Raw genomic sequence first — 115,343 nt, 5'->3', positions numbered from 1 at the left:
ACGTGTTCGGCGACCGCAACCTGGTCTGCGCCTGCCCGTCGATCGAAAGCTACGCTTAAACGGATGCGGGGCAGGTTTACCTGCCCCGATTTCAGCAAAACCATAGATCCCAATGTGGGAGCGGGCTTGCTCGCGAATGCGGTGTATCAATCGCCATCAATGTTGCCTGACACACCGCATTCGCGAGCAAGCCCGCTCCCACAGGGGATTTGTGTCCAGCCTCGAGCTTGCGCCAATTCCTATAACAAGAAACCGGAGAACCACTCATGTCGTTAAGCGTGTTCGACCTGTTCAAGATTGGCATCGGCCCTTCCAGCTCCCACACCGTCGGCCCGATGCGAGCCGCTGCGCGCTTCGCCGAAGGCCTGCGCCGCGACGACCTGCTGTCTGCAACGACCTCCGTCAAAGTCGAGCTGTACGGCTCGCTTGGCGCCACCGGCAAGGGTCACGGCAGCGACAAAGCCGTGCTGCTTGGCCTTGAGGGCGAACACCCGGACACCGTCGATACCGAAACCGTCGCCGCGCGCCTGCAGGAAATTCGCGGCAATGGCCGGCTGAATCTGCTCGGCGAACACAGCATCACGTTCAACGAGAAAGAACACCTGGCGATGATTCGCAAGCCGCTGGCCTATCACCCCAACGGCATGATCTTTCGTGCCTTCGATGCGGCAGGTATTCAGATCCGCAGCCGCGAGTACTACTCGGTGGGCGGTGGTTTTGTGGTCGATGAAGACGCGGCCGGGGCCGACCGCATCGTTGAAGACGCCACCCCGCTGACCTTCCCGTTCAAAAGTGCCAAGGATTTACTCGGTCACTGCGCCACCTACGGGCTGTCGATCAGCCAGGTGATGCTGACCAACGAAAGCGCCTGGCGCCCGGAGGCGGAGACACGCGCCGGTCTGCTGAAAATCTGGCAAGTGATGCAGGACTGCGTCGCCGCTGGCTGTCGCAACGAAGGCATTCTGCCGGGCGGGCTGAAGGTCAAACGCCGGGCGGCGGCATTGCACCGGCAACTGTGCAAGAACCCGGAATCGGCGCTGCGCGATCCGCTGTCCGTGCTCGACTGGGTCAACCTCTACGCCCTCGCCGTCAACGAAGAAAACGCCAACGGTGGCCGCGTAGTCACCGCACCCACCAACGGTGCGGCGGGGATTATTCCGGCGGTGCTGCATTACTACATGCGGTTTATCCCGGGGGCGAACGATGACGGCGTGGTGCGCTTTCTTCTGACCGCCGCCGCCATCGGCATTCTGTACAAGGAAAACGCCTCGATCTCCGGCGCCGAAGTCGGCTGTCAGGGCGAAGTCGGCGTGGCCTGCTCGATGGCGGCCGGCGCGTTGTGCGAAGTGCTCGGCGGCAGCGTGCAGCAAGTCGAAAACGCCGCGGAAATCGGCATGGAACACAACCTCGGCCTGACCTGCGACCCGATTGGCGGGCTGGTGCAGGTGCCGTGCATCGAGCGCAACGCCATGGGCTCGGTGAAAGCGATCAACGCGGTGCGCATGGCCATGCGCGGCGACGGACAACACTTCGTCTCGCTCGACAAAGTCATCCGCACCATGCGCCAGACCGGCGCCGACATGAAAAGCAAATACAAAGAGACCGCCCGCGGCGGTCTGGCGGTCAACATCATCGAATGCTAATTAGCCCCCTCTCCCCCTGGGAGAGGGTTGGCGTGAATCAAGGAGTTGCGCATGTCCACCGAACAACTGTCGAAAACCCCGCTGCACGCTCTGCACCTCGAACTCGGCGCCCGCATGGTGCCGTTCGCCGGCTACGACATGCCGGTGCAATACCCGCTGGGCGTGATGAAAGAACACCAGCACACCCGCGAGCAGGCCGGGCTGTTCGATGTCTCGCACATGGGCCAGATCCGCCTGACCGGCGCCAATGCCGCCAAGGCCCTGGAAACCCTGGTACCGGTGGACATCATCGACCTGCCAGTGGGCATGCAGCGCTATGCGATGTTCACCAACGAGAGCGGCGGCATTCTCGATGATCTGATGGTCGCCAATCTGGGCAACGACGAGCTATTCCTGGTGGTCAACGCCGCGTGCAAGGATCAGGATCTGGCGCATTTGCAACAACACATCGGCGACCAGTGCACCATTACGGAGCTGTTCGAAGCGCGCGCGCTGCTGGCGTTGCAAGGCCCGGCTGCGGTCACTGTGCTGGCGCGTCTTGCGCCAGAGGTGGCGAAGATGACCTTCATGCAATTCAACCGCGTGCAACTGCTGGGCGTGGATTGCTTCGTCAGCCGCTCGGGTTACACCGGTGAAGACGGTTTCGAAATCTCGGTGCCCGCCGCCGATGCGGAAAAACTCGCCCGCGCTTTGCTCGCTGAACCGGAAGTCCAGGCCATCGGCCTCGGCGCCCGCGACTCGCTGCGCCTGGAAGCCGGCCTGTGCCTGTACGGCCACGACATGAATACCGACACCACCCCGATCGAAGCCAGCCTGTTGTGGGCGATCTCCAAGCCACGCCGTGCCGATGGCGCGCGCGCCGGTGGTTTCCCGGGTGCGGAGCAGGTATTTGCCCAGCAACAGAACGGTGTCGCGCGCAAACGTGTCGGTCTGCTGCCACAAGAGCGTACCCCGGTGCGTGAGGGCGCAGAAATCGTCAACGAAGCTGGCGAAATCATCGGCGGTGTGTGCAGCGGCGGCTTCGGTCCGACCCTGGGTGGCCCGTTGGCGATGGGTTACCTCGACAGCGCTTATGTCACTCTCGACACACCCGTCTGGGCCATCGTTCGTGGGAAAAAGGTGCAAATGCTTGTAAGCAAAATGCCATTTGTTCCACAACGCTACTATCGTGGTTGATTGACTGTTTCTATAAGTAACGCGATTGCGTTATGCGTGCACTAATGTGTAACGCAATCGCCACAAAAAAGTGCATTTTCTAACATCCGATTCGAATATGAACTTTGCTTATAACGTTCGAAAACAATTGAACAAGCTAATCGACTAAGCCTGCACTAGTGGATTGATTAACTGCCTGCAGGGGCAGGAAAACCGGGGCCTTCGCGGGGCTTGTTTTTTCTCCCGTAGTTGGCGTAGAGTTTGTTCACTGTGTTTGCATGGGTCAGCTTGGAATCGTGACCTGGGCAGTAGCCTACAAAGTTAGCTACATCCCGCTCGACGTCTTCTTACTCTCCTGCAACCAGCCCCAGTACTCTTTCATGAGAAAGAGACTGTCATCAATTTATGCGTCAAAGGATATAAGAAATGTCGACACGTCAGAGCGGTACCGTCAAGTGGTTTAACGACGAGAAAGGTTTTGGTTTTATCACTCCAGAAAGCGGTCCGGATCTGTTCGTGCATTTCCGCGCCATTCAGGGCAACGGCTTCAAGAGCCTGAAAGAAGGCCAGAAAGTGACCTTCGTTGCTGTGCAGGGCCAGAAAGGCATGCAGGCTGATGAAGTACAAGCAGAAGGCTAATCTTCTGTAACGAAAAAGCCCCTGATATTGATATCAGGGGCTTTTTTGTGCGCGCGAATCCGTAAAATGGCGCTTCATTCTGCGTCCAGAGGCTGCCATGTCGAAAAACCTGCTCACTCCCCAGGGCGACTTTCCTGCTGTTGGCCTCGGCCGCCGCCTGGCAGCCATGTTCTATGACTTCCTGCTGTGCACCGCCCTGCTGATCGTTACCGGCTTCGTTTACAAGTTGATCCAGGCAGCGATCATCGGTGAAGAGCGCCTGCGCGTGCTGACCGACGCCGGGAAAATGGATGGCGATCCGCTGTATTCCACGGTGCTGCTGTTGGTGCTGTTTGCGTTCTTCGCCAAGTTCTGGACTCACGGCGGACAGACACTGGGCATGCAGGTGTGGGGCATACGTGTGCAGAACGCCGATGGCAGCGCGATCAGCCTGTGGCAGGCGCTGCTGCGGTTTATGGTGTCGATCGCTTCGTGGCTGTGCGCAGGGCTTGGATTCTTCTGGTCGCTGTACGACAAGCAGAAGCGCACCTGGCACGACATCTATTCCGATACCCGCGTGGTGCGGATTCCGAAGAAAAGCAAATAAATTCCAGACGCCAGATACCAATGTGGGAGCGGGCTTGCTCGCGAAGGCGGTGTATCAGTCACCTTTTGCATCGACTGATACACCGCCTTCGCGAGCAAGCCCGCTCCCACAGGTTTTGCGTGTTGCCTCAACGAGCTTAAGCGTTACCCGCCAGCTTCATCCGCGCCGCCTGAGTGAAATCCAGCATGCGCTTCAACGGACGGATCGCCTGCGGAATCAACGCCGGATCGACAAAGATCTCGTTGGTCCCTTCCTTCAGGCTCTTGAGCGTGCGCTCAAGGGTGTTCATGGCCATCCACGGGCAATGTGCACAACTGCGGCACGCTGCGCCGTTACCGGCGGTTGGCGCCTCGATGAAGACCTTGTCCGGGCACAACTGCTGCATCTTGTAGAAGATGCCACGGTCGGTGGCGACGATCAGGGTCTTGTTCGGCAGACTTTGCGCGGCAGCGATCAACTGACTGGTGGAACCTACGGCGTCGGCCAGTTCGATCACCGAGGTCGGCGACTCGGGGTGCACCAGAATCGCGGCGTCCGGGTACAGCGCTTTCATGTCTTCGAGCTGCTTGGACTTGAATTCCTCGTGGACGATGCAGGCACCGTCCCACAGCAGCATGTCGGCACCGGTCTTGCGCTGAATGTAGGTGCCCAGGTGCTTGTCCGGGCCCCAGATAATGGTCTCGCCGTTATCCATCAGGCTTTCGACGATCTCCAGCGCACAGCTCGACGTCACTACCCAGTCAGCCCGGGCTTTGACGGCGGCCGAGGTGTTGGCGTACACCACCACCGTGCGCTCCGGATGCTGATCGCAGAACGCCGAGAACTCGTCCACCGGGCAACCCAGGTCCAGCGAGCAGGTCGCGTCCAGGGTCGGCATCAGCACGCGTTTTTCCGGGTTGAGGATCTTTGCGGTCTCGCCCATGAACTTCACGCCGGCGACCACCACGGTCTTGGCCGGATGGGCATTGCCGAAGCGGGCCATCTCCAGGGAGTCGGACACACAGCCACCGGTTTCTTCGGCCAGGGCCTGAATCACCGGATCGCAATAGAAGTGGGCCACCAGCACCGCGTCCTGAGCCTTGAGCTCAGCGGCGATGGCGGAACGGTAGTAGGCCTCTTCCTCGGCACTCAGCGGTTTAGGCTGTTTGGCATCGAGGTGGGCTTGAACCAGAAGGCGTTCGGAAATCTGCGTCATGTTCGCAAGACCTGCAGGCGCTTTCGCGCGAAAGTCGAGTATACACCCGGCTCCGGACCGCTTGAGGGTACCGCCGGGAGAGTGAGTTTTTATCAGGCACGGACAGCGTTGAAGCTGCGCAAGGCTACAGAATATCCCGTTGATACAAAAGATGATTCTGACCTGTGTCAGCGCAGGCGATGATGAAAGGAGCGGTGCCCGAATCGCAGGCAAAAAAAAACCCGGAAATCCTCACTTTCGTGGGCCTTCCGGATTTTCTAAACCGCCAAATATGGTGGGTCGTGTGGGATTCGAACCTACGACCAATTGGTTAAAAGCCAACTGCTCTACCAACTGAGCTAACGACCCGCTGTGTGGTGGCGCGTATAATACTGATTTTTAAGGACTATTCAACACCTTTTTGAAAAAAATCAAAAATAAGGTGTTGGATCGCTTACACCGGCCGCTGCGAAGCCTTCTGCACGCAGGCGGCAGCTGTCGCATTTGCCGCACGCACGGCCTTCATCGTCCGCCTGATAGCAGGAAACGGTCAGGCCATAGTCCACACCGAGCTTCACGCCCGCCTGAACGATCTGCGCCTTGCTCAGGTTCTGCAGCGGCGCCTGAATGCGGAAGCCGTTGCCTTCCACGCCGGCCTTGGTCGCCAGGTTGGCCATGCGCTCGAACGACTCGATGAACTCGGGACGGCAATCCGGGTAACCGGAATAGTCCACCGCGTTGACGCCGATAAAGATGTCACGCGCACCGAGCACTTCAGCCCAGCCCAGCGCCAGCGACAGGAACACGGTGTTGCGCGCCGGCACGTAGGTCACCGGGATGCCCTCGCCCAGCTCTTCCGGAATGTCGATGCTGGTGTCGGTCAGTGCCGAGCCGCCCATGCCGTTCAGATTCAGACCGATCACTTTGTGCTCGACCACACCCAGATCGCGGGCAACACGTGCGGCGGCGTGCAATTCAGCGTGAGAGCGCTGACCGTAATCGAAGCTCATGGTGTAGCAGGCGTAACCTTCAGCCCGGGCCATCGCCACGACCGTCGCCGAATCCAGACCACCCGACAGCAGGATTACCGCACGTTTTTCATTAGTTTTCAGTTGTTCAGTCATATCAGCGCCCCGGCTCGTCATTCCATAGATATTTATGCAGCTGCAATTGCAGCCGCACCGGCAGGTTGTCTGCCACCACCCAGTCCGCCAGATCCCTGGCATTGAGGTCATGATGACTTGGGGAAAACAGCACTTCACCCGCACGTCGATCGAGACCGTACTGGATCAGCTTCGAGACCGCCCAGTCATAGTCGTCCCGCGAGCAGATGACAAACTTCACCTGATCGTTGGGCGTCAGCAGTTCGATATTTTCGTAGCGGTTGCGATGCGCCTCTTTAGAGTCCGGCGTCTTCAAGTCGACTACGCGACTGACGCGCGAATCTACCGCCGAGATGTCGAGCGCACCACTGGTTTCCAGTGACACTTCGTAACCGGCATCGCACAACTGTTTAAGCAAAGGGATGGCGTTCGGCTGTGCGAGCGGCTCACCGCCGGTCACACAGACATAGCGTGGGCGAAACCCGGCCACTTGCTCGAGGATGTCATCGAGGGTGCGGATCGTACCGCCGCTGAACGCATAGGCACTGTCGCAGTATTGGCAACGCAACGGGCAACCGGTCAGGCGCACAAAAACCGTGGGCAGCCCGGCAGTCCGCGTTTCCCCCTGCAACGAGTAGAAAACTTCGGTAATTCTCAATGTGTCTTGCATAGTCGCCACGGGCGTAACAGCTAAACAGGCTGTCCGCCTCCGTCAGGCACTTCAGACAACCCCGCCAACGCGTAGATCACCAGAAGCGTGTTTCAGAAAAAGGGCGTGAATTCTAACGAAAAAACCCGCGACAAGCGCGGGTTTCTTCCAAACGGGTCAAACACACTTACATGCGTTGCAGATCGCGTTGGGCCAACTGAGCAGCGGAGGTCCCCGGGTATTGGGAAACCACCTGTTGCAGAATGCCTTTGACCTTGTCGGTGTGACCCAGGCGGCGCTCTACATCAGCCAGCTTGTACAGCGAATCCGGCACTTTGGCGTGCTTGGGATAGAGCTGCGACACCTTGGCGAAAGCCTGACCTGCACCTTGCAGATCGCCCTTGGCCAGGTTCACTTCGCCCAACCAGTACTGGGCGTTGCCCGCGTATTGGCTGTTCGGGTATTTACGCAGGAATGCCGAGAAAGCCTGGCTGGCCTTGTCGAAATCCTTGGCTTTGATCAGGTCGAAAGCGGCATCGTAATACAGCTTTTCCTTGGCCGGATCACCCGGTTCGCTACTTGCAGCAGGTGCCTGGGCAGCAGCCCCGGCGCCAGCGGCAGCACCGGCAGCAGCACTTGCATCGCCACCGGCAGAAGAATTCTCAGGAGTCGCGGCAGGTGCAACACCGGATCCTATGCGCCGATCAAGATCCTGGTATCGCTCCAGGGATTCCTGTTTCATGCGCGCAACCTGATTCTGCAGTTCTTCGATCACACCTTGTTGGCGCGATATCTGATCCTGCATCTGTTGCAGTTGGTTGAACAGCATGCCCTGTGCCGAGGCAGGGGCCGAAGCCGCTCCCCCGGCATAGGCGCCGTTCGTACCGTAACCCGCAGGCGGATAACTGCTCCCGCTATTGTTATAACCGGAGTTGTCATCGACCACAGGAACCGCAGCCCACACCGCAAGCGGCGCGAGGCTGAGAGCCAGAACAGTTACAGCACGACGGCACGTTCGCATATCGAATTACTTACGCAGTTCGACGCGACGGTTTTGAGCCCAGGACTGCTCGTCGTTGCCGGTAGCAACTGGACGCTCTTCGCCGTAGGAAACCAGTTCCAGCTGAGCTGGGGAAACACCTTGCAGTACCAGGTAGCGCTGAACGGCTTTCGCACGACGCTCGCCCAGTGCCATGTTGTACTCACGAGTACCACGTTCGTCGGTGTTGCCTTCCAGAACAACGCGAGCGCCGTTTGCTTTCAGGTCTTTGGCGTGAACGTCCAGAGCGCGCATGGCTTCTGGCTTCAGGTCCGAGCTGTCGTATTCGAAGTAGAAGGTGGTGATTGCGCGCAGAGCAGCTTCTTCGCTCAGGGAACCGTCAACGGCACCAGTGTTTGCGCCGTAACCAGCGTTTGGATCAACAGCGCCTTCACCGGCGTTGTCGCCGCCTTTGGACGAGCAACCTACAGCTACAGCCATGGCCAGAGCCAGCGCAGCAAATTTACCAAACTTCAGCATTTCCATCGTGAAACTCCTAATGAACCCCAGTGTGTTAAGTAAAACGTAAAGCGCCGCGTCAGTTCAGGTAAGGGGACCAGGACGGTTCTCTGACTTCGCCTTGTGCGGTAGGAAGCGGGAGCCTCACGCGTCCATTAATGGACACGAGCATCAAGACTCCCCGGCCCTGCTGGCGGGTGGCGTAGATTACCATGGTGCCGTTGGGCGCAACAGTAGGTGACTCGTCCAGAGTGCTATCAGTGAGGATCTTTACACTACCTCGCTGCAAATCCTGGGCCGCCACCTTGAAATTGGTGAAACCGTCCTGGCGATGAATCATCACCAGAGTCTTTTCATCAGCCGAAAGCTTCGGGTTGGCGTTGTAGTTGCCAATGAAGGTCACACGCTCGGCACCACCGCCGCTGGCGCTGGTTTTGTAGATCTGCGGCTTGCCGCCACGGTCCGAGGTGAAGTAGATGGTCGAACCATCCTTGCCCCAGTACGGTTCGGTGTTGATGCCAGGACCTGCAGTCACACGAGTGATCTGACGCGAACCCAGGTTCATCACATAGATGTCCGGGTTACCGTCTTTCGACAGGACGAAAGCCAGGCGATTGCCATCCGGCGACCAGGCTGGCGCGCCGTTCAGGCCTTCGAAGTTGGTGATCTGCTCACGGCGACCGGTGTCGATGTTCTGCATGAAGATCCGTGGACGCTTCTGCTCGAACGACACGTAGGCGATGCGCTTGCCATCCGGTGCGAAACGCGGCGACAGGATCGGCTCGCGCGATTGCAGCAGGGTCACGGCACGTGCGCCGTCGTAGTCCGAACGCTGCAGGGTGTAGCGAGTGTTCTTCTCGGAGAAACGCTCGGCTGTCACGTACAGCAGACGGGTCGAAAACGCACCTTTGATACCGGTGAGTTTTTCGAACGACTGGTCCGAGATGAAGTGCGCCATGTCACGCAGTTGCTCGGTGGTACCGGACACACTGCCGTCAGCCACTTTCTGCTCGGTGGCCACGTTGAACAGTGCCCACTGCACCTGCAGACGACCGCCCGCTGGAGCAATGCTGCCGACCATCATGTATTGAGCACCCACCGCTTTCCAGTCACGGAAGATGATTTCGCTCGGCTGGCTTGGCTGGCTGATCATGTTTTGCTTTGGAATCGGCGAGTAGTAGCCCGAGTTCCGCAAATCGTTACCAATGATTTCTGCCATGTCGTCCGGCAGCACGGCACCGCCCTGCATACCGAACGGTACGACGGCGATCGGCGTCGCCCGATCGCTGCCGCTGGTGACCAGAATGTTCTTTTCATCAGCCATCGCGATCCCTGCCATGCAGCAGATCACGACCAGCATTCCTCGAAGAAGGTTTCTCACAAGGCTAGATCCTCAGGTGTGAATGTCATCTTGAATGAACGATACGGAGCGAAATCGCTCGGCTTCATTCCCTGCATTTCCGTCAAACGTCCAATATTCTTGACCGCCGCGACTGCCGAAGCATCGAACGGACCGTCGCCACTGGACTTGGCCACGCTGACCGAAGTCACCGTACCGTCCGGCAACATGCCGATTTGCAACACGACCGTCATGCCTTTGCGTGCCGAAGGAGGACGTGCCCACCCTTCCGCTGCGCGCGCACGAATCAGGTCATCGAAACTGCCCGCGACTTCGTCACCCTGCTCATCGGCCAAGGCCTGCTGACGCTGCGGCGTGTCGGAAAGCAAATCTGCCAGGGCCTGAGCCTTTTTCTCTTCGGCGGACTTACGTGCCGCTTCCTGCGATTTCTTCTTCGCAGCATCGGCAGCAGCTTTCTTCTTCGCTTCGTCGGCGACTTTCTTCTTCGCCTCTTCAGCTTCAGCTTTTTTCTTGGCGTCTTCGGCGGCTTTCTTCTTCGCGTCTTCGACGATCTTCTTCTTGGCTTCTTCAGCGGCCTCTTTCTTGGCCTCTTCTTTAGCCTCTTCTTCGGCTTTCTTCTTGGCTATATCAGCCAATTGTTTCTCTTCTGCCTTCTTGGCCTCGGCTTTCTTCGCATCGTCGGCTTTCTTGGCTTCATCAGCCTTTTTCGCCTCGTCCGCTTTCTTCGCCTGATCGGCCTTCTTGGCTTCCTCGGCCTTTTGAGCCGCTTCTTCTTTCTTTTGTTCCGCAGCCTTCACCGCTTCCTGCTCGACCTTTTTCTGCTCCATCTGCTCGACTTCGGTCTGGCGCGCGGCGGATTTCTTCGCCTCACCCGCAATCTTCTGATTGGTCTGGGTGGTTGCCTGACTTTTCGATTTCAGCTGGTACAGGGTCGCCTGGACAATCGGCTTGGCCGGCGGCAACTCAGGTGTAAAGGCGAAACTGACGAACAGCATGCCGAACACCAGCACGTGCAGGACAATCGCCAGAACACTAGGCCAGAAGTAGCTTTCCGAGGCGGACGGCTCTCGCTGTTGCTGCATCAGGGGGCCTCGGTAATCAAACCAACATTACCGACCCCGGCTTTCTGCAACCCGCCCATGGCCCCCATGACGGAGCCGTAGTCGACCGACTTGTCGCCACGAATAAAGACCTGGGTACGCTTGCCACCTTCGGTGCCGGCACGAATGATCTTGGTCACCGCGTCAGTCATCTGCGGCAGCGTCATTGCCCTGTCCTGCTGCTTTTCAGTGTCGACTTCGCTGCCAAGGTTCCAGTAGTAGGTCTTGTCAGCCTTGATCGAAATGGTCAGCACCTGAGTGTTGTTGTCCTGCGGCAAGGCTTCGCTGGAAACCTTGGGCAGATCCACTTTCACGCCCTGATTGAGCATCGGCGCGGTCACCATGAAGATAACCAGCAGCACCAGCATCACGTCGATGTATGGCACCACGTTCATCTCGGCGACCGGCTTGCGCTTGTTTCGGGCTCGAGCGATTAAAGCCATCGGGAAATACCTGCTTATTCTTCGCTGGTGTGCACTTTGCGGTGCAGGATCGCCTGGAACTCATCGGCGAAGGTGTAGTAGCGGCTCAGCAAGGTTTCGCTGCGGGCAGAGAAACGGTTGTAAGCGATAACGGCCGGGATCGCGGCGAACAGGCCGATCGCGGTGGCGATCAGGGCTTCGGCGATACCCGGGGCCACGGTGGCCAGGGTCGCTTGCTGGGCCTGAGCCAGACCACGGAAGGAGTTCATGATGCCCCACACGGTACCGAACAGACCGATGTACGGGCTGACCGAACCGACAGTGGCGAGGAACGGCAGGCTCTGCTCCAGCTTCTCTTCTTCACGGGAGATGGCAACGCGCATGGCACGGGCCACACCTTCCATCACCGCTTCAGGGTCAACACCTGGCTGCTGACGCAGACGGGAGAATTCCTTGAAACCGGCACGGAAGATCTGCTCCACGCCCGAATCCGGATCCGGGTTGCTGCCGGCCTGACGGTACAGCTTGGACAGATCGATACCCGACCAGAAGCGCTCTTCGAAGCTCTCCAGGGCGCGTCGACCGGCGCGCAACAGATTGCTGCGCTGAAAGATCATGATCCATGAGGTCACCGATGCGGCCACCAGGGTCAACATTACCAACTGCACCACGATGCTGGCATTGCTGACCAGGCTCCACATGGAGGAATGGTCGACGACGTTAGCTTCCACGCTTTATCTCCTGCTTTGAGTGTGTACCCGTGCCGCCCGCGTCGGCAAAGGCCGCACGCAAGGATTCGGGCATGGCCCGGGGTTTCAAACTGTCGGTGCGCACACAGGCCACCAGAAACTGCCCCTCACAGAGCAGCGCATTATCCGTGGCCCGCCTGACCTGCTGTTTAAAGCGCAGGCTGGCACGGTTCAATTCGATTACATCAGCGCTTACCAGCAGTTCGTCGTCCAGTCGCGCCGGCGCGTGGTAGCGCGCTTCGCTGGAATGCACGACAAACAACAGGTCCTCCCCTGCCAGTTCCGACTGGGCGAAGCCCAGCGTCCGGAGCCGCTCGGTTCGAGCCCGTTCCATAAACTTGAGGTAATTAACGTAATACACGATGCCGCCGGCATCGGTGTCCTCGTAATAAACGCGACAACGATGTGCGAACGGCTCAAGCCCGTTTTGCGCGCGCATACTCTAGTGCTTACTCCTCGGGTTGCCAATCCGGCCAGGCAACTGTTTTTTCAGTGTTTAAGGCTTTACCGCAAAAGTACCGTCCTGTGACAGTACAAACGCTGAATAAATCGCCAATAAATGTGTATCAATCGTCCAAGGCATCGAGAAACTCGTCTGCCACGGGCATTTCGCCCATTCGTGACGGAATGTTTAAACCGAAATGCAGATACGCATGCCGTGTCACCACCCTGCCCCGTGGCGTACGCATGATGTAGCCCTGCTGGATCAGGTACGGCTCCAGCACGTCTTCAATGGTATGACGCTCTTCACTGATCGCCGCCGCCAGGCTGTCGATGCCTACCGGACCGCCATCGAACTTCTCGATCATGGTCAGCAGCAAGCGCCGGTCCTGATGATCGAAGCCGTGTTCGTCGACGTCCAGCAGGTTCAAGGCCAGATCCGCCACCGACTTGGTGATATGGCCCTTGGCGCGCACTTCGGCAAAATCGCGCACCCGACGCAGCAGGCGATTGGCGATCCGCGGCGTACCACGGGCACGACGAGCGATTTCGAAAGAACCCTCCGGATCCAGTGGCAGACCGAGAATAGCCGCAGACCGACTGACAATCGTCGCCAGATCCGCCGTGCTGTAGAACTCCAGACGCTGGACGATACCGAAGCGGTCACGCAACGGGTTGGTCAGCATGCCAGCACGAGTAGTAGCGCCCACCAGAGTGAACGGTGGCAGATCCAGCTTGATCGAGCGCGCCGCCGGCCCTTCGCCGATCATGATGTCGAGCTGGAAGTCTTCCATCGCCGGGTACAGCACTTCTTCAACGATGGGTGACAGACGATGGATTTCGTCGATGAACAACACGTCGTGCGGCTCAAGATTGGTCAGCAGTGCCGCCAGGTCGCCCGGACGCTCAAGTACCGGGCCGGACGTGCTCTTGATCGACACACCCATTTCCTGAGCAATTATATTGGCCAGCGTGGTTTTACCTAGACCCGGCGGGCCGAAGATCAACGTGTGATCCAGCGATTCACTGCGGCCACGCGCCGCCTGGATGAACAGCTCCATCTGCTCGCGGACAGTCGGCTGGCCAATGTAGTCGGCCAGGCTGACCGGGCGAATGGCCCGGTCCTGGACTTCTTCGCGCTCACGCGGGCTGTGCGCGGCGGCGATCAGACGATCAGCTTCAATCACTTAAATCATTCCCTTCAGGGCGCGGCGGATCAGGTCTTCACTGCTCAAATTCTTGTCCTTGATGGCGGTAATCGCCTTGCTCGCTTCCTGCGGTTTGTAGCCCAGAGAAATCAGCGCGCTGACCGCATCGTTTTCAGCGGTATTGACCGGCGCCGGGCCGTCTGGCTGATTCGGCACCAGGGCGAACATGGCCGGTGAGGTTTCCCAGGCCTTGAAGCGATCCTTCAATTCGACCAGCAGACGCTCGGCGGTTTTCTTGCCAACCCCCGGCACCTTGGTCAGCGCCGAAGTGTCCTGGGATTGCACGCAGCGGATCAGTTCATCGACTTCCAGGCTCGACATCAAGGCCAGGGCCAGTTTCGGTCCGACACCATTGAGACGGATCAACTCACGAAAAAAGTCTCGCTCACGCTTGCCGGCGAACCCATAGAGTAACTGCGCGTCTTCGCGTACGACCAAATGGGTGTGCAGCGTCAGCGGTTCACCGACCGACGGCAGACGATAAAGGGTGGTCATGGGCACTTCCAGCTCATACCCGAGGCCGTTTACATCCAGAATCAGGTGCGGCGGCTGTTTCTCAGCCAAGGTGCCGCGCAAGCGTCCAATCACGTTTCAGATCCTTGAGCGTTGGCCAGCCGTGGGCTGGCGACAGATGGAAGGCGGGAATCGGGCCGACGACCCAGGCGCGAAATCCGCATTCCGCAAAAATGATTGCTGATGCTATCAGAGACGCAGGCGCCCGCCACGACTGCGTGCGGTTCCCAGGCCATGCGGCAGCAGGCTGGAACGGGTGTGCGCGTGACAAATCGCGATGGCCAGGGCATCCGAGGCATCGATCTGCGGTTTGCTGGTCAGCTTGAGCATGTGCATGACCATCATCTGCACCTGTTCCTTATTGGCGGCGCCGGTGCCGACCACGGCTTGCTTGACCTGGGTTGCGGTGTACTCGGCAATCTCCAGGCTTTCCTCGGCACCGGCAACGATTGCCGCACCGCGAGCCTGGCCGAGCTTGAGAGCCGAATCGGCGTTTTTCGCCATGAACACTTTTTCGATGCCCATGGTCACCGGGCCATAGGTCTGAATGATTTCACGCACGCCGCGATAAACGATTTGCAGCCGCTCATGCAGCTCGCCGGCGCCGGTACGGATGCAGCCCGACGCCACGTAGATGCAGCCGCCGCGGCCGGTATCGCGAACAACCCCGTAACCGGTGATGCGCGAGCCGGGGTCGATACCCAGAATTAAAGTCATAACGCCTGCTGGTTCGAAATAACACAAAAACAAATGTGGGAGCTGGCTTGCCAGCGATGACGGAGTGTCAGGCGCCATCATTGCCTGATGTGCCGACGCCATCGCTGGCAAGCCAGCTCCCACATTGAATCGTAGTCGCTCTTAACCGAGCTGAGCGGCCACATCTTCCGGAATGTCCGCGTTGGAGTAGACGTTCTGCACGTCATCCAGATCCTCGAGCATGTCGATCAGCTTGAGCACCTTCTCCGCGCCTTCCAGATCCAGTTCGGCACTGGTGGTCGGCTGCATGACGATTTCTGCGTCGTCACCCTTGAACCCGGCCGCTTCCAGCGCGTTACGCACGGCATAGAAGCTGGTGAACGAGGTGAACACGTCGATCGAGCCGTCTTCATGGCTGACCACGTCGTCGGCATCGGCTTCCAGCGCCGCTTCGGTCAGCGCGTCTTCATCGACGCCCGGGGCGAAGCTGATCTGGCCTTTGCGCTCGAACAGATACGCAACCGAACCGTCGGTACCGAGGTTGCCGCCACATTTGCTGAACGCATGGCGCACGGCAGCTGCGGTACGGTTGCGGTTGTCGGTCATGCACTCGACCATCACCGCCACGCCGCCCGGGCCGTAACCTTCATAGGTCAGCTCTTCAACGTTGTCCGCTTCGGTCGCACCGGCGCCACGCGCGACGGCACGGTCGATGATGTCGCGGCTCATGTTCGCACCCAGCGCCTTGTCCAGGGCCAGGCGCAGACGCGGGTTGGAACCCGGATCGCCGCCGCCCTGACGGGCCGCAACGGTCAGCTCACGAATCCACTTGGTGAAGATCTTGCCTCTCTTGGCATCCTGACGTTCTTTGCGGTGCTTGATGTTCGCCCACTTGGAATGACCTGCCATAACTCGCTCCGAATTCTCTTGAAACGTTGCCCGCCCTGCTCATGCAGCGGCCAGCAAACAAAAAATCTCGACCTGCTCTCTATAGATAGAAAAAAGGCGCATCCGAAGATGCGCCTTCAGGCCCGTCTTACTCAGCCTTTGGCGTTTCGCGCAAACGAATGTGCAGCTCGCGCAGTGCCTTGGCATCCACCACACCCGGCGCTTGCGTCATGACGTCCGCAGCACTCTGGGTTTTCGGGAAGGCGATCACTTCACGGATCGACTGGGCGCCGGTCATCAGCATCACCAGACGGTCCAGACCGAAGGCCAGACCACCGTGCGGCGGTGCACCGTACTTCAGCGCGTCGAGCAGGAAGCCGAACTTCTCTTCCTGTTCTGCTTCATTGATACCCAACAGACGGAAGACCGCTTGTTGCATTTCCTTGCGGTGGATACGGATCGAACCGCCACCCAGCTCGGTACCGTTGAGCACCATATCGTAGGCGCGGGACAGAGCGCCGGCCGGATTGGCTTCCAGCTCTTCAGGGGAGCACTTCGGTGCGGTGAACGGGTGGTGCAGCGCAGAGAAGCTGCCGTCGTCGTTTTCTTCGAACATCGGGAAGTCGACGACCCACATTGGCGCCCACTTGCAGGTCAGCAGGTCGAGGTCGTGACCGAGTTTGATACGCAGCGCGCCCAGGGCTTCGCTGACGATCTTGGCCTTGTCGGCGCCGAAGAACACGATGTCGCCGTCAACCGCGCCGACGCGATCGAGGATCACGTTCAGGTTGGCTTCAGGGATGTTTTTCACGATCGGCGATTGCAGACCTTCAACACCGGCAGCGCGCTCGTTGACCTTGATGTACGCCAGGCCCTTGGCACCGTAGATGCCGACGAACTTGGTGTAGTCGTCGATCTGCTTGCGCGGCATGCTCGCCCCGCCTGGAACGCGCAGTGCAGCGATACGGCATTTCGGATCGTTGGCCGGGCCGCTGAAGACCTTGAATTCGACTTCTTTGAGTTGATCGGCGACGTCGACCAGTTCCAGCGGGTTACGCAGGTCCGGCTTGTCGGAACCGTAACGGCGCATGGCTTCTTCGAAGGTCATGTGCGGGAATTCACCGAATTCCAGATCCAGCACTTCCTTGAACAGGTTGCGGATCATGCCTTCGGTCAGGCCCATGATGTCTTTTTCGTCGAGGAAGCTGGTCTCGATGTCGATCTGAGTGAACTCAGGCTGACGGTCGGCACGCAGGTCTTCGTCGCGGAAGCACTTGGCGATCTGGTAGTAACGGTCGAAACCGGCAACCATCAGCAGTTGCTTGAACAGCTGAGGCGATTGCGGCAGCGCGAAGAACGAACCGGCGTGAGTACGGCTCGGCACCAGGTAGTCGCGGGCGCCTTCCGGGGTAGCACGGGTCAGGATCGGTGTTTCGACGTCGAGGAAGCCGTTCTCGTCGAGGAAGCGACGGATGCTGGTGGTCATGCGCGAACGCAGACGCAGCTTCTCGGCCATTTCCGGACGACGCAGATCCAGGAAGCGGTAGCGCAGGCGGGTTTCTTCGCCGACGTCGGAGTATTCGTTGAGCGGGAACGGCGGGGTTTCCGACTCGTTCAGCACTTCCAGCTCGTAGCCGAGCACTTCGATCATGCCCGACGCCATGTTGGCGTTGGTCGCACCGGCCGGACGCAGACGCACCTTGCCGGTGATCTTCACGACGTATTCGCTGCGCACGCGATCGGCGGCGGCGAAGCTCTCGGCGCGATCCGGATCGAACACCACCTGAGCCAGACCATCACGATCACGGATATCGAGGAAAATCACCCCGCCGTGGTCGCGACGACGGTGAACCCATCCGCAAAGGGTAATTTCCTGGCCTTCCAGGCTTTCGTTCAGTTGGCCGCAATAATGGCTGCGCATCATGGTAGTGGTTTCGCTTCTCGTAATTCGAAATTCGGTGGAGATCCCGTCGCACTCAAGCACTGCGAAATCTCACGCGTGTCGTTCGACCTGGGCCTGAACCCTAGTCAGATTTGTCGCCACCGGCCAGATTCTTCTTGGCTCCGGTCTTGAAATCGGTTTCGTACCAACCGCTGCCGCTGAGGCGAAAACCCGGCATGGACAGCTGTTTCTTGAGCTCTGGCGCCTGACAGGCAGGGCAGTCGACCAGCGGTGCCTCGCTGATCTTTTGAATGGCTTCCAACTGATGACCACAGGAAGCACATTGATAATCGTACATCGGCATGGAGGTGTCTCGGCGATCAGATTGCCACCGCGCGCAGGGCTTTGCGGCGAAAGAGCGGGATTATATCCATTAAATGCGGGCTGTGCAGCCGTAAGACTGCACAGCCCGCCACGTCATTTCAAGTATTGGCCGTTCAGGGCATGACGGCCGTCGGGGTATCCCGCAGACCATTCATCACACACACCACCCGCACCAGACCGCTGAAGTTTTTCACCCCGCCGTGGCGCAGGTGCACCTGACGGTCAACGTGGGACAGCAACGTACTGACCGAACAGCCATTGTGCCCGGCCATCTCACCGAGAATGTTCCAGTAAACCTGCTCGAGCCTCAAGCACGTGGCAAACCCGTTCAAGCGCACTGACCTTGCCAGCGGCCGGATCAGCTCGAAGTCGAAATCGCTGACAAACGGGTCGACCTTCATTTCCTGCTGCGAACCGACATGTTCGCTTCGCCTGTCTCCACCTACCATATCGCTGACACTCCTTTGCCATCGCTGCTTTTTATAAAGACAACATCCTGTGTCTTCATAAAAACGCAGACGCAAAGTCAGCGCCAGACGACTAGTTGCCCAGCTGCGTAGGATAAGCCGACATGTTCGGTAAGATTTGAAACAGCGCGCGGACACCCACCACCCCGGGACATCCGAGCACCGGACTATCAGGTCTCGAGCAACGCACGCAGCATCCACGCGGTCTTCTCATGCACCTGCATACGCTGGGTCAGCAGGTCGGCCGTCGGCTCGTCACTGACTTTGTCCAGAAGCGGGAAGATGCCGCGAGCGGTGCGCGTCACCGCTTCCTGACCCTCGACCAATTGCTTGATCATGTCCTCGGCGCTTGGCACGCCGACTTCTTCCTTGATAGAGGAAAGACGCGCGTAAGTCGCGTAGGCGCCCGGTGCCGGAAAACCCAGGGCCCGAATGCGCTCGGCGATCAGGTCCACGGCCAGCGCCAGCTCGTTGTATTGCTCTTCGAACATCAGATGCAGGGTCCTGAACATGGGACCGGTGACGTTCCAGTGGAAGTTATGGGTTTTCAGATACAGCACGTAGGTGTCCGACAGCAGCCGCGACAGCCCCTCGACGATGGACTTGCGGTCTTCTTCACTGATACCGATATCGATTGCCATGTTTACCCCCTAAGGCGATTGAATTCATCCAACAGGTGCAGACCCACTCTAGCAAGGCAGGCGCCACCTCGCAGCCGGCAATCTTCGCTCGCCGTGCGACAAATCGACCGGGCCGGTGCCGCTGGCCGGGGTAATTTGAGTAGCTGCAGGCTTTGCTGTTAAATAGGCAGTGTGTCGCTACGCCCCATTTTTCAGGGGTGTCGTGCATAGGCTGATGCCGGGCACGTGTCCAACGCCTCTTTATTGTTCCGAAGCGAACCGTGCGCCTTCAGCTCTTCCTTGTGAGCCGTCATAACGTGAGCCAATCAAAATGTTGAAAATCGTCCACCTGCTAATGGGCGCAGCGGCCTTGCTGCTGTCGTTCATACCTAGCCTGAAATCCGAAGCCGTTCCTTACCTGCAACAACCCGATGCACTTTACCTGGCCTTTTTCGGCCTGCTGAACCTGGTCATCGCTCCAGTGATCCCTTACTGGAACAAAGGCCCGCGCCAGCATCTGCAAAATCTGGTCAGCGCTCTTCTCGTGCTGACTGTCGTCCTGCAAACCCTGACCCTGATCGCACCGATGCCTGTCATCGCCGGTCAACCGGCAGTGTTGTTCAGCCTGGTGATCGCCCTGGTTGCCGTGGTTGTGCACCTGGCCGTGAGCTTCTACAAATCTTCACCGACTGCCGCACCTGTCAGCTATGACATGAGCAACCGCGATACCGGTACCGTCAAGTGGTTCAACACGTCCAAAGGCTTCGGCTTTATCTCCCGGGATTCCGGCGATGATATTTTCGTGCACTTTCGTGCAATCCGTGGCGAAGGCCACCGCGTACTGGTCGAAGGCCAGCGCGTTGAGTTCTCGGTGATGAACCGGGATAAAGGCCTGCAAGCCGAGGATGTGATCGCCGCCCTGCCGCGTCGCTGATCCAAGGCAAGAAAAAACCGCGAGCAGCCTGGCTGATCGCGGTTTTTTTTACGCCGTTATAAAAGCGCCGACATCAGTAGTGTGGCGGTGGTGCCTCTTCCTCGAAAGCATCGAACTGCCCAACCATTTCTTCCTGACGCTTGAGTACCGCAGCCATTTGCAGTTGCAGGCGCTCGATCACGCGCTGCTGCGCCACCAGTTCGTCGTTCAACGCCTGAATGGTGTCATCCTGAAAGGCCAGGCGGCTTTCCAGATCGGTAACGCGCTCTTCAAGGCTCATCGCTCAATCCTCCAGAAACGTGAAGTGCTCAGTCAGCACCAGGCGCAGCCGTTCACGAATGGCCGCAACCTCCTCGGCGCCATAGGGTTTGGCCGGGTGTTTGCCCCAGACCGGCGCCGGCCATGCCGCATCGTCACGCTGGCGCACGATCACATGCATATGCAGCTGGCTGACAACGTTGCCCAGGGTAGCGACGTTCAGCTTGTCGGCATCGAACAGGTCCTTGAGCAACTCGGCCAGCGCGGTGGTTTCCTGCCACAACTGCTGCTGGTCGGCGACATCCAACTGAAACAACTCACTGATATCGTCGCGACGAGGCACCAGGATGAACCACGGGTAATTGGCATCATTGGACAGCAGTAGTCGGCAGAGCGGGAAGTCGCCGATGGTCAGGGTGTCCTGTTGAAGTCGTGAATCTAAAGCAAACACTGCGTGCACTCCCGGCTGATCTACATATTCAGCTTAGCGGCCACCCAGACAGGCAACGCACCAAGCGACAGGCAGGCAGCATACCTGCGAATGCGCCGGGCTTCACGATGAGTGCACTCGACCAGGCCACCACAGCCCTGACAAGAGACACCTACAAAGATTGTGCACCATCCCGGAGCCTGAACCGGCCTCGAACGCGAGCAACTAGCTGAAACAGCCTTGGCCATCCGGTGACAGACTCACCGCAAGCTGTATGAATCCGGTACAGCCTGTAAATTTTTTGCACCAAAACCGCACAGTGCGTCTACGCTGAGTGCGTCGGGCATCCGCCAAATACTCACTGACGGGGTGAACCGGTAACGTTTTTGGTTGTCACGCCGCCATGCGAACGTGACAACACGATGCAAAGGTATGCGTCAAGCCCCTGATACAAAAGGGCTTGAACCCCCGTTTTTATGCGGTTTTTACGGCTACAGGCAGGTGTTCAGAAAAATAAACGTGGCAACCCTGCACTTTGTGCACGCTTGTTGCATCAGTACACACATGGTCTATAAGCGCGCCACCGGAAGTGGCAGCTGGAGACCAACCAATACGGTGGCAGGGTTGCCCCAATGGAGATTCAAGTGTTTTGCCAGGGACTCTTTTTTACCGATGCAAAAAGGCCCAGAAACAGCGATAAAGTTGTCAGCCCGGCTGCATGGGTAACGTGAATTTGCGACATCAACCCAGCTGTTTGCGACGTCGTCGTAAAGATCATGAAAGGTTGTATGAGCAAGTATCGCCAACATTGTCGGCGTGATATAAGTTTGCGCCGACACAAAAAGAAAGAGCCGCCCAGATAATAAAACAGGTGGGACGGCAGTACTCTTCTAAAACCAAAGGAGCAAATCACGATGCGCGTGATGAAGTGGAGCACAATCGCACTGGCTGTTGCAGCAGCAGCCAGCACTCAATTGGCTACGGCCGCCCCGTTTGTTAGTGACCAGGCAGAAGCCAAAGGTTTCGTTGAAGATGCAAAACTCACCGAAACGTTGAAGAACTACTACTTCAACCGCGACAACAAGAACGGCGGCCACGACCAGAAAGACTGGACTCAAGGCTTCCTGGGCAATTTTAACTCCGGTTACACCCAAGGTACTGTCGGCGTTGGTATCGATGCATTCGGTTACCTGGCGGTCAAACTGGATGGCGGTGACGGTACTTCCGGTTCCGGCAACATGAGCCGTAGTGACGTAGTCAAGGCTAACGGTTACTCTCACGATGTGGATGACAGCCAAGGCAAAGCCGGTGCTGCCATCAAGTTCCGCATCTCCAAAACCGAGTTGAAAATCGGCGACCAGCAGCCAAGCACTGCTCCAGTGTTCGCTGTCGGTGGTTCCCGCCTCATTCCGCAAACTGCCAGCGGCTTCCAGCTGCAGAGCAGCGAAGTCAAAGACCTTGACCTCGAAGCCGGTCACTTCTACTCGGCGACCAGCCAGGACAAGAACGCCCGTGACGGCGGCCTGTACGCGAACTACGCTGGCGTAGAAGCCAAGTCGATCGACTATTTCGGTGGCAAATACGGCATCACCGAAAACCTGAGCGCGTCGCTCTACGGTGCCAAGCTGCAAGACGTCTGGAACCAGTACTACGCGAACGTGAACCTCACCACCCCATTCGGTGGCGACACTTCGCTGAACACTGACTTCAACATCTACCGCACCACCGATACCGGTGACAAGCTGGCAGGTGACATCAGCAACACTGCCTTCTCCCTGGCAACCGCGCTGTCGTTCCTGAAGGCACACACCTTCACCCTGGCCTTCCAGAAGGTTAACGGCGATACCCCGTTCGACTACGTTGGCGTGGGCAAGAACAACCGTGGCGGCGACTCGATCTTCCTCGCCAACTCCATCCAGTACTCTGACTTCAACGGTCCAGGCGAGAAATCCCTGCAAGCCCGTTACGATCTGAAAATGGCCGAGTACGGCGTTCCAGGCCTGAGCTTCATGGTTCGTTACGTCAAAGGTTGGGATATCGACGGTACCGGTCTGGCTGCAAACAGCCAATACCGCACCAGCACTGGCGCACCGCTGTACGGTGAAGATGGCAAACACCACGAAACCAACTTCGAAGCCAAGTACGTTGTTCAGTCTGGCCCGGCGAAAGATCTGTCGTTCCGCATCCGTCAAGCCTGGCACACTGCCAACGCAGACCAGGGCGAAGGCGACGTTAAAGAGTTCCGCCTGATCACCGAATACCCACTGAACATCCTGTAATTGTCAGTGGTTAGTTTGGAAGCATAAAAAAAGGCCCATCTTCGGATGGGCCTTTTTTATTGCCTGTCACTTGTAATAAATGCCTGACCAACAAGTCAGGCATTTAATTAGCAACCTATCATTACACCGCCGATTCCTGAACCACACGAATCACCCGCTGTGGAAACGGAATATCAATACCGGCTGTCTTCAAACGATCACGCGACTGTTCATTAAACATGAACATCACATCCCAATAGTCTGCAGTTTTAACCCACACACGCAGGGAAACAGTGATCGAACTGTCACCCAACGTCGAAATGACCGCTTGCGGCGCAGGGTCCTGCAGAATGCGATCGTCCTTGGCCAGATCCAGCAGCACCTGACGCGCCTTTTGCAGATCCGCTTCATAATCCACACCCACGTCAAACACCACTTTGCGGGTTGGTTGACGGTTGGTGTTGGTGATGATGCCGTTCGACAGATTGCCGTTCGGGACAATGATGGTTTTGTTGTCACCGGTACGCAGCACGGTGTGGAAAATCTGGATGCTGTCGACCGTACCCGCCACGCCTTGCGCTTCGATCCAGTCACCGATACGGAACGGACGGAACAGCAGAATCAACACGCCGCCAGCGAAGTTCGCCAGACTGCCTTGCAATGCCAGGCCGATCGCCAGACCCGCAGCACCAATCGCGGCGACGAACGAGGTGGTTTCGACACCAATCATCGAGGCCACGCTGACGATCAGCAGCACCTTGAGGATGATGTTCGCCAGGCTGCTGATGAAGCCTTGCAGCGCCAGGTCGGCATTGCGCAGGGCCAGCAGACCGCCGAGCTTTTGCGTGACTTTGTTGATCAGCCACCAGCCGATGGCCAGGGTAATCACTGCCAGCAGCACGCGACTGCCGTATTCCATGATCATCGGAATCCACGCCTGGGACGCCTTGACCAGGTTGTCTACCTCTGCATTCAAATCCATCTTCCATCTCCTGATGTCCGGCTACCCGGGGCTGTACACAAATTAAAAGTGGGAGCGGGCTTGCTCGCGAAAGCGCTGTGTCATTCAACAATGAGTTGCCTGACACACCGCTTTCGCGAGCAAGCCCGCTCCCACAGCCATCTGACCGGACTTAGTCGCGGAAGTTGTTGAACTGCAATGGCATGCCGAATTCCTTGGCGCGCAGGGCCGCGATGGCTTCCTGCAGGTCATCGCGCTTCTTGCCGGTCACACGCACCTGCTCGCCCTGAATGGCAGCCTGTACCTTGAGCTTGGCGTCCTTGATGTGAGCGACGATCTTCTTCGCCAGCTCCTTGTCGATGCCTTCCTTGAGGATCGCGTCCTGCTTCATCAGCTTGCCCGAGGCGTAAGCGTCTTTTACTTCAAGGCACTGCACATCGATCTTGCGCTTGGTCAGGGCCAGCTTCAGGATCTCGATCATCGCTTCCAGCTGGAACCCGGCTTCAGCGGTCAGGTTGACGGTCAGGTCCTTTTCCTTGAACTCGAAGCTGCCTTTGCCTTTCAGGTCATAGCGACGATCGAGTTCCTTCACGGCGTTCTCGACCGCGTTGGTCAGCTCGTGTTTGTCCAGTTCGGATACCACGTCGAACGACGGCATGTAGTCTCTCCAATAAAAAGGCGCGCTCGATCAGGATGGAGCGCGCTTGGCTTGCGGTTAAAATCCGGCTCATTATAACGGGTCTTTTCCCACCGATACGGCGAGCCTTGCATGCCAGTACCTTACCGAGTGAAAAACTGATGTCCACCCCTTGGCACGTTCTCGGCGCCGGCAGTCTCGGCACCCTGTGGGCCACGCGTCTGGCCCGGGCCGGGCTGCCGGTGCGGCTGATCGTGCGGGATGCCGAGCGCCTGCGCAGCTATCAGGCGGCCGGCGGTCTGACGCTGGTCGAACACGGCGCAGCCACGACCTACGCCGTCCCCGCGCAAACGGCGGACGACCCGGAGCCGATCCGCCGCCTGCTGGTCGCCTGCAAGGCCTATGACGCCGAAAGCGCGGTCGCCCGCCTCGCCCCGCGCCTGAGCGCAGATGCCGAGCTGATCCTGTTGCAGAACGGCCTCGGCAGTCAGGACGCCGTTGCAGCGCAGGTACCGCAGGCACGCTGCCTCAGCGCCTCCAGCACCGAAGGCGCGTTCCGCGACGGCGACTGGCGCGTGGTGTTTGCCGGCCACGGTTTCACCTGGCTGGGCGATGCCAGCCATCCGGTAGCGCCAATCTGGCTGGACGATCTTGATGCGGCGAAAATCCCCCACGAGTGGAGCACCGACATCCTCACCCGGCTGTGGCGCAAACTGGCGCTCAATTGCGCGATCAATCCGCTGACCGTGCTCCACGATTGCCGTAACGGCGGGCTGGAGCAGCATCAATGCGAAGTCGCCACGCTGTGCAACGAGCTGGCCGAGTTGCTCGAGCACTGCGGTCAACCGGCCGCGGCGGTCAATCTGCAACAGGAAGTCGAGCGGGTGATCCACGCCACCGCAGCCAATTACTCGTCGATGTATCAGGACGTGGCGAACCAGCGCCGCACCGAAATCAGTTACCTGCTGGGCCACGCCTGCAAAGTCGCCACCCGTCACCAGTTGAACCTGCCGCACCTCAATCAATTGCAGCAGCGTCTGGTCAGCCATCTGCACAGCCTTGGATTGCCCAGCGACTGAGCAGCGGCTACGCTGCCCACTTGTTCCTCTGCCGTGATAAACCTGATGCCATTGCGCCAGCGCCTTGAAAACCTGCCGGTCGGCCAGAAACTGCTGGCCGCCCTGCTGGTGTTGCTGACCACCGTCCTGCTGGTCGCCAACCTGACCTTTATCAGCGCCGCCTATTACATCTCCCAGGAAAGCATGGCGCCACAGGCCCTGCAGACCATAGGCCGACTGGTGTCCAACCCGAGCCTGGTATCGCAAGCCCTCGAGTCGCCGCAAAGCGCCGAACGCCTGCTCAAGGAACTCGACAGTTATTCGCCGCTGCGCGCAGCGGCTTTGTACGACGGCAAGGGTGACCGGATCGCCCAGGTGCAGCGTGGCGAAAAACTCAATCTGCCGGAGCGCTTTCGACACATCGAAGCCTGGCAACTCACCGAGTTTCGCAGCAACCAATTGATCACCCTGCCGCGCCCCGGCACCGCGCCTGGGCATCTGCTGCTGGTCGCCAGCAGTGAACTGCCGATGGCGTTCTACACCGGTACCCTGACCGCCAGTCTCGGCATCCTGATTTTCAGTGTGCTGTTGTGGCTGGTGATTGCGCGGCAGATCAAACGCCTGATCACCCGCCCGATCCATGAGCTGGAAGAACTGTCGCGGCAGGTCACTCGCGAAGAGAACTACTCCCTGCGCGCCTCGCGCGGTAACCACGACGAGATCGGCAGCCTCGCCGAAGCGTTCAACACCATGCTCTCGCGCATCGAAGCCCGCGAGCAACAACTCAAGCGCGCCCGCGATGACTCGCAAGCTGCCTACGATCAGGCTCAGGGTCTGGCCGAGGAAACCCGCCACACCAACCGCAAGCTGGAGCTGGAAGTCCAGGTGCGCAGCAAGATCGAGAAGAAGCTCACTGGTTTCCAGAACTACCTCAACAGCATCATCGACTCCATGCCCTCGGCGCTGATCGCCCTCGACGAGCAGCTCTACGTGACCCAGTGGAACCAGGAGGCCAGCGCCCTCTCCGGGACGCGCCTGGATGAGGCGCTGAACCAACCGATCTTCCTCGCCTTCGAACCGCTCAAGCCGTTTCTGCCACAACTGAAGCAAACGGTCGAAGAACACACCGTGGCGAAGATCGAGCGGGTGACCTGGTTCAAGGACGACGAACCCAAACACTACGCTCTGACCTTTTACCCGCTGATGGGCGGTGCCGGGCGCGGTGTAGTGATCCGTATCGACGACATCACCCAGCGCCTGTCGCTGGAAGAAATGATGGTGCAGTCGGAAAAAATGCTCTCGGTCGGAGGCCTCGCCGCCGGCATGGCCCATGAGATCAACAACCCGCTGGGCGCGATCCTGCACAACGTGCAGAACATTCGCCGGCGGCTGTCGGCGGATCTGCCGAAGAACCTCGAAACCGCCGAACAGCTGGGCATCGAACTGGACACGGTCAACCGATACCTGCAAAGCCGCGAAGTACCGAAATTGCTCGACGGCATCCAGCAGGCCGGCGCCCGCGCGGCAAAAATTGTCACGCACATGCTCAGTTTCAGCCGGCGCAGCACCCGGCAAATGGCCCCGTGCGATTTGCCCGCGCTGATCGATCAGGCTGTAGAAATTGCTGGCAACGACTTCGATCTGGCGATCGGTTTCGACTTCAAGGGCCAGGCGATCATCCGCCAGTTCGACCCGGCGCTCGGCCCGGTTCCGGGCACCGCCAACGAACTGGAACAAGTGCTGCTCAACCTGCTGAAAAACGCCGCGCAAGCAATTCACCAGCGCGAAGACGACAGCGAGCCGGGGCGGATCATTTTGCGCACCAAACTGAACCCGCCATGGGCCGAGATCCAGGTCGAGGACAACGGCATCGGCATGAGCGAGAGCGTGCGCAAGCGCACCTTCGAGCCGTTCTTCACCACCAAGGAAATCGGCCAGGGCACCGGCCTTGGGCTGTCGGTGTCGTACTTCATCATCACCAACAACCACAAAGGCCAGATGGAAGTGCAATCGGCGCCCGGTCAGGGCACCTGCTTCACCCTGCGTCTACCGCTGGCACAACCGGCAGCCATTGCCGCCGAAACCAATCAACTACAGAGGTAACCCATGGGCTTTCGCTTGTCGAAGATCTACACCCGCACTGGCGATACCGGCGAAACCGGCCTCGGCGATGGCCGCCGCGTGCCCAAGGATCACCCGCGCATCGAAGCGATTGGTGAGGTTGATACGCTCAACAGTCAGGTCGGCGTGCTGCTGGCCGGGCTGATCGCCGAACGCGAGGCGTTTCCGGGATTGAATGAGCTGATCGACGTGCTCGCGCCTTGCCAGCACCGCTTGTTCGACTTGGGGGGTGAGCTGGCAATGCCTGAATATCAGGCGCTGAACGCGGCGGAAATCGAGCGCCTGGAAGCGGCAATTGATGTGTGGAACGAGGAATTGGGGCCGCTGGAGAATTTCATTCTGCCCGGCGGTTCGCTGCTGATTGCCCAGGCCCACGTGTGCCGCAGCCTGGCGCGCAGTGCCGAGCGGCGTTGTCAGCATTTGAACGCGATCGAGCCGTTGGCCGGGGTTGGTCTGGCGTATATCAATCGGTTGTCGGATCTGTTGTTTGTGGCAGCGCGGTTGATTGCGCGGCGGCAGGGGGTGGCGGAGATTTTGTGGCAACCGGCGGTGAAGCCTTCAGAAATCTAGCGCCTGAACGGACGCCTTCGCGAGCAAGCCCGCTCCCACAGTTGACCGCGTTACTTCAGTTGGAACGCGGTCAACTGTAGGAGTGAGCCTGCTCGCGATGAGGCCGGTAGCCTTTAAACAGAATCAGGCCAGAACGCCCGAATCCCCGCCACACCCTGAGCCCCAACACCCCAAGCCTTCTCGCGCTCCGCCGGGCCAACGCCGCCAAGCAAGAACACCGGCTTGCCAAAGCCCTCGATCAACGTCGAAGCCTGCTCCCAGCCCAACGGCTGCGCATCCGGGTGGGTCAAGGTCGGCTGAACCGGCGACAGCGTGACGAAATCCACGCCCATCTGCTCGGCCAGCGCCAGCTCTTCAGCGTTATGGCAGGACGCCGCCAACCAGCGCTCTGCCGGTAACGGCCGGCCCGCTGCGGCATATTTGCGCAATTGCGCGGCGGTGATGTGCCAACCGGCGGACGGGAAATCACCGAGCCATTCGAACGGCCCCTTGATCATCAACTGCGCCTTGCCGGCGCAGAGACCGACGGCATCCACCGCCAGATCGCGGTATTTGGGGTCATAGCCGTTCGGCGCGCGCAACTGGATCAGCTTGATCCCGCCGGCAATCGCCTTCTGGATCCCGCGCAGCAAGGCCGGAGCGTCCAGATCTTCCGGGGTGATCAGGTATTCAGCGGGAAGGCGCGCTGCGGCAACGATCGGCTGATTGGCCGCCGGAAACTCATAGTTCAGCAGATCCTTGGCGGTTACCCAGGCCAGTGGCTGGCCCTCGGCACCGTGCGGCTCACCGGTAAACCGGGAGACTTCCCAGACATCCAGCAACACCTGTTTGTCCGGGTAATCGTGGCGAACCTTGATCAGTGGACGAGCCGCGCCGACAACAATGCCCAGCTCTTCCTGCAGCTCGCGGGCCAGGGCGCTTTCGACGGATTCGTCAGCCTCGACCTTGCCGCCGGGAAACTCCCACAGGCCACCCTGATGCTGGGTGTCGGCACGGCGGGCGATGAGGATTTTGCCGCTGTCGTCACGAATGACGGCAGCCGCGACGTGTACGCGTTTCACGGATTCAACTCCTCCAGTCCAGCCTTTTGCCACGCCTTGAAGGCGGGCCATTGGTAGACGGTTTCAACATAGGCTTGATCAACCGCCGGCAACTGCACCTGGTAGGTACGCAGACGCACGGCAATCGGTGCGAAGAACGCGTCAGCCAGACTCACTCGGCCAAACAGATACGGCCCAGGCTCAGTGGCCGCCGCGCGGCATTCGGCCCACAGCGCGAGCATGCGCTCGATATCGACCTTCACTTCCGGCGGCACCGGATCGAGCGGGGCGTCGTGGCTCAGGTTGAACGGCATATGATTGCGCATGGCGAAAAAGCCGCTGTGCATCTGCGCGCAGGCGGACCGCGCCTGGGCACGGGCATAAACATCGCTCGGCCAGAGCTGCTCGGACGGAAACTGCTCGGCCAGGTATTCGGCGATCGCCAGAGAGTCGGCCACAGTGCCACGAGAGGTTTGCAGCAGCGGCACCTTGGCGGTCGGCGAATGCTTGAGCAGCCGCTCGCGGGTGTCGGGCTTGCCGAGCTTGATCAGTTCTTCGGTGTAGGGAGCGCCGGTCAGTTCCAGCGCCAGGGCGGCGCGCAGGGACCAGGAAGACAGCAGTTTGTCGCCGATGATCAGGTGCAGGGACATGGTGTGGCGCCTTTTCGTCAGTGGAAAGCTTCAAGACTTGTAGTGACTGGACCGACGCGTTCGCGGGCAAGCCCGCTCCCACAGTGATTTCGGTCGTTCACAAAGGTTGTGTACACCTGAAAACCCTGTGGGAGCGGGCTTGCTCGCGAAGAGGCCGGCACATTCAACATTGATATTGCCAGACACAACGTCATCGCGAGCAGGCTCACTCCCACATTGGATAGTGTTGTCACAAACCCCTGTGGGAGCGAGCCTGCTCGCGAAAGAAGCGACCCGGTCTTGGATCAGGTGCGGTACTCGGCGTTGATCTTCACGTACTCATGCGACAGGTCGGTGGTCCAGATGGTTTCGCTGCAATCGCCGCGACCCAGTTCGATGCGGATAGTGATCTCTTCCTGCTGCATCACCGCCGAGCCTTGCGCCTCAGTGTAGGTCGCTGCGCGCGCGCCACGGCTGGCAATACACACATCGCCGAGGAACACGTCGATCTTGCTCACGTCGAGGTTCGGCACACCGGCACGGCCGACAGCGGCCAGAATCCGGCCCCAGTTCGGGTCGGAGGCGAACAGCGCGGTCTTGATCAGCGGCGAGTGGGCCACGGTGTAACCGACGTCCAGGCATTCCTGATGATTGCCGCCGCCGTTGACTTCAACGGTGACGAACTTGGTCGCGCCTTCGCCGTCACGCACGATGGCCTGGGCCACGTCCATGCACACTTCGAACACCGCCTGCTTCAGCTTGTTGAACAGCTCGCCTTCAGCGCGGGTGATTTCCGGCAGCGCAGCCTTGCCGGTGGCAATCAGCATGCAGCAGTCGTTGGTCGAAGTATCGCCATCGATGGTGATGCGGTTGAACGACTTGTTCGCACCGTCGAGCATCAGATTGTGCAGCACATCGCGGGAGACTTTGGCGTCGGTAGCGATGTAGCCGAGCATGGTCGCCATGTTCGGGCGGATCATGCCTGCACCTTTGCTGATACCGGTGACGGTGATGGTCACGCCGTCATGCTGGAACTGGCGGCTGGCACCCTTGGGCAGGGTGTCGGTGGTCATGATGCCGGTGGCGGCCGCTGCCCAGTTGTTTTCCGACAGGTCATCCAGTGCGGCTTGCAGTGCGCCTTCGATCTTCTCGACCGGCAGTGGCTCGCCGATCACGCCGGTGGAGTACGGCAGGATCTGGCTGGCATCGACACCGGTCAGCTCGGCGAGTCTGGCGGTGGTGCGCTCGGCAGCCGCCAGGCCCGGCTCACCGGTACCGGCGTTGGCGTTACCGGTGTTGGTCAGCAAGTAACGCACGTCGTTCTGCACACGTTTTTTCGCCAGGATCACCGGCGCGGCGCAAAAGGCGTTCAACGTGAACACACCGGCCACGGTCGAACCTTCGGCGCAGCGCATCACTACCACATCCTTGCGCCCAGGGCGCTTGATGCCGGCCGAGGCAATACCGAGTTCAAAACCGGCAACCGGGTGCAACGTTGGCAAAGGACCAAGACCAACAGCCATGAATGCGCTCCTTACTCAATGATGTCAGCACCGCTTCCTGCTGTTTTCGACAAGAAGGCGGCGGATTAAATGGCAAAACGCCGCGACGGCAGGAGCCGGTCGCGGCGCGGGTATTTCAGCGATTGAAACGGGGTTTACTGGATCTGCCCGTGGCAATGCTTGAATTTCTTGCCCGAACCGCAGTAGCACAGTTCGTTGCGGCCCAGCTTCTGCTCGTTGCGAACCGGAGCGGTGGCGAGGGCCACATCGACCTCTTCACCCAACACTTCCGGTTGATCCAGACCAGGGGCCTCGGCGTGTTCGAACTGCATGCGGGCGGCCAGTGCTTCGGCTTCCTGACGCAGGCGTTGCTCTTCGGCTTCCGGATCTTCGCGGCGAACCTGAACGTGCGACAGCACACGGATCGAGTCGCGCTTGATCGAATCCAGCAGCTCGGAGAACAGCGTGAACGACTCGCGCTTGTATTCCTGCTTCGGGTTCTTCTGGGCGTAGCCACGCAGGTGGATGCCGTGACGCAGGTGATCCATGGTCGACAGGTGGTCTTTCCACAGGTCGTCGAGAACGCGCAGGACGATCTGCTTCTCGAACGAGCGCAGTGCTTCGGCACCGGCCTGATCTTCTTTCTCGTTGTACGCGGCCATCAGCTCGACCATCAGCTTCTCGCGCAGCGTCTCTTCGTACAGGTGATCGTCTTCGTCGAGCCATTGCTGGATCGGCAGTTTCACCCCGAAGTCGCTTGCCAGCGAAGCTTCCAGACCGGCCACGTCCCACTGCTCTGGCAGCGATTGCGGCGGAATGTGTGCGCTGACGGTGGCGTTGAGCACGTCCTGACGGAAGTCGGCGATGGTTTCACCGATGTTGTCGGCGGCCAGCAACGTGTTGCGCATGTGATAGATCACTTTACGCTGCTCGTTGTTGACGTCGTCGAACTCGAGCAGTTGTTTGCGAATGTCGAAGTTGCGACCTTCAACCTTGCGCTGCGCCTTCTCGATCGCGTTGGTCACCATGCGGTGCTCGATCGCTTCGCCCGGCTGCATGCCCAGGGCTTTCATGAAGTTCTTCACCCGGTCAGAGGCGAAGATGCGCATCAGGCTGTCTTCCAGCGACAGGTAGAAGCGGCTGGAACCGGCGTCGCCCTGACGACCGGCACGGCCACGCAGTTGGTTGTCGATACGACGGGATTCATGACGCTCGGAGGCGATGACCTGCAGACCGCCGGACTCCAGCACTTGCTGGTGACGCTTCTGCCAGTCGGCCTTGATCTGGGCGATCTGCTCGGGGCTCGGATTTTCCAGCGCCGCGACTTCCACTTCCCAGTTACCGCCCAGCAGGATGTCGGTACCACGACCGGCCATGTTGGTGGCGATGGTCAGGGCTCCCGGACGACCGGCTTGCGCGATGATCTCGGCTTCTTTTTCGTGGAACTTGGCGTTCAGTACCTTGTGCTCGATGCCTTCCTTGTTGAGCAGGTTGGACACGTGCTCGGAGGTTTCGATGGTCGCGGTACCCACCAGAATCGGACGGCCCTGGGCCATGCCTTCCTTGATGTCATTGATGATCGCCGCGTATTTCTCTTCGGCGGTCAGGAACACCAGGTCGTTGTAGTCTTTACGCGCCAACGGCTTGTTCGGCGGAATGACCATGACCTGCAGGCCATAGATCTGGTGGAATTCGAACGCTTCGGTGTCGGCGGTACCGGTCATGCCGGACAGCTTGGTGTACAGACGGAAGTAGTTCTGGAACGTGGTCGAGGCCAGGGTCTGGCTCTCGGCCTGAATGTTCAGACCTTCCTTGGCTTCGATGGCCTGGTGCAGGCCTTCGGACAGACGACGACCCGGCATGGTACGACCGGTGTGTTCGTCGACCAGCACGACCTGGCCGTCCTGCACGATGTATTCGACGTTGCGATGGAACAGCTTGTGCGCACGCAGACCCGAGTAGACGTGGGTCAGCAGACCCAGGTTATGCGCCGAGTACAGGCTCTCGCCTTCGGCCAGCAGGCCGACGCCGGTGAGCATTTCTTCGATGAACTGGTGACCGGCTTCGTTGAGTTCGACCTGACGGGTCTTCTCGTCGATGGTGTAGTGACCGGCCTTGGTGACCTGGCCTTCGACTTCTTCCACATGCAGTTCCAGCTGCGGGATCAGTTTGTTGATCTCCATGTACAGCTTGGAACTGTCCTCGGCCTGACCGGAAATGATCAGCGGGGTACGGGCTTCGTCGATGAGGATGGAGTCGACTTCGTCGATCACGGCAAAATTGAGTTCGCGCTGGAATTTCTCTTCCATGCTGAACGCCATGTTGTCGCGCAGGTAGTCGAACCCGAATTCGTTGTTGGTACCGTAGGTGATGTCGGCAGCGTAGGCGGCGCGCTTTTCTTCCGGCGGCTGGAACGGCGTCACGACGCCAACGGTCAGGCCGAGGAATTCGTAGAGCGGACGCATCCAGTTGGCGTCACGGCGGGCCAGGTAGTCGTTCACGGTCACAACGTGCACGCCCTTGCCGGACAGCGCGTTGAGGTAAACGCCCAGGGTTGCCACGAGGGTTTTACCCTCACCGGTACGCATTTCGGCAATCATGCCTTCATGCAAGGTCATGCCGCCGATCAACTGGACGTCGAAGTGGCGCATGCCCATGACGCGCTTGCCCGCTTCACGGGCGACCGCGAAGGCTTCAGGCAACAGCTTGTCGAGGGATTCCCCTTTGGCGATACGGGCCTTGAACTCATTGGTCTTGGCGCGCAATTGATCGTCCGAAAGGGCCACCATTTGCTCTTCGAAGGCATTGACGAGCTGCACCGTCTTGAGCATGCGTTTGACTTCACGCTCGTTCTTGCTTCCAAAAAGTTTCTTTAACAAAGGCGCAAACATATCGGCAGGATCTTCCACACTAAAGGGATGGAGGGCGGCCCCGTGAGTCGCCCGTGCAGCCCTCATGGCCGCATGCGAACGAGCATTCTACCCGGAAACGGTGGTGAGGAAAGTGGCGATATTCCACGATGCTGGCACTGCGCTTTGACGGGGCTCACTTAAAATAAGGGCGTTTTGCTCAACTTCAACCCATCAAGGGACGAAGTTAGTCGTTGATTTAATGGGTAAAGCAGGGACAAAAGCAATGGGCGAGTGGTTCCGTTGCTTTCTGCTACCATGGCGCTTCTGTTACTTCAGGTGTTCGAACATGGCATTTCGCCCCCTTACAGCCAGGGCACCCGCCGCTCTGCTTCGCGAAGCCAAACCTCTCAAGGCTCTGCTCGGCCACGCCCAACGCCTGGGGCATCTGCAGCGCCTGCTCGAAAGCCAGCTGCAACCTGCCGCCCGCGAACATTGCCACGTAGCCAAGTGGCGCGAAGGCCAATTGACGCTGGTGGTGACTGACGGGCACTGGGCGACGCGCCTGCGCTACCAGCAAAAACGCCTGCAACGCCAACTGCAACTGTTCGAAGAATTCGCCAACCTGACGCGCATCCAGTTCCGCGTGCAACCGCCGCTGGTCCAGCGCCGGGCAAGCGGACACTCGATGGATCTGTCGACGGATGCCGCGCAGACCATTCAGTCAACAGCGGACGGGATCAGCGATCCAGGCCTGCGTGCGGCACTTGAGCGCCTGGCGGCACACGCCAAAGACAAATCCTGATCTCAATCCAGAAAACTGCCACTTATCCAATGTGGGAGCGGGCTTGCTCGCGAAGGCGTCCTTCCAGTCAACATTCTTGTTAACTGGCAGACCGCTTTCGCGAGCAAGCCCGCTCCCACAGTTTGGCTCAACGCCGTTTGCTGCCACCGAGCAACGAGCCCATCAAGCCGCGCACCAGTTGTTTACCCAGATTATTCGCCGCCTGGCGCATCGCCGACTTCAGCGCTTGCCCCGCCGCCGTCCCCAGAAACTCCCCGGCACGATCGGCCAGGCTCGGTTCCTCGGCTGCCGGCTTGCCGGCCGGTGTTTCTGCCGGCGGCGCCAGATCCTTGCGGCCCATCAGGATTTCGTACGCCGACTCACGATCGATCGGCTTGTCATAACGGCCCTTGAACGGCGAACCGGCGATCAGCATCGTGCGCTCGGTTTCGCTCAACGGCCCGATCCGCGATTGCGGCGGTGCCACCAGCACACGCTGGACCATTTCCGGTGTGCCCTTCTCGGCAAGCGTACCGACCAACGCTTCGCCGATGCCGAGCTCCGTCAGCACCGACAAGGTGTCGAACGCTGGATTTGGCCGAAAACCATCCGCCACCGCACGCAGGGATTTCTGTTCCTTGGCAGTGAACGCGCGCAAGCCGTGCTGGATCCGCAGACCGAGTTGCGCCAGCACGCTGTCCGGCAAATCACTCGGCGACTGAGTAACGAAATACACCCCGACGCCCTTGGAGCGGATCAATCGCACTACTTGCTCAAGCCGATCCTGCAACGCCTTGGGCGTATCGCCGAACAACAGGTGCGCCTCATCGAAGAACAGCGCCAGCAGCGGTTTGTCGGCATCGCCGCGCTCCGGCAGCTGCTCGAACAACTCGGCCAGCAGCCACAGCAGGAACGTCGCGTAGACCTTCGGCGCTTCGTGGACCAGGCGGCTGGCATCGAGCAGATGAATGCGCCCACGGCCATCGGCGGCCGGTTGCAGAATGTCTTCCAGTTGCAGCGCCGGTTCGCCGAACAAGGCTTCAGCGCCCTGCTGCTCCAGAGTCGCCAGCCGACGCAACAGCGCCTGACTGGAACCGGTGGTCATCAGCGCGGCGTCTTCGCCGAGCAGCTGCGGGTTGTCCTTGAGGTGATTGAGCAGCGCCTTGAGGTCTTTCAGGTCCAGCAGCAACAGGCCTTCGCGGTCCGCTACTTTAAAGGCCGCGTACAGCGCGGCCTGCTGGCTGTCGGTCAGCTCCAGCAGGCTGCCGATCAGCAACGGGCCCATTTCACTCAACGTGGTGCGCAACGGATGACCGGATTCGCCGTGAATGTCCCACAACGTCACCGGATAGGCCTGCGGCTTGTAATCGAGCCAAGGCATGCCGGCGATGCGCTCGGCCACCTTGCCCTGCGGATTGCCGGCAGCGCCCAGGCCACACAGATCGCCCTTGATGTCAGCGGCGAACACCGCGACGCCGGCATCACTGAACGCTTCGGCAAGACGCTGCAAAGTCACGGTCTTGCCGGTCCCGGTCGCACCGGCGATCAGCCCGTGGCGGTTCGCCAGGCGCATGGCCTGAGCAATCGGTTGCCCCGCCAGATCGGCGCCGATAACGAGTTGCGATGTGTCAGGCATTTTGTCACCTATGGTTAATCTTTAATCCGGTATGGCCGATAGATAAAGGCGAGAACCTGACTGAAAAGTCGGTCGGACATTTCCCTAAGGAGAGTCGGAAATATCAGTTTGTTTCACCCTTGCCCATATTGCGCGCCTTTATAAAAGCACGCCCAGGACATTAAGACCTTAGCGGAACCCCAAGCCATGAACAAAAATCTGCGCTTCAGCCATAAAATTTTGCTTGCCGCCGCCCTGATCGTCATCGCCGCTTTCGCCTCGTTCACGCTGTACAACGACTGGCTGCAACGCAACGCGATCCGTGCTGACTTGAACAACTATCTCAACGAGATGGGCGAAGTCACTGCCGATAACATCCAGACCTGGCTCAATGGACGCATTCTGCTGGTCGAGAACGCCGCCCAGAATATCGCCATCAATCCGGAACCCGCCAACGTCGCCAGCCTGCTGGAACAGAAATCCCTGACCTCGACGTTCATGGCCACTTACCTGGGCGATGCCACGGGTCACTTCACCATCCGCCCGGACGTAAAGATGCCGGACGGTTTCGATCCACGGGTGCGCCCTTGGTACAAAGGGGCCGAGAGCAGCAGCGCGTCGACCCTGACCGAACCGTACATCGACGCCGCCACCGGGCAGTTGATCATCTCCATCGCCACCGCCTCGAAAAAGGCCGGCCAGAGCGTTGGCGTGGTCGGCGGTGACCTGAGCCTGCAAACCCTGGTCGACACCCTCACCGCCCGGGACTTCTCCGGCATGGGCTACGCGTTCCTGGTCAGCGCCGACGGCAAGATCCTGGTGCACCCGGACAAGGCACTGGTGATGAAATCACTGAAAGAAGCCTATCCGCAGGACACCCCGCGCATCAGCAGCGACTTCAGTGAAATCACCGTCGATGGCAAGACTCGCATCGTCAGCTTCACCCCGATCAAAGGCCTGCCGTCGGTCAACTGGTACATCGGTTTGTCGGTGGACAAGGACAAAGCCTTCTCGATGCTCAGTGAGTTCCGCACCTCGGCGGTGATTGCCACGGTGATTGCGGTGGTCATCATCATCGCGCTGCTGGGCATGCTGATTCGCCTGCTGATCCAGCCACTGCACGTCATGACCCGCGCCATGGAAGACATCGCTGACGGTGAAGGCGACCTGACCAAGCGCCTGACCATCGTCAATAACGATGAATTCGGTGTGCTGGGTACCGCATTCAACCGTTTCGTCGAGCGTATTCACGGCTCGATCCGCGAAGTGTCGTCGGCCACCGGGCAAGTCAACGAGGTCGCGCTGCGAGTGGTCGCGGCGTCCAACTCGTCGATGTACAACTCCGATCAGCAAGCCTCGCGCACCAGCAGCGTCGCCGCCGCGATCAATCAACTGGGCGCCGCCGCCCAGGAAATCGCCCGCAACGCCGCGCAAGCGTCGAACCAGGCCAGTGACGCTCGCGGCCTCGCCGAAGACGGCCAGCAAGTGGTGGATCGCAGCATCAAGGCGATGAATCAACTGTCGAGCATGCTCAGCGCCTCCAGCAGCAACATCGAGTCGCTGAACAGCAAAACCGTGAACATCGGGCAGATTCTGGAAGTGATCACCAGCATCTCCCAGCAGACCAACCTGCTGGCGCTCAACGCCGCGATCGAAGCGGCGCGTGCCGGTGAGGCCGGACGCGGCTTTGCCGTGGTCGCCGACGAAGTGCGCAACCTGGCGCACCGCACCCAGGAATCGGCGCAGCAGGTGCAGACCATGATCGAGGAGCTGCAGGTCGGCGCCCGTGAATCGGTGAGCACCATGAGCGACAGTCAGCGCCACAGCCAGGACAGCGTGGAAATCGCCAACCTCGCTGGCGAACGCCTCAACAGCGTGACCCAGCGCATCGGCGAGATCGACGGGATGAACCAGTCGGTAGCGACCGCGACCGAGGAACAGACCGCGGTGGTCGAGTCGATCAACGTCGACATCACCGAGATCAACACGCTGAACCAGGAAGGCGTCGAGAACCTGCAGGCAACCTTGCGCGCTTGCTCGGATCTGGAACAGCAGGCTTCGCGTCTGAAGCAGTTGGTCGGTAGCTTCAGAATTTAAGGCGCTGCCACTGGCCTCTTCGCGAGCAAGCCCGCTCCTACATTGGATCTTCGGTGTTCACACATTGTGAGTTCCACCAAAAACCACTGTGGGAGCGGGCTTGCTCGCGAAGGCATCCTGTCAAACACCACAACCCCTCACTGACACTCCCCCCGCGCAATCCCGACCGAACATCTATTCTGGATAAAGGTCAACCAAGGGAGAGCAACACAGCGGAGGGTTCGTCATTGTGCACATCGCCGACATCACCATGTTCTACGCCCCGGCCAGCGGCGGCGTACGCACCTATCTGGACGCCAAGCATCGTCGGCTGGGCGTCAAACCGGGCATTCGCCACAGCCTGCTGATCCCCGGCGCACACTTTAGTGAACACGATGGCGTCTACACGGTGCCCGCGCCTGCACTGCCGTTTGGCAAAGGCTATCGCTTCCCGCTGCGTCTGGCGCCGTGGCGCAATGTCCTGCAGGATTTGCAGCCCGACCTGATCGAAGTCGGCGACCCGTACCTGACTGCCTGGGCAGCGCTGGATGCACGGCGCCAACTGGATGTGCCGGTGATCGGCTTTTATCACTCGGATCTGCCGCTGTTGGTCAGCAACCGCATGGGCCATTGGGTCACGCCGAATGTCGAGGCGTATGTCACCAAACTCTACGGCAATTTCGACCGGGTGCTGGCGCCGAGCCAGGTCATGGCCGACAAACTCACCGGGCTGGGGGTGCGCAATGTCTTCGTGCAGCCACTGGGGGTGGATCTGCAAACCTTTCACCCCGACGCCCGCGACAACGGTTTGCGCGCCGAACTGGGGATTGCCGAAGACACCCGTCTGCTGATCTTTGCCGGGCGCGGCTCCAAAGAGAAGAACCTGCCGGTGCTGCTCAAATGCATGCGACGCCTCGGCCCGCGCTATCACCTGTTGCTGGTCGGCTCATCGATGCCCGCCGTGGTCCCGGACAATGTCAGCGTGATCGACGGGTTCTGCCCGGCCGCCACCGTGGCGCGATTAATGGCCAGCGCCGACGCCCTGCTGCATGCCGGCGATCAGGAAACCTTCGGTCTGGTGATCCTCGAAGCCATGGCCTGCGGGATTCCGGTGGTCGCAGTGGCGGCCGGGGCGTTCGAGGAAATCATCAACCAGGACTGCGGCTTGCTGTGTGCACCGAACAACCCACAAGCCATGGCCAATGCCGTGCGCGAACTGTTCAGTCGCGGCTGCGTGAACCTCGGCCAGCAGGCGCGGCAACACGTCGAACGGCATTATTCCTGGGACAGTGTGGTCGACAGCCTGCTCGGTCATTATCACGCGGTCCTCGGCCATTCCTGGCCTCGGGTGGCCAATGGCTGATCCCCTGAACCGCCGCGCCGTGTTGCTGGTGCTGCACGACGTAGCACCGTCGACGTGGGCGGATTATCAGCCATTCGTCGAAGCCGTCGATGCGCTGGGCGGCGTGCCGATGACCTGGCTGGTGGTACCGAATTTCCATGGGCGCGATGCTCTTGAAGCGCATCCGGCGTTCTGTCGCAGGCTCGGCGAGCGGGTGGCCGGTGGCGATGAACTGGCCTTGCACGGTTTTTACCATGACGACCGCGAGCCGGCACCGACCACGCCCCGCGACTGGTTCATGCGCCGGATCTACACCCACGAAGGCGAGTTCTATCACCTGTCCCGCGAAGCCGCACTTGCGCGACTGCGTGCCGGTATCGAGTTGTTCCAGCGCTACGACTGGCCATTACACGGTTTCGTCGCCCCGGCCTGGCTGATGAGCGAGGGTACGCGCCAGGCCTTGCGCGAGTTGCCGTTGCACTACACCAGCGATCCGCAGCATCTTTATTGCCTGCCGGATTTCACCTCGATCGATGCTCCCGGTCTGGTGTGGAGCGCCCGCAGCGCCTGGCGTCGTGGCCTGTCGAAAGTCCTCAGCGACCAACGCGAGCAGCGCTGGCGTCAGGCCCCGGTGATTCGCCTCGGCCTGCACCCGGTGGATATGCGCTACCGTTACTCGCGAAACTACTGGCTGCAAACCCTCAAACGCCTGCTCGCCGAAGGACGCGTGCCGATGACCAAGATTGACTGGCTGGCGCAACAGCGCGGGCAACTCGGGCACGCCGCATGAGCCGCGGCATTCTGTTGTTGATCGGCCTGCTCGCGGCGCTGCTGATTCCGCTGCTGCTCGGTGGCAATGAAATCTGGTCGCGCCTGCAAAGCTTTCCGCTGCCATGGCTGCTGGTGCTGTTCGGCATGATCCTGCTCTGCTGGGGTATCAACACCCTGCGCTTGCGGCTGTTACTGGGCGATCAACGAGATCGCGTCTCACCGCTGAAGAGTCTCGGGGTGGTGATGGCCGCCGAGTTTGCCTATTGCGCCACCCCCGGTGGCAGCGGCGGTCCGCTGACCATCATGGCCCTGCTGGCCCGTTGCGGGGTGCGCCCGGCGCGGGGCAGCGCGGTGTTTGCGATGGATCAGTTGAGCGATCTGCTGTTCTTTCTCTGCGCCTTGAGCGCGATTCTGATCTACGCGCTGTTCCAGCACCTGAGCGACCGTATGGAATGGCTGCTGATGGTCAGTGCCGTGTCGTTATTCGGCGGTCTGATCGGTTGCGCGCTGTTGGCGCGCTATCATCGCGCGCTGATTCGCCTGAGCGGGCGCCTGTTGGCCCGCATGAACGTCGAACACAGCACCCGCCGACGCTGGGCGCGCAAGCTCTTGCACTTTCTTGCAGCGTTCACCGATACCCTGAAATTGCCGTGGCAGACCTTGAGCAAAGTGTTTGCGTTGACGTGCGTGCATTGGCTGCTGCGTTACAGCGTGCTGTATCTGGCGCTGCGCGGGCTGGGTGCGGACTTGCAGTGGGCCTGGAGCTTTCTGGTGCAGATGCTGTCGCTGGGCGCGGGCCAGTTCACGCTATTGCCGGGTGGCGCAGGCGCGGCGGAATTGACCTCGGCGGCACTGCTGGCGCCAATGGTCGGCAAATCCACAGCGGCGGCGGCAATCCTGATCTGGCGGGCAGTGACGTTCTATTTCTATCTGCTGGTGGGTGGCCCGGTGTTTGTGCTGATGCTGGGACGACCGTTGCTCAAGAAATTGATGAAAGTCAGACAGGCTTCTTAGGTTCGTCCAGCTGTTCCTTCATTTGCTCCCATAACTCGGCAGCCCCGGGAAACTCTGTCCCGTCCTCCGGCGTCATGTCTTCGGGATCATATCTGCTCAGACACCCCTCACCCACGGTGGCCGGCGCTTTGGAAGTGGCTTTGTCCAGTGGATCGCTCATGGGCAGTTCCTCAGGGATGAAATGAAAAAGGGTCTGGACGATTGAACGCCCAGACCCTTGATTTTTCAACCGCAGACTTTCAGACCGATCAGAACACCACGGTCTTGTTGCCGTGCACCAGCACGCGGTCTTCGAGGTGATAGCGCAGACCACGGGCCAACACCATCTTCTCGACGTCACGGCCGAAACGCACCATGTCTTCGATGCTGTCGCTGTGGCTGACGCGTACCACGTCCTGCTCGATGATCGGGCCGGCATCCAGCTCTTCGGTCACGTAGTGGCAGGTCGCGCCGATCAGCTTCACGCCGCGCAGCGACGCCTGATGGTACGGCTTGGCACCGACGAACGACGGCAGGAAGCTGTGGTGAATGTTGATCACCTTGTGTGCGTATTCGCGGCACAGCGCAGGCGGCAGGATCTGCATGTAGCGCGCCAGCACCACCACTTCGGCGTCGTGCTGCTTGACCAGACGCGACACCTCGGCGAACGCCGGCTCCTTGTCCTGCGGGTTGACCGGGACATGGTAATAAGGAATGCCGTGCCACTCGACCATGCTGCGCAGGTCATTGTGGTTGGAAATCACGCAGGAGATTTCGCAATCGAGCTCGTCGCTGTGCCAGCGGTGCAGCAAGTCGGCCAGGCAGTGGGATTCGCGGCTGGCCATCAGCACTACGCGTTTCTTCTGCTCGGTATCGGTAATGCGCCAGTCCATCGAGAACTCTTCGGCGATCGGCGCAAACTTCTCGCGCAGTACTTCAATACCGAACGGCAGCGAATCGGCACGGATCTCGTGACGCATGAAGAACCAGCCGTTCTGATTATCCGAGTGGTGGCTCGCTTCGGTGATCCAACCGTTGTGGGATGCCAGAAAGTTACTGACTTTGGCAACGATGCCAACGCGGTCAGGGCAGGAAATCACCAACCGAAAGGTGCGCATGGGGGAAAAACTCCAGAACTTCGCAAAGGCGGCCATTCTAGCGACTGCGCGCGGAAACTGCAGTATTGATGACCGATTCCCCCGAGACGGCGCGACTCAAGGCGTCCGATCGTCCGGCGCGCCAATGTGATGGCACTGCCGTGACGCTGTTCGAGCAGATAATTGTGAATAATCGTGATGAATGCATCACATTATTTAAATGACCATTCAATTTACCGGTTATTTCACGTAACTAATTCAAATAAAAAATCCGGTTAAATGTTTACTTGATGAAACAGCCTGACTATTATTGCGGCACTGTCCCCTGCCATTCAACACATCCGCATAAGGTAGTTACCATGTCCTTGATCAACGAATATCGCGCCACCGAAGAAGCAATCAAAGAGCTGCAAGCCCGTTTGAAGAACCTGTCGCAAGACGACAAACTGCAAGCCGAGCTGGAATTCGAAGGCAAACTGCGCACCCTGATGGGCGAATACTCCAAGTCCCTGCGTGACATCATCGCCCTGCTGGATCCGGAATCGAAAACCAAAGGCACCCGTGGCGCCGCAGTAAAAACTACCGGCACCAAGCGCGCGCGCAAAGTTAAACAATACAAAAACCCGCACAACGGCGAAGTCATCGAAACCAAAGGTGGCAACCACAAGACTCTGAAAGAGTGGAAAGCCAAGTGGGGCGGTGACGTGGTTGAAGGCTGGGCTACCCTGCTGGGCTAAGCCGCAACGCCTGCCGCAGACTGATTCTGCGGCCCATGAAAAACGCCAGCATACGCTGGCGTTTTTTTATGCCCGGCATTTCATGGGCACACTATGTTCGATTTCAAAGATTCAAACGTTTGCGCAATGCCTCGACATAATTCTGCCACTCATTGAGCACTTGATTCTGTATCGGCGTAGCACTAAGCGCCCATTGCTGCGCGGCCTCGGCAAAAGATTGCAGGGTATTAGGCGCGCCCATTTGCGGCTCGGACAAACGCTGCTGACAGAATATTCTCCAGCGTTCTTGCTCCTCGGAATTCAACGTATCGGGAAAGTTGCGTGCGCGATATCGAAAGAGTAATTCCGGCAGACGTTCATCATCGAACGGCCAGTGTTCTTGCGCTAATTGTGCCGGATCCGCCGTCCTCACTTGCTCACATAGACGCCGGTCACGATCACCGATAAATCCATCGTACAACTGCTGTTCCGGATCTTCGCTCGGCGTGAAGTCTTCGCTGGCGTAAATCGCCGCGACTTTATCTTTCCATACTTGTTGTGCGTCACTTAGCCGCAGCGCACGTGCCTGATACAGCGCCATGTCCAGGCCCAGGCGCTGCTGATCGTCGGCGCGCAATACCGACAACGGCGCCACCACCGGGCAGCGATTGATGTGAATCAGTTTCAGCGGCACCGGCAGTTCACTCTCGGCGAGGTCGTCGCGGCGGGTGTACAGGCGCTGGCGCAGGGTTTCGGCGTCCAGATCCAGCAAGCCTTGCGGATCAAGGTGCAGGTCACAGACGATCAGCGCATTGCGATTGCGCGGATGCCAGGCCAATGGCAGCACCACACCGACATAGTGCCGCGCCGCCGAAAAGCGTCCGGAGATATGCACCAGCGGCTGCAACAGACGAATCTGATCCATGACCTTCTGCTTGCTGCGCAGTTGAAACAGCCAGTCATACAACTTCGGCTGTTTCTCGCGGATCAACCGCGCCAGCGCGATGGTGGCGCGCACGTCCGACAGTGCTTCGTGCGCATGCCCATGGTCGATATGGTTGGCGGCCGTCAGACGTTCGAGCTTGAGGGTGACCTTGCCTTCGTCATCGGTCGGCCAGACCAGGCCATCCGGGCGCAACGCATACGCGGCACGCACCACATCGATCAGGTCCCAGCGACTGTTGCCGCCCTGCCACTCGCGGGCATACGGGTCGAAGAAGTTGCGGTACAGGCTGTAGCGGGTCATCTCGTCGTCGAAACGCAAGGTGTTGTAACCCGCGCCGCAAGTGCCGGGCGCCGCCAGTTGTGCATGCACACGGGTCATGAAATCGGCTTCGCTCAGGCCGTGCTCGGCGAGTTGCCCCGGGGTAATGCCGGTGATCGCGCAGGCCGCCGGGTGCGGCAGGATGTCTTCGCTGGGCTGGCAGTAGAGGTTGACCGGTTCGTCGATTTCATTGAGGTCGTGGTCGGTGCGAATCCCGGCGACCTGCAGCGGGCGGTCGTTGCGCGGATTGATGCCGGTGGTTTCGTAGTCGTACCAGAAGATTGAAGTCACGGGCGGTTCCTGAACTGAAGATCGGCAAAGTCTAGGCGTTGAACCCGCATCGCGGCCAGCGCTGTGTCATTCAACCCGCGCGCACCACACGATGTGCAATACATAGTGATGTCGTTTTCCCCCAAGAGGCTGCTAGCATCGGACAGACCTCGCCTCCCGATCCGGCCCCATCAGGTAGCCCATGCTCGAGAACACAGCAGCGCCACGGAAAGCACCGCTGAACCCGCCACTCGATAGCCGCTATCAAGTGGAAACCCCGGAGGGCATCGACCTGCCGTTGCGCCCGGCCGGCCTGATGGTGCGCAGCCTCGCCTTCGGCATCGACCTGGGCATTCGCGGAGCCATCCTCGGCGTGCTGTTCCTGTTGCTGGCGTTTCTCGGTCAGCTCGGCATGGGCCTGGGTTCGCTGCTGCTGTTTGCCGTCAGTTGGTGGTACATGGTGCTGTTCGAAGTGCTGCGTCAGGGCCGTTCGCCGGGCAAGCAATGGATGGGCCTGCGGGTGATTCACGATGACGGCACACCGATCGGCTGGTCGGCCTCGCTGCTGCGCAACCTGTTGCGTTTCGTCGACCTGCTGCCGTTCGGTTATTTCCTCGGGGCGATCAGTTGCCTGCAGCACCCGACCTTCAAACGCCTGGGCGACATCGCCGCCGGCACCCTGGTGGTCTACAGCGAACGCCCACTCGCACGCCCGCAACTGCCCGACGCCCAGCCGCGTCGCTCGCCCGTCCCGCTCACCCTCAGCGAACAACGCGCCCTGCTCGCCTTCGCCGAACGCCAGGGCGAACTGTCGCCAGCGCGGGTCAACGAGCTGGCCGCTCTGCTCGCCCAGCCGCTGCACATCTCGGCGCCCAAAGCGGTCAGCGAACTCAACGGTATCGCCCGCGGCTTGTTGGGGCCGACATGAAGCAGAGTCTTTTCGAAACTCGCCACAAGGCCGAATGGGAGCGCTTCACGCTGGCGCTCGAACGCCTCGAACATGGCAAGGACACCTCGCAAGTGGCCACTTTCCCCAAGGCTTATCGACGCCTCTGCCAGCATCTGGCGCTGGCACAGGAGCGCGGCTACAGCAGTTTTCTGACCGACTCGCTGCAACAACTGGTGTTGCGCGGCCATCAGCAGCTTTACCGGCACCGCAGCCGCTTCGGCGCCAACCTGCTGGGTTTCATCCTCGCTGACTTCCCCCGGCTGGTGCGCGCCGAATGGCCCTTTGTGCTGGCCGCCGGCCTGGTGTTTTTCGGCAGCCTGATCGGTTTTGCCTTGCTGGTGTATGCCTTTCCTGAACTGGTCTACAACCTTATCCCCGCCGAACAGGTGCGCGAGATGCAGAGCATGTACGACCCGGTGGCCGGGCACCTCGGGCGTTCGGCCGAACGGGCAGCCAGTGAAGACTGGGTGATGTTCGGCTACTACGTGATGCACAACATCGGCATCGCCTTCCAGACCTTCGCCAGCGGTTTGCTGCTGGGCGTGGGCAGCGCGTTTTTCCTGCTCTATAACGGCTTGATCATCGGTGCGGTGGCCGGGCATCTGACTGAAATCGGTTTCGGGCAGACGTTCTGGTCGTTCGTGATCGGCCACGGGGCTTTCGAGCTGAGCGCCATTGCCCTGGCGGGTGCCGCCGGCCTGAAACTCGGCTGGGCGTTGATCGCGCCCGGACGCCTGACGCGCGGTGAAGCACTGAAAACCGCCGCGCACACAAGCGTGCTGCTGGTGTGCGGGGTCATGCTGTTCCTGCTGATCGCGGCGTTCATCGAAGCGTACTGGTCGTCGCGGACCGGGGTTACACCGCCGATCAAATATGCGGTCGGTGCCGCGTTGTGGATCGCCGTGGCGGCCTATCTGCTGTTCGCCGGAAGGACCCGCCATGCGCCTGAGTGATGCCACTGTAGCGATCCGCCCGCGCAGCACCTGGGAAGCCATGGACCTGGGCGTGCTCATGAGCCAGCAGCATCGTCGGCTGCTGATGACCAGTTGGGCCATCGTCACCCTGCCGCTGTTCGTCGTGCTCAGTCTGCTGCTGTGGGATTCGCCGTCGCTGGCGATACTGATTTTCTGGTGGCTGAAACCGGCCTACGAACGCCTGCCGCTGTACATCCTGTCCAAGGCCCTGTTCGGCGAAACGCCCACTCTGAAACAGGCCCTGCGCGAATTTCCGCGGCAGCTCAAACCACAACTGCTGGCCAGCCTGACCTGGCGCCGCCTGAGCCTGAGTCGAAGCTTTCTGCTGCCGGTGGTGCAACTCGAAGGCCTCGACGGCACCGCTCGCCAGCAACGCTTGCAGGTGTTGCTGCAACGCAATGCCGGCGCCGCGCAATGGCTGACGATCATCGGCATGCATCTGGAGACCGCGCTGTGGATCGGCCTGATGGTGCTGTTCTACATGCTGCTGCCACAGCAGATTGAAACCGACTGGGACTGGCAATCGCTGATCCTCGACGCCGATCATCATTGGCGTTTGCTGGAACACCTGACCAACGCCTTCTACGCCCTGGTGCTGGTGGTCTGGGAACCGATTTATGTCGCCTGCGGTTTCAGTCTGTATCTGAACCGGCGCACCGCACTGGAAGCGTGGGACATCGAGTTGGTATTCCGTCGTTTGCGCCAGCGTTTGAACAGCAGCGCTCTGGGTCTGCTGCTGGCGGTCTGTCTGTGGCTGCCGGCGGTGCCATCGGTGTGGGCGGATGCCCCGGCCAACGCCCCGGAGGCGCCACGCCTGCTGCACCAACCGCTGACCAGTCAGGCTGCGCACGACAGCATCAAGGCGCTGCTCGAACAACCGCCGTTCAAGAACAAGGAAAGCGTGACCCGCTACCGCTTTGGCGACGACCCGGCCACCCCGGCCGAGGGCAAACCCGGCGAGCCACCGCAATGGCTGAAAACCCTGCTCGGCTGGCTCGACGGTCAACGCTTCAATGCCTTGGCGGTGTTGATCGAGGTGCTGCTGTGGGGCGCGTTGCTCACGGCCGTCGGCTGGCTGATCTGGCGCTATCGCGAGTTTCTGCGCACCTTCGTCAGTCGCCGGGCGAAGTTGCCCACCCGCGTCAGGCCACCTGCGCCGCAACAAGCATTTGGTCTGGACCTGACCCCGCAATCCTTGCCCGACGACATCGCCGCCAGCGCCGAACAACTCTGGCAGACCCAGCCGCGCGCGGCGCTGGGCCTGCTCTATCGCGGCTTGCTCAGCCGTCTGCTCCAGGATTTTGCCCTGACCTTGAAACCTGCCGACACCGAGCATCAGGTGCTGCTGCGGGTCGAGCAATTGCAGCGCCCTGAACTGCTGGCGTTCAGTCGCACCCTGACGCTGCACTGGCAGAACATGGCCTACGGGCACCGCGTGCCGGCGGCACATCTGCAACAGGAACTGTGTGACGGCTGGCGCGCCTTGTTCGAGCAGGGAGCGCGCGCTTGAACCGGCGCAACGCGTGGCTGCTCGGCGGGCTGATTGTCGTCCTGCTCGCGGCGTTGAGCGTTTATCTGTACCTCAAGGCGCGGCCCTATCAGGAAGTGATCGATCACGGCCCATCGCCCCAGGCACAGGCCAATCCTTATCTGGCGGCGGAAATGTTTTTGCGCGAGCGCGGCCTCAACGTCGGCCACGCCGAAACGCTGGCGGTGCTGCCCGACATTGATCCGCGTCGGCACACCCTGCTGTTGTTCGGCGAACGTTCGCGCATGACCCCGCGGCAGGTCGATCAGGTATTGAACTGGGCGCGCGCCGGTGGGCGCCTGGTGTTCGTCGCCGAAGCCCTGTGGGATGAGCAGGCCAGACAAAGCGCTGACCTGTTGCTGGACCGGGTGCAGTTGCACCAGTCCCTGAGCAAGGATCTCAAGGAGCCGCCGGCGGAACTGGCCGATGATCCGTACCCGAACCTGACCAAACTTTATCTGGAAGACGAGGACGCGCCGGCCTACGCCGGTTTCGACACCGCGTTCCATCTGGAAGACCCGAAGAATCTCGCCCAGGCCTGGGCCAACAGCGCCAAGGCCACGCACATGATGCAACTGGCGTACGGCCTCGGCTCGGTCACCGTGGTCACCGATGCCGAGCTGTGGAAGACCCCGGCCATCAGCAAACACGACAACGCCTGGCTGCTCTGGTACCTGAGCGCCGACACCGACGTCACGCTGATTTTCAACACGCTACACGAGGGGCTGCCGAGCTTGCTCTGGCGTTACTTCCCGCAAGCCATCGTCGCCCTGCTGGCGCTGATCGGTCTGGCCCTGTGGCACCTCGGTGTGCGCCACGGGCCTTTGCAGGCACGCGCTCAGCGTGGCCGTCGCCAGTTGCAGGAACACCTGCGCGCCAGTGCCGATTTCATCCTGCGCCACAACGGTCAGCACACGCTGTTGCAAGCCCTGCAACAGGACGTGCTGCGCCGCGCCCGCCGCCGGTATCCCGGTTTCGACCAATTGAACGTGGCCGAGCAATGGCTGGTGCTGTCGCGCCTGACCCGTCAGCCGACCCGCGCCATCAGCCAGGCCCTGAGCCCGGTGTCGAAACAGCGCATGAGCAGCGCTGATTTCAGTCGCCAGGTGGCCCACCTGCAAACCTTGAGGAACACGCTATGAGTGAACAGATCGAGCCCGGCAGCGCCAGCCACGCCGCCCAGCAACGCCAGCGTGCCAGCCAGTTGGCGCAAGCGGTGCGCGGCGAATTGCAGAAGGCCCTGATCGGCCAGAACAGCGTGATCGACGATGTGCTGAGCGCGCTGATCGCCGGCGGCCACGTGCTGCTCGAAGGCGTTCCGGGGCTGGGCAAGACCTTGCTGGTGCGGGCGCTGGCACGTTGTTTCGGCGGCGAGTTCGCGCGCATCCAGTTCACCCCGGACCTGATGCCCAGCGACGTCACCGGCCACGCGGTATACGACCTGCACACCGAGCAGTTCAAGCTGCGTAAAGGGCCGCTGTTCACCAACTTGCTGCTGGCCGACGAGATCAATCGCGCCCCGGCAAAAACCCAGGCGGCGTTGCTCGAAGCGATGCAGGAGCGCCAGGTCACCCTCGAAGGCCGGGCGCTGCCGATCGCCCAGCCGTTCATGGTGCTCGCCACCCAGAACCCGATCGAGCAGGAAGGCACTTATCCATTGCCGGAAGCCGAGCTCGACCGCTTCATGCTCAAGGTGCGTATGGATTACCCGGAGGCCGAGCAAGAGCTGAACATGGTGCGTCAGGTCAGCCGCTCGACCCGCGCCGACATGCTCGACGTGCAGCCGCTGCGCACCGTGTTGCAGGCCAAGGACGTGCAAGCCCTGCAACGCATCGCCAGCGACTTGCCGATCGACGATCAAGTGCTGGATTACGCGGTGCGCCTGGCGCGCAGCACCCGCTCCTGGCCAGGCCTGACCCTCGGTGCCGGGCCGCGTGCCTCGATTGCGCTGGTGCGTTGCGCCCGCGCCCGGGCGTTGCTGCGCGGCGGCGAGTTCGTGATTCCCGATGACATCAAGGGCTGCGCGCTGGCAGTGCTGCGCCATCGCGTGCGGGTTGCGCCGGAACTGGACATCGAAGGTCTGCCGGTCGATCAGGTGCTGCAGCAATTGCTCGACCAAGTGCCGGCGCCGCGCCTGTGAAACCGTCACGCCTGCTGCTGATCTGGCTCGCTGTTCTGCTGGCCGGCGGCACGCTGCTGGGCACCGTGCAGGCGCTCGACATCCCGACCCCCGCCAGCCTTTCGGCGATCAACTGGGGCTTGCTCCTGGCTCTGCTGGTGCTGGCGATCATCGATGCGTTACGCCTCAGGCACTTGCCCTCGCCGCGGATCAAACGCCAGATGCCCGGCAGTCTGGCACTGGGTCGCTGGAGTGAAGTACGGCTGCAGGTCAGTCACGATTTCACTGAGCCGGTCGCGTTGAAGATGTTCGACCACGTGCCACAGGGTCTGAGTTTCGAAAACCTGCCGCTCCCGGTCGAGCTGCAACCCGGACAATTCAGCGAGGTCGGCTACCGCTTGCGTCCGCTCAAGCGCGGTCACTTCACCTTCGGGCATTGCGAAATCAATCTGCCCAGCCCCTTCGGCTTGTGGACAGGCCGACGCCTGCTGGAAGTGAGCAGTGATATCCGCGTCTACCCGGACTTTGCAAAGCTCTACGGCGGGCAATTGCTGGCGGTGGACAACTGGCTGAGCCAGCTCGGCGTACGTCAACGCCAGCGTCGTGGCCAGGGCCAGGAGTTTCATCAGCTGCGTGAATTCCGCGAAGGCGACAGCCTGCGCCAGATCGACTGGAAAGCCACCGCCCGCCAGCGCACGCCGATTGCGCGCGAGTACGAGGACGAGCGCGACCAGCAGATCATGTTCCTGCTCGACTGCGGCCGACGCATGCGCAGTCAGGATGACGAGCTGGCGCATTTCGACCATGCGCTCAACGCTTGCCTGCTGCTCAGCCACGTGGCACTGCGCCAGGGCGATGCGGTGGGGTTGTGCACGTTCGCCGTCGATCAACCGCGTTATCTGGCGCCGATCAAGGGTTCCAGTCAGCTCAAGGTCCTGCTCAATGCCGTCTACGATCTCGACAGCAGTCAGCGTCCTGCTGACTATTCAACGGCGACCCATCATCTGTTGGCCCGCCAGAAGCGCCGGGCGCTGATCATTCTGCTGACCAACCTGCGTGACGAGGACGACGAAGATCTGCTCGCCAGCGTCAAACGTCTGAGCCAGCAGCATCAAGTGCTGGTGGTCAGTCTGCGCGAGGAAACCCTCGACCGCGTGCGCAATTCCCCGGTTCAGACGCTGCCCGAAGCCCTCGCCTACTGCGGCACCGTGGACTACCTCAATGCCCGGGCCGAACTGCATGAGCGCCTGGCCGCTCACGGCGTGCAGGTACTGGATGTGCGCCCCGGCGAGTTGAGCACGGGGCTGGTGAACCGCTATCTGAGCTGGAAGCGTGCCGGCGTTATCTGATCAAACCATGAGTCCTCAGAAATCCAGCGCGAATTCGTACAGTTGACTGCTCATTCCTATTTCAATGCCCGCGTACACCCTGGTGCCCGTCTGGAACTGAATGTCGATGGTGGTTCTGCCATCCTCGCCCGTGATCGTCGACCCGAGTTGCGAGTTGTCCAGACGCCAGAACACTGTTTTGCGTGCCAATGGCACTTGGCGTCCATCGGTAATGAGCACCTGGAAAACCCCCGCGCTTAATTTTTTCATGTCGCTGATGCGCGCCGAATCCGGCCCGACCACCTCGATATCGATTGATCTCGAGTAGGGGTAATCGACAATGGAACTTGTCAGCGGGAAGACGCCCGGCTCATTCGCCAGGAAGTTACTGGCGGTGGAACCGCCATCAGGCCCTGTGACGGAAGACTTCCGGCCACCGGCAAAATCCCAGGCGACGCCGAGCCCGCCCCAACCGCGCCCATCGTCAGATCTGACCACCGTGACCTGCGCTGAAAACTGTTGCCGGGGATAGACCACTGTGCGATCAGCCGAATACCTTTGGATGATCGGGCCGTTTTCAACAGCCAGCGCCAGCAGCGCGTAGTCCCACCCGCCCTCGCCGCCCCGCACTGTCGCGGTCAAGGCCCGGATGCCGGAGGTATCAAGATTGAACCGTACGATCGCCCGGCCTGCGGCATCGGTGACTGTCGAAGGAAGGGCAACCTCCGCAAACGTCCACATGACCTCAACGCCGCTGAGCGGCTGCCCTCCAATCGCCGAGACAATCGTCGCTTGGGCGAGCACTTGCGCACCGGGATAAACCGCAGATTCCAGCATGATGAGCTCACTGATTTTCCGCGGTTCCTCGAGCGTATACGCCAAGGCAATCGACTCTGAATGCAACGCATCCCCCACCGTTGCCGTCAGCATGGAGGCACCTGGAATCTGCGGTTTGAACTGCACCCTCGCCATGCCGTAAAAGTCAGTCAGACTGGTCAACGTTCCCAGCTCTGTATTGCGCCAGGTCACCACGACTCCGGCGATGCCTTGACCGGTGATGGATGAGACGACCCGGACCTCTTCGACGAGTGTCTGCCCCCACTCCAGCACTTGCTGAACGGTGCTGCTGGCGAGCAGTTTGAGCACTTGCTCGCCGGTGCCCAGCGACATCGCATTGGCCGGTGACAGGCTGGCCAGACGCGCGGCGCTCAGGCGCAGGGCGAACCCTCCATCCATGAGGTCGGCGCATCGCAGCGTGTAGCGAAAACCAAGTGCCGATGGCTGACGGGGGACACCCAGTGCGGGCTCGAATGTCAGCCCCAGTTGCGCAGGCCCGGTGCCGGTCAGCCCCAGCGTCAGCTCCTGCTGCAACAGCGGGCTGTCCTCCTTGATCAACAACTCGAGCACGTGATTGCCCGAACGCCGCGGGAAGTAGGTGCGCGCGCCCCAGGTCTGCTCGAGATGGCCATCGAAGCGCACCCTGACACCTTGCCAGGGATCACTCGCCAGCGCCGTGACCCTGAGTTCGCGCTGCTCCTGGTAATTATCGAAACGGCTGAGCAACTGTGCTACGACCTGATGCTGACCTGCTGAGGTGGGTGCCAGGGCAAAACCCGACCAGCCGAACGCATCGGTATCGACGACCTGATCTGTATTGGCGGCGTGCCAGCGCACCGCGACGCCTGTCACTGGCTCGCCGGTAAACGCTGACACCACTTGCACCCATTGCCAGGCGGCATCCTGATTGATCACCGGGTCGACCGGGGTTTCGCGCCAGCCTTCAATCCTCACTTTATTGTGATCCAGCTGCATTGCATTCACTGGCGTTGCCCGGGCCAATCCAGGCAGGCGCAGCCGCAGTGAAAATTGCCCCGCAGCGGCACTGGCGGCGAAATCCAGCGTCCACCCGGTGCCGCCATCGGCGAGGGTCTGCGCCAGCTCAAGCGCCGGCTCGACAACGGCATTCAGGTCTGCGGGTGGCGTGCCCTGCCACTCCAGAAAGGCCTCAAGTCCCACCAACGGACTCAACGGGTTGGGCAGGAACCTGAGAGTGTGCCGCGCGCCAAGACACGGATAGAACATCGACTCGCCCGGCGTGCCGGGTACCTGATCGAGCATCACCGACAGTTCTTGCGCCAGATCAGTGGCAATCAGGCGTCCGAACAATTCCCGTGGTACCGAAATGTAATTCACCGACAACTGCAACGCGAACAGGCTGCTGAGACTGCTGCCCTGCTGTGAACTGAACGTCCACTCAAGGCCTTCGCCAAGTTTTCTGGGGACGCCGAGGTCGCTGACCGACAGCCCGATACGCGGATCCTCGCCCCGCCAGTCCAGGGTGATGGAATAATCGATGAGCGGACTGCCGGGGTTCGGCACAAGTTTCAAGGTGTGCGCTGTGCCCTTCCAGCACAGCAGCCCCAACTCGACCAGATCCACCTCGACGTCGTCGAGCAGAATCCGCACCTCGCGCTTCCACGGATTGCTCGCCAGTGCCCTCACTGCGAACGCTCGCTGCGTCACGACAGCCTCGGCATGCGCACGCACACGGGCGGTCACCACGTGCTCACCGGCTCGGCTCGGCTGATAGAGCACGCTGGCCCAGCCGCCACTGCCACTCACCGTCGAGATCGTGCCCTCGGGCGTGTCCCAGTCCACCAGCGCATGGTTGACCGGATCACCATCGCCGCTGGTGAGCACATGCACCACTTGCACCCGCAGCAGGACGCTTTCGTCCTCATCCACCACCGGAAATTTATTCGCCTCCTGCACGGCGCCGATGCGCACCACATTGCGCGCCAGCGACATCGGCTTCCAGTCCGAGGGCAACAGCAGTTTCGAACAGCGCAGTTGCAACTCGAAGCGACCATCGAGCTGATCGTCGCAGGTCAGGACCCAGTTCAAGTCCGTTGCGCCGACCGCCACCGGTTGCTCCAGCTGCGGCTGCACCTGCACGCCCAACTGTCCGGCAGAAGTGCCTTGCCAATGCAGCGCCAGCGTCGTCGCGCGCAACACCGACGGCACCCGCACCCTCAATGGATACGTCGAACCCCGGTTGGGATAACCGGTCTTCTGCGCCCAGGGCAAGGCATTGTCCTCGACCACTGCCAGCAGGTCTGCCCATGGATCGGTCGCCAGGACCTGGACCTCCAGGTTCGTGGTTTCAACCCCGGCGGCATAGTAGGGACTGGCCACCGACGCCTCGATGGCGAACGTGCCTGCGGCTTTGGGCCGATAATCGAGGTACGCCCAGCCCTCGGCATCGGTGGATGCCGTCCCGACAATCCCCTGCCCTTCGCTCGTCCAGGTCACGGTGCGCCCGGCCAGATACTGGCCGGTGTAAAACGAGGCCACCCGAACCCCGAGGCACACCGATTGCGCGAGTTCCAGCACCGGGTAATACGCGGCCTCCAGCACATCGCTGAACACCAGGCGGTGATGCCCCAGCGAAACCTCGATCGGGTACGGTTCGGCGCTGTACTGGTTGACCAGACTGGCCGTGAACACAAAGGGCTCCTGACCTTCGAGCAGCGGGCAATACAGCGTCCAAAACGAATCGAGTGGCTGCGCGACGCCCCAGTCCGGTGTTGCGCGCACGGCGCCTTGCGGATTGTCGTCGCTGATCAGGGCGACCGGGGTGTACTGCCACGGGCTGTCGGGTGCGGGCACGCATTCGAACTGATGCTGGAAGCTGCCGTCGGCGCCCAGGCACAGATACAACGGCGCGTTCGCTGACAGGTGCTCACGATCCAGCACAAATCTGTGCGGCACCAACGGTGCCAGGTGTATCCCCAGATGAATGCGGGTGATGCAGACCTTGCGGTAATACTCCTCAGGGTTTTCGTTGACCGGCGAGATCACGGTGACGCGAATCTTCTGCTGGCGCGGCAGCGGCAGATCGAGCGGAATGTTGTAACTGACTGGCACGAAGTCCAGAGGCTGTCCGCTGTCGATACGAGCCAGTCGCTCCGGGTTGCCCGGCGGCAGGGGAATTTCAGCCAGTGGCGCACCCTCCAGCGTGGTGATGCGCAGCGTGCCCGGATTGGCGTGGCGCGTTTCACACAGGAAACTCAACACATAACGGGCGCCGACGCCTTGCTCGACAGGCAAGGTGACCTCCTGCGCAGCCGTGCCCCGATTGGCGGCGGCAAGGAACTTGATCATCGTGCCGTCGTAAAGCTCCCCCGCGATCACCACCTCCGCCGTGTTGCCGCCCTTTGTCCAGCTACTGAAACCTTCGTTGAAGTCACCGTTGAGTAGCAGGCTTTGATTGGCCTCGATGTCCCGATCAACCATGTCCCGATCAACCATGATTGCCTGCTCCTTTGCCGTTACGTGGCTGACGCGAAGCCATGGTCCGGGTGACCAGATCCTTGACTGCCAGGGTGAAAGTCGGCTCGCCGGCTTTCGCCGTATAACGCACGCGCACGATGATGTCGGTGACCGAGTTGAGCATCGACGCCTGCGGCTGGTTTTTCGGCCACGGAAAGTTCAACTGCCAGCGCGACACCGCTCCGGTGTTCTCGAAGGGGTTGAGCAGACCTTCGTCCGGTCTGATCGCTGTCATGCCGTTGTCGGCCAGGCCCACCGACAGGCCGATCTGCTGGCCGCTGCGCAGATTGAACTGCACATCGGCCGGAGCGACCTTGCCCGTGGGCTGATGCAGATACGCCACCGACGCTGCCGAAGCCTTGGTTGCGGTCATGCTGCCGATCTGCAGCAAGGTGGCCTGGATATCCTCATACGGCCCGACCAGCACCGCCATATCGACTTCGAGCAGATTGAGCAGCCGGCAGTATTCCCCCGGATGGTCGCGGTCGAACAGCAACTGCGTCAGCTGGAACTCCAGCGTGCCCTTGTCGATCAAGTCGGCCAGCGCCTGAGCCCAGTCAGCAAACCCGGCCTGCGGATCGCTGGCATCATCGAACAGGCGACGCAGCGACACCGTCTTGACCCGTTCCAGACGCCGCTCATGGCTTTGCAGGTACTGGCGATCCATGCGCAACAGGTACTCGCGCAGATGCTCGCCGGCCGTCAGCCCATGGCGATTGTCCTGCCAGACCCGCGGCAACGGATCGCCGACCTCATATTCACCGGTTTCGGCGCTCAGCGCCGCGCGAGCACTCAGGCACAGGCTGACCACCGCATCGTAGGCCTGATAGTGCAACGCCTTGAGCTGCCCCAGCAGCCAGCCGAACAGCTCGGCGTTGCTGGCGCGTTTTTTCAGGAAGTTGTACAGAGACTGGGCTTGACTGTTGCGGCGCAGGGTCTGTTCGAGACTGGCCCTGGCGGCGCCCAGCGCGAACGTCTGCGCGTTGAGCTGTTCATCGATGGCTCGCACTTCCGCTCGTGCCTGATCGCGCTGCAGTTCCCATTCCCGGCGGCGCAGGCGATAGCTCTCGATCAGTGCCTGTTTTTCGGCGTCTATCTGCATGGCCGTGGCGTTGATCTGCAGGCCGAAGACCAGCGCATTGGCGATCGCGTCGAAGCGCATGCCGCCGGAGGCGACGCCGAATATGCACGGCCCGACGGCCAGCGCCGCACCACCACTATTGATCGCCATCGTGCCGAAATTCAGCCATTTGGCCGATTGCAGTTTTTCCATGACCTCATATTCGGTGTCGGTAATGTGCTCATCGAACCAGGCCTGGAACCGGTCGGCGCGCTCCTGCGCCATGCTGCGACTCTGGCTCAGCGCCGTCACCTGGGCCTGCTGCTGCTCGAGCGACTGCTCCTGAACCGTGCGGGCGTACGCCTCCAGTTCGCCCAGATATTCCTGCTGAATCTCTTCCAGTTCGGCGCGGTCGCGTTGTTCGATCAGGCGCAAGACCTGATTGCCGTATTCCTGCAAGGTCTGCACCGCGCGCAACGCCGCTTCATAGGTGACGCGCCAGCGAAACGCGCCGACCACCAGACGGCCGCCCATCGGGCGTGGCGCACCGCCGCCGCTGGCCAGGTCACGGAGCAATTGATCGGGATCGGTCGGCGGACTGAACAGCGGCACATCCAGCGGTTTGCCGTCCAGGGTCAGGTTGTTACGCAAGTTGTTCAGGCGCTGGACTGGCAAGTCGAACAGCTCCAGCAACTGCTCGTTGATCGGACACTTGAACGGTTCGTTCGCCAGCAGCCCCATCAGCGGCGGGGCATCGGCGGCCGGTGGCACATCGGCCAGAGAAAACACCAGCTCCTGCTCGAACTTTTCCAGTGCCGGACGCGTTGCGCTCTTTGCCAGCAACGCTTCCACGCTTTGCGTCTCCCAACGGGTGACGACCGTTGCAGACGGTGCCTTGCCCATGAGGAATTCGGCCTGCACGTAACACAGCTTGGCTGCCACCAGCGCATCACGGGTGAGTTGACGGTAATACCAGTCACCCCAGGCGACGAGGTTTTTCACGTACTCGCTGAACACCAGAATCTGATAGTGCCGCGGGCTGGCGTAGGCGATGGCATCCGGATCGGTCAACCTCACGGCCTCGCAGCCGGCATTCCCCGCCGCGACCAACGGGCGGCAGCGCCAGTAGTCGGGTCTCTGCGGCTCGCTCGTGTTGGCCCTTGCCTGGGGATCGAACAGGTGATGCAGCCAGTTCTGTGCTTCGAGAAAACGATCCTCGGCCCGCAAGCGCGTCGCCACCAGATGCGGCAGATGGAAGAACAGCTCCCAGAAGAACAGACCGTTGGCGCCGTCGAATGCCCCGTTGGGCTCGCGGATCGTACCGTCGGCCGGTGGCGGCTCCGCGAGAAACTGGCTGTCCCACTCGAGCACGGCATCCACGGAGATCTGGCTGCGCTCGACCAGTTCCGGGCCGAACAGGGAATTCAGACGCGCGAGTTGCAGCATGCCTTCTTGTCTGAAGGCGATGAACTGCGCCGCATCCAGCGAATTTTTTACCAGTGTCGGCGCGGGGAAACGGCGCAGTCTGGTGAACTCCACGGTGAATTTCTTGGTGCCTTGTGCAGTGTTACTCAGGGTGAAATCGAATGACGAGGCAAAGCCTCCGGTCGAACGCTTTAGCGTCATCCAGTCAGTGGCCCAGCCGCCAGAGGTGGACTTTATGACTTTAACCTCGTCGGGATCCCCACCCGCGCCATTGTGTAAAATCAGCTTGAACTCGACGTTGCTGCCGGCGGCTCCCGTCTTCTCTCGGCACAGGCCCCTGACCCACAGAAAATCCAGGTCTCCCACCTCGTTGAACACCACCTGCAAGGCGTAGTAAGCCGTCAGTGGTTTGTCGTCCTGACTCTGTACCGTCACCGTCGGCTGACTCTTCGAGGTCAGCGGATGCTGGACGATCAACTGATCGGTGAAACGGTGTTCCGCCAGGTGATCGAGCCAGCTGCCGTCGTCCTCGGGCAGCGGGCGAAACAGTACGTCGCGTGTCGCATGCACCTTGAGCGCCCCGGTGCCGTTGGTCAACAACACCCCCAGACGCCCCTTGGGGTGCTGCGCATCCGCCAGCGTGGTCGCAATCAGTCGCGTGTCCTCGCCGAGGTCATTGGCCGCCGTGATGCTCTTCAGACTCAGAGGCGCCGACCATTCGCCGCTCTGATTCATGAACGCCAGATTGATATCCAGCTTGTACGGCACGTCCTGCGCCTCTTCCCGCTCACGCCACTGCGCCCACACCACGCACAACCGCCCGCCCCAAAACACCGGCCGCAGATCCAGCACCTTGCCGGCCACCGGAATGTCCACTGGTTGCCATTCACCCCAGGCGGCCGGATTGATCGCAGTGCCGCCAGCCGTCAGTTCGATGTCAGCCTTGCGCCAGAAATACTGGAACGGCTGCACCCGCTGACGGCCAATAAAATAGTAGGTCGCGCGCGTGGCCGAGTCGGTGTCCAGACACGCACTGATCACGTCGAGGTTGCAGGTCTGCTCGAACGTCTTGAGATAATTCTGCAGGGCACGTTGCACCGAGTCGCCGTTGAGGCGCGTCTGGTTCAGGTCATTCTCGAGGGTTTTGAACAGCCCGCTCTTGCGTTGCCGGACAAACGGATTGATGTAGTTTTCCGGGTACACCGCAATCATCGACAACGCCGCCCAGTCGGGGAAATTGCTGTACAGCTCCCAGAGTTTCAGATGCTCCTTTTCGAAGTCGACCTCGGCGTAGCCTGGCTCGAGCTTGCGGTAGGCGGCATGGATGAATTGCTGGGCGCAACTGGTCGCCTCGGCCACCCATGAGCTTTGCACCGGATAGTTGTCGAGTGGGTCCAGGCGCAACAACTCGAACAGGTCTTGCGGCGTTTTCACGAAGGCGTATTTGCTCTTGGCGACGTGACCGATGCAGTACTCCACCAACGCGGTACGACGTTTTTCCAGCAGTTCAGCCAGGTTGCGCTGAGTCATGGTCGGTTTCTCCTGAGGACGGGCATCCACGCGCCCTCAACGAACGGCTTCATCGGGTGGTTGGCGCGAGGAACGTGATGGCGTCGAACTCGACCATCCTGTTGCTGGCATCGCTCAGGGCTGTAATCGTGAATTCTCCGCCGGTCGGGCTGGAGACAAAGACCCGCGTAACGCCCTGCGCATCGGTCTGACTCTGCACTGGCCGGAACACCAGAACCGCTGAAGGATCCTTGCTCTCGCCGTTCCAGCGCACCGGGCGATGGCGGCCGGGGTTTTGGTAGTTGTCGCGCAGGCTCGCATACAGCTCGACCTCCAGCCCTGCCGGCACCGGGTCCACGGGCACCTGAGCCATCATCGAAGGCGGGAAATCCAGGGTCGCGCTATCGTCGAGAACCTGCAGCGGCGGCGCCTGTTGGGCGTCGATCAGATCCAGCCAGAACAACGGCACCTCTCGCCCCATGACCTTGCCCGGCACGTAATCGACCTTCAGCACGCCGTCGGCATTGGTAGCGGAAGTCGCAACCGTGCCCAAAGTGGTCTGCCAATACACGTAGACCCCTTTCAACGCCTTGTCGGCAGCGTCCTTGAGCGTCACGGTCAGGACGATTTTGTCTGCCGGCTTGTTGGCCACCACCTCGGTCTTGTCGACGGTGCAGGTCATGGTGACGAGGGGTTCAGGCACTTCGTCAGCGAAAGACACCAACGGGGTGCGCGTCTCCGAAATGCTCAGCAAGGCGCGCTCGGCGGCAATTGCATAAGCACTCTTGTCGACCGTTTCCGGCAGGGTTCCCAGCAGGAAAATCGTCAGGGCGTCCATGCCGCTGTGTTCGGCCAGGACGCGAATACGCATCAGCAAGTCGAGTTGGCTGAGGGTCTTCAGGATCGCGTCGTCCGCCCCCACGCGGCTGACGCACTCACGCACTTCCTGCACGCTCCAGTCAAAGAACGCCGCGAGGCGCTGCACGGCCGCCTGCTGGGCCAGTCGCAGCGCATCTACGCTGATGGAGCCGGGCAAGGCATGAACCTGGCGCAGATAGTCGAGGAGTTTGTCCGCCGGCTGCTGACTCATCTCGAACGCCCGGGTCAGCACGCTCAGGTAATACAGAGTGCGCATCGACAGCAGGTGGCGGTCGTCCTGATCGATCCAGGCCTTGTGCCCGTATTGCAAAAAGTCTTCGAGCAGGCGCGCGCTCAGGTCCAGCTTGCTCACCACCGCACTGCGCCGTCGCAGATCGGCCAACAGACTCAGCAACGGATCCGGCTGCTCCGAGGCACGTGCCTCCAGTGCTTCGCGCTCGGCGCGTTCGAGCACCTGCGACAACAACTGATACACCGAGGACTGCGCCCAGCTCAGCACCCGCAGTGCCCGCTCGGCATCAAGTCCGGTGTACACCGTCAGGCATTCCCGGGCGACCGAGACTTGTGCTTCCCGCGCCTGCAACAACACGTTCAGCATGCGCTCGCCAATACTCGCAAGCGTGTCGGCGTCGACCTCACCGAGCCCGTCCTTGATGGCCTGATCGAGTTTTTCCCGGGCAAAATTCAGGTAGTCCGCTTCGGGCAACGACGAATTGACGATCAGTCCGGAAGCGTCGACCAGGTCACCGAGAAAATGCAGCCAGTCCAGGCCTGGCTGCAAGGGCACCCCCGCCGCCTGCAACCCGGCATTGCTGAACAGTGCCGAAGGCAGCAGATTGCGCAGCTGCTCGAACAGGCTCCGCTCCGCCTCGGAGGCAACCGCCAATGCCTGAAGCGGCGATACCTGTTGCAATACCCATTGCACCGACAGGTCGCGCTCCCTGCACCAGGACACGCAAGAGTGCAGCGCATAAATCAGGTTGAGCGCGTCCGGAACACTGTCGTTGTCACTGCGCTCGATGATGCGCGGTTTGCCTGCCAGCCCATTGAGCCAGTTCTCGCCGCCCAGCAGGGTCAGCATCAGCCCCCCTTCGACCGGCGTAATACCGAGCAGCCGTGGCAATTTCACCAGGCGGTAAAAACTCGAAATCACCTCCGGGGTACGTGTGAGCTGGTCACCCAGTCCATGTGCCCGAGCAATGACCACCGCCAGATAAGCGTAGGTCTGCAGGTCGATGTTCAAGCCACTGCACAACTGGCTGACGGTCAGGTCGGTCACGCCTTGCCCCGGCAGCACGGTAAACAATCCCTTGTCCAGCAACAACGGCTGACGGTAGCTGCCCTGACTGTTGAAAGTACGGTCGAACAGCGAGAGCACCGGGCCACGGCCATAGAGTGACAGGTCATCGATAAACGCCGCAAAGTCCTCGGCCGGGCAGTCATAACGCTCGCGCAGTGACTGGAACAGGCCCACGGCATGCACCGTGTGGGTGGAAATCCACCAGGGGACTTGTGGCTACTTACCGCGTTTTTCTGCGTTGATCGCCGCCACCAGCAGGGCATCGACCTGTTCGGGCGGCAAGCCCAGCCATTGATCCAGACGCAGTTTGCGGTTCATGCGTTCGTAGCGATCGATGCGGACCGGGTCCTCGGTCAGACGATGCGAAAGCGCTGCACCGTTGAAGTTGATGCTCAGCGCTGGAGATTCGGCAGCATTGAGATACACCGAACCGCTCAGCTGGCTCTCGTCACCCGCCAGTGGCGCGCTTGCGGCGTAGGTGACATGGGCCGAGCGTGTCGGGGCGAACTCGCGAATCGACAGCAAGGCCTCGAGGTCTTGCGCGCTCAGGCGGGTGCGTTCACCGAAAAACGGTACTTGATTGAGGTTCTGCCAATCCAAATTCCCCGCGCCAAAATTGTGCAGGTAATACGCCTCTCTCTCCTTCTCCACGTCCGGGGTGGGGGCTTGCGTCAGTAACTCACGCTGGTACGGCCCCAGCCGCGAGGCATGGCTCAGGGCCCGCCCGGCATCGTTGTCCCAGGCCTCGGGCTGTAGAAAATACGGATAGGCCAGATCCACCATGTGCGCAAAGTTGCCCACCGACATCCCCTGCTGACGGGCGGCGAAATCCAGCGTGACCCAATGCTGGTAATAAGGCAGGCCGTTGGGGTAGCGGGCGGTGATCAGTGCGTCTTCGAGATCCGTGTCCTTGTCCTTGTTTTCCTCGATGAACGTTTCCAGCACCGGCACGATGATGTCCAGCGCCGAGATCGACTGATGCACCGCACTGAAGTCGACCTGCAGACGCTTCAGGTCCTGGCGACGATCATGCAAATCCAGCTTGCCCTCTTTAGCCTCGGCAAAGATCCAGTCCCGGATCCAGCGCAGCAACTCGATCAGATAGGCCACCGGCGATGCGATCGATTCCAGTGCCTGCGGCGGGCACAAATCGCCGAATCCGGGGCTGAACAGTTGCTCGAAACTCGGCCCGTTCACCATCGACAACAGCCCACTGTCAGGACGCGTGAGCTGGGTGGCCGAACCGCGCAACGTGTGTTCAATGAACTGGCGCCGCACGAAAACCGCCAGGGCGTTGGCTCTGCGCAGAAACGCCTGGGCGTCCTCGGGCTGCAGCTGATAGTCCCGGACCAGCCCGCGCACGCCGCGCTCCACCAGCGGAAAAATCGAACCGCCTCTCTCAAGGTAAGTGGAAAGATCGGCGTAGGTCTTGCGTTGTTCGGCATCGAACACCTGCGACAGCAATTGTTCGACAGGGCGAATCACAGGCTCATTCATGGCCGGCTCCCGGTGGGGTTGCGATCTTGTCAAAACGTCCGCTCTCGACCCAGTCGGACAGGGTCGAGCCATCCGCGCCGTCGGTGACGGTCTGCTGGAAGCGGCACCAGTGGCCACCGGCGCGCAGGCCTTGTCCACCCTGGCTGCGCCAGCCTTGCGCGGTGACGGCGATGTTGGCGCTGAGAATCTGTCCGGGGTCGTACCAACTCACCACCTGACCCACTCCCGCGCGGCCGGTGCCGGCCAATTCGAACTGTCCTGCAACCCAGGCGCCTGCCGCCGGCTCATCAATCCCGGGCAGATAAGTGCCAAGCAATACCGGGTGCGCAACGGAAGCGTCCGACTCGTAGCCGTCGCGCGAAGAGACCGCTTGCAGGTTGTAGCGTCCAGCCGCCTGACTCAGCACAAGCGTCAGCGTCCAGGTGCGATCCTCGAGCACCGGGGCGCTGCCCAGTACCGAGCCTTTGCTGTTCGTCAGTGACGCCGTCACTGTGTCCTCCGGATCGCCGAACCCGGACACCACCACGCTGCGACCGACAAACGTGTCCCGACCCGGGCTTTCGATAAACGGTGCGGCCGGCACCACGCGGTAGGTGAGCGAAGGGCTGTCCTTCGACTCCCTGTTATCAAGGAATTGCCTGGCCTTGAGGGTGTAGGTGCCGACCGGCAGCACCACCTCGGCCTGCCATTGGCCCTCGGCACTGACCGGTATTTTATCGAGCAGCGGTTCCGGCACCCCTTCACGCCAGACCGACACCTGGCCATAGGGATCGCCGGTTCCCGAGAGCATGGCGGTGCGCGGCAGGGCCTGACCCGGTGCCGGCACCTCGATGACGGGCGGCAGCAGCACCACGTCGAAAGTGCGCACATCGCTGCGCGCTGAAGGCCGGTCGCCGATGGTTTGCGTGGCATCGATCTGGTAGGTGCGAAATTCCAGCCCGCTCAGTTCAACGAACCATGCACCCTGACTGGTCAGTTGTTTCGGCGCGCCCAATGCCCAACCGAACTGGGCATCACGCAATTGCAAGGTGGCGCCATTGAACCCCTGTTCGCCACGCACGAGCAGGGTGCGACCGGCCTCGGTGTTTTCCGCAGGTTCGGTGATGAGCAGTTTTTCCGGACTGACCCGAAAGGTTTGCGAGGCCGCCGGCGAAGCATTGCCGGCGACGGTCTGGATCACCGTGACGGTATGCTCCTTGTCCGGCGCAAACCCGACCGGGCGTTTGAAGGCCCAGTTGCCACTGGCGCCATCGGGCTCATGCACGGTGGTGTCATCGCTGTAGGTCAGCCTCAGTACTGCGCCGGGCCAGCATCTGCCGGAGATTTTCGGCGACAGCCCGTCGTCCTCGATGACGCTGATCTGCGGCGCCACTAACGGCACGCTGATGGTCATCTCCACCGGGTCGGATTCCAGGCTGCCGTTCTTCTGAACCACGAGCACGACCTTGGTCGTGTTCGGCTCCCAGGGGCTTGCAGGCCGCGTCGTCCAGTTCTGCGAAGTTACCGTTGCCGGCGGCGCCAGTTGCGCACCGGTCACCTTGTCCGTCACCACCACCGTCGCCCCGTTGATGCCCTTGCCGGTGAGGATCGGGATGTAGTCGACAACGCTGAAGCCCAGGTCGAACGGTGCCGGGTAACGATCGATCTTGACCGTGTATTCCACCGGCTCCGACTCGGCGTTACCCAGTGTCTGCACAAACAGCACCGTGCGCGTCGAACCTGGCGTCCAGGGCGCATTGGCCGTGGTCGACCAGCCCTGAGCGGTGACCAACGCTGCCGGAGCCAGCGCCGTGCCGTCAGCTTTATCCTTCACCAGGACCGATGCCCCCGCTATGCCCTTTCCGTAGAAGGTCGGTCTGTATTCGTTCACGGTATGGGTCATGTCAGTGGGCGGCAGCAGCTTCGAGGAAGCGGTGAACCGATACGCCTGCGACAGGATATAGCCTCCAACGTTGTCCCAGACTTTTTGCACAGCCGTCAGCTCGTAGGTACCGATGGGCCAGTTCTGTGAAGTGGTTTTCCAGGTGCCTGCGCTCACGACCACGTCAGGTGGCGCTGTTGCACCTTGCGGGCCGCTCACGATCGTGATCTCGACCGTGGCGCCGGTGAAACCGGTACCTGAGAACTCGACGGTGGTGAGGGATGGGTAGGTGACGCTGACAGCCGTCAGTGCTGGAGGGCGGACTTTGAATGAATGGGGCAAACTGAACTCGGAGGCAACGCCGGACACCGTTTGCCGCGCGACAATGGTGAACGCTCCGGGCGGCATGTCCTGGATGAACGTTGTGACGTTCCAGACCCCATTGGCACCTGCCGTGCCCTGGCCAATCCTGAATGAATGCTCGGCATCCTTGACGACTTCGACCATCGCGCCTGATACAGCCCTGCCCCCTGCTATCGGGCCTCTCGGATCGGTCACCGCACCTTCGGCCGGCGTCGTGATTGTCGGCCGCAGCAGCAACGTGAAGGATTGCACGGCGGTCCAGTCATTCATGTCACGGTGGCCAGCGGTCATTTCGACGCGTCCGCCGACAGGATAGTTGGCCTCGTTGAATCGGCCTTCCCATGAACCATCAGGTTGGACGACTGCCGTGGCGTGTAAAACGGCGCCCCCGGGTGTCATCACATCGATGACTTTGCCCTCAGTACCGCGCCCTTTGATCAGTAAGCCGTTGGCCAGGTTGAGCACTGCACCGTTTACCGGGGACTCGATGCGGGGAGCCACGTACGGTGGGGCCACCCGGATGGTGACGGCATTGGAGTTCCCCGAATACTCTCCGCGAATGACCTGCTCGGCGTGGAAAGACAGGATATTGTCCGGCAGGCTGGTGGTGCCCCCCCAGGTTCCATCCTGCTCCACGTTCAGCTCGCGGAATATGGTTTCAGTACCGTTGTACAGGTACTTCAGACGGATTCTGCCGCCAAAGAAGCCGTTTTTCCCGGCCACAGAGAACGGCATCGTCACTTCTGCGTTATTGGCGGGTACCTCGATGATCGGTTTCTGCGCCGGGTAAATATCCTGCCCCCAGCCTTCAGTCGGGCCCACGTCATTATTCTGCCCGTCATAGTTGACCCGGATTGCCAGCGTCACGCCAAAATCAGGAGGCCCGAGCGGGGAGTCGATATACACCACATAGTCGTGCCATAGGGTGTCTTGTCGCATGCTGTCAGGGGAATCCTTGCGCACCCAAGTGCCGGCCTGCAGGCCAAGGTCTATGTTTGCCCTATATACGGCGGGACCTCGCGTGGTCATCCTGTAACGCAAGGTCCTCACATAGATCCGGTTGTTCTCGAACTGGTACTGGCAAACCATCTGAGTTTGCAGTTCCGGCACCCGCGGGTGGGTCTGGTATAGCGTTGTTTCGACCGCTTGCGCCCAGAACACTTCGGAAAACTGCTCACCGTCACCCAGCTCCCGGAGCGACCCGTCTTCCATTTCCGTGACCTGAGCAGCACTGATCCGAACTTTTTCGGCATCCAGCCAGGTACTGCCTTTTTCGTCGTCAAGCGTGTCGTTCATGTCAGCAGTGCTCCGGGCAATCAGTCACTCACGTTGTGGGATCAACATACGTGCGCTGATTACGCGTCACCACTGTCAGAACTGACAGTTGAAAAGATCAAATAGGTCTAAAAAAACGTTGGTTGCTCACCAAAACAGCTAACGCTTGCCACGCCCTACTTCGACACGCGCAGCAAACTACAACGCCTTGCGCCTTTGCCTACAGATCCGCCAGAATCCGCCGGCTTGTGCGCTCTGGTGATGCCCCGTAACGTAGTCCGTGCCGCTGCCAATCAGTGGTCGGGTTTAGTCGTCCGGGGGATTCACCAATGTGTATAAGCGTCATCAAGTCGGGTATTCCCTATCCCCGCACTCGATGGTGGCTGTTCGCAGGGCGCCTTCGGGTGCGCCGGTTTTTGGTGATGGTTCCCCCCGGTCGACTAACCTGCGTTCAGCCGCCACCCTCTCGTTTAGTCGCGAGATCGTGCTGGCATCATTCAAGGGAAATCACCATGTTCAAAGCAACTCCGAATCCACCCGAAACCGATACGGTTTCCCCCTATCAATCCCCCGGTTCAAAAAAGCTCCACGAAGCCGCCGAGCGTGCCCTCGATCACTACCTCAAACCCGAATCGCCCTCGCGCAATTCCGTGGATCGTGGCATGCAGATGTTCCAGGTCGCGCCCGACATCAATCCCGAAGCCATCGCCATCCAGACCTACGAAACCTTTTCGTCGGTGAGCATTCTGCTGCTGGATCTGGCGGACAGCCTGGAAGACAAACCCCGGCATCTGGCGATGGCGATTTATCAGTTGAGCGAGATGGGGTTGTTGCTGGCGGAAAAGACGCTGGACAGTGAGCGGGCGATTGCTCTGGGTTAGCCCATAGATAGACGTTGTCTGTGCTGACGCCTTCGCGGGCAAGCCCGCTCCCACAGGGATGGGCGGTGTGTACACCTTCTGTGATCAACACCGGACACTGTGGGAGCGGGCTTGCCCGCGAAGGCAATAGAGAGAGCGCCGCAGACGTCAGGCAGACGCCGGCAGAGGCTGAAAACTGAAGTACTGCTTCAATGCCCGCACCAGCTGCGCATATTCCGGGGGCGGGCGCTGCAGGCTGAACCCGGCGTCGTAATGCAGGGGAGTCGCGTCTTCGTGGCACCACAGGCAGCACGCATTGAGGTCGATCACCTGTTGGCAACCATCGCTGGGGGGGATTTTCAGACGCAGATGGAATTCGGCACCGATCATCATCGGCAACTGGCTGATGAGCATCAGCCCGTCTTCAGACACGTTGCCCAGAAAGCCGATGGGTTTGTCGGTGACGCTGTTGAACACTCTGAGGAAGTACGGCAACTGATGCCGTTCGATTCGGCGGTCGGTAAACATGCGCAGTTCGCCATGCAAGGCTCCATCACAGAGCCGCACCTTTGCTTCGGAACGCGCCTGTATGGCAGCCGCGCTCTCCCCGCTTCCGGTGGGATGGTCGCCAATACGCCATCGCCTCAACAACGACCAGTCGCAGGTGTTGCCCCGGTTCAAAGTCAGGCTCCGAACCGGATCACTGGACTATAGCTCAGCTTGTACAACAGGCCAGATTTTGTATGACAACCACCCTCAGAAACGCTGTGCCGGTACCACCGCTGCCGAACTGCGGGTCGGATAATGGCCCAGGCTCTGCAGGGTTTCCAGGCGCGCACGGGCGCGGAAGGCGTATTCGCTGGTAGGGTACGAGGCGATGATGAACTGGTAGGTCTGCGCCGCGTCGATGTACATTTTTTGCCGTTCCAGGCATTGGCCGCGCATCATCGACACTTCCGGCCACACATAAGGACGCGCCCGGCTGTCGCGCTCGACCTTGGACAGTTCGAGCATCACCTGCTCGCAATTGCCCCGGTCATAGGCGCTGTAGGCGTTGTTCAGATGGTGGTTCATCGCCCAACGGGTACATCCCGTGGCGGCAAGGGCGCTGAGGGCAAGGGCGGCAATGGGCAACAATCGCATGGGGGTTCTCCTGTCTTGAGTTCTGTATCGACCCCTGGTCGGAAATCTTCAGGCGCGTTTGTCCCAAAGTTGCCACGTTCAATAAAGAAAACGATAAGTAGTGCATTCGAACAATGACTACACCCTCGGAGCATAGTAGCCTTCGCTGGCGCTTGAACTCAGGAGTCTTTGCATGTCCGTCCGTCGTACCAAAATCGTCGCTACCCTTGGCCCGGCCAGTAACTCGCCGGAAGTTCTCGAACAGCTGATTCTGGCTGGTCTGGACGTCGCCCGTCTGAACTTCTCCCACGGCACCCCCGACGAGCACAAGGCTCGCGCGAAGCTGGTGCGTGACCTCGCCGCCAAGCACGGCCGCTTCGTCGCCCTGCTGGGTGACCTGCAAGGCCCGAAAATCCGTATCGCCAAATTCGCCAACAAGCGCATCGAGCTGAAGATCGGTGACAAGTTCACCTTCTCCACCAGCCATCCGCTGACCGAAGGCAACCAGCAAGTGGTCGGCATCGACTACCCGGATCTGGTGAAAGACTGCGGCGTGGGCGACGAGCTGCTGCTCGACGACGGCCGCGTGGTCATGCGCGTCGAAACCGCCACCGCTACCGAACTGCACTGCGTCGTGACCATCGGCGGCCCGCTGTCCGACCACAAAGGCATCAACCGTCGCGGCGGCGGCCTGACCGCGCCGGCCCTGACTGAAAAAGACAAGGCCGACATCAAGCTCGCCGCCGAAATGGAAGTCGACTACCTCGCGGTGTCCTTCCCGCGTGACGCGGCCGACATGAACTACGCCCGTCAACTGCGCGACGAAGCCGGCGGCACTGCCTGGCTGGTGGCGAAGATCGAACGCGCCGAAGCCGTGGCCGATGACGAAACCCTCGACGGTCTGATCAAGGCTTCCGACGCAGTGATGGTTGCCCGTGGTGACCTCGGTGTGGAAATCGGCGACGCCGAGCTGGTGGGCATTCAGAAGAAGATCATTCTGCACGCACGCCGCCACAACAAAGCGGTGATCGTCGCGACCCAGATGATGGAGTCGATGATCCAGAACCCGATGCCGACCCGCGCCGAAGTGTCCGACGTGGCCAACGCCGTGCTCGACTACACCGACGCCGTGATGCTCTCGGCCGAATCCGCTGCCGGTCTGTACCCGCTGGAAGCCGTTCAGGCGATGGCGCGTATCTGCGTCGGCGCTGAAAAGCACCCGACCAGCAAGACTTCCAGCCACCGTATCGGCAAGGAATTCGAGCGCTGCGACGAAAGCATCGCCCTGGCGACCATGTACACCGCCAACCACTTCCCGGGCGTGAAAGCGATCATCGCGTTGACTGAAAGCGGCTACACCCCGCTGATCATGTCGCGTATCCGTTCTTCGGTGCCGATCTACGCGTTCACCCCGCACCGCGAAGCCCAGGCTCGCGCAGCGATGTTCCGTGGCGTGTACACCGTGCCATTCGACCCGGCCTCGCTGGCACCGAACGAAGTCAGCCAGAAGGCAATCGACGAGCTGGTCAAGCGCGGCGTTGTGGAAAAAGGCGACTGGGTCATCCTGACCAAGGGCGACAGCTACCACACCACCGGCGGCACCAACGGCATGAAAATCCTGCACGTGGGCGACCCACAGGTCTGAGTGATCAGCTGAAAAACCAAAGCCCCGGCATGTGAGTGCCGGGGCTTTTTGCATTCTGATCCTGAGGTTTTATTGGCCGACCCGGCCTCTTCGCGAGCAAGCCCGCTCCCACAGTGGGAATGCATTCCAATTGTGGGAGCTCACTGGCTCTGACAGGGAAATGCATTCCAATTGTGGAAGCACACGGGCTCTGACAGGGAAATGCATTCCAATTGTGGGAGCGGGCTTGCTCGCGAAGGGGCCAGGCCGGTCAGCGAAGATCTCAATGGCGTTTGATAAACCCGGTCAACGCCGCCAATGCCTCCGGCGAGCGCAAGCGTTGGGTGAACAACACGCCCTCCTCTTCGATCACTTTACGGATCAACTCGCGCTCCGGCGCTTTGAGCAATTGCTTGCTGATGCGCACCGCCTCTGCGGGCAGCTCATCGAAGCGCAAGGCCATTTCCCGCGCCTTGCTCAATGCCGCTTCGCCGCTGCCCAATGCCTCGGTGGCAATGCCCCACTGCGCCGCCTGCTCACCGCTGAAACCCTCGCCGAGCAGCAACAGCTCTGCCGCTTTGGCATGCCCGAGCAACCGCGGCAGGATCAGGCTGGAGCCGAACTCCGGGCACAGCCCCAGATTGACGAACGGCATACGCAGCCATGCATCGCGGCTGACATAAACCAGATCGCAATGCAGCAACAACGTGGTGCCGATGCCCACCGCTGCCCCAGCCACCGCGGCGATCACCGGTTTGCGGCATTCGAGAAGGTTGAGCATGAAGTGGAACACCGGGCTGTCGAGGTCGCTCGGCGGTTGCTGGATGAAGTCGGCGATGTCGTTGCCAGCGGTGAAGCACTCGGCGCTGCCGGTGATCAGCACGGCGTTGATTTCAGGATCGCTGTCGGCCTGCCTCAAGGCCTCGGCGAGGCGACTGTACATCGCGCGGGTCAGGGCGTTTTTCTTGTCCGGGCGGTTGAGGCGCAGGGTGAGCAAACCGCGTTCGCGTTCCAGCAGGATGGCTTCGGTCATCAGCGTTACTCAACATTAAAAAGGCTGACAGAGTTCTTTTGTGGTGAGGGGATTTATCCCCGATTGAGTGCGCAGCACTCACAAAATCCTGGGGCCGCTACGCAGCCATCGGGGATAAATCCCCTCACCACAGGCGTTCGGCCTTGCCACAGAAATCTTCGAACCTATGAAAGTCAGCGCTCAACCGCGGGACAAAAACACATCCGCCAGCAGTTGATTGCGCGGCAGTCCGGCCAGGTACAGACGTTTGGCAAAGGCGTCGACACTGGCGCTTGAGCCGCAGACTAAGGCCAGGGTCTGCCGGGAAACAAGGCGCAGTTGCGCCAAAGCGGCGGCTGAGTCGGCCGCCGTCCACAGCTCGACGCTAAGGTTTTCGCGCTGCGCGGCAAGTGCCGCCAGGGGTTTGGCCAGATAGTGCTCGCGCGTGTCATGGGCCAGGTGAATGACGCGGATGGCGCCTTGGTGATCCTGACGCAAGGCTTCGCGCAGCACGCCGAACAATGGCCCCAGCCCGGTGCCGGCCGCCAGCAACCACAGCGGTCGGGTGTGCCAGTCCGGGTCGTAATGCAGCGCGCCGCCGCGCAGTTCACCGAGGCGGATCGGGTCGCCGATCTGCAGGCGCCGCGCCGCATCGCTGAATTCGCCGGGCTGGCGACAGTCGAGGTGAAATTCGAGAAAGCGCTCTTCCTGCGGCAGGCTCGCCAGCGAATAGGGTCTGGCGATGTGGTTGATCCACAGCACCAGATGCTGCCCGGCGGCATAGCGCAGCGGACGTTGCGGGGTCAGGCGCAAACGCAGGACGTTGTCGCTGAGCCAGTCCAGCGCCTCGACCACCGCCGGGCGCCCGTCGCTGATCGGGTCGAAGGTGTGCACCTGCAGGTCTTCTGTGACCTGACACTGACAGGCCAGCCGCCAGCCCTCCTGACGCTGTTCGGCGCTCAGGGCATCCGGGCGGCTGTCGGCGGGCAAGCCGTTCACGCACTGCACCAGGCAGGCATGGCAACTGCCGGCGCGGCAGCTGTAAGGCACCGCGACGCCGTTCTGGTTAAGGGCGTCGAGCAGATTGCTGCCCGCCGCCACCGACCATTGCCGGTCACCGACCCGAAGTTCAGGCATCCACGTTCTCCCACGCCGCCGCACAGCGATTGCGCCCGTCGCGCTTGGCCCGGTACAGCGCCTGATCGGCGCGCTGCAAGGCGTCGTCCAGATCATCGCCCAGTTCCAGCAGGGTCATGCCCGCCGACAGACTCAGGTTACGCACGTTCAGGCCCACCAGTTCAACGTCGGTAAAAGCAATGCGCAGGCGTTCACAACAGGCCGTCAGGCGTTCGGCATCGCAGTCGGGCAGCAACACCACGAATTCTTCACCACCGTAACGCGCCAGCACGTCGCCGTCACGCAGGCAGGCACCCGCCACGCCGGCGAACGCCTGCAACACTTGGTCGCCGGCGGCATGGCCATGCAGATCGTTGATGCGCTTGAAGTGATCGAGGTCGATCAGCGCCAGACCATGCACCACGCCCGGCTCCATCTCATCCAGTTCACGTGACGCCATGCGCAGAAAATGCCGGCGATTGAACAGTCCGGTCAGTTCGTCGGTGGCCACCAGATCTTCGAGCTGGCGCATCATCCCGCGCAGGGTGTCCTGATGCGCCTGCAAGGCAAACCGGCGCTGGCGCATGCGTTGCCGTGAAACCTGAACGAAGCGTGCGTAAATCACCAGCCACGCCAGCACCATCGCCAGAATGCACACCTGCAACGCCGCCAGCGCCGGATCCGGCAGACGGAAGTGATAGCCATCCCAAAGGGTGATTGCACAAAAACTGAAGAACACCAGCAGCGCACAGCGAATGAACGCGCGCCGGGATAAATGGAACAGACCGAACAGCAGGATCAGCACGTAAAACACCAGAAACGCGCCGCGTGCTTCATCCAGGTGAGCGATCAGCCAGGTCTGCCAGCCGAGCCCGAGCAACACTTGCGCTTCGGTCATGCTCGGGTCGGAAAAACGCAGGTTGCGCCCGGACCAGAACAGCGCAAACAGCGTGGCCTGGCAGATGACCACCAACGCGCTGCCGATGGCCACGCTGTTCAACGATTGCGGGTAATGCCCGGTAAAAAACGCCAGCCACAGCAGCAGCAAAGCCAATCCGTAAGTGGCGGCCGCAAGGGCAAAGCGCTTGAGCAAAAGGCGTTGAATGGCGTTATGGGTCAATCGTTGACTCACCGTGCGATAGGAGGCTGACCGAGTGTCCTACTCTACAGACCGGATGCCACTTTAGAGGGGCGGTCGATAAATGACCACCGATTTTCGGGCTCGAAAATTGACGTCAAAAGTGTGGCCTCAAAAGCCCCTCACCCTAGCCCTCTCCCCGAGGGAGAGGGAACTGACCGCATTGTTTATTTGAGATACGCCGACCTGATACATCATGCCGAACTCAGGTTTTGAATTCGCCACAAATCGGCTCCCTTCCCCCCTCTCCCCCTTGGGGGAGAGGGCTGGGGTGAGGGGGTGGGTATTGAAGTGCAAACCCAATGTTCGATATTCGCCCAACCATGCGACCAACGAATGACTGCCGGCGCGTGTATGCCCGGAAGAGGCGCGGTATACTGCCGCGCCTTTTTAGCGTCGCGCCAGCAGCCCCGGCGTGCCTTGAAAGGTGCTTGCAACCGACCGATGCACCCAAGCTGCAAGCACCTTATTGAATGTTCCCGTCTTTTAGAGGAGCGCGACTCATGACCGTGATCAAGCAAGATGACCTGATTCAGAGCGTTGCCGACGCCCTGCAATTCATTTCCTACTACCACCCCGTGGACTTCATCCAGGCGATGCACGAAGCCTACCTGCGCGAAGAATCGCCAGCGGCCCGTGATTCGATCGCGCAGATCCTGATCAACTCGCGCATGTGCGCCACCGGCCACCGGCCGATCTGCCAGGACACCGGCATCGTCACCGTGTTCGTGCGTGTGGGCATGGACGTACGTTGGGATGGCGCGACCATGAGCCTGGACGACATGATCAACGAAGGCGTGCGCCGCGCCTACAACCTGCCGGAAAACGTCCTGCGTGCCTCGATCCTCGCCGACCCGGCGGGCGCTCGCAAAAACACCAAGGACAACACCCCGGCGGTCATCCACTACTCCATCGTCCCGGGCAACACCGTGGAAGTGGACGTGGCGGCCAAGGGCGGCGGTTCCGAGAACAAGTCGAAAATGGCCATGCTCAACCCGTCCGACTCGATCGTTGACTGGGTGCTGAAAACCGTTCCGACCATGGGTGCCGGCTGGTGCCCACCGGGCATGCTGGGCATCGGTATCGGCGGCACCGCCGAGAAAGCCGCGGTCATGGCCAAGGAAGTGTTGATGGAGTCCATCGACATTCACGAACTGAAAGCCCGTGGCCCGCAGAACCGCATCGAAGAGATCCGTCTGGAGCTGTTCGAGAAGGTCAACCAGCTGGGCATCGGCGCCCAGGGCCTCGGTGGCCTGACCACCGTGCTCGACGTGAAGATCATGGACTACCCGACCCACGCCGCCTCCCTGCCGGTGTGCATGATCCCGAACTGCGCCGCCACCCGTCACGCGCACTTCGTGCTCGACGGCACCGGCCCGGCCTCGCTGGAAGCGCCATCGCTGGACGCCTACCCGGAAATCGTCTGGGAAGCCGGCCCGTCGGCCCGTCGCGTCAACCTCGACACCCTGACCCCGGAAGAAGTGCAGAGCTGGAAGCCGGGCGAAACCGTCCTGCTCAACGGCAAGATGCTCACCGGCCGCGACGCGGCGCACAAGCGCATGGTCGAGATGCTGAACAAGGGTGAAACCCTGCCGGTGGATCTGAAAGGTCGCTTCATCTACTACGTCGGCCCGGTTGATCCGGTCGGTGACGAAGTGGTTGGCCCGGCAGGTCCGACCACCGCGACGCGGATGGACAAGTTCACCCGGCAGATCCTCGAGCAGACCGGTCTGCTGGGCATGATCGGCAAGTCCGAGCGTGGCCCGACCGCGATCGAAGCGATCAAGGACAACAAGGCCGTGTACCTGATGGCCGTGGGCGGCGCCGCTTACCTGGTGGCCCAGGCGATCAAGAAGTCCAAGGTGCTGGCCTTCGCCGAGCTGGGCATGGAAGCGATCTACGAGTTCGAGGTCAAGGACATGCCGGTCACCGTCGCGGTGGACAGCAACGGTGAGTCGGTGCACATCACCGGCCCGGCGATCTGGCAACAGAAGATCGCCGAAAGCCTGGCGGTAGAAGTGCAGTAAGCGCTTCGCAGCCGTGGAAAAGGCCGGCCCGTCATACGACGGGCCGGCCTTTTTTGTGCGCGAATGCCCGTGCGGCCGCCCTGCACATTAATGGCTAATTGGCACCTGTCAGATCTGACAGGTTACGACGTCCGCGCTTGCTGTTAGCGTCTATCCACCCACGCGCCTCGCGTGTGCAATGGATCCGACCATGGCCGATCAAGAGCTGAGCATCATCACCCCGTCCATCGCCAGCAGCGCATCGATCACCACGATCGGCAAAAGCTGGGGCGCGGTCGGCGCGACCGGCGCCGCTTCATTTGAACTGCCGCTGCCCCTGTCCGTCGGACGTGGCTGGGACCCGCAACTCTCCCTGACTTACAACAGCCAGGCCGGCAACGGGCCGTTCGGCGTCGGCTGGAGCCTGGGGATTGGTCAGATCAGCCGTCGTACCCAAAAAGGCGTACCGCGGTATACCGATCTCGATGAAATCATCGGTGACGACGGTGAAGAGTGGTTGCCTGAACTCAACGACGATGGCACACCGAAGTCGCGCCTGGAAAAATCCTATAACGGGATTGAAGTCGGCTATCACAACGTGGTCCGTTACTGGCCGAGGGTCGAGGGTGACTTTGCCCTCCGCGAGCGTTGGCAACGGGCAACGAAAACGGCAGCCGAGCCCCCCTTCTGGCTGATCCACGGGGCTGACGGCTCATTGCAGGTATACGGCAAGACCAGCGCCTCGCGCCGGGCCGATCCGGACGATGCGCTGCGGGTCAGCCATTGGCTGCTGTGCGAAAGCATGAACCCGCGCGGCGAGCACATCTGCTTCGACTACCTGGCCGATGATCAGGACCCCGACCCGATCCACGACTACCGCGCCCAGCGCTACCTGCGCGCGGTGTTCTACGGCAACGTCAGCGCCAGCCAGCACTTGTACAGCTGGACCGTGGAAGATCCGGCCGAACTGGATTGGCACTTTCATCTGCTGTTTGACTACGGCGAGCGCACCCGTGATCTGACGCAGGCCCCCGTGTACGGTGGCGACAGCCTGCAACTGTGGGGGAAACGCCAGGATCCCTTTTCCAGCTACGGCCAGGGTTTCGAGCTGGGCACGCGGCGTCTGTGCCGGCAAATCCTGATGTTCCACCACTTCTCGCGGCCCGCCGGAGACTATCCGCTGCTGGTGCGGCGGCTGTTGCTGGAGTATCCACAGGACGCCGGCCCTTGGACTTACAACCGGATCACCGCCGCTCACTATCAGGCCTTCGATGCCAGCGGCGCAGTGGAAACGACCCCGCCGGTGGAGTTCGATTACTCGCCCTTCGAGATCAACAAAACCGCTGCACGGCTGTTCGCCGAAGAAAACATGCCGGGCGTTGAGGATGGACAGTTTTACCAGTGCGTGGATCTGTACGGTGAAGGCGTGCCGGGGTTCCTCTGCCGCTACGATCAGTGCTGGTATTACCGCGAACCGTTGCGCGCCCCATCAGGGCCGGACGCCATTACCTATGGCGCCTGGTCGGCGCTGGAGCAGATCCCGGTGGCGAATCGCAACAGCGCCGCCCGGCAGATATTGCTCGATCTGACCGGCGACGGGCGGCTGGACTGGATCGTCGCCCAACCGGGCATCAGCGGTTATCGCACGTTGAACGCCGACCGCAGTTGGGCGCCGTTCCTGCCGTTTACCGGGATGCCACTGGAGTTTTTCAACACCCTTTCGCAACTGGGCGACCTGGTGGGCGATGGCCTCAACTCATTGGCGATGATCGGCCCACGCGCCGTGCGCCTGTATGCCAACCGCCGGGAAAACGGTTTTTCCAGCGCCGAAGAAGTGCTTCGTGAAGACCATGAGGACAGTTTGCCGCTGTTCAGCAACTCACCCACCGAGCTGGTGTTTCTGGGCAACATGCTCGCCAGCGACATGAGCGAGCTGTGCCGGATCCGCCACAACGAAATCAAATGCTGGCCCAATCTGGGACATGGCAAATTCGGCACAGGTCGGGTGATCAGTGCACTGCCCTTCCAGTATGCCGAGTTCAACGTCGAGCAAATCAGGATCGCCGACATCGACGGCTCCGGTGCACCGGCCCTGTTTTACCTGAAAACCTCCGGCTTCGAGATCTACCTCAATCGCGGCGGCAATGGTCTGGAACAGACACCCGTCTTCGTACCGTGGCCGGAGGGCGTGAGCTACGACCGCCTGTGCCATGTCAGTTTTGCCGACCTGCAAGGCCTGGGTTGTGCCAGCCTGATCCTGACCGTGCCACACATGACCCCGCAGCACTGGCGTTACGATTTCATCGCAGCCAAGCCCTACCTGCTGACGGCAACCAACAACAATATGGGCTGCGCCACGCAGGTGGTGTACCGCAGCTCCGCTCAGGAATGGCTGGACGAAAAACAGCAGTGGCTGATCGAACATCCCGCCGAGACACCGGTCTGCCATTTGCCGTTCGCGGTGCAAGTGGTCAGCCGGCAACGGCAGCTGGATGAAATCACCGGCAATTGCCTGACGCAGGCGTGTCTCTATCGCGAAGGGTTCTACGACAGCATCGAGCGCGAATTCAGTGGCTTCGGCCATCTGCAACAGACTGACAGCGAAAGCGCCAGCGGCGATGACGACGTCGGCTTCACGGCACCGGTGCGGGTCTTGACCTGGTTCCTCACCGGGCAAGCCATGGACCGGCCAAGACACGGCTACTTCGATGCCGATGCCGAGGCGCACGCCTTGCAGCCAACGGTCTTCAGCCGTTATCACCGCAACGATGAATGCGATGAACCGGTGACACCGGCGGACGAAACGACACGCTATAGAATCGCTCGGGCGCTGGCCGGCGCCGTGGCCCGCAGCGAAACCTGGGCCGACAGCGACGACCCGGCCAGCACACGGCTGCTCGCGGCTGAGGAGCGCCGTTATCTGGTGCGTGACGTGCAGCCCGAAGGCCGACACGAACCGGCCAGCGTGCTGCTGCCACTGCCGCTGGAAACCATCAGTTATCAGTACGACGGTTACATTGATGACCCGTTGTGCCGTCATGAAGTGTTGCTCAATAGCAGCCAGTTCGGCCACGCCACGCACAGCCTTACTGTCAGCTACGCGCGACGTCGCATCGCCGCCGATGCCCCGCCCTTCGACGACCCCGATGAACAACAGTGGTGGCGGGACGCGCATGACCCGGCGCAGCAGTTTTTTTATCTCAACGAAACGCGCGAGCGCGCGATTAATCTGCACGAGAAGTTGCAAGAGTGGCGTCTGGGCCTGCCCTTTCAGCAGCGCAGCAATGCGCTGGTGCTGCCCAAGGGCAAGCTCCCGTCAGGCCTCAATCCGCAGGAGGTGTCATGGGAATTACTCAAGGCGCATCAAGACTCGCCGCAATGGAACGCGCTCAGGGTGTTGACCGGGCAAACCGTGCAACGCTATCTCAAGACCGAGGGCGGCAGCCTGTTGCCCGACGGTGCGGCCGACTTCGAAGCGCTGGCCGGGCCGATGGAACTGGCACAGCTTGACCAGACCGCCCTCGACGCCTACGCCAGTCTGCCGCCGCCGTTCGATATCCGGGTCGAGTTGCAGAACATCGGTTACACCGAAATGCCGCGCTTGTTCGAAAAACCGGCTGCAACCAAGGCCCCACAGGACCTCTGGTCCGCGAGCTACAACTACGCGAAGTACGCCGGCGCCGACGATTTCTTCCGGGTTTTTGAACACCGCGAAACCCTGAGCCACGGCTGGACCAAGGCGCAGTACGACGAATACCACCTGCTGATCAAAAGCGTCGAACTGCCCGATGGCTGCGTCACCCGCTGCGAATACGACTACCACGCCCTGGCGCCAGTGCGCATCATCGACGCCAACGAGAATATTCAGGAAGCGCTCTACGAGCCTTCCGGCCAACCGTTGGCCAGCAGTTTCCACGGCACCGAAAACGCGGTCGCCGCCGGCTTCCGCCCGCTCAGCGAATACGTTCGCCCTCTGGACCTGACGCCAGATTCAGCCATCGCCGACCCGGCGGCGGCGGTGCAACAAGCCGCGAGTACCTTGCGCAAGGATTTGTTCAGCTGGATGGGACGGCTGCCGTCCGTGGTCAACGCCACGCCGGATCTGCTGGCGCAGTGGCAGGCCAGCGGCGATGTGTTGCCGAGCCTGCACATTCGCGCCAGCGCGCGTCGCCGGTTGGCGCAACTGAAGGCGCCGACGCCGGCAGAACTGGCGCTGCGCAAACTCATGACCAGGGTTGCACGCCAACCGGTGCACAGCGCGGTATTCAACGCCGACCGCTACCCCGATGATCCGGTGCCGGCATTGGTGCAGATCATCATCAGCTACGTGGACGGCTTTGGCCGGCCGCTGCAAACCCTGCAACGGGTAGAGCCCGGAATCGCCTATGCAGTGGCCGAAGATGGGTCGCTGATCGTCGATCGCGGACAGCTGCGCGAGGAACACACCGATTCGCGCTGGCGGGTCAGCGCACGGGTCGAGTACAACAACAAAGGGCTGGCGGTGCGGCAGTTCCGGCCGTTTTTTGCCGACAGCCATGGCTATGTCAACGATCAATCCCTGCGCCAGCACGGCTACTTCGACCAGCTGTTCTATGACCCGCTCGGCCGTGCGATCAAGCTGATCAACGCCAAGGGCTATGTTTCCCGCGAGCATCATCATCCGTGGTACCTGGCCAAAGAGGACTTCAATGACACTGACGAGTCTGTCCTGCTGCAACCGCCGACATCAGCACAGACGTTGCAGTGATGAACGCCAATCTGCATCGACGCACACCGTCGCTGATCGCGATCGACAGTCGCAGCTTGCCCGTACGCCAGATTACCTACCTGCGCGCCCATGCCGATGAGCGCGCCGAGGCCCAGGTCACACGCCAGCAGTACGACGCCGGCGGCCGCTTGGTGGCGCGGTTCGACCCGCGCCTGAGTGAACCCGGTGTCGCCAGCCTGTACGACCTCAGCGGCCAGCCATTGAAGATCAGCAGCGTCGATGGCGGCTGGCGCCTGAGCCTGCCCGGGCTGGCCGGACAAGCCTTGCAGCGCTGGGATGCGCGCGGCGTGCACTGGCGCAACCGCTACGACGAGCAACTGCGCAACGTGGAGATCAGCAACAGCGCCGAACCGCACAGCGAGACCTTCACCTATGCCGACGCCAGCGCCTCGGCCGATCACAACCAGCGCGGTCGGTTACTGGAGCAACTCGATGCATCCGGCAGCCTGATCTTGGACAGCTACAGCCTGGCCGGTGAGGCGCTGCGCGAAAGCCGCCGCTTTGCCGACGCCCGGGTGTTTGTCACGCAACGCCGTTTCAGTCCGCTGGGCGCGGTGCTGGAACAGACCGACGCCGGCGGCCACCGCCAGCAATCGCGCTACGACCTTGCCGGCCAGCTGCGGCATCTGCAACTGCTGCTGGCCGGGCACAGCGACTGGCAAGCGGTGTTGCTCGACGCCCGCTTCAATGCCGCCGGACAAATCATCGCGCAGCAGGCCGGCAACGGCGTCGACAGCTATTGGTGTTATGAACCCGGCACCGACCGCCTGCTGCGGCAATGGGCGCAGAAGGGTTCGGAATCACCGCTGCAAGACTTCACCTATGAATACGATCCGGTCGGCAACCCGACACGCATCCTCGATCACGTTTTCAGCCCCAGTCATTTCGCCAATCAGCGGGTCGACGGCGAACGTGCATTCAGCTACGACTCGCTGTATCGACTGATCAGCGCCAGCGGCTACGACGACGCCGCCCCCAGCGACCTTCCCGGCCGACCGCAACCGAGCGATCCCCACGATCGGCGCAATTACCTGCAGACCTACCGCTACGATCAGGGCGGCAACCTGACGGAGCTGTGCCATGTGCGTGACGGCGCCTGCTACACCCGGCAAATGCGTATCGACGCGGCCAGCAACCGTGGCGTGCGCTGGAACGAAGGTGATCCCGAACCGGATTTCGACCGGTTGTTCGATCGCCATGGCAACCTCACGACTCTGCAACCGGGACAGGCGCTGCAGTGGAATGCCCGCGATCAACTGGCGGCAGTGACCCTGATCAAACGCGAAAACGCTCTTGATGACGCCGAGCTTTATCACTACAGCCAGGGCGTGCGCGTCTACAAACGCCATGAAACCTACGCCGGTTCCAGTCAGCACTTTCACGAGGTGTGTTATCTGCCCGGGCTGGAAATCCGCAGCAAGGACAACGGCGAGGAGCTGCACGTGATCGACCTCGCCACGGGCTCGGGCCACGTCAGTTGCCTGCATTGGCTGAGCGGCAAACCGCCCGGCATTGCCGACGACCAGTTGCGCTACACCCTCGACGATCACTTGGGTTCATGCGTGATGGAACTGGACCGGCAGGCACGCCTGATCAGTCACGAAGGTTATTACCCGTTTGGCGCCACCGCGTGGATGAGCGCGAGCTCGGCCGTGGAGGTCGAGTACAAGACCTTGCGTTATTCGGGCAAGGAAATGGACGTCAGCGGCCTGTACTACTACGGCGCACGCTATTACGCGCCGTGGCTGCAGCGTTGGATCAGCGCTGATCCGGGGGGCGACATCGACGGCCTGAATCTGTACGCGTTCGTCGGCAACAACCCGATCGGCTATTTCGATGACGGCGGCTACAACCGCTCGCCCCAGCAACTCAAGCGCCTGATCAGCGGGAACGCGAAGCAACTGTCCGCCATCGACAGCGGGATGCAGACGCTACAGGGTCAACTCATCGACCTGCAACACCCCGGGCAATGGCGCCGGACGCTGGCAAAAAACACGCTCTATCAAATCGGCAGCGCCGCCACTGGCTGGTTCACTTCGTTCAATGCCGCCACGTTTGCCGCCGAAGCACTGCCGCAGCTATCCGGTGATCTGATCGGGCTGACGCTGGGCAACCAGGTGGCCGACAAAGGCGTCGCGACGTTCGATACGCTGGTAGACAAACTGGCGTTGAATACCCCGATTGTCCCGCAAACTTCCACCTTCAACCGGGATGCCGTTCAGGCTGTCGGGCAGCCTGCGCCATTGCTTCCGCCCCGTGACAAATATGACGTACGCAGCCGCGAAGGCCTGCAGCAACTGGCGGTGGACAGCATCAGCAAAGTTGCCGGCGCCTACGTGCCCGGGGTTGGCGAAGCCATGGCCATGGGCAGCATCGCCCAGCAGGCCCAGGAAGCGGAGGAAGGTCTGTCATCGATGAAACTGGGGAAAATCCACGACACCCTGGATGAGCTCGATACGCTGGTTTCGCAACTGTCGGCTGCGAACAACGCAGCCTTCGCCGAACTGGGTATCAGCGAATTTTACGATGAGCGCCACCACACGCGTGACTACCTGTTCGATCTGGCCCTCAACCGTGTCGGTACGACAAAAGCCAGAACCGTGCGTCAGGCAGACCTCACACGCCAGACAGGCCGCGCCCGAGAAAGTATCGCAATCGCCCGCGAGTTTCTGAGCATGTATCGGGAAAAAGTCCCCGCCATCCGTGAACGCTACCGTGCCGGTTCCGGGAGTCGGCCATGACCCTGACACCAGCAGGCGCCCCTTGATCATGAACCGCAACATTCACTGGCGCACCCCACAGCTGACAGTCACTGATGGACGTGGCCTGACGGTGCGTCAGGTCGATTATCTGCGAGCCGATGACGGCGAGCCGCAGCAAACCCTGATCAGTCGGCAACGGCATGACGCGGCCGGACGGCTGATCGAACAGTGGGCCCCCCGCCTGTTCGACACAGCCGCCAGCGCTGGTCTGAGCACCGTGTACGGCTTGAGCGGTTTGGCGCTGAAGGTCGACAGCGTGGATGCCGGCTGGCGCATCATCCTGCCCGGTCTGGCGAATGAGCTGCGGCAACGCCACGATCAGCGCGGCAACCGGTGGCGTTACGATTACGACCCGATGCTGCGGTTGATTGCCGTTGCCGAAAATGCGCAAGCCGATGTCGAGCGCTACACCTATGCCGACCACAACGCGGCCCCCGAACATAACTTGCGGGGCGAACTGAGCGAGCGCTCGGACCCCGGCGCCACGGTGCTCATCGACAGCTACAGTCTGGGCGGCCAGGCACTCAGCGAAGCCTGCACCCTGGCCGGCGAGCCCAGCGCGTTCATCACCCGAATGGCGTTCGACGCGCACGGCAACGTCTTGCAGCTCACCGATGCCGGCGGTCATCGACAATGCTCACGCTACGACGTCGCCGGACAGTTGCATCAGACGTCGCTATGGATTGCCGGAGCGAACGCCGCGCGAACGGTGCTCGACGCAGCCACGTACGACGCTTCCGGTCAACCACTCGAACAACTGGCCGGCAATGGCGTTCGCAGCCGCCGCGTCTACGATCCCGTCGACGGTCGCCTGCTGCACCTGCTGGCAGGCAAAGACCAGGAAAAACCGCTGCAGGATCTGCATTACACCTACGACCCGGTCGGCAATATCTTACGCATCGAAGACCGCACCCTGGGCACGGTGTATTTCGCCAATCAGCGCGTCGATGGCCATCGCCACTTCGTCTACGACTCGTTGTATCGGCTGATCGAAAGTCGCGGCTTCGAAGGCCAGATCCCGCAACAGTCGCCAGGCTTGCCGCAACTGATCGAGCCCATCGACCCCGGACGGCGCTTCAACTACACCGAGCATTATCATTACGATGCGGGCAACAATCTCGTCGAGCTTGTCCACATGCGCGAAGGCCACAACTTCTGCCAACAGATGAAGATCGACCCGAACAGCAATCGGGGGCTGCGCTGGAAAACCGCTGACCCCGACCCGGTGTTCAGCGATCACTTCGACCACCATGGCAACCAGTTGAAACTGCAGCCCGGCGCCCTGCCTCTGGAGTGGAACAGTTACGATCAACTGGCCCGTGCCACCCTGCTGCAACACGCCAATGGCTTGCCCGACGACGAAGAATTCTACCGCTACAGCCAGGGTGAGCGCGTCTACAAATGCGCGCTGAGCCACACGCCGTCGATCACCCATCGCCGCGAGGTACGTTACCTGCCGGGCCTGGAAATCCACACCCGCAGCGATGGTCAGCAGCTGCATGTCATCGCCCTGCCGGGGGCGCGTTGCCTGCATTGGCTCAGCGGTCGACCGGCAGCCATCGAGGACGATCAGATGCGTTACAGCCTCGACGACCACCTCGGCTCCTGCGCGCTGGAACTGGATCGCCATGCGGGCGTCATCAGCCTGGAGCACTATTACGCGTTTGGCGGCACAGCCTGGTGGGCTGCCCGTTCGGCGCTGGAAGCGAGCTATAAAACCCTGCGCTATTCAGGCCGGGAAATGGACGGTAGTGGCCTCTACTACTATGGCGCCCGCTACTATGCACCCTGGTTGCAACGCTGGATCAGCGCCGATCCGGCGGGAGATATCGACGGGCTGAATCTCTATGCCTTTGTCGCCAACAACCCGGTCGGTTACATCGACACCGATGGCCAGGGGCTGGATGATTTCCTGGCTATCGAAACCCCCGATCAGCGCGATCAGAGGAAAGCGCAGAGCGCCGAGAGAAGGCAGCGCACCCGGGGCAAGGAGAACCTGTCACGCCTGGTCATTCGCCACCAGAACATTCTTGCCCTGTCATCGCGCCGCGCTCGGGATGCCCAGCAACAGGTGCTCAATCAGCGCTCGACCGGGCAATTTGCCGGTTCCGTCGCGCGCCGTACCGGTGTGTATGTGGCAGGACACCTTGTCGCCTACGGCGGCGGCATTCTGGTCGGCATTGGCAGTCAGGCGCTGGGCGCCATCGCTCCGGGCGCGGGGAATGTGGTGGGGGTCGCGATGGGCATTGGCGCGAAAAAAGTCATCAGTGGACTATGGGATTACGCCGCAGAGCGCACGGGCGTCGGCGCCTCGATCAAATTCAAGGCCAGCCGCATCTCCAGGGCGAAGATTGTCGAGAAAGCCGAATACAAAACCATGGCCCCGATCGATTACATGCAGCAAAAATACGCAAAAATGATCCCCGATACGCAGAAGGGCGTGCTCAAGGGTTCCAAGGAAGTCGCTTCCACCCTGATCGGCGCCGGTGCCAAGAAAATGGTGCCGGAAGCCGCCTCCGAAATCAGCGCCACGGCGAGTGCAGCGTTGGGGGCCATTGAAATAGCCAACGAAATCATCGGTGCCAGCCATGACCTCACGGCTGAAAAGGTTGCCAGGGGCATCGCCCACGTGAGCGGGCTGATCGACTATTTATCCGCCAACATGCTCGCCATCGAAAACGCCTTTGAGGCCACTGGCGTCAGCGCCATAAACACTGTCGGACTGATTGGCACAAACGCAGGCGACACACCGCAAAGTCTGTGGCAAGCCACGGCGGCCGTGATCAACGAACTGGATTACACGCGAACGATGCTGCGTTCAAAATCGCATCAATTCAGCACGGTCTGATCCACTGACGTGTGAAGCGAGAAGGATCCGCAGCCCCATGCTATCGTGCCCGCCCGTCCCCTTATCCATTAGCCCAGCATGCTGCCGACTTCCCGTATCCTGCGTCTGTCGTTGTACACCCTGCTGATCATTGCCGGTGCGGCCATTGCCGCGACCCTTGCCATCCGCCACGCCGAACGTCAGGCGCTGGAAGAGGACGCCGCCCGCGCCAGCCAGCAGTTAACGCTGTACGCCAATGCGCTGCACACCCTGATTGACCGCTATCGCGCCCTGCCCGCCGTGCTCGCGCTGGACCCGCAATTACGTGGGGCGCTCGGCGGGCCGGTGAGTGCCGAGCAACAGGACGCGCTGAATCTGAAACTGGAGAAGATCAATGGCGCGGCGCAGTCCTCGACCCTCGAACTGCTCGATCACACCGGCCTCGCGGTGGCCGCCAGCAATTGGCGCCTGCCCAGCAGCTACGTCGGCCACAACTACGGTTTTCGCCCGTACTTCAGCCAGACCCGCACTCAGGGCAGCGGGCGGTTTTACGCGGTGGGCGTGACCAGCGGCATCCCCGGGTACTTCCTGTCCAGCGCGGTGCTGGGCGACAACAATGAGTTCCTCGGCGCGATGGTGGTCAAGCTGGAGTTCCCGGAACTGGAGCGCGAGTGGAGCCAGGGCAGCGACACGCTGCTGGTCAGCGATGCGCGCGGGATCATCTTCATCGCCAACCAGCCCGGCTGGCGCTATCGCTCGTTGCGGCCGCTGGACAGCCGCGACATGGCTGAGATCAAGCGTACCCGGCAGTACGACAAACAATCACTGCTGCCGTTGACGCATCTGTCCCTGCGCCACTTCGACGACAACAGCGACCTGCGGCGGGTCGAAGGCCCGGACGGAACGGCGGACTACCTGTGGGAATCGCTGCCGCTGACCACCGAAGGCTGGACCCTGCACTTGCTGCGCCGCCCGCAAGTGGCCTTCGAAGATTTGCGCAATGCCGGGCTGGCCGCTGCCGGGGTGTGGCTGGCGCTGGTATTTCTGCTGCTGTTCCTCAACCAGCGCTGGCGCCTGTCGAAAGTCCGTCAGCGCAACCGCGAAGAACTCGAACAGCTGGTCGAAGAACGCACCCGCGATCTGCGCACCGCACAGGATGGGCTGGTGCAATCGGCCAAGCTTGCCGCGCTGGGGCAGATGTCCGCCGCACTCGCCCACGAAATCAATCAACCGCTGACCGCACAACGCATGCAGCTGGCGACGCTGCGTTTGCTGCTTGAGCATGGCCGCGTCGATGATGCTTACAAGGCGCTCAAACCGGTGGACGACATGCTCACGCGTATGGCGTCGCTCACCGGCCACCTGAAAACCTTCGCCCGCAAGAGCCCCAGCGGCCTGCGCGAACGGCTGGATCTGGCAACCGTGGTTGATCAATCGCTGCAACTGCTCGACGCCCGCCTGCGTGACGAACAGGTCAGTCTGGTGCTGCACCTGACGCGTCCGGCCTGGGTGCGGGGTGACGCGATCCGCCTCGAGCAGGTGCTGATCAACCTGCTGCGCAATGCCCTCGATGCGATGCAGGGCAAACCGTGCAAGCGTCTGGAAATCCGCCTGGAGGCCGACGAACAACTGTGGCGCCTGAGCGTGATCGACAACGGCGGCGGGATTGCCGAACAGCACTTGAACCAGGTGTTCGACCCGTTTTTCACCACCAAACCGGTGGGTGACGGCCTGGGCCTGGGGCTGGCGGTATCCTTTGCCATCGTGCATGAATCCGGCGGGCGGCTGAGTGCCGAAAATGGCGAGTCCGGCGCCATATTCACCTTGACCCTGCCGATCGATCTGGAGGCACACATCTGATGCTCAACTCAGTGATGGTGGTCGATGACGAGAGCAGCATTCGCAGCGCCGTCGAGCAATGGCTGAGCCTGTCGGGGTTCGCGGTGCAGCTGTTCAGCCGCGCCGAAGATTGCCTCGCCGCGCTGCCGGCGCACTTTCCCGGGGTGATCCTCAGCGATGTGCGCATGCCCGGGCTCAGTGGTCTGCAGTTGCTGGCCGAAGTGCAGAAACGTGATGCCGATCTGCCGGTGATTCTGCTGACCGGTCACGGCGATGTGCCGATGGCGGTCGAAGCCATGCGTGACGGCGCCTACGACTTCCTCGAAAAACCGTTCAGCCCGGAAACCCTGCTCGGCAGCCTGCGCCGGGCGCTCGACAAGCGTCGGCTGGTCCTGGAGAACCGTGCCCTGCACGAGCAGGCCGACCACCGCGCCCGACTCGATGCGACGCTGCTCGGCGTGTCCCGTGGCATGCAGACCTTGCGCCGGCAAGTGCTGGATCTGGCAGCGTTGCCGGTCAACGTATTGATCCGCGGCGAAACCGGCAGCGGCAAGGAATTGATCGCGCGTTGCCTGCATGATTTCGGCCCACGCGCCGACAAGCCCTTCGTGGCGCTGAACTGCGCGGCGATCCCCGAGCAGTTGTTCGAAGCGGAATTGTTTGGCCATGAAAGCGGCGCGTTCACCGGGGCCTCCGGCAAGCGCATCGGCAAGCTGGAATACGCCGACGGCGGCACGCTGTTTCTCGATGAGATCGAAAGCATGCCGCTGGCCCAGCAAGTGAAACTGCTGCGGGTGTTGCAGGAGCAGAAGCTGGAACGCCTGGGCTCGAACCAGAGCATTCGCGTCGATCTGCGGATCGTCGCCGCGACCAAGCCTGATCTGCTGGATGAGGCCCGCGCCGGACGTTTTCGCGAAGACCTGGCGTATCGCCTGAACGTCGCCGAACTGCGTCTGCCGCCGCTGCGCGATCGGCGTGAAGACATTCCGCTGCTGTTCGAATCGTTCGCCTTCAGCGCCGCCCAGCGTCTGGGCCGCACTTTCCCGCCGTTGAGCGGGGCGCAATTGAGTCACCTGCTCAGCCACGACTGGCCGGGCAACGTGCGGGAACTGGCGAACGTCGCCGAGCGGCAGGTACTGGGCCTCGATGAACCGGTGCAAGGCATCGACCCCGGCCAGTCACTGGCCGCGCAGCAGGAAGCGTTTGAAGCGCAGTGCCTGCGTGCGGCGCTGACCCGGCACAAGGGTGATGTGAAAGCAGTGCTGGAAGAGTTGCAGCTGCCGCGCCGGACCTTCAATGAAAAGCTGCAGCGGCATGGGTTGAGTCGGGAGATGTTTGTTTCGGGCAGCTGAGTTCTGCAGCGTTTGATCGGGCCTCTTCGCGGGCAAGCCACGCTCCCACAGGGTTTGGTGCTGAACACAGAATGTGTGAACACCACCGACCACTGTGGGAGCGGGCTTGCCCGCGAAGAGGCCCGCACAGGCAACATTTATCCATCAGCCTGAATGAGCAATTTTCCGCTCACCACAATCCAGACATAAGCGGATTTCCGCTCATTAAATCCCGCTACCCCCCTCTAAACCGCCCCTCTCCCCGTTGGCACAGCTCCTGCTATAGCCCCGGCAGGCTGCGTTTTTACGCGCTCCACAAAAACAATTAAACGAAGGATCCTTCAATGGATAACTCCAACGCCCTGCCCCTTGGGTCGGCTGCCGCGCCCGCCAAACAAAGAACCACCGCCAGCCGGATCAAATCGATCTTCAGCGGCTCGGTCGGCAACATGGTCGAGTGGTACGACTGGTACGTCTACGCCGCCTTCTCGCTGTACTTCGCCAAGACCTTCTTCCCCGCCGGTTCCACCACCGCGCAACTGATGAACACCGCCGCGATCTTCGCCGTGGGCTTCCTGATGCGCCCGATCGGTGGCTGGCTGATGGGCCTGTACGCCGACAAGGTCGGTCGCAAGAAAGCCTTGATGGCTTCGGTCTACCTGATGTGCTTCGGCTCCTTGCTGATCGCCCTCAGCCCGAACTACGAAACCATCGGCATCGGCGCGCCGATCCTGCTGGTCTTCGCCCGACTGCTGCAAGGCCTGTCGGTCGGCGGCGAATACGGCACTTCGGCCACCTACCTCTCGGAGATGGCGACCAAGGAACGTCGCGGTTTCTTCTCCAGCTTCCAGTACGTGACCCTGATCTCCGGCCAGCTCATCGCGCTGGGCGTGCTGATCGTGCTGCAGAACATGCTGACCACCGAACAGCTGTATGCGTGGGGCTGGCGTATTCCGTTCGCCATCGGCGCACTGTGCGCGATCGTTGCGCTGTACCTGCGTCGCGGCATGGAAGAAACCGAGTCGTTCACCAAGAAAGAGAAGTCCAAGGAAAGCGCGATGCGCACCTTGATGCGTCACCCGAAAGAACTGCTGACCGTGGTCGGCCTGACCATGGGCGGTACGCTGGCGTTCTACACCTACACCACCTACATGCAGAAATACCTGGTGAACACCGTCGGCATGAGCATCTCCGACTCGACCACCATTTCCGCCGCCACGCTGTTCCTGTTCATGTGCCTGCAACCGATCATCGGTGGCCTGTCGGACAAGATCGGTCGTCGTCCGATCCTGATCGCCTTCGGCGTGCTCGGGACGATCTTCACCGTGCCGATCCTGATGACCCTGCACACCATCCAGACCTGGTGGGGCGCGTTCTTCCTGATCATGGCCGCACTGATCATCGTCAGCGGCTATACCTCGATCAACGCCGTGGTGAAAGCCGAACTGTTCCCGACCGAAATCCGCGCGCTGGGCGTCGGCCTGCCGTACGCACTGACCGTGTCGATCTTCGGCGGCACCGCCGAATACATCGCGCTGTGGTTCAAGAGCATCGGCATGGAGACCGGTTACTACTGGTACGTGACCGCGTGCATCGCGGTGTCGCTGCTGGTGTACATCACCATGAAAGACACGCAGAAACACTCGCGGATCGTGACTGACTGATCGGGTTTTCACAGCCACTGCAACGGTGGCTGTAGGGGCCCCTTCGCGAGCAAGCCCGCTCCCACACTGGAATGCACTCCTCTGTGGGAGCGGGCTTGCTCGCGAGGGGCACACCCTGGTTCCAGATCAATCAGGACAACTCGGCAGCACCCGCTTGCCAATCGCAAGTATGAAAAATCCCTCACCTTCGGTTAACAACGATTAATCGCTGATTAATGCTGCCCCCTCATTCTGCAATCACCTGATCGATGACCTGCGCGACGCTCGCTCCGACGACGAAAGCGATTTCAACGCGCCGCCCTTAATATCAAGTTAATCGATTGTTTTTAGCATTAATTTGCGCTTTTCAATCAACTTAGTTGGCGTAGCATTAAACCCATGCAAGACACATCCGCCAACGAATCTGGAGTAAAGAACATGAAAACCAAACTGATCCTCGCCCTGACCCTGTCCGTACTGGCCGCCAACACCTTCGCTGCCGATGGCTCGGACAAAACCAAATCCTCCGACTTTATTACCGGCGGTTCCGCCGTCATCGAAACCAGCCACTCGGGCACTTACGCCGCAGATGGTTTTGATAAAACCAACATCGGCAAAACCGTGGCCGCCGATGGTTTCGACAAGACCGGTACTGCTGCAGCCATCAGCTAAGTATGAGCAGTTCTTCCACAGCCCGGCTTCGGCCGGGCTTAGTCATTTCTGAAACATCACATATTCTCAAATCACCCAAATCCCCTGTAGGAGCTGCCGAAGGCTGCGATCTTTTGATCTTGATCTTAAAAAACAAAATCAAAGATCGCAGCCTTCGGCAGCTCCTACAGGGGGATCAGCGTTTGACTGGAAATACGCGGAGCGTCCTTGCACTATGGCCGCATCCGAAACGCAGCCTCAGGAATTCATTCACCATGTCCGATGACATCCACTACTACGAACCCGCCAACGGCCACGGCCTGCCCCACGATCCGTTCAACGCCATCGTCGGCCCGCGCCCCATCGGCTGGATTTCTTCGCAGGATGCCCACGGCCAGCTGAATCTGGCGCCTTACAGCTTCTTCAACGCGTTCAACTACATTCCGCCGATCATTGGTTTTTCCAGTGTCGGGCGCAAAGACAGCCTGAACAACATCGAGCAGACCGGTGAATTCGCCTGGAACCTCGCCACCCGGCCGCTGGCCGAGCAGATGAACCAGAGCTGCGCGATGGTCGCGCCTGAGGTCAACGAGTTTGAATTGGCCGGGCTGACGCCGGTGGCGTCGAAGGTGATTGCAGTGCCACGGGTAGCCGAAAGCCCGGTGTCCTTCGAATGCAAGGTCACACAGATCATTCAGTTGCAGCGCGCCGATGGCGAAACCGTGCCGAGCTGGCTGATTCTCGGCGAAGTGGTCGCCGTGCATATCGCCAAGTGGCTGTTGAAGGACGGGATCTACGACACCGCCGCGGCAGAACCGATTCTGCGCGGCGGCGGGCCGGCGGATTATTTCCAGTTGGGGCCTGAAGCCCTGTTCAAGATGTGGCGTCCGGGTGCGGGCAAGTAAGCGCAGTTACCAGATCAGCTCGGCGTCATCGGTGACACCCTTGAGGCGGTCCAGCTCCTGGGTCGCCGCGTCATCGGCAGCGATGGCGCCGGGAAACACCTGATCACCCAGCAGTTTGTGGAAGCGTGGCGCACCGCCATCGACCAGAGCCTTGACCGCGATTGCCGCGTGATAACCCTTGTTGCCGCCCAACTCGACGGGGACGACTGCGGAGACTGCTTCGAAGTGTTCAAACTCTTTACGTGCCATGGCACACATCCTGGCTCAGACGAATAAGCCGGACATTAAACCCTCAACCGGCGAGTTTGTGTATCGGTGCCGGACATTGTCCGAGCGCCTGCGCCGCCGACACCTCTTTGAAGGTGTGGAAATCCAGGCTGTTGACCACCAGGTCCTGAACCAACTCGGCGAAGATCTGCATCGACGGACTGTTGAAATACGCGGTCATCGCCTGTTGATGGCTCCAGAAACCGGAGACCAGCCACAGCTCCGGATCGCATTGCGAATGCTGCAGGGCAAAGCTCAGGCAACCGGGGGCGGCGCGCGACGGTTCGATCAAGGCACTGAGGCGCACACCGAGTTCAGCGGAGCGTCCGGCGCGCGCTCGAACGAAAGCCATATGACTGACGGGAATCTGCTTGGACATGTTCAACCCTCCCAGGGAGTCGCGTGGCAGCCGGGGGACGGGCTGCGACAGGATCCAAGGTTAAGGGCCGCGCACAAGGCGCCGTTAGTCGATTCCTGCCGCTGCGTTGCACAATCCTGCGAGACTGTACAAAAGTCCGGCAACCACCACTAAAACCCTGTCACACCCCTGTCATACGCGTTTTGTGTAGGAGTTGGCGCAGGCTGCGATCTTTTGACTTTCGCTTTTAAAATCAAAAGATCGCAGCCTGCGGCAGCTCCTACAGGGGTATTCGCCGCAAGGGGTAAGGTGGCGGTCGCGGGCTGATGGCCGACGCGCAAAACCAGCCCATGCAGAATCAGGCAAGCATTTGACAGGATGTGTCTACCGCTCGCGCTTGCACAAACTTATGCTCTGCCCCATTCCAGATCCCTTGCCGAGGATGCCGTGCATGACGTCATTCGATCGTTTCCAAGCCCCGCCCGATGCCGACATGGAAAAACAGCGCGCAGAACTCGCGGCGATCATCCGTCGCAACACCACCGACGATGGCAGTTATGCGACCGCCATCGGCTCGCTGTTCATGTCGCGCCACACCCAATCCCACGACTTCGCCCCGGTACTGGCGCAACCGGCGCTGTGCATCATGGCTCAGGGTCGGAAAGAGGTGCGGCTGGCGGATGAGTACTTCAATTACGATCCGCTGAATTACCTGGTGGTCTCGGTCTCGATGCCGCTCAGCGGACGGGTGGTGAATGTCTCGCCGGAGGAGCCGATCCTCGCTGTGCGGTTGGACATCGACCCGGCGGAAATCACCGCACTGATCGCCGACGCCGGCCCGATGGGGGTACCGACCCGGCCCACGGGACGCGGTCTGTATGTCGAGCAGATCGACAGTGCGATGCTCGACGCGGTGCTGCGGCTGGCGCGCCTGCTCGACGCGCCGAAAGACATCGCCATGCTCGCGCCACTGATTCGCCGGGAGATTCTCTATCGCCTGCTGCGCAGTCCGCAGGGTCATCGCTTGTATGAAATCGCGATTGCCAACAGCCAGAGCCACCGCATCAGCCAGGCGATCAAATGGCTCAACGGCAACTTCGAGCAGCCGCTGCGCATCGATGATCTGGCGAAGGAAGTGAACCTCAGCGTCTCGACCCTGCATCACCGTTTCAAGGCAATGACGGCGATGAGTCCGTTGCAGTACCAGAAGCAGCTGCGCCTGCAAGAGGCGCGACGCCTGATGCTGGCTGAAGGGCTGGAAGCGTCGGCGGCGGGCTATCGCGTGGGCTATGAAAGCCCGTCGCAGTTCAGCCGCGAGTACAGCCGCTTGTTTGGCGCGCCGCCGTTGCGGGATCTGGCGCGGTTGCGGCAGTCGGTCTGATCCGGAATCTGCTCTGCTGCGGCTGACGCTTTCGCGAGCAAGCCCGCTCCCACAGTGGACTAGTGTTGATCACACATCCAATGTGGGAGCGAGCTTGCTCGCGAAGAGGCCGGAATGCTCAGCAAAAAATCCGGATCAGATCGCCAAGACCCGACACGCCGTTCAGAGCGCCCGGATCACGTGCTTGATCTCCTGAAACGCAGACAACCCCCAAGGCCCCAACTCGCGGCCGATGCTGCTCTGCTTGTAGCCACCCCAGGCGGTCTGCGGAAAGATAACCTGCGGCGAGTTGATCCACACCAGCCCGGCCTGCAACGCATTCGCCACCCGATCTGCCGCAACCGCATCGCGAGTCACCACACTGGCGACCAGCCCGAACTGGCTGTCGTTGGCCAAGGCAATCGCCTCGGCTTCTGAAGAGAAGCTGCGCACGCAGAGCACCGGGCCAAAGATCTCTTCACACCACAACGCACTGTCGAGGGGCACCTCGGTGAACACCGTCGGCTGCAGGAAATACCCGCGTGGCAGATCCGCCGGACGATTGCCGCCGCAGATCAATTTCGCCCCGGCGCTCAAGCCGCGATCGATGTGGCCGAGCACGCGCTGGTACTGCGCCTGATTGACCAGCGCGCCGATCTCCACTTCAGGATCGAACGGATCGGCCACGCGGATTTTTTCCGCGCGGGCCTGCAAACGGATAAGGAATTCGTCGGCCAGCTCATCGGCGACCAACACCCGACTGGTGGCCGAACACATCTGCCCGGCGTTGAAAAAACCGCCGCCACAGGCCAGCTCCACCGCCAGTTCCAGATCGGCATCGGCCAGCACCAGCAGCGAAGATTTGCCACCCAGCTCCAGGCTCACGCCCTTCACGGTTTCGGCGGCGCGTTGCATCACTTGCACGCCGACCGCATTGCTGCCGGTGAAGGAAATCTTGGCGATGCGCGGATCCGCCGACAGCGGCGCACCGACCGCCAGACCGGTGCCGCACACCAGGTTGAACACGCCTTGGGGCAGACCGGATTCGGCGATGATCGCCGCCAGTTCCAGCTCCGGCAGCGGCGTGACTTCCGACGGTTTCAACACCACGCAGCAACCGGCAGCCAGCGCCGGCGCGAGTTTCCACGCGGTGGTGACCATCGGGAAATTCCACGGCACGATCAGCCCGACCACACCACACGGCTCACGCCGCAGACGCGCACTGAAGTCGTCGCTGGGCAGCGGCACATTGCAGTCCTGTTGCGCGTCGAGACCTTCGGCGAGTTCGGCGTAATACTCGAACGTGGCGATCACATCATCGACGTCGATGGACGCTTCGAACTGCGGTTTGCCGTTATTGCTCGACTGCAGCTGCATCAGGTGATCGCGACCGTTGCGCACGCCATTGGCGATGTTGCGCAGGATCGCGCCGCGCTCGGCACCGCTGGTTTTCGACCAGCTCTTGAACGCGTCAGTGGCTGCGCTGACGGCCAGATCAACCGCGCTTTCATCGCCGCCATTGACCGTGGTCAGCAGCGCTTCGGTGGCCGGGTTGATCACCCGCAGATGCTCGCGACCGGCAGACCATTGGCCGTTGATGTACAGGCCATCGAGTGTGGTTGGGAAATTGATCATTTGGCCACCGCCTGCATCCATTGAGTCTGGTCGATTTCAATCAGGGTCGGGCCCTGACGATCAGTGGCGGCACGCAGCGCACCACGCAGCTGTTCAACCGAGCTGATCGCTTCGGCGGCGCAGCCCAGGGCCTTGGCGACGCCGATGAAATCCGGGGTGTAGATATCGACGCCAACCGGCTCGATGGCACGGTTGACCATGTACTTCTTGATCTCTTCGTAGCCCTGGTTATTCCACAGCAGGACGATCACCGGCGTGCGTGCTTCAACCGCACTGGCCAGTTCCGGCAGGGTGAACTGCAAACCGCCATCGCCGATCAGGCACACCACTGGCGGGCGCGCGCCGCCCTTGATGCGGCCGCCGAGCCATGCGCCGATCGCCGCCGGCAAGGCGTAACCGAGGGTGCCGTAACCGGTGGACGAATTGAACCAGCGACGCGGGTGATCCGGGTTGAACGTGAGGTTGCCGGTGTACACCGGTTGCGTGGAATCGCCGACGAACACCGCATCCGGCAGTTCATCAAGCACAGTGTCGAGAAAGAGGGTCTGGGCCAGGGTCGGCGCATCCCAGCTTGCGGCCAGTTCAGTGCGCAGTTGTGCGGCGCGAACCTGGCCCCAATCGCTGCTGCGTTCGGCGAGTTTTTGCTGTGCCAGCGCACTGAGCAGCGCTTGCGCGGCGTTGCGCGAATCGGCGACCAACGCCACGTGCGGCGGATAGTTGCGCACGGTTTGATCGGCGTCGATGTCGATGCGCAGCAACTTGCCGGGGATCTCGAAACCACCGGCGAAGGTCACGTCGTAATCGGTCTCCGCCAGCTCGGTGCCGATCGCCAGCACCACGTCGGCATCGGCCACCAGTGCACGGGTCGCGACCAGCGTTTGCGTCGAGCCGATCAGCAGCGGGTGGTTCGACGGCAACATGCCTTTGGCGTTGATGGTCAGTGCTACGGGGGCATCGAGGCGCTCGGCCAGTCGGGTCAGCTCGGGGGCGGCGTCGATGGCACCGCCGCCAGCGAGAATCAGCGGACGCCGGGCGTTGGCCAGCAGCTCAGTCATGCGGCTGACGGCACTCGGTGCCGCACCGGCACGATCGATGTTCACCGGAACACTGCCGAGCAATTCATCGGCCTCTTCGACCAGCACGTCCAACGGAATTTCGATGTGCACCGGACGTGGACGCCCGGCCTGAAACAGGGCGAAGGCACGGGCCAGCACGCCCGGCAATTCCGCAGCGGACATCAGGGTATGGGAGAACGCCGCGACACCGCCGACCAGCGCGCTCTGGTTCGGCAACTCGTGAAGCTTGCCACGACCGCCGCCCAACTGGCTGCGGGTCTGCACGCTGGAGATCACCAGCATCGGGATCGAGTCGGCGTACGCCTGCCCCATCGCGGTGGTGATGTTGGTCATGCCCGGGCCGGTGATGATGAAGCACACACCCGGTTTGCCGCTGGTGCGCGCGTAGCCGTCGGCCATGAAACCGGCACCCTGTTCATGCCGTGGAGTGACGTGGTTGATGCGCGAACGGGCCAGCCCGCGATACAGCTCAACGGTGTGCACCCCGGGAATGCCGAACACCTGCTCGACCCCGTAACCTTCGAGTAACTTGACCAGTACTTCGCCACACGTCGCCATGCCGATTGCCCTTTTGTCAGCTAAAAACACAGATCCCGTGTGGGAGCGAGCCTGCTCGCGAAAGCGCTGGATCAGCCCAACATCAATGCTGATTGTGAAACAGCCTTCGCGAGCAGGCTCGCTCCCACATGACCTGAACATGGCGTCATTGAACGGGCGGCGAGTAGCGGCAACAATCGATTAAAAGTCATACTAGCCATGTCCTCACGTCATACCTTGGATCCCCATGAAACGACTGCCTCCCCTGCCCGCCCTGCACACGTTTCTGATCACCGCGCAGTGCTGCAACTTCACCCGGGCGGCCGAGCAGTTGCACATCACCCAGGGCGCAGTGAGCCGGCAGATCGCCGGGCTGGAGGATCATCTCGGTTATGAATTGTTCATTCGCCTGGCCCGAGGCCTTGAGCTGACCGCTGAAGGACGTGAGTGGCTGCCACGGGTGGAGAAGATCTTTGGCCTGATCAGCGAAGCGACCGAGCAGATCGGTCTCAAGCGGCAAACCCTGCAACTCAAGGCGCCGAGCTGCGTGATGCGCTGGCTGGTGCCGCGCCTGCTGCAGTGGCAAAAGGAACGCCCGGATGTGCCGGTCAAACTGACCACCACACTGGCCCACGGCGTGGACTTTCAGCGTGAGCCATTCGATGCCGCGGTGATCTACGGCACGCCACCGGACAATTCGTCGACCGCCCTGCATCTGTTCGATGAACAACTGACGCCAGTCTGTTCGCCAGCGCTATTGAAGGGCCCACCGGCGCTGAGCGAACCGGCCGATCTGCAACAGCATCTGCTGCTGCATCCCACCCACGATATCCAGGACTGGACCGTGTGGCTGACAGCCGCCGGGTTGCAATTGAGCAACGTCGACACGGGGCAGCATTTCGAGACGCTGGATCAGGCGATGTCGATGGCCTCCCACGGGACGGGTGTGGCGATTGGCGACTGGTCGCTGATCGGCGATGACCTGCGCGCGGGGCGGCTGGTGATGCCGTTTGAGTTGAAGGTGAAGACGGGGCTGGGGTATTACGTGGTGATGCCGCAGGGTGGGGAAGCATCGCCGCAGTTGGAGGAGTTGATGATCTGGCTGGTGGAACAGGCGCATACCCGCTGAAACAAACAAATACCCCTGTGGGAGCGGGCTTGCTCGCGAAGGCGGAGTGTCAGTCACTTCAAATGTCGCTGACACACCGGCTTCGCGAGCAAGCCCGCTCCCACATTTGTTCCGCGTCGTTGCTTAGTAGCCGACCGTAAACCGCTGACGCGAATGCTTCGGCGTTTCCACTTCGTCGATCAGCGCGATCGCGTAACCGGCGAAGGTGATCCAGCTACGACCTTCGGCACTCACCAGCAAGTGATCCTTGCCGACGCGGAAGGTGCCGGTGCGCTCACCTTCGACAAACTCTGCCGATGGCGAGAGGAAGGTCCAGTCCAGATCCTGCTCCTGACGCAAGGCATCGAGAAACGCCGCCCCCGCACTGGCCTCGGTTTTGTATTCGGCGGGGAAACCCGCGCTGTCGATCACTCGGGTGTCGTCCGGCAGCAACAGCGAACCGGCCCCCCCGACCACCAGCAGACGCTTCACGCCCGCCTGTTTCACCGGGCCGACCACGGCACTGGCCGGTACGGTGGCGAAATGCGCGGCGCTGATCACCACGTCTTGACCGGCGACGGCGGCTTGCAGCGCCGCCGAATCCAGCACATCGACATTCTTGCTGACCACACCGGCACGGTTGCCGATCTTCGAGGTATCGCGGGCGATGGCGGTGACGCTATGGCCGCGACGCAGGGCTTCTTCCAGCAGTTGGCTACCGGCACGGCCGGTGGCACCAATGATTGCGATCTTGCTCATGACATTCTCCAGTTGGCTTGAGAGTTTCAACGACGGCATAAATCTAATCTTGAAGCGGTATTCCCTGTGGCGAGGGAGCTTGCTCCCGCTGGAGGGCGAAGCACTCCCCGCCCGTTTCAGATACAACGCATTGGCAGGTTTATGCCTGCTGCGCAGGCGGGCGGGAGCAAGCTCCCTCGCCACAAAAGTCCTCTCGACCTCTGTTTCAGATCAATCGGGTTACCACTTCATCTCGCCCTTGGCGACTTTGGCGCTCAGCTCCAGCGAGCTTTCTTCGCCGAGTTTCGGGTAGCGTTTTTGCATGGCCTTGATCAGTGCGGCGGAATCCTTGGCCTTGGCGGTTTCTTCGTCGAAAGCCTTAATGTAGTCGGCGGTGAATTTCACGCTGGCCAGCGAGCGGCTGCTCTCGCCCAGATAGTGACCCGGCACCACGGTTTTCGGCTTCAGGGTTTCGATCGAGTGCAGGGTTTGCAGCCAGTCGGCGTGGGATTGCGCGGTCTGGGTATCAGCCATCCACACATGAATGTTCTCGGCGACCACGACGCCACCGACCACAGCCTTGAGCGACGGAATCCACACGAAGCTGCGATCCGGTTGTTTGCCTTCAAGTCCCACCACCTGCAACTTCTGCCCTTCGAGCATCAGGCTGTCGCCCTTGAGCACGCCCGGCACGATGGTTTTGGCCGGCACGTCCGCGCCCATTTTCGGGCCCCAGAAGGCGAGTTTGCCGTCGACGGTCTCTTTGATGTGATCGACGGTCGGCTGCGAGGCCAGCACGGTGGCGTCGGGGAAAGCCTGAGTCAGGGTGTCGAGGCCGAAGTAGTAATCCGGGTCACCGTGGCTGATGTAAATGGTGGTCAGGTGCTTGCCGCTGGCGCGGATCTTTTCCACCACCTGCTCGGCCTGGGCCTTGCCGAATTGCGCGTCGACCAGGATCGCGTCTTTCTCGCCGCTGACCAGCACCGAGGTCACCGGGAAGATCGCATTGGTGCCCGGGTTGTAAACATCCAGGGTCAGGTTGGCGGCAGCGGCGTGAGCCGCGAAACCGAGGGTGGCGGTGGCCAGCAAAACGCGCTTGAGGGTAGTGAAGCCGATCATCTGTTGCTCCGTGGTCCGAATGCCGTGGTTGGCGATGGGACAGAGCTTAGTTGCCTGACTCGGTACAAAAAATGCGATGCTTGGACATAGTTTGTTTCTGAAAGCGGGCAAATCATGGATCGTCTTCAAGCAATGCGGGTGTTTGTCACGGTGGTGGATCTGGGCAGTCAGTCGGCGGCCGCCGATCATCTGGACCTGTCACGGCCGGTGGTGTCGCGCTATCTGGCGGAGCTGGAAGACTGGGTCGGCGCGCGTCTGATGCACCGCACCACGCGCAAGTTGAGCCTGACCGCCGCCGGCAGTGAAATCCTGCCGCGCTGTCGGCAGATGCTCGAACTTTCGACGGATATGCAGGCAGCAGTCAGTGAACCGCACGATGCACCGCGAGGATTGCTGCGTATCAGCGTCAGCACCTCGTTCGGCCAGGCGCAACTGGCCGATGCGATGGCGGCGTACGTCAAACGTTACCCCGGGGTCAGCATCGATCTGCAGATGCTCGACCGCACGGTGAACCTGGTGGATGAGCGCATCGACCTGGCGATCCGCACCAGCAATGACCTGGACCCGAACCTGATCGCCCGACGCCTGACCGTATGCCGCTCAGTGGTCTGCGCCGCACCGGCTTATTTGCGCGACAACCCGCCACCGCAGCGGGTCGAGGACCTGAGCCGACACAACTGCCTCACGCACTCGTATTTCGGCAAGAGCCTGTGGCATTTCGAGGAGGACGGCGAACAGGTGTCGGTGCCGGTGCAGGGCAACATCAGCGCCAATGAGGCCAGCACCCTGTTGCGGGCGACGCTGGCCGGCGCGGGAGTGGCGATGCTGCCGACCTATCAGGCCGGGGTTCACGTGCATGCCGGTGAACTGGTACGTCTGCTGCCGGATGCCGAGCCACGGCAGATGAACATCTACGCGGTGTATGCGTCACGCAAACACATGCCGGCGGCGCTGCGCAGCATGCTGGATTTTCTCGTCGAACGATTCCCGGAAAATCCCAAATGGGATATTGGCCTGTAAATCCGGTATTCCTGTGGGAGCGGGCTTGCTCGCGAATGCGTCGTGTCAGTCGAGGGCAATCCAGACTGACACACCGCCTTCGCGAGCAAGCCCGCTCCCACAGGTGTCATCCGTGTGCTGAAGGTATGTCACCTACGCGGGAGCCGTGGCTGGCAACTCTGTACCGCTGACCTATGCTGAAAGTAATACCGCAGGGTATGCGTTCAGAGGTCAACGCCATGAACATCAGAACAAGAAGGTACTTCGCGATTTTCATCACCTGCGCCGCTACGCTGGCGCTGTACGGCACCGCGGCCTGGCGGGTCGAGCAACTGCGACAACTGCCCCGCGAGTTCGCAAGTTGCAATTTCGAGCGCTGCATTCCGCATAACGCGACGCTTAATGCATTGCGCTGATTGACCTGAGTTGCAGTGCGATCCTGTGGGAGGGGGCTTGCTCCCGAATGCGGTGTGTCATTCAGCATTGATGCAAACTGATAGACCGCTTTCGGGAGCAAGCCCCCTCCCACAGGAGACCGCAGCGTTTACAAGATCACTGCTCGGCCTTCAGCCGGTCGCGGAAGGCCTTTGGCGATATCCCCACCCGGCGCCGGAACAGGCGCGTGAAGTTGGTCGGATCGGAAAACCCCAACAACTCCGACATCTCGTAAATGGTCATGCTGGTGTAGGTCAGCAAACGTTTGGCTTCCAGCAACTGGCGTTCGTGCATGATCTGCAGCGCCGGCTGCCCTGCCAGTTCCCGGCAGGTGCCGTTGAGGTGCGACACCGAAATCCCCAGGCGATGGGCGAGGTCTTCGACCTTCACATGCTGGCGGTAAGTCTCCTCCACCAATTGAATGAACCCGTTGAGGTATTCGCGCTGGCGTTGCGGTCGCTGGCTGGCGTTATGGCGCACGATCGCCTGTCGGCTGACCCAGACCATGATCACGCTGACCAGCGAATGCATGAGCATTTCCCGCGCTGGCTGATGGCCGTTGTACTCGGCCTGCAACGCTGAAAACAGACTGTTCAGGTACTCCGCATCCTTGCCCGCCGGATAGTGCTCGGCCTGGGCCAGTGCGTGTACCGAATTGCCCAGTTGCGCTTGCAAGTGATTGATCAACGGATTGGCGAGGGTGACGACGAATCCTTCGACGTCCTCGGAAAAGCGGAAGCCATGCACCGACAACGGTGGCAGGACTTGAATGGCGGGTTCGTTGAGCTGCGTGCGTTGACCTTCGATTTCAAGCTCTGCCTGACCTTTGAAGACGAAGAGCAACTGGCACAAATCGGCGTGGCGGTGGGGTTTGATTTCCCATTGATGTTCGCGGCTGCGTTTGGAAATGGTTTCACAGTGCAGCAAGTCAGGGGTCGGCCAGTCCAGGCTTTCACCGTAGAGCTTGAACACCGGAATCGAAGGCAGGTCAGGCTTGTTCATCACTTCAATCCAGGCCTCGAGGTTGCGGGCGATAATCGCACCGATTGGCAGAATGTACAGGTATCGGCTCAGTTTTCACCTTCAATTGACAGACCCGCAAGGGAAAAATGCAAGCACTCGATCCATAAAAATCATTCACCGGCTCCCGTCGCGTGAAGCTTGCGAGTCATAAAAACAATGAAAACGCTGAAAACCCAAGTCGCCATCATCGGCGCCGGTCCGTCCGGATTGCTCCTCGGTCAGTTGTTGCACAACGCTGGTATCGACACCCTGATTGTCGAACGCCAGACACCCGATTACGTGCTCGGGCGAATTCGCGCCGGGGTGCTTGAACAAGGCATGGTAGAGCTGTTGCGTCAGGCCGGGGTGGGTGCGCGCATGGATGCCGAAGGGTTGGTGCACACCGGCTTCGATCTGGCATTGGATGGACGTCTGGCACACATCGATCTGCAGGGTTTGACCGGCGGAAAAACCGTGATGGTTTACGGCCAGACCGAAGTCACTCGCGACCTGATGGCCGCTCGTCGGGAGGCCGGGGCGCTGTCGTTTTATGAAGCGAGCGATGTCGTTCCTCACGGCATGAAAAGCGACGAGGCCTTTGTCACTTTCGAAAAGGACGGGGAAACCTGGCGCGTCGACTGCGACTACATTGCCGGTTGCGATGGTTTTCACGGCGTGGCCCGGCAGTCGATTCCCGAAGACTGCCTGAAGGTTTTCGAGCGGGTCTATCCGTTCGGCTGGCTGGGGATTCTCGCCGACACGCCGCCGGTGCACGAAGAGCTGGTGTACGCCCGTCATGAACGCGGCTTCGCCCTGTGCAGCATGCGCTCGGCCACTCGCACCCGTTACTACCTGCAAGTGCCGGCCGAGGAAAATGTCGCCGACTGGTCCGATCAGCGCTTTTGGGATGAACTCAAAACCCGCTTGCCCACGGCGCTTGCCGAAAAACTGGTGACTGGCCCGTCGATTGAAAAAAGCATCGCGCCGCTGCGCAGTTTTGTCGTCGAGCCGATGCAGTACGGGCGGATGTTTCTGCTTGGCGATGCCGCGCATATCGTCCCGCCCACTGGCGCCAAGGGCCTGAATCTGGCGGCCAGTGACGTCAGCACTTTGTTCAATATCTTGCTGAAGGTTTACCGCGAAGGACGCACGGACTTGTTGGAGAAATACTCGGAAATCTGCCTGCGCCGGGTATGGAAAGCCGAACGCTTTTCCTGGTGGATGACCTCGATGCTGCATCGCTTCGACGAACACGATGATTTCAGTCAGCGCATCAGCGCCTCGGAACTCGACTACTTTGTCAGTTCAGAAGCGGGGCGAAAAACCATTGCAGAAAATTACGTCGGACTTCCTTATGAGGCTATCGAATAGCTTCCTACCGACTTACACTGGCGAGCATTCCCGCTCGCCTGACGATCCGCGGGACTCTCACTGCCCGCAGGTTTCGCCCGTGACCAATCTTCACCAGCCTGAAACACCCAAACCGGCCATTCGCAGCGTGCTGGTCGCGCTGATGCTGGCGATCTTTCTCGGCGCGCTGGACCAGACCATCGTCGCCGTCTCGATGCCCGCCATCTCCGCACAATTCAAGGATGTCAGCCTGCTGGCCTGGGTGATTTCCGGGTACATGGTGGCGATGACTGTGGCCGTGCCGATCTACGGCAAGCTCGGCGACCTGTACGGGCGGCGCAAACTGATGCTGTTCGGCATGGGCCTGTTCACCCTCGCCTCGCTGTTTTGCGGCATGGCGCAAAGCATGGAACAACTGGTGCTGGCGCGGATTCTCCAGGGCATCGGCGCCGGCGGGATGATTTCGGTCAGTCAGGCGATCATCGGCGACATCGTCCCGCCCCGCGAACGCGGCCGTTATCAGGGTTACTTCAGCAGCATGTACGCGGTCGCCAGCGTCGCCGGGCCGGTGCTCGGCGGCTACATGACCGAATACCTGTCGTGGCGCTGGGTGTTCCTGATCAACCTGCCGCTGGGACTCGGCGCCTGGTGGGTTGCCAATCGCAATCTGCGCGGGCTGCCGATTCCGCAGCGCAAGCCGATTATCGACTACCTCGGCACGCTGCTGATGATCATCGGTTTGACCGCCCTGCTGCTGGGCATCACTCAGGTCGGTCAGGGCCATTCGTGGCGCAGCAGCGAAGTGCTCGGCTTGTTTGCCTGTGCAGTGCTGGTACTGGCGGTGTTCGTCTGGCATGAACGCCGGGCGCGTGAGCCGCTGCTGCCGATGCACCTGTTCACCAACCGCAATGCGTTGCTGTGCTGGTGCACGATTTTCTTCACCAGTTTCCAGGCGATCTCGCTGATCGTGCTGATGCCGTTGCGCTTCCAGAGCGTCACCGGCGCCGGGGCCGATGCGGCGGCGTTGCACTTGCTGCCGCTGGCGATGGGGCTGCCGATTGGCGCTTATTTCGCCGGACGCCGCACCTCGGTCACCGGCCGTTACAAACCACAGATTCTCACTGGCGCGCTGCTGATGCCGATCTCGATTCTCGGCATGGCGTTCAGCCCACCGGACGCGACGCTGGTCAGCAGCCTGTTCATGCTGCTCAGCGGGATTGCCGGCGGCATGCAGTTCCCGACCTCACTGGTCGGCACGCAGAACTCGGTGGATCAGCGCGACATCGGCGTCGCCACCAGCACCACCAACCTGTTCCGCTCGCTGGGCGGCGCGGTGGGCGTGGCGTTGATGTCGGCGCTGTTGCTGGCCTTTTTGCAGGACTCGAGTTTTGCCCATCTGGCGAGCAACGCGCTGATCAGCGAGGGGCATTCGGGCAATGTGCTGCTCGACGGTTTGAACGCCGCCCCGGGTGATGCACAGAACTCCCTGCGCGCCGAGCTTTCGGTGACGTTCCGCCATTTGCTGTGGGTGAGTACGGCGGTGTCGCTGCTGGGGCTGGCGGCGGCAATTGCGATGCCGAACAAGTTGCTGCGCGGGCGGGAGCACGGCGCCAAATAGGAACAGGTGCCATGAAAACCTGTGGGAGCGAGCCTGCTCGCGAAAGCAGTGTGTCATTCAACTGTGATGTCAGCTGACACTATGCCTTCGCGAGCAGGCTCGCTCCCACAGGGGGGCAAAGGTATTTTCAAGGGCTGTAGTAACCCACCGCCACCAGAAAATGCCCGACCTTTTTCAGGTAGGCATGCTTGTCCTCGACCTTGCCGGTCACCGGATTTTTCCAGCGGTATTCGTATTCGCCGTCATCCTGCTTGGCGATCAGCGCCAGAATCGGCTCGCCCACCGGTTTGCCTTCCGGGTCCTTGATCTTGCTGAAATCGGTATTGATCAGGCGCAGGTTGGTGCCGTGGGCAACGTAGCGCTGGGTGTTCAAATCGACGACGAATACATACAAGTCATCCTGCAGATAACCGCCCTTGAGCGAGTTGATGGCCGTCAGGGTGCCCTTCTCGTTTTTCCCCAGATCGGTTGCAGCCTTGTCGAGGAGTGCCTTGGCCTGTTCGGCTGAAGCACGCGGCAGGTAATAACCGACCGCCAGAATGCGCTGACCGATGCGCTGGTAATACACATGTTTGCGCTCGACCTTGCCGTCCGCCCAGTTCTGCCAGCGGTATTCGGCCTGTTGAATGCCGTTGCCTTCCGGCACCAGCAAGGCGTCCTTGAAGGCTTTCTGCAAATCCGGCGCAAGCACCTCGCTGACGTCACGGCCGATCAACGCTGAGGATGGGCCACCACTGGCGAGCATCACGCCTTTGGTATCGACCACGAACACGTAGCGATCCTTGTCGACAAACTCGCCCTGACGGCTGAACGCGGCGAAGGCCTTGTCGCCATTGTCGTGGTAATAAGCCAGGGCCTTTTCCAGCAGCGCAATGGCGGCCTTGCTGTCATCCTTTTGCGCGGTGGCAGCGTTGACCTGTCCCGCCCCCACAAAAAGCATCACACAGAGCCACGCCACTTTATGCAAAAACCCCATAACGCATCCCTCGTTCTTGTTGGTGTTTCAAGAGCGTAGACGGCTTGGGGTCGGATGGCGGTCGAAGATGAATCGAGAAGTTGCGGTATCCCCTGTGGCGAGGGAGCTTGCTCCCGCTCGGCTGCGAAGCAGTCGCAAAACCTGCAAGTGCGCTCTACCTGAACGAAAGCAGGGGAGCGCTTCGCACTCCAGCGGGAGCAAGCTCCCTCGCCACAAAGGTTCCTGACTCCGGCCCTATGGCCGGGCATTGATCTGCTGCTGCAAGTTCTGGATCTGCGCCTGCAGGGTGTTGATGTTGCGGGTCATCTGGCCGCGGAATGCATCGAACTCGGCGGTACTGCCGCCACCCTGCGCAGCGGCCGGGCGGTTGTCCTGTTCACTCTTGAGGACGATGATTTCCTGCTCCAGACGCTCGATCGCCGCGCTCGGGTTGCCTTGCTTCTTCAGCGCGGCAATGTCGGCACTCAGGCTCTTGAGCTGCGCATCGAACTTGCCGGTGTCGACCGGGGCGTTTTTCAGGGTTGCCAGTTCCGCACTCAGGGCTTTGACCTGAGCCTGCAACTGGGTATTGGCGTTCTGTTGTTCGGTGGTCTGCGCGGTCATCTGCGCCAGACGCTTGTCCAGATCGCTGGTCTGACCGACCACGCCTTGCTGCTGTTTACTTTGATCCAGCAACTGGGTTTCCAGCTGTTTGATCTGTTGCTTCAAGGCTTCGCTGTCGCTGTTGACGTTGCTCTGGCTGGCGACGACCTTGCCGGAAATATCCTGCAGGCGCCCCGCCGCTTCCTCGCTGATGCGCGCAAAGCTTTCCTGGGTGGCCACCAGTTGCTGCTCCATCAGCGAAATCTGCTGGAAGCTCCACCAGGCCAGACCGATGAAAGCAAAGAACAGCGCGCCAACCAGCGCCCACAACGGCCCGGTGCTCGCGGCCTTGACCTTGACTACCGGCGGCGTGCGCGAATGCACGGAAGTGCGGGCGGTCGGCGGAATGTCATCGTCGTCAAAGGTGTCGGCCCGCAGGCTCGGTACATCGTCGAAATCGTCGTTGGCATCGTTACGCATGGACATTGAGGCAACCTTTGTGGAACGCGGTGATGGCTGAATGCTGCGAAGTATAACCGCCGCAGCCGCAGGGATTGACCCTCAAGCGGCAGTGCGGTTCATTGCCGGCCGGGCGACTTGTATCAACGGATGTCCTGAGCTTTCCACCAGCCACAGAACTCGTCGAGGGCCGACCACAGGCTGACTTTCGGATCGTAGTCCAGATAATGCCGGGCGCGACTGATGTCGAGGGTGAAATTTTTCTTCATGACCTGCATGCCCAGCCGCGACAGGGTCGGCTCCGGGCGTCCCGGCCAGAGTTTGCACACGCCTTCGTTGAGCGCCGCAACGCTGTAGGCCAGACCGTACGAGCGGTATTTGGTGACCTGCGGCACTTCCATTTTGCGCATCACATAATTGACCACATCCCACAACGGTACCGGCGCGCCATTGCTGATGTTGTAGGCCTTGCCCAACGCGGAACCGGCCGCCAGCAGACTGCTGAGCAGCGCTTCGTTGAGGTTCTGCACGCTGGTGAAGTCGACCTTGTTCAGGCCGTCGCCGATGATCGCCAGACGCCCCTTGCGCTGCATGTTCAGCAGGCGCGGGAAGATGCTCATGTCGCCGGCACCGGTGACGAAACGCGGGCGCAGGGCGATGGTTTCGAGGCCGAACTCCTGGGCGCCGAAGACCTTTTGCTCGGCCAGGTATTTGGTCGCCGCGTAGTGATGCTTGAAGCGCTTGGGCACTTGCTCTTCGGTCAAGCCGAGGTGATCGCGGCCATCGAAGTAGATCGACGGCGACGACAGATGCACCAGCCGCCGCACGCGCTGCTTGAGGCAGGCTTCGACGACGTTTTCGGTAACCTGCACGTTGCCTTGATGAAAGTCCTGATAACGCCCCCACAAGCCGACGGCACCGGCACAGTGCACCACGGCTTCGACGTCGGCGCAGAGGTCGCGCACCAGATCCGCATCGGTGAGATCGCCCGGGACGAACTCGGCGCCACGGCGCACCAGATGCTCGACGCTCTCGGCCCGGCGACCGTTGACCCGCACGTCCAGGCCCTGCTCCAGGGCGAAACGCGCAAAGCGCCCGCCAATGAAGCCGCTTGCGCCGGTGACCAGAATTTTCATGTAACGCTCCGATGTCTTTCGTTTACCTGATACGTCTGTCTTGACGCTGACCGTCAGCCCAAGGGCACCAGCCATCGTGGTGAAGAACGTAGCAATTGTTCGGTCAGCAAGCCCAGCAACTGACCGCCATTGCGCCAATGATGCCAGTACAACGGCACATCAATCGGTTTATCTGGCAACAGTTCGCGCAAAGTCCCGCGTTGCAACTGCTCGCGCACTTGCAGTTCCGGCACCAGTCCCCAACCGAACCCGGCTTCGGTCAGACGCACAAAACCTTCGGATGACGGGCACAAGTGGTGCTCGAAACCACCGTCGACACCGAGCGATGCAAGGTAGCGATGCTGGAGGAAATCGTCCGGCCCGAACACCAGCGCCGGGGTACGCGGCAACTGTTCGGCACGCACGCCATCGGGAAAATGCCGTTCGATGAACGCCGGACTGGCCAGCGCCCGATAGCGCATCGCCCCGAGCAACACACTGCGCGCACCGGCCACCGGGCGTTCGCTGGCACAGACACACGCCGCGACTTCTCCGGCACGCATGCGCTTGAGGCCGACGGTCTGATCTTCCACCACCAGATCCAGCAATAAATGCTGCTCGGCGCAGAAATCGCCCACGGCTTCGGCCCACCAGGTGGCGAGGCTGTCGGCGTTGAGGGCGATGCGCAAACGCTCCGGCAGGCCCTCTTCGTCGAGCGCCGGCACCAGGGTCTGCAAGTCACGCTCAAGCAGGCGCACCTGCTGCACATGGTTGAGCAGCCGCCGGCCAATCTCGGTCGGCGACGGCGGCGTGCCGCGCACCAGCACCGGTTGGCCGACCCGCGCTTCCAGCAGTTTGATCCGCTGGGAAATCGCCGATTGCGACAAGCCCAGCACCTGCGCGGCGCGTTCGAATCCGGCCTGCTCGACCACAGCGGCCAGCGCGGAAAGCAATTTATAGTCGAACATCAGTTTTCCTAATGAGCGATCAGCACTATTGGTTTTTCTTATACAGCTTCCGACCGGAGAATAGCCAGCAAGCACTCTTATCAAGGAACACTGCAATGGCTGGCGAAACCTCACTCACGACGTTGCTGCGCAGCATGAGCCCGCAGCTCAATGCCGGCGAATACGTGTTCTGCACCCTGCGTGACGCTCAGTTGCCCAACGGTCTGGAGATTGTCGGCAGCTTTCGTGAACAGGAAGGCCTGACCGTGATCCTCGAACGCTCTGAGGCGGAACACGCCGGGTTCAGTTTCGATTATGTCGCGGCGTGGATCACCCTCAACGTGCATTCGGCACTGGAAGCGGTCGGCCTCACCGCTGCGTTCGCCAGCGCACTGGGCAAGGCCGGGATCAGTTGCAACGTGATCGCCGGTTACTACCACGACCACTTGTTTGTCGGCCAGGCCGACGCCGAACGCGCCATGCACGTGCTGCGCGATCTCGCAGCCAACGCGGAGTAATCGTTATGTGGCAAAGCTATGTGAACGGCCTGCTGGTGGCGTTCGGGTTGATCATGGCGATCGGCACGCAGAATGCTTTTGTATTGGCTCAAAGTCTGCGGCGCGAACATCACCTGCCGGTGGCGGCGTTGTGTGTGGCGTGCGATGCGCTGCTGGTGGCGGCCGGGGTTTTCGGCCTGGCCACGGTGTTGGCGCAGAACCCGACATTGCTCGCAGTGGCGCGCTGGGGCGGCGCCGTCTTTCTGATCTGGTACGGCAGCCAGGCGCTGCGCCGGGCGTTCTCGAAACAGAGTCTGGATCAGGGCGAAAACCACACCGTACGCTCGTTGCGCGCGGTGATGCTCAGCGCGCTGGCAGTGACGTTGCTCAATCCGCACGTTTATCTGGACACGGTGTTGCTGATCGGCTCGCTCGGTGCGCAGCAGTCGGTGCCGGGGGCTTATGTCGTGGGCGCGGCGAGTGCGTCGCTGCTGTGGTTTTTCACTCTTGCACTGGGTGCCGCATGGCTTGCGCCATGGCTGGCGCGGCCGAGTACCTGGCGGATTCTCGATCTGGTGGTGGCGTTGATGATGTTTACAGTCGCAGGGCAATTGATATTGGCGCAGTGATTTATTCCAAACAGCTCTGGAACCTCTATCCCACACAGTTGTTGCGTGGTTAAGCCTTGACCCCGGTGCTATGATCCGAACCCTGCGCCGCAAAGAGTAAAAACTCGTCGGTGCATTTCTGGCCGCCCGTGATCGGCCTTGCGCTCACCGCAACAGACCTGATTAGGAGAATCATCATGGCTTTCGAATTGCCGCCGCTGCCTTACGCACACGATGCCCTGCAGCCGCACATTTCCAAGGAAACCCTGGAATTTCACCACGACAAGCACCACAACACCTATGTCGTGAACCTGAACAACCTGGTGCCAGGCACCGAGTTCGAAGGCAAGACCCTGGAAGAGATCGTCAAGACTTCCTCGGGCGGCATCTTCAACAACGCCGCTCAGGTCTGGAACCACACTTTCTACTGGAACTGCCTGGCGCCAAACGCCGGCGGTCAACCAACCGGCGCACTGGCTGAAGCCATCAACGCGGCTTTCGGTTCGTTCGACAAGTTCAAGGAAGAGTTCAGCAAAACCTCGATCGGCACCTTCGGTTCCGGCTGGGGCTGGCTGGTGAAGAAGGCTGACGGTTCCCTGGCTCTGGCCAGCACCATCGGCGCCGGCAACCCGCTGACCAGCGGCGACACCCCGCTGCTGACCTGCGACGTCTGGGAACACGCTTACTACATCGACTACCGCAACCTGCGTCCGAAGTACGTTGAAGCGTTCTGGAACCTGGTCAACTGGAAGTTCGTTGCTGAGCAGTTCGAAGGCAAAACCTTCACCGCTTAAGCTGCGCGCCAGATAAAAAACCCGGCTATGGCCGGGTTTTTTTATGCCCGAAAAAAGCCGCACCGCATCGAATCCCACTCAGGCCGTTTTCCCACAACGAAAGCAGCCTTCGACCTCTTGCCGCCGCGCCGTAGCGGGCTACCATCAAATCAGTGAAAATTTGTTCCGTACCGCTCAAGTTGAGGGCCGAAACTACCGACACAGTACAAATAGAGCTGAGACTCCAGACAGCAGCATTTCGGCCAAGGCCACGGGCAAATGTTCCGGGGCTTGATTGTCCCTTTGACTGCCAACACGGGATTGCCAATACTCATGGCAACTTGACGCTACCCGCACGGAACAAGGAATAACCCTTTGAAGCTGGAACTCAAGAACAGCTTGTCGGTGAAGTTGCTCCGGGTCGTGCTCCTTTCGGCATTGATCGTCGGCGTGGTCTTGAGCTGCGCCCAGATCGTTTTCGATGCCTATAAAACCCGCCAGGCGGTGGCCGGCGATGCGCAGCGCATCCTCGACATGTTCCGTGATCCCTCGACTCAGGCCGTGTACAGCCTGGACCGGGAAATGGGCATGCAGGTGATCGAAGGCCTGTTCCAGGACGACGCCGTGCGCCAGGCCTCCATCGGCCATCCCAACGAAGCGATGCTCGCGCAAAAATCCCGCGAGTTGCAGCACTCCAACAGCCGTTGGCTGACCGATCTGATCCTCGGTCAGGAACGCACCTTCACCACCCAACTGGTTGGCCGCGGCCCGTACAGCGAGTATTACGGCGACCTGAGCATCACCCTCGACACCGCCACCTATGGCGAGAGTTTCATCGTCAGTTCGGTGATCATTTTCATTTCCGGCGTGTTGCGCGCCCTGGCCATGGGCCTGGTGCTGTATCTGGTCTATCACTGGCTGCTGACCAAGCCGCTGTCGCGGATCATCGAGCACCTGACCGAAATCAATCCCGATCGCCCCAGCGAACACAAGATTCCGCAGATCAAGGGCAACGAGAAGAACGAACTCGGCATCTGGATCAACACCGCCAACCAGTTGCTTGAATCCATCGAACGCAACACGCACCTGCGCCACGAAGCGGAAAACAGCCTGCTGCGCATGGCCCAGTACGACTTCCTCACCGGCCTGCCAAACCGCCAGCAATTGCAGCAGCAACTGGACAAGATTCTGGTCGACGCCGGCAAGCTGCAACGCCGGGTCGCGGTGTTGTGCGTGGGCCTGGACGATTTCAAAGGGATCAACGAGCAGTTCAGCTACCAGACCGGCGACCAGTTGCTGCTGGCGCTGGCCGACCGCCTGCGCGGCCATAGCGGTCGCCTGGGTGCCCTCGCCCGTCTGGGCGGCGACCAGTTTGCGCTGGTGCAGGCCGATATCGAACAACCTTACGAAGCGGCAGAGCTGGCGCAAAGCATCCTCGATGATCTGGAAGCGGCGTTTGCCCTCGACCATCAGGAAATCCGCCTGCGCGCGACCATCGGCATCACCCTGTTCCCCGAGGACGGCGACAGCACCGAGAAGCTATTGCAGAAGGCCGAGCAGACCATGACGCTGGCCAAGACCCGTTCGCGCAACCGTTATCAGTTCTACATCGCCAGTGTCGACAGCGAGATGCGTCGGCGCCGCGAACTGGAAAAAGACCTGCGTGACGCGCTGATTCGCGATCAGTTCTACCTCGTCTATCAACCGCAGATCAGCTACCGCGATCACCGCGTGGTCGGGGTCGAAGCGCTGATTCGCTGGCAGCACCCGGAGCACGGTCTGGTGCCGCCGGACCTGTTCATCCCGTTGGCCGAGCAGAACGGCACGATCATCGCCATCGGCGAATGGGTGCTGGATCAGGCCTGCAAGCAATTGCGCGAATGGCACGATCAGGGCTTCGTCGATCTGCGCATGGCGGTCAACCTGTCCACCGTGCAACTGCACCACGCCGAGTTGCCGCGAGTGGTCAACAACCTGCTGCAGATCTACCGTTTGCCGCCGCGCAGCCTAGAGCTGGAAGTCACCGAAACCGGCCTGATGGAAGACATCAGCACCGCCGCCCAACATCTGCTGAGCCTGCGTCGTTCCGGGGCGCTGATCGCCATCGACGACTTCGGCACCGGCTACTCATCGCTGAGTTATCTGAAAAGCCTGCCGCTGGACAAGATCAAGATCGACAAGAGCTTCGTTCAGGATCTGCTGGATGACGACGACGATGCGACCATCGTTCGCGCGATCATCCAACTGGGCAAAAGCCTGGGCATGCAGGTGATTGCCGAAGGCGTTGAAACCGCCGAGCAAGAGTCCTACATCATCTCTGAAGGCTGTCACGAAGGTCAGGGTTACCACTACAGCAAGCCGCTGCCTGCCCGGGAACTGACTGCCTACCTCAAGCAAGCCCAGCGCAGCAACGCGGCTATTTTATAAAG

General features: G+C 61.0%; 95 protein-coding genes and 1 tRNA gene (1 of these 96 running past the window's edge). 44 read left to right on the top strand and 52 right to left on the bottom strand.

Annotated elements, in window-relative coordinates; all coding sequences use genetic code 11:
* The 5 genes from gcvP to M0814_RS07855 form a co-directional block, all read left to right on the top strand.
* A protein-coding gene (gene gcvP / locus M0814_RS07875; RefSeq protein WP_177434692.1) for an aminomethyl-transferring glycine dehydrogenase crosses the window boundary here: on the top strand, positions 1–59 show its final stretch. It extends 2,809 nt beyond the left edge of the window; only the last 59 of its 2,868 coding nucleotides appear in the window; its start codon lies beyond the left edge, outside the window; the stop codon is at positions 57–59.
* A gap of 207 nt (positions 60–266) precedes the next feature.
* Complete coding sequence (locus tag M0814_RS07870; RefSeq protein ID WP_003227491.1) at positions 267–1,643, top strand: L-serine ammonia-lyase; 1,377 nt, start codon at positions 267–269, stop codon at positions 1,641–1,643.
* Positions 1,644–1,694: 51 nt separating this feature from the next.
* Positions 1,695–2,819 carry a glycine cleavage system aminomethyltransferase GcvT gene (gene gcvT / locus M0814_RS07865; protein WP_103486279.1) on the top strand — a complete coding sequence of 375 codons (1,125 nt, stop codon included), beginning with the start codon at positions 1,695–1,697 and terminating at the stop codon, positions 2,817–2,819.
* 405 nt (positions 2,820–3,224) lie between these two features.
* Positions 3,225–3,437 carry a cold-shock protein gene (locus tag M0814_RS07860; RefSeq protein ID WP_003237709.1) on the top strand — a complete coding sequence of 71 codons (213 nt, stop codon included), beginning with the start codon at positions 3,225–3,227 and terminating at the stop codon, positions 3,435–3,437.
* A 97-nt stretch (positions 3,438–3,534) separates the two neighbouring features.
* On the top strand, positions 3,535–4,023 hold the full coding sequence (locus M0814_RS07855; RefSeq protein ID WP_098965267.1) for an RDD family protein: 489 nt from the start codon (positions 3,535–3,537) through the stop codon (positions 4,021–4,023).
* Positions 4,024–4,159: 136 nt separating this feature from the next.
* Here M0814_RS07855 and nadA read toward each other — a convergent pair whose 3' ends face one another.
* The 19 genes from nadA to M0814_RS07760 form a co-directional block, all read right to left on the bottom strand.
* The gene (gene nadA / locus M0814_RS07850) at positions 4,160–5,218 is read right to left on the bottom strand and encodes a quinolinate synthase NadA (RefSeq protein ID WP_025112797.1); all 1,059 of its coding nucleotides are present in this window, start codon (positions 5,216–5,218) and stop codon (positions 4,160–4,162) included.
* 272 nt (positions 5,219–5,490) lie between these two features.
* Positions 5,491–5,566, bottom strand: a tRNA-Lys gene (locus M0814_RS07845).
* A 62-nt stretch (positions 5,567–5,628) separates the two neighbouring features.
* Positions 5,629–6,321 (bottom strand): 7-cyano-7-deazaguanine synthase QueC, encoded by a 693-nt coding sequence (gene queC / locus M0814_RS07840; RefSeq protein WP_103485160.1) that lies wholly within the window; start codon positions 6,319–6,321, stop codon positions 5,629–5,631.
* A gap of 1 nt (position 6,322) precedes the next feature.
* Positions 6,323–6,970 (bottom strand): 7-carboxy-7-deazaguanine synthase QueE, encoded by a 648-nt coding sequence (queE, locus tag M0814_RS07835; RefSeq protein WP_047296033.1) that lies wholly within the window; start codon positions 6,968–6,970, stop codon positions 6,323–6,325.
* A gap of 166 nt (positions 6,971–7,136) precedes the next feature.
* Positions 7,137–7,970 carry a tol-pal system protein YbgF gene (gene ybgF, locus M0814_RS07830; RefSeq protein WP_027612536.1) on the bottom strand — a complete coding sequence of 278 codons (834 nt, stop codon included), beginning with the start codon at positions 7,968–7,970 and terminating at the stop codon, positions 7,137–7,139.
* A gap of 6 nt (positions 7,971–7,976) precedes the next feature.
* Positions 7,977–8,474: a peptidoglycan-associated lipoprotein Pal gene (pal, locus tag M0814_RS07825; RefSeq protein ID WP_003178634.1), complete on the bottom strand. Its 498-nt coding sequence runs from the start codon at positions 8,472–8,474 to the stop codon at positions 7,977–7,979.
* A 52-nt stretch (positions 8,475–8,526) separates the two neighbouring features.
* Positions 8,527–9,807, bottom strand: coding sequence for a Tol-Pal system beta propeller repeat protein TolB (tolB, locus tag M0814_RS07820; RefSeq protein WP_164747834.1), 1,281 nt, complete (start codon positions 9,805–9,807; stop codon positions 8,527–8,529).
* A 17-nt stretch (positions 9,808–9,824) separates the two neighbouring features.
* Entirely contained in the window at positions 9,825–10,889 is a 1,065-nt protein-coding gene (gene tolA / locus M0814_RS07815; protein WP_098965272.1) for a cell envelope integrity protein TolA, read from the bottom strand.
* On the bottom strand, positions 10,889–11,341 hold the full coding sequence (tolR, locus tag M0814_RS07810) for a protein TolR (RefSeq protein ID WP_177434691.1): 453 nt from the start codon (positions 11,339–11,341) through the stop codon (positions 10,889–10,891). Before tolR ends, tolA begins: the two co-directional genes overlap by 1 nt.
* A 23-nt stretch (positions 11,342–11,364) precedes the next feature.
* Positions 11,365–12,060 (bottom strand): protein TolQ, encoded by a 696-nt coding sequence (tolQ, locus tag M0814_RS07805; protein ID WP_003227517.1) that lies wholly within the window; start codon positions 12,058–12,060, stop codon positions 11,365–11,367.
* The gene (gene ybgC, locus M0814_RS07800; RefSeq protein ID WP_003227519.1) at positions 12,050–12,517 is read right to left on the bottom strand and encodes a tol-pal system-associated acyl-CoA thioesterase; all 468 of its coding nucleotides are present in this window, start codon (positions 12,515–12,517) and stop codon (positions 12,050–12,052) included. Before ybgC ends, tolQ begins: the two co-directional genes overlap by 11 nt.
* A gap of 127 nt (positions 12,518–12,644) precedes the next feature.
* A complete protein-coding gene (gene ruvB / locus M0814_RS07795; RefSeq protein WP_003227521.1) occupies positions 12,645–13,706 on the bottom strand; it encodes a Holliday junction branch migration DNA helicase RuvB in 1,062 nt (353 codons plus the stop codon).
* A complete protein-coding gene (gene ruvA / locus M0814_RS07790; protein ID WP_003227522.1) occupies positions 13,707–14,315 on the bottom strand; it encodes a Holliday junction branch migration protein RuvA in 609 nt (202 codons plus the stop codon).
* Between the two features lie 114 nt (positions 14,316–14,429).
* Positions 14,430–14,957, bottom strand: coding sequence for a crossover junction endodeoxyribonuclease RuvC (gene ruvC, locus M0814_RS07785; RefSeq protein WP_003227525.1), 528 nt, complete (start codon positions 14,955–14,957; stop codon positions 14,430–14,432).
* A gap of 141 nt (positions 14,958–15,098) precedes the next feature.
* Positions 15,099–15,845, bottom strand: coding sequence for a YebC/PmpR family DNA-binding transcriptional regulator (locus M0814_RS07780; protein ID WP_003227527.1), 747 nt, complete (start codon positions 15,843–15,845; stop codon positions 15,099–15,101).
* 127 nt (positions 15,846–15,972) lie between these two features.
* The gene (gene aspS / locus M0814_RS07775; RefSeq protein ID WP_003227530.1) at positions 15,973–17,748 is read right to left on the bottom strand and encodes an aspartate--tRNA ligase; all 1,776 of its coding nucleotides are present in this window, start codon (positions 17,746–17,748) and stop codon (positions 15,973–15,975) included.
* Between the two features lie 100 nt (positions 17,749–17,848).
* The gene (locus tag M0814_RS07770; RefSeq protein WP_003227532.1) at positions 17,849–18,070 is read right to left on the bottom strand and encodes a zinc ribbon domain-containing protein; all 222 of its coding nucleotides are present in this window, start codon (positions 18,068–18,070) and stop codon (positions 17,849–17,851) included.
* A gap of 133 nt (positions 18,071–18,203) precedes the next feature.
* Entirely contained in the window at positions 18,204–18,539 is a 336-nt protein-coding gene (locus M0814_RS07765) for a ribbon-helix-helix domain-containing protein (protein ID WP_103485161.1), read from the bottom strand.
* 188 nt (positions 18,540–18,727) lie between these two features.
* Positions 18,728–19,198, bottom strand: coding sequence for a Dps family protein (locus tag M0814_RS07760; protein WP_003227537.1), 471 nt, complete (start codon positions 19,196–19,198; stop codon positions 18,728–18,730).
* Between the two features lie 310 nt (positions 19,199–19,508).
* Between M0814_RS07760 and M0814_RS29080 the strand changes: the two genes are divergently transcribed.
* Positions 19,509–20,111 (top strand): cold-shock protein, encoded by a 603-nt coding sequence (locus M0814_RS29080; RefSeq protein ID WP_096795089.1) that lies wholly within the window; start codon positions 19,509–19,511, stop codon positions 20,109–20,111.
* Positions 20,112–20,184: 73 nt separating this feature from the next.
* On the opposite strand, the gene M0814_RS07750 is transcribed toward M0814_RS29080, so the two are convergent.
* Both M0814_RS07750 and M0814_RS07745 read right to left on the bottom strand, forming a co-directional pair.
* Positions 20,185–20,391, bottom strand: a complete 207-nt coding sequence (locus tag M0814_RS07750) for a SlyX family protein (RefSeq protein WP_003227541.1) — start codon at positions 20,389–20,391, stop codon at positions 20,185–20,187.
* A gap of 3 nt (positions 20,392–20,394) precedes the next feature.
* Positions 20,395–20,820 carry an HIT domain-containing protein gene (locus M0814_RS07745; protein ID WP_103485162.1) on the bottom strand — a complete coding sequence of 142 codons (426 nt, stop codon included), beginning with the start codon at positions 20,818–20,820 and terminating at the stop codon, positions 20,395–20,397.
* 893 nt (positions 20,821–21,713) lie between these two features.
* Between M0814_RS07745 and M0814_RS07740 the strand changes: the two genes are divergently transcribed.
* On the top strand, positions 21,714–23,078 hold the full coding sequence (locus M0814_RS07740; protein WP_003227544.1) for an OprD family porin: 1,365 nt from the start codon (positions 21,714–21,716) through the stop codon (positions 23,076–23,078).
* 121 nt (positions 23,079–23,199) lie between these two features.
* Here M0814_RS07740 and M0814_RS07735 read toward each other — a convergent pair whose 3' ends face one another.
* Together M0814_RS07735 and M0814_RS07730 are read right to left on the bottom strand one after the other, a co-directional pair.
* A complete protein-coding gene (locus M0814_RS07735) occupies positions 23,200–24,039 on the bottom strand; it encodes a mechanosensitive ion channel domain-containing protein (protein ID WP_003227546.1) in 840 nt (279 codons plus the stop codon).
* A 151-nt stretch (positions 24,040–24,190) separates the two neighbouring features.
* On the bottom strand, positions 24,191–24,676 hold the full coding sequence (locus tag M0814_RS07730) for a YajQ family cyclic di-GMP-binding protein (RefSeq protein WP_003227548.1): 486 nt from the start codon (positions 24,674–24,676) through the stop codon (positions 24,191–24,193).
* Between the two features lie 140 nt (positions 24,677–24,816).
* On the opposite strand from M0814_RS07730, the gene M0814_RS07725 reads away from it, so the two are divergent.
* Genes M0814_RS07725 through M0814_RS07715 form a run of 3 tightly spaced genes read left to right on the top strand, consistent with a single transcriptional unit; the run spans position 24,817 to position 28,404 of the window.
* Complete coding sequence (locus M0814_RS07725; protein WP_103485163.1) at positions 24,817–25,734, top strand: putative 2-dehydropantoate 2-reductase; 918 nt, start codon at positions 24,817–24,819, stop codon at positions 25,732–25,734.
* 45 nt (positions 25,735–25,779) lie between these two features.
* The gene (locus tag M0814_RS07720; protein ID WP_003227553.1) at positions 25,780–27,816 is read left to right on the top strand and encodes an ATP-binding protein; all 2,037 of its coding nucleotides are present in this window, start codon (positions 25,780–25,782) and stop codon (positions 27,814–27,816) included.
* 3 nt (positions 27,817–27,819) lie between these two features.
* Positions 27,820–28,404, top strand: coding sequence for a cob(I)yrinic acid a,c-diamide adenosyltransferase (locus tag M0814_RS07715; RefSeq protein WP_103485164.1), 585 nt, complete (start codon positions 27,820–27,822; stop codon positions 28,402–28,404).
* A 113-nt stretch (positions 28,405–28,517) separates the two neighbouring features.
* Here M0814_RS07715 and M0814_RS07710 read toward each other — a convergent pair whose 3' ends face one another.
* From M0814_RS07710 to secA, 4 genes are all read right to left on the bottom strand, one after another.
* Complete coding sequence (locus tag M0814_RS07710) at positions 28,518–29,465, bottom strand: Nudix family hydrolase (protein WP_103485165.1); 948 nt, start codon at positions 29,463–29,465, stop codon at positions 28,518–28,520.
* On the bottom strand, positions 29,462–30,094 hold the full coding sequence (locus M0814_RS07705; RefSeq protein ID WP_103485166.1) for a glutathione S-transferase family protein: 633 nt from the start codon (positions 30,092–30,094) through the stop codon (positions 29,462–29,464). The genes M0814_RS07710 and M0814_RS07705 overlap by 4 nt, the downstream gene beginning before the upstream one ends.
* 284 nt (positions 30,095–30,378) lie before the next feature.
* Positions 30,379–31,596 carry a bifunctional glutamate N-acetyltransferase/amino-acid acetyltransferase ArgJ gene (gene argJ, locus M0814_RS07700; protein ID WP_103485167.1) on the bottom strand — a complete coding sequence of 406 codons (1,218 nt, stop codon included), beginning with the start codon at positions 31,594–31,596 and terminating at the stop codon, positions 30,379–30,381.
* A gap of 134 nt (positions 31,597–31,730) precedes the next feature.
* Positions 31,731–34,466 carry a preprotein translocase subunit SecA gene (gene secA / locus M0814_RS07695; protein WP_103485168.1) on the bottom strand — a complete coding sequence of 912 codons (2,736 nt, stop codon included), beginning with the start codon at positions 34,464–34,466 and terminating at the stop codon, positions 31,731–31,733.
* A 307-nt stretch (positions 34,467–34,773) separates the two neighbouring features.
* Between secA and M0814_RS07690 the strand changes: the two genes are divergently transcribed.
* The gene (locus M0814_RS07690; protein WP_003227565.1) at positions 34,774–35,229 is read left to right on the top strand and encodes a DciA family protein; all 456 of its coding nucleotides are present in this window, start codon (positions 34,774–34,776) and stop codon (positions 35,227–35,229) included.
* A gap of 127 nt (positions 35,230–35,356) precedes the next feature.
* Here the strand turns inward: M0814_RS07690 and M0814_RS07685 are convergent, their stop codons facing one another.
* On the bottom strand, positions 35,357–36,844 hold the full coding sequence (locus tag M0814_RS07685) for a helicase HerA-like domain-containing protein (protein ID WP_003227567.1): 1,488 nt from the start codon (positions 36,842–36,844) through the stop codon (positions 35,357–35,359).
* Between the two features lie 186 nt (positions 36,845–37,030).
* Between M0814_RS07685 and M0814_RS07680 the strand changes: the two genes are divergently transcribed.
* From M0814_RS07680 to M0814_RS07665, 4 genes are all read left to right on the top strand, one after another.
* Complete coding sequence (locus M0814_RS07680; RefSeq protein WP_003227569.1) at positions 37,031–38,920, top strand: methyl-accepting chemotaxis protein; 1,890 nt, start codon at positions 37,031–37,033, stop codon at positions 38,918–38,920.
* A 250-nt stretch (positions 38,921–39,170) separates the two neighbouring features.
* Complete coding sequence (locus M0814_RS07675) at positions 39,171–40,262, top strand: glycosyltransferase family 1 protein (protein WP_177434690.1); 1,092 nt, start codon at positions 39,171–39,173, stop codon at positions 40,260–40,262.
* Positions 40,255–41,031 carry a polysaccharide deacetylase family protein gene (locus M0814_RS07670; protein ID WP_103486327.1) on the top strand — a complete coding sequence of 259 codons (777 nt, stop codon included), beginning with the start codon at positions 40,255–40,257 and terminating at the stop codon, positions 41,029–41,031. The genes M0814_RS07675 and M0814_RS07670 overlap by 8 nt, the downstream gene beginning before the upstream one ends.
* Entirely contained in the window at positions 41,028–42,026 is a 999-nt protein-coding gene (locus tag M0814_RS07665) for a lysylphosphatidylglycerol synthase transmembrane domain-containing protein (RefSeq protein WP_103486328.1), read from the top strand. The genes M0814_RS07670 and M0814_RS07665 overlap by 4 nt, the downstream gene beginning before the upstream one ends.
* On the opposite strand, the gene M0814_RS07660 is transcribed toward M0814_RS07665, so the two are convergent.
* On the bottom strand, positions 42,010–42,186 hold the full coding sequence (locus M0814_RS07660; protein ID WP_177434683.1) for a hypothetical protein: 177 nt from the start codon (positions 42,184–42,186) through the stop codon (positions 42,010–42,012). The genes M0814_RS07665 and M0814_RS07660 overlap by 17 nt on opposite strands.
* A gap of 88 nt (positions 42,187–42,274) precedes the next feature.
* Positions 42,275–43,123: a formyltetrahydrofolate deformylase gene (gene purU / locus M0814_RS07655; protein ID WP_003227580.1), complete on the bottom strand. Its 849-nt coding sequence runs from the start codon at positions 43,121–43,123 to the stop codon at positions 42,275–42,277.
* Between the two features lie 68 nt (positions 43,124–43,191).
* Between purU and M0814_RS29075 the strand changes: the two genes are divergently transcribed.
* Positions 43,192–43,326 carry a hypothetical protein gene (locus M0814_RS29075; RefSeq protein ID WP_256615953.1) on the top strand — a complete coding sequence of 45 codons (135 nt, stop codon included), beginning with the start codon at positions 43,192–43,194 and terminating at the stop codon, positions 43,324–43,326.
* A gap of 135 nt (positions 43,327–43,461) precedes the next feature.
* Positions 43,462–43,839: a histone-like nucleoid-structuring protein MvaT gene (gene mvaT, locus M0814_RS07650; RefSeq protein WP_003227581.1), complete on the top strand. Its 378-nt coding sequence runs from the start codon at positions 43,462–43,464 to the stop codon at positions 43,837–43,839.
* A 103-nt stretch (positions 43,840–43,942) separates the two neighbouring features.
* Here the strand turns inward: mvaT and sbcB are convergent, their stop codons facing one another.
* Complete coding sequence (sbcB, locus tag M0814_RS07645; protein ID WP_103486329.1) at positions 43,943–45,373, bottom strand: exodeoxyribonuclease I; 1,431 nt, start codon at positions 45,371–45,373, stop codon at positions 43,943–43,945.
* Between the two features lie 181 nt (positions 45,374–45,554).
* Between sbcB and M0814_RS07640 the strand changes: the two genes are divergently transcribed.
* The 6 genes from M0814_RS07640 to M0814_RS07615 are packed head-to-tail and all read left to right on the top strand — an operon-like array spanning position 45,555 to position 52,271.
* Positions 45,555–46,280, top strand: coding sequence for an RDD family protein (locus M0814_RS07640; RefSeq protein WP_103486330.1), 726 nt, complete (start codon positions 45,555–45,557; stop codon positions 46,278–46,280).
* Positions 46,277–47,254 (top strand): stage II sporulation protein M, encoded by a 978-nt coding sequence (locus M0814_RS07635; protein WP_103486347.1) that lies wholly within the window; start codon positions 46,277–46,279, stop codon positions 47,252–47,254. The genes M0814_RS07640 and M0814_RS07635 overlap by 4 nt, the downstream gene beginning before the upstream one ends.
* The gene (locus tag M0814_RS07630) at positions 47,241–48,785 is read left to right on the top strand and encodes a DUF4129 domain-containing protein (protein WP_103486331.1); all 1,545 of its coding nucleotides are present in this window, start codon (positions 47,241–47,243) and stop codon (positions 48,783–48,785) included. The genes M0814_RS07635 and M0814_RS07630 overlap by 14 nt, the downstream gene beginning before the upstream one ends.
* Positions 48,782–49,945, top strand: coding sequence for a DUF4350 domain-containing protein (locus M0814_RS07625; protein WP_103486332.1), 1,164 nt, complete (start codon positions 48,782–48,784; stop codon positions 49,943–49,945). Before M0814_RS07630 ends, M0814_RS07625 begins: the two co-directional genes overlap by 4 nt.
* Positions 49,942–50,943 (top strand): MoxR family ATPase, encoded by a 1,002-nt coding sequence (locus tag M0814_RS07620; RefSeq protein WP_103486333.1) that lies wholly within the window; start codon positions 49,942–49,944, stop codon positions 50,941–50,943. Before M0814_RS07625 ends, M0814_RS07620 begins: the two co-directional genes overlap by 4 nt.
* Positions 50,940–52,271: a DUF58 domain-containing protein gene (locus M0814_RS07615; RefSeq protein ID WP_103486334.1), complete on the top strand. Its 1,332-nt coding sequence runs from the start codon at positions 50,940–50,942 to the stop codon at positions 52,269–52,271. Before M0814_RS07620 ends, M0814_RS07615 begins: the two co-directional genes overlap by 4 nt.
* A gap of 15 nt (positions 52,272–52,286) precedes the next feature.
* Here the strand turns inward: M0814_RS07615 and M0814_RS07610 are convergent, their stop codons facing one another.
* From M0814_RS07610 to M0814_RS07590, 5 genes are read right to left on the bottom strand one after another with little or no spacing between them, the layout of a single operon-like run.
* Complete coding sequence (locus tag M0814_RS07610) at positions 52,287–56,561, bottom strand: hypothetical protein (RefSeq protein WP_247868473.1); 4,275 nt, start codon at positions 56,559–56,561, stop codon at positions 52,287–52,289.
* On the bottom strand, positions 56,554–60,597 hold the full coding sequence (locus M0814_RS07605) for a neuraminidase-like domain-containing protein (protein WP_103486335.1): 4,044 nt from the start codon (positions 60,595–60,597) through the stop codon (positions 56,554–56,556). The genes M0814_RS07610 and M0814_RS07605 overlap by 8 nt, the downstream gene beginning before the upstream one ends.
* Before the next feature lie 49 nt (positions 60,598–60,646).
* Positions 60,647–62,929 (bottom strand): hypothetical protein, encoded by a 2,283-nt coding sequence (locus M0814_RS07600; RefSeq protein ID WP_247868472.1) that lies wholly within the window; start codon positions 62,927–62,929, stop codon positions 60,647–60,649.
* Between the two features lie 42 nt (positions 62,930–62,971).
* A complete protein-coding gene (locus M0814_RS07595) occupies positions 62,972–64,252 on the bottom strand; it encodes a Tc toxin subunit A (RefSeq protein ID WP_247868471.1) in 1,281 nt (426 codons plus the stop codon).
* Positions 64,245–67,772, bottom strand: coding sequence for a hypothetical protein (locus tag M0814_RS07590; RefSeq protein WP_103486336.1), 3,528 nt, complete (start codon positions 67,770–67,772; stop codon positions 64,245–64,247). The genes M0814_RS07595 and M0814_RS07590 overlap by 8 nt, the downstream gene beginning before the upstream one ends.
* 491 nt (positions 67,773–68,263) lie before the next feature.
* On the opposite strand from M0814_RS07590, the gene M0814_RS07585 reads away from it, so the two are divergent.
* On the top strand, positions 68,264–68,632 hold the full coding sequence (locus M0814_RS07585; RefSeq protein WP_103486337.1) for a DUF6124 family protein: 369 nt from the start codon (positions 68,264–68,266) through the stop codon (positions 68,630–68,632).
* 147 nt (positions 68,633–68,779) lie between these two features.
* Here the strand turns inward: M0814_RS07585 and M0814_RS07580 are convergent, their stop codons facing one another.
* Together M0814_RS07580 and M0814_RS07575 are read right to left on the bottom strand one after the other, a co-directional pair.
* Positions 68,780–69,139 carry a PilZ domain-containing protein gene (locus M0814_RS07580; RefSeq protein WP_103486349.1) on the bottom strand — a complete coding sequence of 120 codons (360 nt, stop codon included), beginning with the start codon at positions 69,137–69,139 and terminating at the stop codon, positions 68,780–68,782.
* A gap of 228 nt (positions 69,140–69,367) precedes the next feature.
* Positions 69,368–69,754, bottom strand: coding sequence for a hypothetical protein (locus tag M0814_RS07575; protein ID WP_003227608.1), 387 nt, complete (start codon positions 69,752–69,754; stop codon positions 69,368–69,370).
* A 172-nt stretch (positions 69,755–69,926) separates the two neighbouring features.
* Between M0814_RS07575 and pyk the strand changes: the two genes are divergently transcribed.
* Positions 69,927–71,378: a pyruvate kinase gene (gene pyk / locus M0814_RS07570; protein ID WP_003227610.1), complete on the top strand. Its 1,452-nt coding sequence runs from the start codon at positions 69,927–69,929 to the stop codon at positions 71,376–71,378.
* A gap of 262 nt (positions 71,379–71,640) precedes the next feature.
* On the opposite strand, the gene M0814_RS07565 is transcribed toward pyk, so the two are convergent.
* The 3 genes from M0814_RS07565 to M0814_RS07555 all read right to left on the bottom strand — a co-directional run bounded on the left by M0814_RS07565 (position 71,641) and on the right by M0814_RS07555 (position 74,605).
* Positions 71,641–72,390 carry an enoyl-CoA hydratase-related protein gene (locus M0814_RS07565; RefSeq protein ID WP_103486338.1) on the bottom strand — a complete coding sequence of 250 codons (750 nt, stop codon included), beginning with the start codon at positions 72,388–72,390 and terminating at the stop codon, positions 71,641–71,643.
* A 180-nt stretch (positions 72,391–72,570) separates the two neighbouring features.
* Positions 72,571–73,506, bottom strand: coding sequence for an iron-sulfur-binding ferredoxin reductase (locus tag M0814_RS07560; protein WP_103486339.1), 936 nt, complete (start codon positions 73,504–73,506; stop codon positions 72,571–72,573).
* Complete coding sequence (locus tag M0814_RS07555) at positions 73,499–74,605, bottom strand: GGDEF domain-containing protein (protein ID WP_103486340.1); 1,107 nt, start codon at positions 74,603–74,605, stop codon at positions 73,499–73,501. The genes M0814_RS07560 and M0814_RS07555 overlap by 8 nt, the downstream gene beginning before the upstream one ends.
* 521 nt (positions 74,606–75,126) lie before the next feature.
* On the opposite strand from M0814_RS07555, the gene M0814_RS07550 reads away from it, so the two are divergent.
* The 9 genes from M0814_RS07550 to M0814_RS07510 all read left to right on the top strand — a co-directional run bounded on the left by M0814_RS07550 (position 75,127) and on the right by M0814_RS07510 (position 93,355).
* Positions 75,127–76,650: a fumarate hydratase gene (locus M0814_RS07550; RefSeq protein WP_003227616.1), complete on the top strand. Its 1,524-nt coding sequence runs from the start codon at positions 75,127–75,129 to the stop codon at positions 76,648–76,650.
* Positions 76,651–76,840: 190 nt separating this feature from the next.
* On the top strand, positions 76,841–81,376 hold the full coding sequence (locus M0814_RS07545; RefSeq protein ID WP_103486341.1) for a SpvB/TcaC N-terminal domain-containing protein: 4,536 nt from the start codon (positions 76,841–76,843) through the stop codon (positions 81,374–81,376).
* A complete protein-coding gene (locus M0814_RS07540; RefSeq protein WP_103486342.1) occupies positions 81,376–84,138 on the top strand; it encodes an RHS repeat-associated core domain-containing protein in 2,763 nt (920 codons plus the stop codon). The genes M0814_RS07545 and M0814_RS07540 overlap by 1 nt, the downstream gene beginning before the upstream one ends.
* Positions 84,139–84,166: 28 nt before the next feature.
* Positions 84,167–87,007 (top strand): RHS repeat-associated core domain-containing protein, encoded by a 2,841-nt coding sequence (locus M0814_RS07535; protein WP_103486343.1) that lies wholly within the window; start codon positions 84,167–84,169, stop codon positions 87,005–87,007.
* A 78-nt stretch (positions 87,008–87,085) separates the two neighbouring features.
* A complete protein-coding gene (locus M0814_RS07530; RefSeq protein ID WP_103486344.1) occupies positions 87,086–88,846 on the top strand; it encodes an ATP-binding protein in 1,761 nt (586 codons plus the stop codon).
* Positions 88,846–90,177 (top strand): sigma-54 dependent transcriptional regulator, encoded by a 1,332-nt coding sequence (locus M0814_RS07525; RefSeq protein ID WP_103486345.1) that lies wholly within the window; start codon positions 88,846–88,848, stop codon positions 90,175–90,177. Before M0814_RS07530 ends, M0814_RS07525 begins: the two co-directional genes overlap by 1 nt.
* 323 nt (positions 90,178–90,500) lie before the next feature.
* Positions 90,501–91,820 carry an MFS transporter gene (locus M0814_RS07520; protein WP_003227623.1) on the top strand — a complete coding sequence of 440 codons (1,320 nt, stop codon included), beginning with the start codon at positions 90,501–90,503 and terminating at the stop codon, positions 91,818–91,820.
* 417 nt (positions 91,821–92,237) lie between these two features.
* On the top strand, positions 92,238–92,471 hold the full coding sequence (locus M0814_RS07515) for a hypothetical protein (RefSeq protein WP_003227625.1): 234 nt from the start codon (positions 92,238–92,240) through the stop codon (positions 92,469–92,471).
* Between the two features lie 254 nt (positions 92,472–92,725).
* The gene (locus M0814_RS07510; protein ID WP_003227627.1) at positions 92,726–93,355 is read left to right on the top strand and encodes a flavin reductase family protein; all 630 of its coding nucleotides are present in this window, start codon (positions 92,726–92,728) and stop codon (positions 93,353–93,355) included.
* 6 nt (positions 93,356–93,361) lie between these two features.
* Here M0814_RS07510 and M0814_RS07505 read toward each other — a convergent pair whose 3' ends face one another.
* Together M0814_RS07505 and M0814_RS07500 are read right to left on the bottom strand one after the other, a co-directional pair.
* The gene (locus M0814_RS07505; RefSeq protein WP_103486312.1) at positions 93,362–93,604 is read right to left on the bottom strand and encodes a hypothetical protein; all 243 of its coding nucleotides are present in this window, start codon (positions 93,602–93,604) and stop codon (positions 93,362–93,364) included.
* Between the two features lie 43 nt (positions 93,605–93,647).
* Complete coding sequence (locus M0814_RS07500; protein ID WP_003227631.1) at positions 93,648–94,001, bottom strand: antibiotic biosynthesis monooxygenase family protein; 354 nt, start codon at positions 93,999–94,001, stop codon at positions 93,648–93,650.
* A 430-nt stretch (positions 94,002–94,431) separates the two neighbouring features.
* Between M0814_RS07500 and M0814_RS07495 the strand changes: the two genes are divergently transcribed.
* The gene (locus M0814_RS07495; RefSeq protein ID WP_003227633.1) at positions 94,432–95,361 is read left to right on the top strand and encodes an AraC family transcriptional regulator; all 930 of its coding nucleotides are present in this window, start codon (positions 94,432–94,434) and stop codon (positions 95,359–95,361) included.
* A 162-nt stretch (positions 95,362–95,523) separates the two neighbouring features.
* Here the strand turns inward: M0814_RS07495 and M0814_RS07490 are convergent, their stop codons facing one another.
* Both M0814_RS07490 and M0814_RS07485 read right to left on the bottom strand, forming a co-directional pair.
* Positions 95,524–96,972, bottom strand: a complete 1,449-nt coding sequence (locus tag M0814_RS07490; protein ID WP_177434689.1) for an aldehyde dehydrogenase family protein — start codon at positions 96,970–96,972, stop codon at positions 95,524–95,526.
* A complete protein-coding gene (locus M0814_RS07485) occupies positions 96,972–98,609 on the bottom strand; it encodes a 5-guanidino-2-oxopentanoate decarboxylase (protein WP_103486314.1) in 1,638 nt (545 codons plus the stop codon). The genes M0814_RS07490 and M0814_RS07485 overlap by 1 nt, the downstream gene beginning before the upstream one ends.
* A gap of 226 nt (positions 98,610–98,835) precedes the next feature.
* On the opposite strand from M0814_RS07485, the gene M0814_RS07480 reads away from it, so the two are divergent.
* Positions 98,836–99,717, top strand: coding sequence for a LysR substrate-binding domain-containing protein (locus tag M0814_RS07480; protein ID WP_103486315.1), 882 nt, complete (start codon positions 98,836–98,838; stop codon positions 99,715–99,717).
* Between the two features lie 123 nt (positions 99,718–99,840).
* Here the strand turns inward: M0814_RS07480 and M0814_RS07475 are convergent, their stop codons facing one another.
* Both M0814_RS07475 and M0814_RS07470 read right to left on the bottom strand, forming a co-directional pair.
* The gene (locus tag M0814_RS07475; RefSeq protein ID WP_103486316.1) at positions 99,841–100,455 is read right to left on the bottom strand and encodes an NAD(P)-dependent oxidoreductase; all 615 of its coding nucleotides are present in this window, start codon (positions 100,453–100,455) and stop codon (positions 99,841–99,843) included.
* A 219-nt stretch (positions 100,456–100,674) separates the two neighbouring features.
* The gene (locus M0814_RS07470; protein WP_045122608.1) at positions 100,675–101,553 is read right to left on the bottom strand and encodes an MBL fold metallo-hydrolase; all 879 of its coding nucleotides are present in this window, start codon (positions 101,551–101,553) and stop codon (positions 100,675–100,677) included.
* Positions 101,554–101,667: 114 nt separating this feature from the next.
* On the opposite strand from M0814_RS07470, the gene M0814_RS07465 reads away from it, so the two are divergent.
* Entirely contained in the window at positions 101,668–102,573 is a 906-nt protein-coding gene (locus M0814_RS07465; protein WP_218565911.1) for a LysR family transcriptional regulator, read from the top strand.
* A gap of 218 nt (positions 102,574–102,791) precedes the next feature.
* Positions 102,792–102,968: a hypothetical protein gene (locus tag M0814_RS07460; RefSeq protein ID WP_003227641.1), complete on the top strand. Its 177-nt coding sequence runs from the start codon at positions 102,792–102,794 to the stop codon at positions 102,966–102,968.
* A 136-nt stretch (positions 102,969–103,104) separates the two neighbouring features.
* Here M0814_RS07460 and M0814_RS07455 read toward each other — a convergent pair whose 3' ends face one another.
* A complete protein-coding gene (locus M0814_RS07455) occupies positions 103,105–103,989 on the bottom strand; it encodes a helix-turn-helix domain-containing protein (RefSeq protein ID WP_103486318.1) in 885 nt (294 codons plus the stop codon).
* Between the two features lie 177 nt (positions 103,990–104,166).
* Between M0814_RS07455 and pobA the strand changes: the two genes are divergently transcribed.
* Complete coding sequence (gene pobA / locus M0814_RS07450; protein WP_103486319.1) at positions 104,167–105,360, top strand: 4-hydroxybenzoate 3-monooxygenase; 1,194 nt, start codon at positions 104,167–104,169, stop codon at positions 105,358–105,360.
* 79 nt (positions 105,361–105,439) lie between these two features.
* Complete coding sequence (locus tag M0814_RS07445) at positions 105,440–106,957, top strand: MDR family MFS transporter (RefSeq protein ID WP_103486320.1); 1,518 nt, start codon at positions 105,440–105,442, stop codon at positions 106,955–106,957.
* Positions 106,958–107,084: 127 nt separating this feature from the next.
* Here the strand turns inward: M0814_RS07445 and M0814_RS07440 are convergent, their stop codons facing one another.
* From M0814_RS07440 to M0814_RS07425, 4 genes are all read right to left on the bottom strand, one after another.
* Positions 107,085–107,933, bottom strand: coding sequence for a cache domain-containing protein (locus tag M0814_RS07440; RefSeq protein WP_103486321.1), 849 nt, complete (start codon positions 107,931–107,933; stop codon positions 107,085–107,087).
* Positions 107,934–108,167: 234 nt separating this feature from the next.
* On the bottom strand, positions 108,168–109,001 hold the full coding sequence (locus M0814_RS07435; RefSeq protein WP_103486322.1) for an ATPase: 834 nt from the start codon (positions 108,999–109,001) through the stop codon (positions 108,168–108,170).
* A 116-nt stretch (positions 109,002–109,117) separates the two neighbouring features.
* Positions 109,118–110,110, bottom strand: a complete 993-nt coding sequence (locus tag M0814_RS07430; protein ID WP_103486323.1) for an NAD-dependent epimerase/dehydratase family protein — start codon at positions 110,108–110,110, stop codon at positions 109,118–109,120.
* 53 nt (positions 110,111–110,163) lie between these two features.
* Entirely contained in the window at positions 110,164–111,057 is an 894-nt protein-coding gene (locus M0814_RS07425) for a LysR family transcriptional regulator ArgP (protein ID WP_103486324.1), read from the bottom strand.
* A gap of 95 nt (positions 111,058–111,152) precedes the next feature.
* Here M0814_RS07425 and M0814_RS07420 point away from each other — a divergent pair, with 95 nt between their 5' ends.
* From M0814_RS07420 to M0814_RS07405, 4 genes are all read left to right on the top strand, one after another.
* The gene (locus M0814_RS07420) at positions 111,153–111,554 is read left to right on the top strand and encodes an ACT domain-containing protein (RefSeq protein ID WP_003227657.1); all 402 of its coding nucleotides are present in this window, start codon (positions 111,153–111,155) and stop codon (positions 111,552–111,554) included.
* A gap of 5 nt (positions 111,555–111,559) precedes the next feature.
* Complete coding sequence (locus M0814_RS07415; protein WP_103486325.1) at positions 111,560–112,162, top strand: LysE/ArgO family amino acid transporter; 603 nt, start codon at positions 111,560–111,562, stop codon at positions 112,160–112,162.
* A gap of 176 nt (positions 112,163–112,338) precedes the next feature.
* The gene (locus tag M0814_RS07410) at positions 112,339–112,935 is read left to right on the top strand and encodes a Fe-Mn family superoxide dismutase (RefSeq protein WP_003227660.1); all 597 of its coding nucleotides are present in this window, start codon (positions 112,339–112,341) and stop codon (positions 112,933–112,935) included.
* 354 nt (positions 112,936–113,289) lie between these two features.
* Positions 113,290–115,341, top strand: a complete 2,052-nt coding sequence (locus M0814_RS07405; protein ID WP_003227662.1) for a bifunctional diguanylate cyclase/phosphodiesterase — start codon at positions 113,290–113,292, stop codon at positions 115,339–115,341.
* The last annotated feature ends 2 nt before the right edge of the window (positions 115,342–115,343 follow it).

The sequence above is a fragment of the Pseudomonas sp. MWU12-2020 genome (genome assembly GCF_023100605.1).
GTDB lineage: Bacteria > Pseudomonadota > Gammaproteobacteria > Pseudomonadales > Pseudomonadaceae > Aquipseudomonas > Aquipseudomonas fluorescens_H.
This window is presented reverse-complemented; position numbering and strand designations above follow the sequence as displayed.

Coding starts and splice junctions, on each gene's coding strand:
- M0814_RS07690 (WP_003227565.1), top strand. CDS start 34,774: ATGGCATTTCGCCCCCTTACAGCCAGGGCACCCGCCGCTCTGCTTCGC.
- M0814_RS07640 (WP_103486330.1), top strand. CDS start 45,555: ATGCTCGAGAACACAGCAGCGCCACGGAAAGCACCGCTGAACCCGCCA.
- M0814_RS07735 (WP_003227546.1), bottom strand. CDS start 24,039: ATGGATTTGAATGCAGAGGTAGACAACCTGGTCAAGGCGTCCCAGGCG.
- M0814_RS07595 (WP_247868471.1), bottom strand. CDS start 64,252: ATGAATGAGCCTGTGATTCGCCCTGTCGAACAATTGCTGTCGCAGGTG.
- M0814_RS07565 (WP_103486338.1), bottom strand. CDS start 72,390: ATGACCGAAGCCATCCTGCTGGAACGCGAACGCGGTTTGCTCACCCTG.
- M0814_RS07525 (WP_103486345.1), top strand. CDS start 88,846: ATGCTCAACTCAGTGATGGTGGTCGATGACGAGAGCAGCATTCGCAGC.
- M0814_RS07730 (WP_003227548.1), bottom strand. CDS start 24,676: ATGCCGTCGTTCGACGTGGTATCCGAACTGGACAAACACGAGCTGACC.
- M0814_RS07590 (WP_103486336.1), bottom strand. CDS start 67,772: ATGAACGACACGCTTGACGACGAAAAAGGCAGTACCTGGCTGGATGCC.
- M0814_RS07520 (WP_003227623.1), top strand. CDS start 90,501: ATGGATAACTCCAACGCCCTGCCCCTTGGGTCGGCTGCCGCGCCCGCC.
- M0814_RS07605 (WP_103486335.1), bottom strand. CDS start 60,597: ATGACTCAGCGCAACCTGGCTGAACTGCTGGAAAAACGTCGTACCGCG.
- M0814_RS07440 (WP_103486321.1), bottom strand. CDS start 107,933: ATGGGGTTTTTGCATAAAGTGGCGTGGCTCTGTGTGATGCTTTTTGTG.
- M0814_RS07460 (WP_003227641.1), top strand. CDS start 102,792: ATGAACATCAGAACAAGAAGGTACTTCGCGATTTTCATCACCTGCGCC.
- M0814_RS07860 (WP_003237709.1), top strand. CDS start 3,225: ATGTCGACACGTCAGAGCGGTACCGTCAAGTGGTTTAACGACGAGAAA.
- M0814_RS07580 (WP_103486349.1), bottom strand. CDS start 69,139: ATGTTTACCGACCGCCGAATCGAACGGCATCAGTTGCCGTACTTCCTC.
- M0814_RS07500 (WP_003227631.1), bottom strand. CDS start 94,001: ATGTCCAAGCAGATTCCCGTCAGTCATATGGCTTTCGTTCGAGCGCGC.
- M0814_RS07585 (WP_103486337.1), top strand. CDS start 68,264: ATGTTCAAAGCAACTCCGAATCCACCCGAAACCGATACGGTTTCCCCC.
- nadA (WP_025112797.1), bottom strand. CDS start 5,218: ATGACGCAGATTTCCGAACGCCTTCTGGTTCAAGCCCACCTCGATGCC.
- M0814_RS07540 (WP_103486342.1), top strand. CDS start 81,376: ATGAACGCCAATCTGCATCGACGCACACCGTCGCTGATCGCGATCGAC.
- mvaT (WP_003227581.1), top strand. CDS start 43,462: ATGTCCTTGATCAACGAATATCGCGCCACCGAAGAAGCAATCAAAGAG.
- pal (WP_003178634.1), bottom strand. CDS start 8,474: ATGGAAATGCTGAAGTTTGGTAAATTTGCTGCGCTGGCTCTGGCCATG.
- M0814_RS07670 (WP_103486327.1), top strand. CDS start 40,255: ATGGCTGATCCCCTGAACCGCCGCGCCGTGTTGCTGGTGCTGCACGAC.
- M0814_RS07575 (WP_003227608.1), bottom strand. CDS start 69,754: ATGCGATTGTTGCCCATTGCCGCCCTTGCCCTCAGCGCCCTTGCCGCC.
- queC (WP_103485160.1), bottom strand. CDS start 6,321: ATGACTGAACAACTGAAAACTAATGAAAAACGTGCGGTAATCCTGCTG.
- M0814_RS07505 (WP_103486312.1), bottom strand. CDS start 93,604: ATGGCACGTAAAGAGTTTGAACACTTCGAAGCAGTCTCCGCAGTCGTC.
- aspS (WP_003227530.1), bottom strand. CDS start 17,748: ATGATGCGCAGCCATTATTGCGGCCAACTGAACGAAAGCCTGGAAGGC.
- ybgF (WP_027612536.1), bottom strand. CDS start 7,970: ATGCGAACGTGCCGTCGTGCTGTAACTGTTCTGGCTCTCAGCCTCGCG.
- M0814_RS07770 (WP_003227532.1), bottom strand. CDS start 18,070: ATGCCGATGTACGATTATCAATGTGCTTCCTGTGGTCATCAGTTGGAA.
- gcvT (WP_103486279.1), top strand. CDS start 1,695: ATGTCCACCGAACAACTGTCGAAAACCCCGCTGCACGCTCTGCACCTC.
- M0814_RS07715 (WP_103485164.1), top strand. CDS start 27,820: ATGGGCTTTCGCTTGTCGAAGATCTACACCCGCACTGGCGATACCGGC.
- M0814_RS07515 (WP_003227625.1), top strand. CDS start 92,238: ATGAAAACCAAACTGATCCTCGCCCTGACCCTGTCCGTACTGGCCGCC.
- M0814_RS07510 (WP_003227627.1), top strand. CDS start 92,726: ATGTCCGATGACATCCACTACTACGAACCCGCCAACGGCCACGGCCTG.
- M0814_RS07485 (WP_103486314.1), bottom strand. CDS start 98,609: ATGGCGACGTGTGGCGAAGTACTGGTCAAGTTACTCGAAGGTTACGGG.
- M0814_RS07855 (WP_098965267.1), top strand. CDS start 3,535: ATGTCGAAAAACCTGCTCACTCCCCAGGGCGACTTTCCTGCTGTTGGC.
- M0814_RS07465 (WP_218565911.1), top strand. CDS start 101,668: ATGGATCGTCTTCAAGCAATGCGGGTGTTTGTCACGGTGGTGGATCTG.
- M0814_RS07685 (WP_003227567.1), bottom strand. CDS start 36,844: ATGCCTGACACATCGCAACTCGTTATCGGCGCCGATCTGGCGGGGCAA.
- M0814_RS07455 (WP_103486318.1), bottom strand. CDS start 103,989: ATGAACAAGCCTGACCTGCCTTCGATTCCGGTGTTCAAGCTCTACGGT.
- M0814_RS07425 (WP_103486324.1), bottom strand. CDS start 111,057: ATGTTCGACTATAAATTGCTTTCCGCGCTGGCCGCTGTGGTCGAGCAG.
- M0814_RS07545 (WP_103486341.1), top strand. CDS start 76,841: ATGGCCGATCAAGAGCTGAGCATCATCACCCCGTCCATCGCCAGCAGC.
- M0814_RS07720 (WP_003227553.1), top strand. CDS start 25,780: ATGCCATTGCGCCAGCGCCTTGAAAACCTGCCGGTCGGCCAGAAACTG.
- purU (WP_003227580.1), bottom strand. CDS start 43,123: ATGCGCACCTTTCGGTTGGTGATTTCCTGCCCTGACCGCGTTGGCATC.
- M0814_RS07610 (WP_247868473.1), bottom strand. CDS start 56,561: ATGGTTGATCGGGACATGGTTGATCGGGACATCGAGGCCAATCAAAGC.
- secA (WP_103485168.1), bottom strand. CDS start 34,466: ATGTTTGCGCCTTTGTTAAAGAAACTTTTTGGAAGCAAGAACGAGCGT.
- M0814_RS07475 (WP_103486316.1), bottom strand. CDS start 100,455: ATGAGCAAGATCGCAATCATTGGTGCCACCGGCCGTGCCGGTAGCCAA.
- pobA (WP_103486319.1), top strand. CDS start 104,167: ATGAAAACGCTGAAAACCCAAGTCGCCATCATCGGCGCCGGTCCGTCC.
- tolA (WP_098965272.1), bottom strand. CDS start 10,889: ATGCAGCAACAGCGAGAGCCGTCCGCCTCGGAAAGCTACTTCTGGCCT.
- M0814_RS07410 (WP_003227660.1), top strand. CDS start 112,339: ATGGCTTTCGAATTGCCGCCGCTGCCTTACGCACACGATGCCCTGCAG.
- M0814_RS07665 (WP_103486328.1), top strand. CDS start 41,028: ATGAGCCGCGGCATTCTGTTGTTGATCGGCCTGCTCGCGGCGCTGCTG.
- M0814_RS07780 (WP_003227527.1), bottom strand. CDS start 15,845: ATGGCAGGTCATTCCAAGTGGGCGAACATCAAGCACCGCAAAGAACGT.
- M0814_RS07760 (WP_003227537.1), bottom strand. CDS start 19,198: ATGGCAATCGATATCGGTATCAGTGAAGAAGACCGCAAGTCCATCGTC.
- M0814_RS07430 (WP_103486323.1), bottom strand. CDS start 110,110: ATGAAAATTCTGGTCACCGGCGCAAGCGGCTTCATTGGCGGGCGCTTT.
- M0814_RS07725 (WP_103485163.1), top strand. CDS start 24,817: ATGTCCACCCCTTGGCACGTTCTCGGCGCCGGCAGTCTCGGCACCCTG.
- ruvC (WP_003227525.1), bottom strand. CDS start 14,957: ATGACTTTAATTCTGGGTATCGACCCCGGCTCGCGCATCACCGGTTAC.
- M0814_RS29075 (WP_256615953.1), top strand. CDS start 43,192: ATGACCGATTCCCCCGAGACGGCGCGACTCAAGGCGTCCGATCGTCCG.
- M0814_RS07765 (WP_103485161.1), bottom strand. CDS start 18,539: ATGGTAGGTGGAGACAGGCGAAGCGAACATGTCGGTTCGCAGCAGGAA.
- M0814_RS07705 (WP_103485166.1), bottom strand. CDS start 30,094: ATGTCCCTGCACCTGATCATCGGCGACAAACTGCTGTCTTCCTGGTCC.
- M0814_RS07680 (WP_003227569.1), top strand. CDS start 37,031: ATGAACAAAAATCTGCGCTTCAGCCATAAAATTTTGCTTGCCGCCGCC.
- M0814_RS07630 (WP_103486331.1), top strand. CDS start 47,241: ATGCGCCTGAGTGATGCCACTGTAGCGATCCGCCCGCGCAGCACCTGG.
- M0814_RS07750 (WP_003227541.1), bottom strand. CDS start 20,391: ATGAGCCTTGAAGAGCGCGTTACCGATCTGGAAAGCCGCCTGGCCTTT.
- M0814_RS07870 (WP_003227491.1), top strand. CDS start 267: ATGTCGTTAAGCGTGTTCGACCTGTTCAAGATTGGCATCGGCCCTTCC.
- M0814_RS07435 (WP_103486322.1), bottom strand. CDS start 109,001: ATGTCCATGCGTAACGATGCCAACGACGATTTCGACGATGTACCGAGC.
- M0814_RS07560 (WP_103486339.1), bottom strand. CDS start 73,506: ATGCCTGAACTTCGGGTCGGTGACCGGCAATGGTCGGTGGCGGCGGGC.
- tolB (WP_164747834.1), bottom strand. CDS start 9,807: ATGCTGGTCGTGATCTGCTGCATGGCAGGGATCGCGATGGCTGATGAA.
- pyk (WP_003227610.1), top strand. CDS start 69,927: ATGTCCGTCCGTCGTACCAAAATCGTCGCTACCCTTGGCCCGGCCAGT.
- M0814_RS07740 (WP_003227544.1), top strand. CDS start 21,714: ATGCGCGTGATGAAGTGGAGCACAATCGCACTGGCTGTTGCAGCAGCA.
- M0814_RS07620 (WP_103486333.1), top strand. CDS start 49,942: ATGAGTGAACAGATCGAGCCCGGCAGCGCCAGCCACGCCGCCCAGCAA.
- queE (WP_047296033.1), bottom strand. CDS start 6,970: ATGCAAGACACATTGAGAATTACCGAAGTTTTCTACTCGTTGCAGGGG.
- M0814_RS07470 (WP_045122608.1), bottom strand. CDS start 101,553: ATGATCGGCTTCACTACCCTCAAGCGCGTTTTGCTGGCCACCGCCACC.
- M0814_RS07480 (WP_103486315.1), top strand. CDS start 98,836: ATGAAACGACTGCCTCCCCTGCCCGCCCTGCACACGTTTCTGATCACC.
- argJ (WP_103485167.1), bottom strand. CDS start 31,596: ATGGCTGTTGGTCTTGGTCCTTTGCCAACGTTGCACCCGGTTGCCGGT.
- M0814_RS07550 (WP_003227616.1), top strand. CDS start 75,127: ATGACCGTGATCAAGCAAGATGACCTGATTCAGAGCGTTGCCGACGCC.
- M0814_RS07660 (WP_177434683.1), bottom strand. CDS start 42,186: ATGAGCGATCCACTGGACAAAGCCACTTCCAAAGCGCCGGCCACCGTG.
- M0814_RS07675 (WP_177434690.1), top strand. CDS start 39,171: ATGTTCTACGCCCCGGCCAGCGGCGGCGTACGCACCTATCTGGACGCC.
- M0814_RS07495 (WP_003227633.1), top strand. CDS start 94,432: ATGACGTCATTCGATCGTTTCCAAGCCCCGCCCGATGCCGACATGGAA.
- M0814_RS07535 (WP_103486343.1), top strand. CDS start 84,167: ATGAACCGCAACATTCACTGGCGCACCCCACAGCTGACAGTCACTGAT.
- M0814_RS07530 (WP_103486344.1), top strand. CDS start 87,086: ATGCTGCCGACTTCCCGTATCCTGCGTCTGTCGTTGTACACCCTGCTG.
- M0814_RS07415 (WP_103486325.1), top strand. CDS start 111,560: ATGTGGCAAAGCTATGTGAACGGCCTGCTGGTGGCGTTCGGGTTGATC.
- M0814_RS07420 (WP_003227657.1), top strand. CDS start 111,153: ATGGCTGGCGAAACCTCACTCACGACGTTGCTGCGCAGCATGAGCCCG.
- ybgC (WP_003227519.1), bottom strand. CDS start 12,517: ATGCGCGCGCAAAACGGGCTTGAGCCGTTCGCACATCGTTGTCGCGTT.
- M0814_RS07635 (WP_103486347.1), top strand. CDS start 46,277: ATGAAGCAGAGTCTTTTCGAAACTCGCCACAAGGCCGAATGGGAGCGC.
- M0814_RS29080 (WP_096795089.1), top strand. CDS start 19,509: ATGTTGAAAATCGTCCACCTGCTAATGGGCGCAGCGGCCTTGCTGCTG.